Consider the following 96,275-nt stretch of genomic DNA (forward strand, 5'->3'; position numbering starts at 1 on the left):
CGATTTATACAGGCGCATGTCGTGAAGCAGATGATCCAGGGCAACGAATTCGTTCGGTGGCTGGGCGCCGAGGTGCGCTTTAGAGCGGATCACATTGATCCAGTCCATCAGGTGCCGGTCGAATTCGGGGTTGCTGCCCATGGCCGAATACACCCGGTCGCGACCTTCGATCAGGCCCGGCAGGATGTCGTCGATGTCGGTGATGGGGAAGGCGTCGTCGGCGCCAAAGTCACGGATCGCGCCTTCCTGCCCGGCGCGCAAGCCGTCCCACAATTCTCGCTCGGCGTTGCGTTCACGGCAGAACAGTATGTATTCGCCATGTAAACGCCCAGGCATCAAAACGATGACTGCCTGAGGCTCGGGGAAACCGCTGAGGTACTGGAAGTCGCTGTCCTGACGGTAGACGTGCTCGACGTCGCGGTTGCGGATCGCAACGGCGGCGGCGGGCAGAATGGCGATGCTGTTGGGTTCCATCTGCGCCATCAGGGCCTTGCGGCGACGGCTGTATTCCGATTTCGGGATATGAATCATGGGCAGATGGCTTTCCCTGGCACGCGATTAATGCAACGACGGTTTGGCGGCTGGCGGTACATCCGCTTTTTTGGTTTCGGAGAACAGCAGCAGCGGCGCAACCCGTAGGTATTCCATGACTTCCATGTAGTCGCTTTCGCCGTCTTCGGACTCCTCCAGGGCGTCTTGCACCTGAGAAATGGCCGCCAGATCCTGCAACACTTCGGTGGCCTCGGTGCTCAGCATGCTGCTGTCACGGCAGTTCAGGCCGAAACCGCTGAGGAAGCCCTGGCACCATTGGCCCAGTGCGGCGGCGCGGTCGGCCAATGGCTCGTCATCGGTCGGCAGCAGCAGAACGACAGTCACGTCGTCGCCAGTGAGCTCGCCTTTGACCATCTCTTGCAAGCCGATCAAGGCGTTGCGGACATTATCCTGCGGCTCGTTTTCGAGTAGCTCGGCGGCATCAACCAGCCAGCCTTCGGCATCGAAGCCGGCACCGGCGCAACTGCGGCCGAGCAGCAGGCCATGCAGTTCGGCAGGCGAGACGTTATGACCGCTGGAAGTCAGCAGGGTGGCGAAGGCTTGGTACGGGGAATTCTGAATGGGCATGGGCAGCTAGGCGCCAGACGGCGCTATGTCTAGAATGAAGGCCTTGTATCCTACATCGACAGACTCGCCAAGACTATTAAAGGCTGTCCGCCAGCTACCACACACTAGACACAATCTCAGTGGACACAATGGAAGACACAGACCTGCAAGCGCTGATGGCGAGACTCGAGTTGCTAATTGACCGAGTCGAGCAACTAAAGAGTCAAAACGGACTCCTATTAGCTCAGGAAAAGACCTGGCGCGAGGAACGCGCTCACCTCATTGAAAAGAACGAAATCGCCCGGCGCAAGGTCGAATCAATGATTTCGCGCCTCAAGGCCCTGGAGCAAGACTCATGAGTTCAAGCAATAGCGTTACCGTGCAGATCCTCGATAAAGAATATTCGATCATCTGCCCCCAGGAAGAGCGCAGCAACCTGGTGAGCGCCGCCCGTTACCTGGACGGCAAGATGCGCGAAATCCGCAGCAGCGGCAAAGTCATCGGCGCCGATCGCATCGCCGTGATGGCCGCGCTGAACATCACCCACGATCTCCTGCACAAGGAAGAACGCCCGGATGTACAGGCCGGCGGCTCGACCCGTGAGCAGGTTCGCGACCTGCTGGACCGCGTCGATCTGGTGCTCGCAACCGATCCGGACGTCACCAAGGGCTGAAACGCGAAACCGCTTGGGGTATACTCGCATCACTCCCTGGGGTGCTTGCCAGTTGGCGATGTCCCTGAGCCGATTTGCTATACCCTGGAGGTTGCACGTTGGGCTGGTGTGCATGTCCGCTAGACGGAAAGCCTTAAAGCCTACTGCATCTTCCACCTTGAACTTTCGGGTTCAAGGGCTAAGTCGACAGCGGTACATCCGGGGAGCCTGATTCCAGTCCGATGCCGGTTTAAATACCGGCATCGGCTTTTTTACGGGTACGCTTTATGTACTTGCCCTTCTGAAGCCCGAATCCATGACCGAACCTGCGCTGCTGCCCCGCCCGCAACTTCGACGCATGCTGCGCAAGGCCCGCCGCGCACTGACTCCCAGTCAGCAGCGCCAGGCTGCTCGCGGGCTGTACAAGCAATTGGCCCAGCAGCCGCTGTTTCGCCGCGCAAAACATATCTCTCTGTATCTGCCCACCGACGGTGAAATCGACCCGCGTGTTTTGCTGCGTGCCGCTCAGCGTCGAGGCAAGGCGACTTATCTGCCGGTGCTCAGCGCCTGGCCACGAACCAAAATGGTGTTCCAGCGAATTCGCCCCGGTGAAAAACTGAAACCCAACCGCTTTCGTATTCTCGAACCCCGGCACAACCTCGCCCGGCAACGCAAAGTCTGGGCACTTGATCTGGTGTTGTTGCCATTGGTGGGGTTTGACGATGTCGGCGGACGCCTGGGCATGGGCGGTGGTTTCTATGATCGAAGCCTGGCGTACCTGGCACGACGTAAAAACTGGCGCAAGCCGACGCTATTGGGGCTGGCCCATGAATGTCAGAAGGTCGAACGATTGGCTCAAGCGAGCTGGGATGTGCCGTTACAGGGAACGGTGACAGACAAGGCGCGGTATTTCGCAGGCTAGACGCCACTGGAATCAGCGGCGTCCGAAGACAGGTTCAGCGTTTGAAGGCCGACGGTTGCTGTTGCTGCGCGATTTCGATCGGAGCGTCAGTCTTGTTGCTCCACAGGCTTTGGGCATAGCCAGTGGTCACGACGCCGAGGCCGAACAAAATAACCAAAATCCATAGTAAATCCGGTTTGCGTTTCATCGATTGCCCCCCAAAGGCACATCAACACGATGACAGCAGCGGTTTCCGTTGTAGGTGTAGGCCGTGCAGCAGCGTCAAGCTTAGAAGGCCGGCATTTTGCGACAACGTGAACCGACACGCAAACGCTGGCGTCAACCGACCGTCGGTTTGTCATAAAATTCCCCGACAACTTGCCCACCCACTTCGCAAGGAGCAAAAACCATGGCTTATTGGCTGATGAAATCCGAGCCCGACGAGCTCTCGATCAAGGGTCTGGAGACGCTTGGCAAAGCGCGCTGGGACGGGGTTCGCAACTACCAGGCACGTAATTTTCTGCGGGCCATGGCCGTGGGCGACGAGTTTTTCTTCTATCACTCCAGCTGCCCCGAACCGGGGATCGCCGGGATCGGAAAGATTGTCGAAGCCGCGTATCCGGACCCGACGGCGCTGGATCCGGAGAGCGTTTACTTCGATCCGAAATCGTCACCCGAGAAAAACGCCTGGAGCGCGATCGATGTCGCGCATGTCGAGACGTTTCCCAAGGTGCTGAAGCTGGATTATCTAAAGCAGCAGACCGCGCTGGCCGAGATGCCGCTGGTGCAGAAGGGATCGCGACTGTCGGTGATGCCGGTGACCGCGGAGCAATGGGCGGCGGTGATTGCATTACGGGCTTAAGCCATGCAGTGACTGCAAGAATGCTTTCGCGAGCAGGCTCGCTCCCACAGGGGATCTTCAGTGAATGCAGATCCATTGTGGGAGCGAGCCTGCTCGCGAAGAGGCCCGCCCGGACAGCGAAGGACTTATTGGATAATGAGGTTGTTGAACAACAGATCCTCAACCACCGGTTTGCCGGTTTCGTCGTTCATGATTTGCTGGGTCTGCTTCAGGGCCTCCTGACGCAACTTTTCCTTGGCCTCGACGTTGTTCATCGCTTCGGTAGTCTGCTGGGCAAACAACGCCACCAGTTGATTACGAATCAACGGTTCGTTGGCTTTGACCAGTTTGGTCGCTTCTTCCCCGGTCACTCGCAACGCCACATCGGCCTTGTAGACCTTGAGCTTGGGCGTACCGTCCAGCCCGTAGTTGCCCACGAACGGCGGGCTCAAGGTGATGTAATTGACCTTCGGAGCTGCACCTTCTTTGGCTTCTTCGGCCATCGCTGCCACAGGCAGAGACAGGGCCAGCAACAACATGATCCACGCTTTCACAATTCGCTCCTTATCCGGTTTGCGGTCTAGCATAACGACCCGCCGCTCAAGCACAAGCTTATGGCTGACTATCAGGGCCGGGCATGCTCGTTGACCCATCGACTCACACACCTACACTTATCGGCCATCACTCCCAAAGGAATAGCCCTGATGAAAGCCGTGCTGTGCAAAGCCTTCGGCCCTGCCGAATCGCTGGTGCTGGAAGACGTCGCCAGTCCTGTCGCGAAGAAGAATGAAATCCTGCTGGACGTGCACGCCGCCGGGGTGAATTTCCCGGACACGCTGATCATCGAGGGCAAATATCAGTTCAAACCACCCTTCCCGTTTTCCCCGGGCGGCGAAGCGGCTGGCGTGGTCAGCGAAGTAGGAGAAAAGGTCAGCCACCTCAAGGTCGGCGATCGGGTCATGGCGCTGACCGGTTGGGGCAGTTTCGCCGAACAGGTGGCCGTGCCGGGCTACAACGTGCTGCCAATCCCGCCATCGATGGACTTCAACACCGCCGCCGCGTTCAGCATGACCTACGGCACTTCGATGCACGCGCTCAAGCAACGGGGCAACCTGCAACCGGGTGAAACCTTGCTGGTACTCGGCGCTTCCGGCGGTGTCGGCCTGGCCGCCGTGGAAATCGGCAAAGCCATGGGCGCCCGCGTGATCGCCGCCGCCAGCAGCGCCGAAAAACTCGCCGTAGCCAAGGCTGCCGGCGCCGATGAGCTGATCAACTACAGCGAAACCAGCCTCAAGGACGAAATCAAGCGTCTGACCGATGGCCAGGGCGCCGACGTGATCTACGATCCGGTGGGCGGCGACCTGTTCGATCAGGCCATCCGTGCCATCGCTTGGAACGGCCGCCTGCTGGTGGTGGGCTTTGCCAGCGGTCGCATCCCTGAATTGCCGGTCAACCTCGCGCTGCTCAAAGGTGCGGCGGTGGTCGGCGTGTTCTGGGGCTCGTTTGCCCAGCGCCAGCCTCAAGACAACGCGGCGAACTTCCAGCAATTGTTTGGCTGGTTTGCCGAAGGCAAGTTGAAGCCGTTGGTGTCGCAGGTGTATCCACTGAGCAATGCAGCGCAGGCGATCAATGATCTTGGCCAGCGCAAAGCGGTTGGGAAAGTGGTGGTTCAGGTTCGCTGAGCCCAATAAAGCGGTCTGGACTTCAAATGAAGTTGTTCAGACCGCTTACTTCCCATTCAAACGAAGGACATTTCCCAAAGCCTCGTCCTACCCTGTACCGAAATGCGGCATGTAGACCTGCAAGTAACGTTTCCCACAACGCCCTACATTTACACCTGAGCGACATGTTCATAAAAGAACATGCAATCTCCTGCATTTCCCCTATTTGGCCGATGCGAACCGGTGCTATTTTCGGTAACGAAACTGTAACATTCGCATCCGCAGTCAAAACAAGAAATCTGGAGCTCTTGAATGTTTGCTTTCTTTCGTCCTGCCGCACATCAGGCTCCGTTGCCTGAAGAAAAAATAGACAGCACCTACCGACGCCTTCGCTGGCAGATCTTCGCCGGGATTTTCTTTGGCTACGCGGGTTATTACCTGCTGCGCAAGAACTTCTCCCTAGCCATGCCGTACCTGATCGACGAGGGTTACACCCGTGGTCAGCTGGGTTTGGCGATGTCGGCGATCGCGATTGCCTACGGTCTGTCGAAGTTCCTCATGGGCCTGGTGTCCGACCGCTCCAACCCGCGTTACTTCCTGCCTTTCGGCCTGCTGGTATCGGCCGGGGTGATGTTCATTTTCGGTTTCGCACCTTGGGCGACGTCCAGCGTCACCATGATGTTCATCCTGCTCTTCATTAACGGCTGGGCTCAGGGCATGGGCTGGCCACCGAGTGGCCGGACCATGGTGCACTGGTGGTCGCAGAAGGAACGCGGTGGCGTGGTGTCCGTGTGGAACGTGGCGCACAACGTCGGCGGCGGCTTGATCGGCCCGCTGTTCCTGCTCGGCATGGGCTTGTTCAATGACTGGCACGCGGCGTTCTACGTGCCGGCAGCGGTGGCTCTGGCGGTGGCGGTATTCGCCTTCATGACCATGCGCGACACCCCGCAGTCAGTTGGCCTGCCGCCCATCGAGAAGTATAAGAACGACTACCCGGAAGGCTACGACGCCAGCCACGAAGACGAATTCAGCGCCAAGGAAATCTTCGTCAAGTACGTGCTGCGCAACAAAATGCTCTGGTACATCGCCATGGCCAACGTCTTCGTCTACCTGCTGCGCTACGGCGTACTCGACTGGGCCCCGACCTACTTGAAAGAAGCCAAGGGCTTCAACGTGGATAAAACCTCGTGGGCCTACTTCTTCTACGAATGGGCGGGGATCCCGGGCACGCTGTTGTGCGGCTGGATGTCGGACAAGATCTTCCGAGGCAACCGTGGCCTGACCGGCATGGTGTTCATGGCATTGGTGACTGTTGCGACCCTGGTGTACTGGCTCAACCCGGCCGGCAACCCGACAGTGGACATGATCGCGCTGTTCTCGATCGGCTTCCTGATCTACGGCCCGGTGATGCTGATCGGTCTGCAAGCGCTGGAACTGGCGCCGAAGAAAGCCGCCGGTACTGCGGCGGGCTTCACGGGCCTGTTCGGTTACCTGGGCGGTTCGGTCGCGGCCAGTGCCGCGATGGGCTACACCGTGGACCATTTCGGTTGGGATGGCGGTTTTGTGCTGCTGGTGGGCGCTTGCCTGCTGTCGATGGCCTTTCTGGCCCCGACGCTGTGGCACAAACAAGTCGCCAGTCAGAGTCGCGAAGCAATCGCCTGATCGGCCTTTGATTTGCAGCGCTTGAGCCGCGCTTCCAGATTCCGGTCTGGCATGGCGTGGCTACGCAGGGCGTGTGCGGTCTGCTCGACATAATCGCGAGTAGTGCCGTAACGCCCGCAAGCGTTTTCGAACACGTGGCTCAGCACGTGATCCGGCAAGTTGCCCGCGTAGCTGGGCAGATGCCGCTCCAATACAAACCCTAATGCCTGAACCTGACTTCCGTCTTCAAGACGGCAGTTGAGCCAATGTGGGCGATAGGACGGGAATGGCATCTCGCGCTGCCAAAGTGCATAAAGAGAGGCTTCAAGTTGTTCTTCAGGCAAGCGATAGGCGAAGCCGCTGCAAGAACCACCGCGATCCAGACCGAATACCAGCCCAGGCACTTCGGGTGTGCCGCGATGTTCGTGGGACCACAAATACAAACCACGATGGTAGCCATGCACCCGACCGCGCACTCGCTCCACCGCTGCGCATTCAGGACGCCAGATCAGCGAGCCGTAAGCAAACAGCCACACCGGCCCGCCCTTGTGGCGCGCCATCGTCGACTGCATCGAGCTGAGTAATTGTTCGTGCGTGAGCTGCGGCCCCAGATCGAGCCGCGGAGGGTAAGCCAGATTCAAAAAAGCAGATTCAATGGCACTCATGGCGAATAGCGTTCAGCTCCCCGCGGGTAAAGAATTACTTAATAGAACGCACCGCTGTAACAATAAGGCACATATGTTTCGAGGCAATTTAAGTGCCATGGCACAGTTTTTAAATAATTACCTGAATGACATATAACCTACCGGTATTTATATAATTTTATAAATACCGATCGGCTATATGGAGAGTTATAACGATTGAGAGAGGATCAAGATCGAGGCGCGTACGCAAACACATCCGCGCGCATCTGATGAGCGTCCATCCCGGCTTCGACCAAGGCATCCAGTGTGCCGTAGACCATGGCCGGAGAGCCGCTGGCGTAGACATGCAAGGATTTCAGATCCGGGAAATCCTCACACACCGCTTCATGCAACATGCCGCAGCGCCCCTGCCAGCTGCATGAATCGCTGACGATTTTATGCAAGAACAGATTGGTCAGCTTGAGCCACTCGTCCCAATGTTCGATCTCGTAAAAATCGTCAGGACGACGCACGCCCCAATACAGATGCACCGGATGCTTGAAGCCCGTAGCACGGCAATGTTCGATCAGGCTATGGATCTGGCCCATGCCGGTGCCCGCAGCGATCAGCACCAGCGGGCCTTCCGGCAGTTCCGCCAGATGGGTGTCGCCGAACGGCATTTCGATCCGCACCATCGGGTTGCGTTGCAACTGGTCGATCAAGCTCAGCGCACTGCTTTCGCGCGCCAGCACATGGATTTCCAGATCACGCCCGCCATGCGGTGCCGAGGCCAGGGAGAACGCGGATTTCTCGCCGTTCTCGCGCTCGATCATCAAGTACTGACCGGCGTGATAACGCGGCGGCTTGCCGGCCGGTGCTCGCAGACGCACACGCCAGGTATCGCCGCCGACGTCCCTGCATTCAATGACCTGACACGACAAGCTGCGCACCGGCAATTCTCCCAGCGCGAGCACGCCATCCCACAGCACGATGCAGTCTTCCAGCGGCTCTGCAATGCAAGTGTAGAACTCGCCATGGTCGCGCACACCGCCTTCCTGTTCGACCCGCCCTTCCACCAGTAGTGCGGCGCACACATGGCAATTGCCGTTTCGACAGCTTTGCGGGCATTCATAGCCCAGACGCCGCGCGCCATCGAGAATCCGCTCGCCGGGCAGAATCTGTAGCACTGCTCCGGAGGGCTGCAAGGTTACACGCATCAATCTATTCCTAACTGATTCCAGATGGCATCGATCCGCTGGGTAACGGCTTCGTCCTTGACGATCACCCGGCCCCACTCGCGAGTGGTTTCGCCCGGCCATTTATGCGTGGCATCGAGCCCCATCTTCGAACCCAGGCCGGAAACCGGCGAGGCGAAGTCCAGGTAATCGATCGGCGTGTTGTCGATCATCACCGTGTCGCGCTTGGGGTCCATGCGCGTGGTGATGGCCCAGATCACGTCGTTCCAGTCGCGTGCGTTGATGTCGTCGTCAGTGACGATAACGAACTTGGTGTACATGAACTGTCGCAAAAACGACCAGACACCGAGCATTACCCGCTTGGCATGACCGGGATACGACTTCTTCATGGTCACGATGGCCATGCGGTACGAGCAGCCTTCGGGCGGCAGGTAGAAGTCGGTGATCTCCGGGAACTGCTTCTGCAGGATCGGCACAAACACTTCGTTCAGCGCCACACCCAGAATCGCCGGCTCATCCGGCGGACGGCCGGTATAGGTGCTGTGATAAATCGGTTTGATCCGGTGGGTGATGCGCTCGACGGTGAACACCGGGAAGCTGTCGACTTCGTTGTAGTAGCCGGTGTGGTCGCCGTACGGGCCTTCATCGGCCATCTCGCCCGGATGGATCACGCCTTCAAGGATGATCTCGGCAGTCGCCGGGACCTGCAAGTCGTTGCCACGGCACTTCACCAGCTCGGTGCGGTTGCCGCGCAACAAGCCAGCGAAAGCATATTCGGAAAGGCTGTCCGGCACAGGAGTCACCGCGCCGAGAATGGTCGCCGGGTCAGCGCCCAGCGCCACGGACACCGGGAACGGCTGGCCAGGATGCTTCTCGCACCACTCGCGGTAATCCAGCGCGCCGCCACGATGGCTGAGCCAGCGCATGATGACCTTGTTGCGGCCAATCACTTGCTGACGGTAGATGCCGAGGTTCTGGCGATCCTTGTTCGGGCCTTTGGTGACGGTCAGCCCCCAGGTGATCAGCGGACCGACGTCGCCCGGCCAGCAGGTCTGCACCGGCAGCATTGCGAGGTCGACGTCGTCGCCTTCGATGACCACTTCCTGGCACACCGCGTCTTTGACCACTTTCGGTGCCATGGCGATGATCTTGCGGAAGATCGGCAGCTTGGACCACGCATCTTTCAGGCCCTTCGGCGGCTCGGGCTCCTTGAGGAACGCCAGCAGCTTGCCGATCTCGCGCAACTCGCTGACCGCTTCCGCACCCATGCCCAGCGCCACGCGCTCAGGGGTGCCGAACAGGTTGCCGAGTACCGGGATGTCATAACCCGTGGGCTTTTCGAAAAGCAGGGCCGGACCTTTGGCACGCAGGGTGCGGTCGCAGACCTCGGTCATTTCGAGCACTGGGGACACCGGAACCTGGATGCGCTTGAGTTCGCCGCGTTTTTCCAGGCCGCTGATAAAGTCGCGCAAGTCGCGATACTGCATGCGTGAGCCTCGTGTTGGCCGTGCCGTTCGGGGGTGGCAGTTTAGCGCCGAACCCCTCTATTCAGAACCACGAACTGCCGGTTCATCAAAAATCAGATAGCAAAAAGCCGGGTTTCCCCGGCTCTAGTGCCCTGTATGGCTGTCTCTGTTAGTCAACTTCGGCGCCGCAAGCTCATATCCTGCGTTGCTGCTCCTCGCCATAGCGGGCTATGACTCGTCGCAGCGCCTTGGCTATGAGCCTGCGGCATCCGAATTTGAACTAATGAGACAGCCACACAGGGCACAGCCCTTATCGACTTACTTGCGTTTCATCGACAGGAAGAACTCATCGTTGGTCTTGGTCGTTTTCAACTTGTCGACCAGGAATTCGATGGCAGCGATTTCGTCCATCGGGTGCAGCAGCTTGCGAAGGATCCACATGCGCTGCAACTCGTCGTCGGCTGTCAGCAACTCTTCGCGGCGGGTGCCGGAACGGTTGATGTTGATGGCCGGGAAGACGCGTTTTTCGGCGATGCGACGATCCAGCGGCAGTTCCATGTTGCCCGTGCCTTTGAATTCTTCGTAGATCACTTCGTCCATCTTCGAGCCGGTTTCAACCAGCGCGGTGGCGATGATGGTCAGCGAACCGCCTTCTTCGATGTTCCGTGCAGCACCGAAGAAACGTTTCGGTTTCTCCAGGGCATGGGCATCGACACCACCGGTGAGTACTTTGCCGGAGCTCGGGATCACGGTGTTGTAGGCGCGAGCCAGACGGGTGATGGAGTCGAGCAGGATCACCACGTCCTTCTTGTGTTCGACCAGGCGCTTGGCCTTCTCGATCACCATTTCGGCAACCTGCACGTGGCGGGTTGGCGGCTCATCGAACGTCGAGGCAACCACTTCGCCGCGCACGGTGCGCTGCATTTCGGTCACTTCTTCCGGACGTTCGTCGATCAGCAATACGATCAGATGAACTTCAGGATTGTTACGCGCGATGTTGGCTGCGATGTTCTGCAGCATGATGGTTTTACCGGCTTTCGGCGGTGCAACGATCAGACCGCGCTGGCCTTTGCCGATCGGGGCGCACAGGTCGATGACACGACCGGTCAAGTCTTCGGTGGAACCGTTGCCGGCTTCCATCTTCATGCGCACGGTCGGGAACAGCGGGGTCAGGTTCTCGAAGAGAATCTTGTTTTTCGCGTTCTCAGGACGATCGTAGTTGATCGTGTCGACCTTGAGCAGCGCGAAATAACGCTCGCCTTCCTTTGGAGGACGGATCTTGCCAACGATGGTGTCACCGGTGCGCAAGTTGAAGCGACGGATCTGGCTTGGCGAGACGTAGATATCGTCTGGGCCTGCGAGATAGGAAGCGTCAGCGGAGCGAAGGAAGCCGAAGCCGTCCTGGAGAATCTCCAGCACGCCATCACCGGAGATTTCCTCGCCGCTTTTAGCGTGCTTTTTGAGCAGGGAGAAAATCACGTCCTGCTTGCGCGAACGGGCCATATTTTCTATGCCCATCTGTTCGGCCAATTCGAGCAGTTCGGTAATCGGCTTTTGCTTGAGTTCAGTCAGATTCATATAGGAATGACGTAATCATTTATGGAGGGGGGGAAATTAAGCTTTTGGCTTAATGAGGCCGCGCCGCAGAGAAGGCGACAGGATCGCGTACTTATTCGAAAAGGAGTGCGTCGGCGACGGCTAGCAGGGGGCAGTGGAGAAACCAGTGCGGGGCCGAATGTACCACCTGAGTTTCAGAGCGTCTAGCCCTCAATAACGAAAAGGCCCCGCAATGTGCGGGGCCTTTTTGATGACACTTTAAACGACGCTTAGATGTTGGCGTCGAGGAAAGCAGCCAGTTGCGACTTCGACAGTGCGCCGACCTTGGTCGCTTCAACGTTGCCGTTCTTGAACAACATCAGAGTCGGGATACCCCGCACGCCATGCTTGGCCGGGGTTTCCTGGTTTTCGTCGATGTTCAGTTTGGCAACGGTCAGCTTGCCTTTGTAGGTTTCAGCAATTTCGTCCAGAACAGGAGCGATCATTTTGCAAGGGCCGCACCATTCAGCCCAGTAGTCGACCAGTACAGCGCCTTCGGCCTTGAGGACGTCGACGTCGAAGCTAGCGTCGGTGACGTGTTTAATAAGATCGCTGCTCATGGAAGTCTCCAGGTTGTAAGCAAAAAAACGTGGCCCATCATAGCCGCCCTTCCCTCGTTCAGGAAGGTGCAGATGATTGAGTCTCGCTATGGTGCCGCATGAGTTTGGGTATAGACCAAGTCACGAGGTGGCGGGAGCGACGAAGGCAATTGCGGTGCGCAGGGCTGCATTGCGCACATGCTCCTGCATGGCCTTCTGCGCCGCGCCAGACGCACGCCGGGCCAGTGCGCGGAGGATTTTGCGGTGTTCCTGCCAGGTTTCCATGGCCCGCTCTGCCCGGATGAACGGTAGCTTTTGGCTCTCTAGAAAAATGTCGGCGCTGGCCGTCAGAATGCTCAGCATCGCCTGATTGCCACTCGCCAGCAGGATGCGTCGGTGAAACTCGAAATCCAGTCGCGCCGCTGCCTCGAAGTCGCCGGCCTTCAATTCGATGCGCATGGCGGCGACGTTATCTTCCAGTGCATCGAGCTCGTGAGTACTCAGGGTCGCCGCCGCCAAACCGGCGGCGAAGCCTTCCAGGGCATAACGCAACTGGAAAATATCCAGCGGCGAGGCCTGGGCCGCGAACGGCCAACTCAGTGCCACATCGGACCGAGGCAAATCCACCGGAGACTGCACGAACACGCCTTTACCCGGCTGGATGCTGATCACGCCCAGCGCACTCAGCGACGACAACGCCTCTCTCAGCGACGCCCGGCTGACCCCTAATTGCACCGCCAAATCCCGTTGCGAGGGCAAGGCATCCCCCGGCCCGAAACCCTGCTCGGTGATCAGTTTGCGGATGGCTTGCAACGCCACTTCAGGTACGGCGCGGGAGATCGAGTTCATGGTTTTTCAGAGAAACCGGGCTAATGAGCGGCTAGTTGTAAAGCTATTCGCGACGCCCGGCAAGTCGTGCCCCATGGGGGTTCGGCGAATTCCGGCGATGCGCTATCAGGGTGCGAAACCGCGCGCGACTGTTCAGACCAGTAAGACCGAGTGACACCAGCAAAACCGTGGCCTTGCGCCCCCAAAAACCGATGTTGGCATGGCCCATGCTCTGTCGATCCGCAGAATTCATTCCTCGCCGATTCGGAGATTTGCCATGACCCAGCGTTACAGCGCCCTCCTCGCAGCCTTGTTTGCCAGCCTGATGCTGAGCCAGGCGCCCGCCCACGCCGACGGTCTGGAGGATGTGGTCAAGCGCGGCATCCTCAAGGTTGCCGTGCCTCAGGACTTCCCGCCCTTCGGCTCGGTCGGCCCGGACATGAAACCGCGCGGCCTGGACATCGATACGGCAAAACTGCTGGCCGACCAACTCAAGGTCAAACTCGAACTGACCCCGGTCAACAGCACCAACCGCATCCCGTTCCTGACCACCGGCAAGGTCGATCTGGTGATCTCCAGCCTCGGCAAGAACCCCGAGCGCGAGAAGGTTATCGACTTCTCCCGTGCCTACGCGCCGTTCTACCTCGCCGTATTCGGTCCGCCGGATGCCGACATCAAAAGCCTGGACGACCTCAAGGGCAAAACCATCAGCGTCACCCGTGGCGCCATCGAAGACATCGAGCTGACCAAAGTCGCGCCCGAAGGTGTGACCATCAAGCGCTTCGAAGACAACAACTCGACCATCGCCGCTTACCTCGCCGGGCAAGTTGATCTGATCGCCAGCGGCAACGTGGTGATGGTGGCTATCAGTGAGCGCAACCCGAAACGTGTGCCGGCGCTGAAAGTGAAGCTCAAGGATTCGCCGGTCTACGTCGGCGTGAACAAAAACGAGCCGGCGCTGCTGGACAAGGTCAACCAGATCCTCGCCACCGCCAAGACCGACGGCGCGCTGGAGAAGAACTCCCGGACCTGGCTCAAAGAGCCGCTACCGGCCGATCTCTGATCGTCGCGCGACGCCGTTTAAACAAGGAGCCTAAACATGGCTTATCAGTTCGATTTCATACCGGTGGTGCAAAACACCGACCTGTTGCTGCGCGGTGCGTTGTTCACCCTTGAACTGACGGCCATCGGCGCGGTGCTCGGGGTGGGTCTGGGCATCGTCGGGGCGCTGGTGCGGGCGTGGAACATCCGCCCGTTCGCCGGCATTTTTGGGGTCTACGTCGAGTTGATCCGCAACACGCCGTTTCTGGTGCAGCTGTTTTTCATCTTCTTCGGCCTGCCGTCACTGGGCGTGCAGATTTCGGAATGGCAGGCAGCGGTGCTGGCGATGGTGATCAACCTCGGCGCCTATTCCACCGAGATCATCCGCGCCGGCATCCAAGCGATCCCCCGAGGACAGTTGGAAGCTGCCGCCGCGTTGGCGATGACCCGTTTTGAAGCGTTCCGCCACGTGGTCCTGCTGCCAGCGCTGGGCAAGGTCTGGCCGGCGCTGAGCAGCCAGATCATCATCGTCATGCTGGGTTCGGCGGTCTGCTCGCAGATCGCCACCGAAGAGCTGAGCTTCGCCGCCAACTTCATTCAGTCGCGCAACTTCCGCGCCTTTGAAACCTACGCCCTGACCACGCTGGTCTACCTGTGCATGGCGCTAATGATCCGCCAATTGCTGAACTGGATCGGTCGCCGCTACATAGCCAGGAGCAGCCAATGAGCGATTTCACGTTCTGGGATGTCGTTCGCAACCTGCTCACGGGCCTGCAATGGACACTGGCGCTGTCGCTGGTGGCGTTTATCGGCGGTGGATTGATCGGCTTGCTGATCATGGTCATGCGCATTTCGAAAAAATCCCTGCCCCGCAGCTTCGCACGCACCTATATCGAACTGTTCCAGGGCACGCCGCTGTTGATGCAGCTGTTTCTGGTGTTCTTCGGCGTGGCGTTGGCCGGGGTGGAGATCTCGCCGTGGATGGCGGCGGCGATTGCCCTGACGCTGTTCACCAGCGCCTACCTGGCGGAGATCTGGCGCGGTTGCGTCGAGTCGATCCCCAACGGCCAGTGGGAAGCTTCATCAAGCCTGGCGCTCAATCCTCTGGAGCAACTGCGCTACGTGATCCTGCCGCAAGCGCTGCGCATCGCCGTGGCACCGACGGTGGGCTTCTCCGTGCAGGTGGTCAAAGGCACCGCCGTCACCTCGATCATCGGCTTCACCGAACTGACCAAGACCGGCGGCATGCTCGCCAACGCGACCTTCGAACCGTTCATGGTCTACGGCCTCGTGGCCCTCGGTTACTTTCTGCTCTGCTACCCCTTGTCCCTCAGTGCGCGCTATCTGGAAAGGAGACTGCATGCCTCTGCTTAGAATTTCCGCTCTGCATAAATATTACGGCGATCACCATGTGCTCAAAGGCATCGACCTGAGCGTCGAGGAAGGCCAGGTGGTGGCGATCATCGGTCGCAGCGGCTCGGGAAAATCCACCTTGCTGCGCACCCTCAACGGCCTGGAATCGATCAACGACGGCGTGATTGAAGTCGACGGCGACTACCTCGACGCCGCCCGTGCCGATCTGCGCAGCTTGCGACAAAAAGTCGGAATGGTGTTTCAACAGTTCAACCTGTTTCCGCACCTGACGGTCGGCGAAAACGTGATGCTCGCGCCGCAGGTGGTGCAGAAAGTGCCGAAAGCCAAAGCGGCCGAACTGGCGCGGGAGATGTTGGAGCGGGTCGGGCTGGGGGAGAAATTCGATGCCTTCCCGGATCGATTGTCTGGCGGGCAGCAACAGCGGGTGGCGATTGCCCGGGCGCTGGCGATGTCGCCGAAGGTCTTGCTGTGCGATGAGATTACCTCGGCGCTGGACCCGGAATTGGTCAATGAAGTGTTGAGCGTGGTTCGGCAACTGGCCAAGGAAGGGATGACGTTGATCATGGTCACCCATGAAATGCGCTTTGCGCGCGAGGTTGGGGATAAGTTGGTGTTCATGCATCAGGGCAAGGTGCATGAGGTCGGGGATCCGAAGATTCTGTTCGCGAATCCGCAGACGGCGGAGTTGGCGAATTTTATCGGGACGGTTGAAGCGGCGGTGAGCTGAAAGATCTTTAGCGCCTGTAAGGCCGCCTTCGCGAGCAGGCTCGCTCCCACATTGGTTCTGCGTCAGCCGTGGTCTTGAGGATGGCTCGCAACCCTGTGGGAGCGAGCCTGCTTGCGAATGACCGCGCAGCGGTCACCAGCATAACTGCGCAGGATCAAGGCATTGAACGCTACGCGTTGGCGGGAGCGTTTGATCGTGGCACGATGTCGAGGTTATCGACCGAGACCCCCTGACCATGCCGCAATCCCAAGCCAAGAATCTGTCCCTGATCGCCGCAATCGACCTGGGCTCCAACAGCTTTCACATGGTCGTGGCCAAGGCCCAGAACGGCGAAATCCGTATTCTCGAACGTCTCGGGGAGAAGGTTCAGCTGGCCGCCGGCATCGACGATGAGCGACAGCTCAGTGAAGAATCCATGCAACGCGGGCTCGATTGCCTGAAGCGTTTTGCCCAACTGATCAACGGTATGCCGCCTGGCGCCGTGCGGATCGTCGGCACCAACGCCCTGCGTGAAGCCCGTAACCGTGGCGAATTTATCCGCCGCGCTGAAGAAATCCTCGGCCACCCGGTGGAAGTCATCTCCGGCCGTGAAGAAGCACGCCTGATCTACCTCGGCGTGTCCCACACCCTCGCCGACACCCCGGGCAAGCGCCTGGTGGCCGACATCGGCGGCGGCAGTACCGAATTCATCATCGGCCAGCGCTTCGAACCGCTGCTGCGCGAAAGCCTGCAAATGGGCTGCGTCAGTTTCACCCAGCGCTATTTCAAGGACGGCAAGATCACCCCGGCTCGCTACGCACAGGCGTACACCGCGGCGCGGCTGGAGATCATGAGCATCGAGCATGCCCTGCATCGGCTGACCTGGGATGAAGCCATCGGCTCCTCGGGCACCATCCGCGCCATCGGCCTGGCGCTGAAGGCCGGCGGTCATGGCACCGGCGAGGTCAACGCCGAAGGCCTAGCCTGGCTCAAGCGCAAGCTGATCAAACTTGGCGACGTCGAGAAGATCGACTTCGAAGGCATCAAGCCTGACCGCCGAGCGATCTTCCCTGCCGGCCTGGCGATTCTCGAAGCGATCTTCGACGCGCTCGAGCTGCAACGCATGGATCACTGTGAAGGCGCCCTGCGCGAAGGCGTGCTCTATGACCTGTTGGGCCGTCATCATCATGAAGACGTCCGTGAGCGCACCCTCAGCTCGTTGATGGAGCGTTATCACGTCGATCTGGAACAAGCGGCGCGGGTTGAGCGCAAGGCGTTGCATGCCTTCGATCAAGTGGCTGAGGATTGGGATCTGGATGACGGCGTCTGGCGCGAATTGCTCGGCTGGGCCGCCAAGGTCCATGAAGTGGGCCTGGACATCGCTCACTATCACTACCACAAGCACGGCGCCTACCTGATCGAGCACTCGGACCTGGCCGGGTTCTCCCGCGAAGACCAACTGATGCTCGCGCTACTGGTGCGTGGCCACCGCCGCAATATCCCCAAGGACAAGTTTGCCGAGTTCGGCGATGAAGGCATCAAGCTGATTCGCCTGTGCGTGCTGCTGCGCTTTGCGATTCTGTTCCATCACATCCGCGGCACCCAGGAAATGCCTCAGGTCTTGCTGCAGGCCAATGGCGACAGCCTGGATGTGTTGTTCCCGGAAAACTGGCTGGACGAAAACCAGCTGACCCAAGCTGACTTCGGCCTGGAGGCGGAATGGCTGACCCGTGTTGGCTTCGTGCTCAACGTTCGCTAACACCAACTCTGTGGTGAGGGGATTTATCCCCGTTCGGCTGCGAAGCAGTCGTGAAGTCCGTGAATGCGGTCTGCCTGATGTACCACTGCGGCAGTTTTTGGGGCTGCTTCGCAGCCCAACGGGGATAAATCCCCTCACCACAGAATCCCCTCACCACAGTTATGTAGCCACAAACAAAAATGGCGATCCGCAGGGATCGCCATTTTTTTATTAGCCGATGTTTGCGTTATCGGACCGCAAGAATCGGGCTACCCAAACGCTCCAGCAGTGTTGCCTGGGCGCTGCGCGGGTTCTGGTTACCCGTCGGTGTGTTGCGGATGTAACGGCCGTCCGCCTGCAGGCTCCAGCTGTGAGTGTTATCGGTGAGATAAAGCTCCAGCTCTTTCTTGACCCGCATGATCAGCTTCTTACCCTCGACCGGGAAGCAAGTCTCGACGCGCTTGTCGAGGTTGCGCTCCATCCAGTCGGCGCTGGACAGGAACATCTGCTCTTCGCCGCCATTGAGGAAGTAGAAGACCCGGGTGTGCTCCAGGAAGCGACCGATGATCGAGCGCACGTGGATGTTGTGCGATACCCCGGCGATGCCCGGACGCAGGCAGCACATGCCACGCACCACCAGATCGATACGCACCCCGGACTGACTGGCCTTGTACAGCGCGCGGATGATCTTCGGATCGGTCAGCGAGTTGAACTTGGCGATGATGTGCGCCGGTTTGCCGTCGAGGGCGAACTGGGTCTCCCGGGCAATCATGTCGAGCATGCCCTTTTTCAGCGTGAAGGGCGCGTGCAGCAGCTTCTTCATGCGCAAGGTTTTACCCATGCCGATCAGCTGGCTGAACAGTTTGCCGACGTCTTCGCACAAGGCGTCGTCGGACGTCAGCAAGCTGTAGTCGGTGTACAGACGGGCGTTGGCCGCGTGGTAGTTGCCGGTCCCCAAGTGGGCGTAACGGACAATCTCGCCGGCCTCGCGACGCAAAATCAGCATCATCTTGGCGTGGGTCTTGAAGCCGACCACGCCGTAAATCACCACCGCGCCGGCCGCTTGCAGACGGCTGGCCAGTTGCAGGTTGGACTCTTCGTCGAAGCGCGCACGCAACTCGATCACCGCAGTGACTTCCTTGCCGTTACGCGCCGCATCGACCAGCGCATCGACGATTTCCGAGTTGGCGCCGGAGCGGTACAGGGTCTGACGGACCGCCAATACATGCGGGTCCTTGGCCGCCTGGCGCAGCAGGTCGACCACCGGGGTGAAGGACTCGAACGGGTGCAGCAACAGGATGTCCTGCTTGCTGATCACACTGAAAATGTTCTCGCTGTTTTGCAGCAGTTTCGGGATCTGCGGGGTGAACGGCGTGTATTGCAGCGCTCGCTGGCTGTCCAGACCGGTGATGCTGAACAGGCGGGTCAGGTTGACCGGACCGTTGACCTGATACAGCTCGGTCTCGTGCAGGTTGAACTGCTTGAGCAAGTAGTCGGACAAGTGTTTCGGGCACGTATCGGCAACTTCCAGACGCACCGCGTCACCGTAGCGACGGGAGAACAACTCGCCGCGCAGGGCGCGGGCCAGGTCTTCTACATCTTCGGTGTCGACGGCAAGGTCGGCGTTTCGGGTCAGACGGAACTGGTAGCAGCCCTTGACCTTCATGCCCTGGAACAGGTCATCGGCGTGAGCGTGGATCATCGACGACAGGAACACGTAGTTGTCGCCCGAGCCGCCCACTTCTTCCGGCAACTTGATCACGCGCGGCAGCAGACGTGGAGCCGGGATGATCGCCAGACCGGAATCGCGCCCGAAGGCGTCGATACCTTCGAGTTCGACGATGAAGTTCAGGCTCTTGTTCACCAGCAACGGGAACGGGTGCGTCGGGTCGAGACCAATCGGAGTAATGATCGGCGCGATCTCGTCGCGGAAATAGCGGCGCACCCAGGTTTTGATCTTGGTGGTCCAGTGACGCCGACGGATGAAACGGACCTGATGCTTTTCCAGTTCCGGCAACAGAATGTCGTTGAGGATCGCGTACTGACGGTCGACGTGACCATGCACCAGTTCGCTGATGCGGGCCAGGGCCTGGTGCGGTTGCAAGCCATCGGCGCCAGCCTGTTCACGGGCGAAGGTGATCTGCTTCTTCAGGCCGGCCACACGAATTTCGAAGAACTCGTCCAGGTTGCTGGAGAAGATCAGCAGAAACTTCAGCCGCTCCAGCAATGGGTAGGACTCATCCAGCGCCTGCTCCAGCACGCGGATGTTGAACTGCAGTTGCGAGAGCTCGCGATGGATGTACAGGCTGCTGTCATCCAGGCCGGGAATGGCAATCGCTGGCGCCGCTATTGCGGGCTCGGCCACCACCGCGGGTGGAGCAGGCTCCAGTTCCGGTGGGGTTTCGGCGATTTGCTCCACCACAGGTTGAGCATCTTTTACGGCAACTTCAGTGAGTACTTCGGTATTCATCGAATGTTCCTGGGAGGGCTATTTTTGCTCTCGTAACAATTGAGCAGCACGGACGGCAAAGTAAGTCAGGATGCCATCAGCGCCTGCACGTTTAAAAGCGGTCAGGGATTCGAGGATAACCCCTTCGCTCAACCAGCCATTCTGGATCGCCGCCATGTGCATGGCATATTCACCGCTGACCTGATAAACAAAGGTCGGCACTTTAAATTCTTCTTTGACCCGGTAGAGGATGTCCAGATACGGCATGCCTGGCTTGACCATGACCATGTCCGCGCCTTCTGACAAGTCGGCCGCCACTTCATGCAGGGCTTCGTTGCTGTTGGCCGGGTCCATCTGATAGGAGGCCTTGTTGGCCTTGCCCAGGTTCAGCGCCGAACCGACCGCATCGCGGAACGGGCCGTAATAGGCGCTGGCGTACTTCGCCGAGTAGGCCATGATCCGTACGTTGACGTGATCGGCCAGTTCAAGCGCTTCGCGAATCGCCTGGATGCGACCGTCCATCATGTCCGACGGGGCCACCACCTGAGCGCCGGCTTCGGCGTGGGACAGCGCCTGCTTGACCAGTGCGTCGACGGTGATGTCGTTCTGCACGTAGCCGTCTTCGTCGAGGATACCGTCCTGGCCATGGGTGGTGAACGGGTCCAGAGCGACGTCAGTGATCACCCCCAGTTCCGGGAATCGATCGCGCAGAGCACGGGTGGCGCGCTGGGCAATGCCGTTGGGGTTCCAGGCTTCGGCGGCGTCCAGAGATTTGAGCTCCGGCGGCGTCACCGGGAACAACGCCAATGCAGGAATCCCCAGCTCGACCCACTTGGCCGCTTCTTCAAGCAAGAGATCGATGGTCAGGCGCTCGACACCCGGCATCGAGGCCACCGCTTCGCGACGGTTTTCACCGTCCAGCACAAACACCGGCAGGATCAGATCGTCGACGGTCAGAACGTTTTCACGGACCAGTCGACGCGAAAAATCATCACGGCGATTGCGACGCAGGCGGGTTGCAGGAAACAAACGGTTGGCGGGGGTAAAGCTCACGGCAGACTCCTGAGCCCGCGCTGGCGGGCGAGCGTGACAGTTATAAGCGGCCATTATGACCAACGTATTACAGTTGTGTGCACCCCTGTGACAGGTAGTCGCATTCCATTGTCCTTGTAGGAAATGTTCACGTCGAGACACATTTGGACACTTTCATGAATGTTCCCGAAGGGTTAGGCTGCGCGTTCATTTCGCCAGCATCCAGACAATGCTCCAACAATTTCTTCAGGAATTCGGCTACTTCGCCCTCTTTCTCGGCACGTTTTTCGAAGGCGAAACCATTCTGGTGCTCGCAGGCTTCCTCGCGTTCCGCGGATACATGGACCTCAAAGTGGTCATGATCGTGGCGTTCCTCGGCAGTTATGCCGGTGATCAGCTGTGGTATTTCCTGGGGCGCAAGCACGGCCGCAAGTTGCTGGCACGCAAACCGCGCTGGCAAATGATGGGTGATCGGGCGCTGGAACATATCCGCAAGCACCCGGACATCTGGGTGCTGAGCTTCCGATTTGTCTATGGCCTGCGCACGGTGATGCCGGTGGCGATCGGCCTGTCGGGCTATCCGCCAGGACGTTATCTGCTGCTCAACGGGATTGGTGCCGCGATCTGGGCCGCGGCGCTGGCTGCCGCCGCCTATCACTTCGGTGCGGTACTCGAAGGCATGCTCGGCAGCGTCAAAAAGTACGAGCTGTGGGTGCTCGGCGCCCTGCTGATACTGGGCTTTTGCCTGTGGTTGCGCCGGCGTCTCAAGAATGCCCGTCTGGCGAAGAAGATCTACGCCGACGAGCAGGCCGAACTGGCCAAATCTGTCGAGACTAAGACGCCAGTCGAGTGAAACGGTTTCTGCAACAGTAGAGACCGATACCGCTGAGCAGGCTGTAACTCAGCAGGCCGACCCAGCCTGCCGCGCTGGCCGGCCACAGGCCAACGATCGGTGCCAGCCACACCAGCGGCACATTCGACGCCAGGCGCAGCAGTTCCAGCTTCAGCGCCCACGGGCGATTCTCCAGGGCCACACCCAACGTAAACAAACCCAACGCTACGGCACTCCAGCCCAGCACCAGCGCGGCTGTCGGTAAATGCTGCTCCAGGTTCATCAAATAGCTGCCCAGCGCAATGTAGACGCAGAACTGCAACGCGACATACAACTGCTGACGCCCGTCCAGCGGCACCTCGAATTTACGGAACTGACTCAGGTCTGGCTTGTTCATCGGGTACTTGGCCGCCACGTCCGCCGGCCGCCACCCGGTACGCATGAACCAGATGCGCAGCTTGTCCCATTTGCTTTGCGCACGCCGCGCGTCATCCCACAGCTGCGCGTAGAACTGCACGTTCGCCCACAACGGATTCCAGCTCGCCAGCGGCGTGGTCACGCCGAAAATCACCGGCTCGTTGTCGTCTTCTTCCTGGAACGAGCCGAATAGACGGTCCCAAATAATGAACACCCCGCCGTAGTTGCGATCCATGTAGAGAGCGTTCTGTGCATGGTGAGCCCGATGATTGGACGGCGTGACGAAGAACCACTCGAACCAGCCGAGCTTGGGAATGTGTTTGGTATGCACCCAGAATTGGTACAGCAAGTTCAGCGAGGCGACGCTGACAAACACCAGCAGCGGCACGCCGAGCACGGCCATCGGCAGGTAGAAGATCCAGCTCAGCAGGAAGCCGGTACTGGTCTGGCGCAGCGCCGTGGACAGGTTGTAGTCCTCGCTCTGGTGATGCACCGAATGCGCCGCCCAGAGGATGTTGCGTTCGTGACCCATGCGATGCAGCCAGTAGTAGCAGAAGTCGTAGAGGACAAAGGCGAATACCCAGACCCAAACGTTGTCGGCCGAGAGTTCGAAAAGCGCCAGGTGCTTAACGGCAAACGCATACGTCACCAGCCCGACGCCTTTGGTCAACAGGCCGGTGGTGGTCGACAGCACGCCGGTGCTCATGCTGTTGATCGCGTCCGCCACGCGATAATTGCTCACTCCGCGCCAACGGTCGGCCAGCAGTTCGACGGCAATCAGCACAAAGAAAAACGGCACCGCATACAGAATGAAGTCCATGACGCGCCCTGATCGGAATCTTGAGGACAGATCCTAGGTGTAGCCGCGAATTAACCCTATGGCAACGAGTGACAAATTAGTGGACATTTAACGCCATGAATCTGGAGAAAAGCCCATGAGCAAAAAAATTGCAGTGATCCTATCCGGCTGTGGCGTGTACGACGGCGCCGAGATCCACGAAAGCGTGATCACCCTGCTGCGTCTGGACCAGCGGGGTGCTGAGGTGCAGTGTTTCGCACCGAACATCGCGCAGCTGCACGTGATCAATCACTTGACCGGCGAAGAAATGCCCGAGTCACGCAACGTACTGGTGGAATCGGCGCGGATAGCCCGAGGTAACATCAAGGATATCCGCGAAGCGGACGTTGAAGACTTCGATGCGCTGATCGTTCCGGGCGGTTTCGGGGCGGCCAAGAACCTGTCGAACTTCGCCGTCGAAGGCGCCGGCTGCACCGTGCAACCAGAAGTCCTGGCGTTGGCTGAAGCCTTTGCCGAGGCCGGCAAACCGGTCGGGCTGATCTGCATCTCGCCGGCGCTCGCGGCGAAGATCTATGGACCGGGCGTGACCTGCACCATCGGCACCGACGCCGATACCGCAGCCGCCATGAACAAGATGGGCGCCACCCACAAAGATTGCGCGGTGAGCGACATCGTCGAAGACAAGGCCCGCAAACTGGTGTGCACCCCGGCTTATATGCTGGCGCAGAGCATCAGTGAAGCGGCTTCGGGCATCAACAAACTGGTCGACCGGGTACTGGAACTGACCCACGAAAACGACGCCTGACATTGTTCGATAAAGGGCTTTTGTGGCGAGGGAGCTTGCTCCCGCTCGGCTGCGCAGCAGTCGTGACATCGGGTGACGCGGTCTTCCAGGAAGAACCGTAGTGGATGGTTTTGGGGCTGCTTCGCAACCCAGCGGGAGCAAGCTCCCTCGCCACAGGAACAGTGTTCGTTCAGGCTTTGCGGGAAAGCCGCGTGAGTATCCGGTCCAGCGCATTGGCAAACGCCTGCTTCTCACGCTCGCCAAACGGCGCTGGCCCGCCGCTCATCTGCCCCTGCTCACGTAGATCGGTGAACAGGTTACGCACCGCCAACCGATCGCCCATGTTCTGCGCATCGAACTCTTTGCCCCGTGGATCCAGCGCCGCAACGCCCTTTTTCACCAGACGGTCGGCCAGCGGCACATCGCTGCAGATCACCAGCTCACCCGGCACCGCATGTTCCACCAGGTAGTCGTCGGCGGCATCCGGACCACTCGGCACCACGATCAGCTTCACCAGGGCCAAGCCCGGCTTGATCTGCGGCTGACCAGCCACCAGCACCACTTCGAACTGGCGCTTGAGGGCGAACTTCACCACCAGATCCTTGGCCGCCCGCGGGCAGGCGTCGGCATCGATCCACACACGCATTTTGTTGTCCTCTTCCAAAAAAAATCGCGAGCAAGCTCGCTCCCACAGGTTATACGCAATCCTGTGGGAGCGAGCTTGCTCGCGATTGTGAGCGCAGCAAATGCTTTTAAGAAACCTGCACCCGCCGCTTCTCAGCCAGCCGACTACGGCTATACAGCACGATGATCGCGATAATCGCCACCGCCTGCGCACTCAGCGAATACGCATCAGCGTGGATCCCCAGCCAGTCGAAGTCAAAGAACGGCACCGGCCGGGTGCCGAAAATCCCGGCTTCCTGCAACGCCTTCACGCCATGCCCGGCAAACACCACCGACAACGCGCACAGCAGGCCGGCATTGATACTGAAAAACAGCGACAGCGGCAGCTTCGCCGAGCCACGCAGAATCACCCAAGCCAGACCGACCAGCAACACCAACGCCGTCGCACCACCCGCCAGTACCGCGTTATGGCCCGCTGGACCTGCCTGCAGCCACAAGGTCTCGTAGAACAGAATCACTTCAAACAGCTCGCGATACACCGAGAAGAACGCCAGCGTCGCAAACCCGAAACGCCCACCGCCGCCCACCAGACTGCTCTTGATGTAATCCTGCCAGGCCGCCGCGTGACGACGGTCGTGCATCCACACGCCGAGCCAAAGCACCATGACGGCGGCAAACAACGCCGTCGCACCTTCCAGCAATTCGCGTTGCGAGCCGCTCACATCGATCACATACGCCGCCAACGCCCAAGTCCCGATGCCAGCCAGCAGCGCCAGACCCCAACCGACGTTGACGCTGCGCACCGCCGATTGCTGGCCGGTGTTGCGCAGGAACGCGAGGATCGCCGCCAGCACCAGAATCGCTTCCAGGCCTTCGCGCAACAGAATCAACAAACCGGAGATGTAGCTCAGAGACCAGCTCAATCCATCGCTGCCCAGCAGGCCGGCAGACGTCTTCAACTTGGCCTTGGCCGCGTCCAGACGCTGCTGGACCTGGGGCACCGGCAAACCGTCCTGCAACGACTGACGGTAAGCCATCAGCGATTTTTCAGTGTCTTTACGCACATTGGCGTCGACGTTATCCAAAGAACTTTCGACCAGTTCGAAACCTTCCAGATAAGCCGCCACCGACAGGTCATAGGCCTGATCGTGATCACCGGCACGGTAGGCTAAGAGGCTCTTGTCCAGCGTTGCGGCGGTGTAGTCGAGCAACTGCGCCGGGCCACGCTTGACCTGCGGCGGTTGCGCCCGCTGCGCACGGAAGGTCGCCGCCGCTTGCGGCCCCTCGGCGACCTGCACTTCTGCGGGAGTCTGACGGGCCAGGTCGGCGATGTTGTAGGTCTTTTCGGATTTTGCAGCTGTCGGGTCGGCGCTGAAGTTGGCGATGTAGGTCGCCAGGTCCCAACGCTGACGATCGTCCAACTGATCGGCGAAGGCGGGCATGTCGGTGCCTTCGACGCCGAGGCCCAAGGTGTTGTAGATCGCGTAGAGGCTCAGGTGATCCAGCCGCGCCGTGTCACGCAGATTAGACGGTGGCGGTATCAGACCGACACCTGCCGGGCCATCCCCGGCACCCGCGTCGCCGTGGCAAACCGAACAATGCTGAGCGTACAGCGGCGCACCACGGGTCGGATCCGGCGTAATGATCGGCGCCTGGCTGACTTCATAGGTCACCGCCAGCTTCGCACCGAGTTGCCGTGCCTGACGGGCGACGTCCGTTGCGTCCCGACGCGCAGCGATGGCGGTGCGCAGCAAGCTGATGCCCTGCTCCAGTCCGGCTTTTTCCGGTTTGGCCGGCATCGCGGCGATCAAGCCTTGCAGCGCCTTGATAAATTCCAGCTGCTCTTGGTACTCGGACTCATTAATGACCTTGCCCGCTTGCACCGTTTCCGGGTAATCCGCGCCGATGTAATCGAGCAAATGCAGCGCTTGTGGCGCGCCTTCCACGGTGTCGGCCAGCAGGTTGAAACTGCACAGGGCAAACAGCGGCAATACCAACCAGGCCAGGAAACGGGACGGGGCAGTCATGAATGAATCTCAATTGGAAATACGAAGTAACACATTGTTCACTTCCAATGACTTTCACTCAAGCTTTGTCTGCGGCGGCCGCTGAGGTAGAGGAACAAAGTGCCATCATCCAAGTCTATAATTTGCCGCCTCATGGCGGCTTGTTTTCAAGGAAGACACACAGCAAATGGCCACCCGCCTGCGCTTCATATTTGTACTCAGTGCCTGTTTGCTACTGAGCGGCTGTCCCACCCTGCGTGACTACAACGCGGAGCTGGGCGAAACACTCGAGTATTTCAAGGCCGGGCAGCTCGACGGTGCGGTTGCCGTACTCGACCGCAACAATCCCATTCCCCCGGGCGACTTGCTTTACCACTTCGAAAAAGGCGAATTGCTGCGCCTCACCGGCAATTTCCCCGACAGTTATCAACATTGGGACTACGCCGACCGGTTGATCGAAGGGTGGGACAATTCGCCCATGTTCGTCCCCTTCAAAAAATTCACCGAGTTCAACAGTTACAGCGCCAACGACAAGGTGCGCTTATACGATGGCTACGATTTCGAGAGAGTCGCCCTAACCACGCAAATGGCCCTGATGCTGCTCTCCGGCTCTGAAACGGAACTGGCGCGCGTCATGATCAAGAAAACCCACGAGCGCGAAGCAACCATTGCCGACAAACGTGACAAGCAATACCTGGAACTGGAAAACCAGGCGAAGGAAGAAGGGGCCGCGATGAAATTCCAGGACCTTCAGGGCTACCCGGTAGCGACCCTCGACGCCCCCGAAGTGATCGCGCTGAAGAACAGCTACCAGAGTGCGTTCAGCCATTACCTCGCCGGCTTCATTTATGAATCGTTGAACGAGAAAGACCTCGCCGCGCCGGGCTATCGCCAGGCCATCGAGCTGCGCCCCAATACGCCGCTGCTCGAACAAGCCTTGCGCAACCTGGCCAAATCCCCGCTGAAGGCCGGCGAGGTCGACGTTCTGCTGATCGTGCAAACCGGCCTGGCGCCGGCGCGCAGTTCGGTGCGCGTGCCGATTTCGGTGGACGTCGAAGGTGAAACCTACATCACCAACATGTCGTTCCCGATCCTCGTCCCCGACACCTCCACGCCACCGGTGGACTTCATCATGGTGGACAGCAAAAAACACAAGCTGACATTGCTCAACAGCTTTGGTGATATGTCGCGGCGCACCTTGCGTGATGACATGCCGGGTATTATCCAGCGCACGCTCCATCGTGCCCGGTCCAATGTCGAATACCTGGCCTATCTGAAAAAGCACAGACCCGAAAAGCTTGAGGAAACGCTCCTGCAGCAGCTTCAACGCGAGGATGCCGATACCCGCGGCTGGCGTACGTTGCCGGACAAGACGCTGGTCGCCCGCCTGCGGCTCAAGAAAGGCCAGCACCAACTGACGCTGCCCAACGCACCGGACGCTGCACCGGTCAGGTTCAAGCTGGATCAGACACATCAAGCCTTCAGCCTGCGCGCGGTGGGTGACCGCCGATTCGCCGCCGATGTCACCCTGCAGCTCGATACCCTTCCCGCACCGCAGGCTGCAATCAGCCCTGCCCAACCCTGAACGGAGATTTTCATGGGATTGAAATGCTTCGCCGTTGTCGCGCTGGCCCTGTTGGCCGGTTGCGCCACCCCGCCACCTCCGCCGGAACCGGGCAGTGCCGCCAGCAAAGTCATGGCCACCGGACCGATCGAGAACGTGGCCATCGGCCCGATGCGCATGGCCAGGGAAAACGGTTTCCTGACCATCAACACGCAGTTGAGCAACACTGACACCCACAACCGAACGCTGTATTACCGCTATCTTTGGCTGGGACCGGAAGGCTTTCCCGTGGCCGAAGCCGACACCTGGAAAAGCCTGACCCTGTATGCCGAGCAGACCAGCTTCCTGCCGGCCATCGCTCCCGTGCCCCAAGCCGTGGATTTCCGCCTGGAGATCAATACGCCGTGAACCGACCACTTGAGACCTTGCCCATGTTTGTACGCGTTTCGCTCCTTGCCCTGGCTGCGCTGCTGATCGGTGGCTGCGCCGAAAACCGCTCGCCGGTGCTGGGCAGTGGCAACATCAGTTACGGCGACCCGAAAGCCGTGGAACTGGTGACCAACGAATTCGGCTCGACCGACCTGCAGATGATTGCAGAGAGCATGACCCGCTCCCTCGCGCAGTCCGGGGTTCTGAAAGGCCGTCCGGTGGTTCAGGTGTACGACGTGATGAACAAGACCAGCGAGTACATCGACACCCGCGAAATCACCACGTCGATCAAAACGCAGCTGATGCACTCCGGCACCGCGCGTTTTGCCAGCGACAACACCGATATGCAAAGCCAGGTTGATCAGCTCAAGCTGCAAAACCAGAGCGGCCTGTACAAGAAAAGCACCGTGGCCAAAACCGGCAACATGATCGCCGCCCGATATCGTCTGGAAGGCTCGATCAGCTCAATCGTCAAGCGCAGCAATGATTACAAGGACGTCTTCTACAAATTCAGCCTGCAGTTGGTCGACGTCGAAAGCGGGCTGGCCGAGTGGATGGACGAGAAAGAAATCCGCAAAACCACGGAGCGCTGAACAATGCGTGCATGGATTGGCATCATGGCCCTGGCCTGCGCCGTTGGCGTCCAGGCGGCCCCGAAAATCGCCGTCACCGACCTTGCCTACGAGGCCAGCGTGGATCAATACGTCCACGTGATCTCGGCCAGGGACAATCATCAGCAGGACTACTACGGCGCCAGTGGCTCGTCCAGTTATGACGAGTACACGACGCAGAACAGCTATTTGGAACAGACCGAAATCCGCCGTTTCAGTGGTGACATCAAAGGGCAGATGCTCAAGACCGGGATGTTCCAGCTGATTCAGGGCACGCCCTACACCGCCAGCGCCAAAAGCGATGTGTATGACGTAATCAAGCGCATCAAGGCCGGCCACTTCAAGGGTGCGGACTACGTGCTGTTCGGCACGCTGTCGGACATCGACTTCACCCAGGACATGAACGAGCTGGCCAATACCGACAGCTATTCGGCAGTGCTGGCACTGACCTTGGTGGCCGACTTCAGCCTGATCAACACCAGGACTTACGAGATAACGTCGGCCTTTACCGCCATGGGCGAGGCTCAGGACACCAAACTGGTGAACGACCGGGATATCCACGTTTCATTGAACCGCCCGCGGGTGGTGCGTGAAGTTTCCCGGTCTCTGGGCGAGGATGTGGCCCGACAATTGAGCGAACAGCTCGGGGATGGAAGTTATGAGCCGTCAGGACAACCGGCACAGCTCAATGAGCTGCCACCGGATACCGCGCCGGTGATTCTGCGCTGATCCCGGACCCTCGCCAAAATGAAAAAAGGCGACCTGAAGAGGTCGCCTTTTTTGTGCCTGACGATTTTACACAGCCACTTTGCGAAGGGTCGCCATGAATGCCGCCGCACCAATGAACAGCCCGGCAAACGTGCGGTTCATGCGTCTCTGCTGCTTGGGCGTGCGCAACATCCGCAGCACCTTCGACGCCAGCCCGGTGTAACCGGCCATGACGATCAGATCAACGCAGACCATGGTCGCACCAATGATCAGGTACTGGATCAGCAGCGGCGCATGCGGATCAATGAACTGCGGCAAAACAGCCAGCATGAACACCAGCGCCTTGGGGTTGCTGATGTTCACCAGAAAACCACGGAACACCAAGGCCATCGGCTTGCCAATCTGACGCACGGCCGCGTCATCGCTCATGTCGCTGGGCAGCGCACGCCATTGCTTGATCGCGAGGTAAACCAGATAGGCGACACCGAACCATTTGATCGCATAGAAGGCCGTGGCCGACGCCGTAAGAATCGCGCCAACACCGGCACCAACAATCGCAATCTGCACCGCCAGGCCCAGCTGCAGGCCCAAGGCGTTCCAATAACCGCGCCAGAAACCGTATCGCAGACCGCTGGACATCGACGCAATGGCGCCGGCACCGGGAGACAGACTGATCACCCAGCAGGCGGCAAAAAACGCCAGCCACGTTTGAAGCTCCATCGCACACCTCGACTCAGACTCGTGACAGACGTCTAAGCTAATGCGGCTTTGGGCCGATGACTACCGATTTTTTGCGGGACAGGGCGACGGCCGACCAGCGTTTACAGCATTAAGGCCCCTTCGCGAGCCTGCTCGCGAAAGCTATATGTCAGGCAACAGAAGGCTTACTTTTCGAAACCGCTGGAAGGGAATACATCGCTGCCACGCCAGCGTCGCACCGAGCGCTGGAAGAACAGGCTGTTGGGCACTTGCACCATGGCGCTGCCGGTGCCGAGTTCTTCGGCTTCGATCAGCGTGGTATAGAGCAGATTGATCGCAACGACCCGGCCTTTGACGCCGGGCTTGTCGGTAGTGTCCACCAACTCGACCACGTCGCCGAGGCGAAACGGGCCGACGGTGAAGATCAGGATTGCGCACAGCAGATTAGAGAGTACGCTCCACATGGCGAAGAACGCCACTGCCGCTACCGCGACAAACCCGGACAACGCGGTCCAGAGTACCGTCGCCGACACCCCGAGGCGTTCCAGCACGAAGATCAGCGCGCTGCCCATGATCAGCCAGCGCAGACCACCGCGCAGCGGCATCAGCAATTGTGGCGGAAACGGATAACGCTCACCCAGGCGAGTCAGGCACTTGGCGACGCAGCGCTGGGCAACATATCCCGCCAACAGAATCAGCAGGATCTGCACGAAGAGCCAGATCGGCTCGATCCACACAGCAGGCAATGGCAGCTTGAACGCTTCCATCAGGACAGCGCTTCCAGCTCCGCCTGCATGCTTTCAAGCAATTCCAGCGCTTCCATCCAGCCTTCTTCCAGCTCGGCTTCACGGACCTTCAGCTTGGCCTGTTCGGCCAGCAGATCACGCAAGTCGTTCTTGCGCGCCGGCTCGTAAATATCGCTGTCGCCGAGGCTGGTATCGATCTTCGCCAGTTTCTCGTGCAGCTTGCCCAGTTCGGCTTCGAGTTTGTCGGCCTCACGCTTGTGGGGCGCCAGCTGTTGACGCAACGCAGCGGCGGCCTGACGCTGGGCCTTCTTGTCGGTCTTGTCTGGATTGACCGGCGTGTTACTGACGGGCGCATTGCGCTGGCGGTAGTCCACCAGCCAACGGGTGTAGTCTTCCAGGTCGCCGTCAAATTCCTCGACCTTGCCGTCCGCCACCAGATAAAAATTGTCGGTGGTGCTTTTGAGCAAATGACGATCGTGGGAGACCACCAGTACCGCGCCGCTGAACTCCTGAAGAGCCATGGTCAGCGCCAGGCGCATTTCCAGGTCCAAGTGGTTGGTCGGTTCGTCGAGCAGCAGCAAGTTCGGCCGGCCCCAGGCGATCAATGCCAGCGCCAGACGAGCCTTTTCGCCACCGGAGAAATTCAGCACCGGCTCATCGATACGCGCGCCGCGGAAGTCGAAACCACCGAGGAAGTCGCGCAGGGTCTGCTCGCGCTCGGTCGGCGCCAGGCGCTGCATGTGCAGCAACGGGCTGGCCTTGGAGTCGAGGGAGTCCAGTTGATGCTGAGCGAAGTAGCCGACGACAGTGTTCTCGCCACGGGTCAGTCGGCCGGACAACGGCTCGAGTTCACCGGCAAGGTTTTTGATCAGGGTCGATTTACCGGCACCGTTCGGGCCGAGCAAACCGATCCGCGCACCGGGGGTCAGTTGCAGCTTGACCTTCTCCAGCACAGCCCGCTCGCCGTAACCCAGTCGGGCGTCGGAGAGGTCAATCAACGGGCTGGAGATTTTCACTGATTCGCGGAAGACGAAATCGAACGGCGAATCGACGTGGGCGGCGGACAGCTCTTCCATCCGCTCCAGCGCCTTGATCCGGCTCTGGGCCTGACGGGCCTTGGTGGCCTGGGCCTTGAAACGGGCGATGTAGCTTTCCATGTGCGCACGTTGCGCTTGCTGCTTCTCGTAGGCCTGCTGTTGCTGGGCCAGACGTTCGGCACGGGCGCGTTCGAAGGCGCTATAACCACCGCGATACAGGGTGATCTTGCGCTGATCGACGTGGGCCACGTGATCGACCACGGCATCGAGGAAGTCCCGGTCGTGGGAAATCAGCATCAGGGTGCCGGGATAGCTTTTGAGCCATTCTTCGAGCCAGATGATGGCGTCGAGGTCCAAGTGGTTGGTCGGTTCGTCGAGCAACAACAAGTCCGAGGGGCACATCAAAGCCTGCGCCAGGTTCAGACGCATCCGCCAACCACCAGAGAAATCTCCTACCTGGCGATCCATTTGCTCGTTGGTGAACCCAAGCCCTGCCAGCAACTTGCGCGCTCGGGCGTCGGCGGTGTAACCGTCGGCACTGTCGAGTTCCGAGTGCAGGCGGGCCTGAGCGGTACCGTCATGGGCCGCTTCGGCGGCGGCAAGGTCGCGTTGCACCTCGCGCAGGCGCAGGTCGCCATCGAGCACATAGTCGACCGCCACGCGATCGAGGGTGTCGATCTCCTGGCGCATGTGGGCGATGCGCCAGTCCGCCGGCAGGAAGCAATCACCCGAGTCCGGGTGCAGGTCACCCAGAAGCAAGGCGAACAGGCTCGATTTGCCGGCGCCGTTGGCACCGATGAGGCCGGCTTTGTGGCCGGCGTGCAGGGTCAGCTCGGCGTCTTCTAGCAGACGTTGCGGGCCACGCTGTAAAGTCAGGTTCTGAAGTCGAATCATAATGGCGGCGGAGTCTACCAGCTTCGCTCGCAACTGGCGCGAGTAGCACTATGTCCTCTGACCTGTGGAGCTTTTCCCTTAGTACTTACGCCCGTCCCGGGGTTGAACGCGCATGCCTGCGATTACAGTCGGCGGGCGTCAATGTGTGCCTGTTGCTCTGTGGATTGTGGCTGGAGCAGCGAGGAGTGGCCTGTAACGCGCAACGACTGCAGCAGCTACGCAGCCTGGCCGAACCTTGGGACGCGGATGTCGTGCGACCGCTGCGAGCCTTGCGCCTGCAATGGAAAGCCGCCGCGACTGAGGATGCCGAGCTGACGACGTTGCGCGAACAAGTGAAGGCAGTGGAGCTCGATGCCGAACGACATCTGTTGTTGCGGCTGGAGCGATCGGCACAGAGTTGGCCGCAGTGTGAGGTGACCGAGCTATCGGCCTGGCTGGAAGGTGTGACGGCGAATGCCGCCCACCTGCACCGCGACGCGCTGCATCAGCTGCGCGTCGCGGTAACCGGCACTTAGGAAGCGCTGGTTGGGGTGGTTGCTGCGATCGATGCGGCGGCCGGCGTTGGCGCTGGCGTGGCTGTCGAGGTGGCTGCTGCTAAAGCAGACGTTGCTACCGGAGCCGGGTTGGCTGGCTTGGCAACTGGCGCGGCGGCCGGCTTGGCGGCAACAGGTTTTTTCACTGCTGGTTTTGCAGCTGGCTTCGCCGCCGCTGGCTTGGCAGCGGGTTTGGCGGTGGCCGGTTTGGCAGCAGCGGCAGGTTTAGCCGCAGCAGGTTTGGCTGCCGGTTTAGCGGCTGGTTTAGCGGCCGGCTTGGCCGCTGCTTTTACAGCGGGTTTGGCCGCAGTTTTCGCAGCAGGTTTTGCAGCGGTTTTAGCCGCGACAGATTTGGCGGCCGGCTTCGCAGCAGGTTTCGCTGCTGCAGTTTTGGCTGCTGGTTTTGCTGCGGGTTTAGCGGCCGTTTTTACAGCTGGTTTTGCAGCCGGTTTTGCAGCGGCAGTTTTCGCCACGGCGGGTTTGGCAGCAGCAGTTCTTGCAGCACCAGATTTGGCTGCGGCAGGCTTGGCAGCCGTCGTTTTAGCAGCCGGTTTCGCAGCGCTGGCAGCGACTGCTTTTCTCGCTGCTGGTTTTGCTGCTGGCTTGGCTGCTGGTTTTGCTGCGGCTTTCACCGGTGCTTTGGCAACTGGTTTGGCAGCAGACTTGGTCGGTGCTTTTGCAGCAGCCGGTTTGGCAGCGGCTTTTTTGGCAGGAGCCGCAGCAGGCTTGGCTGAACGCAGGGACAACGCCTTGACGACAGCCTCTTGTACACGACCGACGCCCTGGGCCAATTTCAGGCTTTCTTGAGCATCGCGCTTGAGTTGCAGAATGTAGCTGCGAGTTTCCGATTGACGATCCTTGAGGGCATCGAGCAGGTCCTCAAGCTCCTTCACCGCGCCCTTGGCTTTGGCTTGTGCCTTGGCCTTGCCGGCCGCCGCAGCGTCCTGCAATTTGGTACGGGACTTGTGCAATTTTTCCTGCGCTTTTCCGCGCTGCTTTTCCAGTTTGGCGAGCAGTTTTTCAGCATCAGCCAAGGCTTGGGAACAAGCGTTTTCCAGATGCTCGAGCAAGCTGCCCGAGAGTTGTTGGAGTAAGTGCAACGGAGTATTTACAGGCTTCTTGGTGGCCGACATGATTTACCTCCTGGCTGACGTGGGTGCGGCTCATACTAGACCTCTGCTGCTACCGCCGCTAGGGCATGTTGACAGTATCCAAAGCGCTGTGTTGCAACGGATTGAAATTCTTCTTCGCTTGCGCAAAACCAGTTCACCGTAGAGCGCATTCACACTGGCATAATCCCCCGCATCTCAGGTCGGAGAGTGCCCATGTCGCGCTACCTTTTTTTATCACTGTGCGTGTTTTTTTCCGTGGCTCAGGCCGCCGAAAAAACCAAAGAAAATGACACTCATGATCTCTCTTACAGCCTGGGCGCAAGCCTCGGCGAACGCCTGCGCCAGGAGGTTCCCGATCTGCAACTTCAGGCGCTGATCGAAGGTTTGCAACAAGCCTATCAAGGCAAACCCCTGGCGCTGAAAGATGAGCAGATCGAGCAGATTCTTGCCGAGCACGAAGCCCAGGTTGCCTTGCAACCGCCCCTGCCGCAAAGCGAAGTCGCCCTCGAAAAAGAGCAGGCTTTTCTCGCCGAGGAAAAAGCCAGACCGGGCGTTCGTGAGCTGGCAGATGGAGTATTGCTTACGGAGTTGGCGCCAGGCACTGGCGCCAAAGCAGGTCCCAACGGCAAAGTCCAGGTGCTGTATATCGGTCGCCTTCCCGATGGCACGGTGTTCGATCAGAACAGTCAGCCGCAGTGGTTCAGTCTCGACAGTGTGATCAGCGGATGGCGCAGCGCGTTGCAGCAAATGCCGGTCGGCGCAAAATGGCGCCTGGTGATTCCATCGGCTGAAGCCTATGGCGCCGAGGGTGCCGGCGACCTGATTGCGCCGTTCACACCGCTGGTATTCGAAGTCGAATTGCGCGGTGCCACAAGCTGAATACCGGAAACGAAAAACGGCGCGCATAGCGCACCGTTTTATGAGGTATTGCAGGAAGGGGGTTCAGGCCTGAACCGGGTCCTCTTCCTTGTGAGCGGTGTGCAGCACTTCGATCAGGCAGTCTTCCAGTTCGAAGCGCTCGTGCAACAGACCGCCCAGCTCTTTGAATTTCTCTGCCACGCATTGACCTGCATCACACAGGTCGTTGAACGCGAGCAGCTTCTCGGTGATAACGTCGATGCGAGGGTAGATGGTCTCGGCCAACTCGAGCCCGCGAGTGTCACCAAACGCCTTGGCTTCGCCGGTCAGCTGTTCGTAGATCTCGAAATGCCCGGCAGATACGTAATCGACCAGCACTCCGCAGAATTCCTGCAATGGCTTTCGGTTTTCGCCCAGCGCCTCAGGCTTGGCGCCGAGAGCATCATAGGCCCGAACCAGTTCGTGACGCTCCTGCAACCAGCGATCGATCAGCAGATGCACTCCACCCCAGCGTTCTTGAGCATTCTGACAACTTTCGAGCATGGTGATCTCTCTTCCCTTGTGGGTCATGCTGCCCTACACCCGTCGCACACTTGAAGGTCAAGCATCGGCCAGGCAGAGCGTCATTCGAGCAACATAATTCCAATGACACGTGCGGGCCAGATTATGCCCGCGCGACAATGGCTTCAAGGTACGCAGGAGATAAAGTTCATACAAGTGTTTAATCACCCGCCAGCGCCCGGTGCGACGAACCGCCGCTGAGCGGTCGCTGACAGGCTTTCCAGACAAGGCGCAGCAACTGATAAATACCTAAAATCGTCATCGCCATGAAGAGCAGCAGACTCCACTCAGGAATGCTCAGATCGAACAGTGTCCAGGAAATCTCCGCGCACTCCGCCTCCCCTTTAAACATCTGCGTGACCTGACACAACCAAGGCATGTCCTCGTACTGAACTGCCAGATTGGGCGAGCACGTCAACAGCTGATGCGTTGGATCGCTCTGCAGCAACACCTGCCGCCACGCCGTGACCGTACCCGCCAGACTGCAAAGCAGACCGAGCATCCAATACAGGAAAGAGCCAAAGCGGCCCGGCCCATGCACTGAAGCCATCAGGCAGATACCCACGAGTAACGCGAGGCAAAAGCGCTGCAACAGGCACAACCCGCAAGGCTTGAGGCCGACCGCATATTCCAGGTAATAGGACACGCCCAGGGCCAGGGCACCTGCAATGAAAGCCATGAAAAACAAGGAGCGTGAGCAGGCCAAAGACATGGCATTTCCGTAACAGTAGAGACAGGCGGTTACGGTAGAGGAAAGCGCGCCAGCCTTTCAAGGCAGGCCAGCGGGGACACTTCAACAGAAGTGTAGGGAAATCCCGACAGGAACGAGAGGATTAGGTGTAGTCCTCTGTAGGACTTTGCCGGCGAAGGATTACAACGCTGAAACAGTGGCGGATTCGAAGCGATTCCCGCCCCTTGTAGCAGCTGGCGCAGCCTGCGTTCGGCTGCGCAGCAGTCGTCCAGGTTTATGCGACTCGCCTGACCAAACCGTGGTGTCTGTTTTGCGACTGCTGCGCAGCCGAACGCAGGCTGCGCCAGCTCTACAGGGGCAGAAATCAGGCGTGAGCCGGAACCGGCAACGGTGCCGCCAGCAAGCGCTCGTCCAACAAGCCCAAGCCCTCCTGGAACAACTGATTGCTGCGCTCGGTGTCACCCAGCTGCGCCAACAGCCGCGCCAGTTCCGCGCAGGCTTCCGGATTGCGTTGCATGCGCAGGCTGCTTTCCAGATAGTCCCGGGCCTTGCCCCACAGGCTGCTTTGCAGACACAAGCGCCCCAGGGTCAGCAACAGGCTCGGGTCGGCCGGATGGTCCTTGAGCCAGCTCTCGGCGGTGTGCAGTTGACGTGCCGGATCACTGCCGCGAACGAGTCCGTAGAGGCGCGCCAGATGACTGTCGTAGTTGCGCTTGAGTGCCGTTCGCAGGATCTCTTCGGCCTCGACCTGAGCACCCAGTTGCCGAAGTTGCTCGGCATAAGCGAGCACCAGTTGCGGCTCCTGACGCTGAGCTGAGGTCAACTGCTGCCAGGCGCGATTGAGCGCTTGCAAGCCGACCGTCCCGTCTTCTTCCTGATGCGCCGCCAGGGACAGGTTCTCACCCCAGGCCCGGCGTTCCAGTTCGGCCAGCTCGGCCGGTGGCAGGACCTTGTCCTTGCGTAGCTCCGGCAGCAGGCGAATCACGGCAGACCAGTCGCCCCTCTGTTGGTGCAAGCGCTGCAACTGGCGCAAGGTCTGGACGTTATGAGGATGACGCTCGTGCATGGCTTGCAGGGTCACCAGGGCGCCTTCGGTATCGCCGCGGTCGGTCTGCAATTGTGCGTGGCTGAGGGCAATCGCCAGCTCTGCCTGGGGTTGTCGCTCAAGAGCGCGTTCCAGCAGGTTGTCGCTTTCCTCGTATTGACCTTGTTCGTTCGCGGCCCGGGCAGCACCGAGGTAGTAAAGCAAAGGCTGGCGCTCGGCTTCCGCTGCCCGGTGCAGATGACGCTGCGCACTGGCCCAGCGACCTTCGGCCAGATCCAGCTGACCGTGTTCAATCGCCACCTGCACCCGGCGACTGCGATTGCGCCGCGACCAGGGATTGACCACGCCGCTGGAGGTCGTCACCAATTCGACCAACGCCTTGATGCCCCAGAACACCAGCCAGAGCACGGCGACCAACGCCAGGGTTGCCCACAGGCTCGATTCGTAACGGAAGCTTTTGTAGGCGATCAGCACGTAACCGGAATGCTCGGCAATCGCCAGCCCGAGCGCGGCGGCAGCGGCGATCACCAGGAACACGATCACATAGAGGCGTTTCATGGTGTTGCCTCCTGAGCGGTGTCCGCGGCAGGTTTGGCCATCGGTTTGATCGAGTCTTCGGCGTTGACATTACGCCGTTCCAGATACCCCTGAACCGCACTCAGCGTGCCGGTCAGGTCTGGCGTGACGACGGTGACCGGCTGCTTGCTCAACTCGCCAACCTGCTCAAGCATCACTTTGCTCTGAGGGTTGTCCGGGTTGAAGTTGCCCTTGAGTACGTCCCGCGCTTCGGTAAGCGCCTGGGTATAAACCGCGGCCTGGCCATTGAGCGCGGCCCATTGCGCCTGCTCCAGCGCCAGGCTCAGGGCCAGGCGCACCTGGCTCAGGCTCTGCCCGGCCAGCAACGGACGCACATTTTTGTCGGCGTTAAAGTCGATGCGGATGTAGCGCGAGATCTGATCCCACCATTGCGCCCAGCGACTGGCGCCGTCGCCATCGGCGGTGAGCCCCAACAGGGATTCGCCACGGTCCTTGTACTCAGGTGCCAGCTCTGTGAGGCTGATCACCTGATCGCGAAGCGCCCCCAGCCGCAGAAACAGGCCGGTGCGATCCGGTTGTTCGGTGCCACGCAATGCCACCAGCGTTTTGGCCACTTGCTCGCGAGCGGCAAAAGAACCCGGGTCGTTCTGTTCGCGCAGAATTTCATCGGCGCCCTGTACCAAAGCCTGGGCACTGCTGATGTCCTGCAACGCGGAAAGACGCAGGCTGGCCAGACGCAGCAGGTGCTCGGCCTCGGCCAGACGCCAATCCTTGCGGCTGGCGCCGAGAACCGTTTCCAGACGCTGATTCAAGCGTTGCTGATCGCCTTGAAGTTGAGTAACCAAACGACTGCGCGCATCAAGCACGTCAGCGGCAGGCATTTGTTCCAGGCGAGCAGTCAGGCGTTGTTCATTGAGCTTCAGGTCCTGCGCCTGGTCGTTCAATGCCTGGACCTGACTCAACTGCAGTTGAGTATTGGCTTGCAGGTAACGCACCTGCCAGACTCCCCAACCGCCCACGGCGACACCGGCAGCGCCCAGCAGCAGCGCGACGATTGCCAGCCCATTGCCTCGGCGCTGCACTGCAGCAGGTGGCCCGGCTTCAACCGGTGCTTCAACCGGTGCATCGAGCACTGGCTGGACGTCATCTTTAGGCAAGGCTGTTTCGCTCACGTATCCATCCTTTGCATTAGAGAACGGGTCCGGGATGCTCCCGTAACGCCGTCAGCAAAGCCGCGGCACTGGCGCCACGACAATCCACAACTGTTTGGGCCCCGGCGGCACGTGCCAGCTCGGCGACCCTGGGGCTTGGAACAAACAACGGCAACTGCGCCAATTGCGGCCAGGCATCGCCGGCCAATAGATGCAGGTGCTCAAAACCCTGTCCACTGCTGACCACCAGCCCGTTCAAGCGTTCCGCTTCGATCAGGTCGGGCAACGCTGCCGGCGGGTAGTGCGGCAGGTCGCGGCGGTACAACTCCAGATACTCGACACTAGCACCAAGCTCGCGCAAACGCTCAGCCAGCAACTCGCGCCCGCCCTCCCCGCGCATGATCAGCACACGCGGACCGGGCCGCGCGATTGCCTCGCGCAACTGAGGAAGTTCAAGCAAGGCTTCGCTGTCATCGCCATCCACCGGAAAGCTGATGTCCAACCCGCGATCCTCGAGGATCTGCGCGGTGGCTGTGCCCACGCTGAACCACTTCAAACGAGGGGGTTGCGGCCGATACCGGTCGAGCAGATCCACAGCGATTCTGGCGGCCGGCTTGCTGACCACGATCACCGCGCAATAGCGTTCCAGCCCCTGAATCACCTCGCGCATTGTGTCAGAGGCAGGAATCGGCTCTATCTCCAAAAGCGGCAAACTGCTGCTGAAAAACCCCTTTTCGGCCAAAAGACTGCTCAGCCCCGCCGACTCATCCGCGGGACGCGTCAGCAGCAGGCGCCAGCCCGTCACTCGTGACCTGCCTCGCCGTAGACCGCTTTCAGAATGTCGTTGGCGCCTTGACTCAGCAGGTCTTCAGCCACTTGCACGCCCAGGGCTTCGGCGTCGCTGCGTGGCGCACGAGCCTCGGCGCTGAGCAGCAGACCGCCGTTCGGATCACCGACAAGACCACGCAACCAGATCTGCTCGCCTTCAAGCACGGCATAGCAGGCGATTGGCACTTGGCAGCCGCCATTCAAATGTTTGTTGAGAGCACGTTCGGCGGTCACGCGGGTGGCGGTGTCCTGATGGTGCAGCGGTGCCAACAGCGCGTGAATTTCGCTGTCGACGCTGCGGCATTCTATACCCACTGCGCCTTGGCCACCGGCCGGCAGACTGTCGTCGACGCTGATAGCCGAGGTGATGCGATCTTCAAAGCCGAGTCGAATCAGGCCGGCGGCGGCGAGGATAATGGCGTCGTATTCGCCGGCATCGAGCTTGGCCAGGCGCGTGTTGACGTTGCCGCGCAGGAAGCGAATTTCCAGGTCCGGGCGACGAGTCAGCAACTGGGCCTGACGGCGCAGACTGGAGGTGCCGACGATGCTGCCTTGCGGCAATTCATCCAGGCTGGCGTAGGTGTTGGAGACGAACGCATCGCGCGGGTCTTCGCGCTCGCAGATGCAGAACAGACCGAGGCCTTCAGGGAAGTCCATCGGCACGTCTTTCATCGAGTGCACAGCGATGTCGGCTTCGTTTTCCAGCAGCGCCGTTTCCAGTTCTTTGACGAACAGGCCCTTGCCGCCGATTTTCGACAGTGGCGAGTCGAGCAATTTGTCACCGCGACTGACCATGGGCACCAACGTCACGAGCAGACCCGGATGGGCCTCTTCCAGACGGGCTTTGACGTATTCGGCCTGCCACAGGGCGAGTGCACTTTTACGGGTGGCGATGCGGATTTCGCGAGAGGACATGGATCAATCCGTACTGAATAGATACGGCGGATAATAACAGCTCAGCCAAATCCACTTTGACTTGTATCAGAAACCGCGTGGCCTCCCTGGCCTCAGACATCCAGCAATCGGGATGAAACCCGCCCGTAAATGGCGGATTAAAGCTGTTGCATCATCTTGCGCACGCCGGCCACATGCCGTCGGCTGACGATCAAGGCGTCGCCGTTCAAGCCTTTGAGGAACAGTTGAAAATGCCCCAGAGGCGTGCGCTGCAGGCGTTCGATGCGTTCGCGGGCGACCAGCGCGTTGCGGTGGATGCGCACGAAGCGGTCGCCAAATTCATCTTCAAGGGCCTTGAGCGGCTCATCCAGCAGCACTTCGCCGCCTTCGTGGCGCAAGGTCACGTATTTGTGATCCGCAATGAAGTAGACCACCTGACCCAACGGGATCAGTTCGATGCCTTTACGGGTACGGGCGCTGATGTGGCTACGGGGGCCGCTGCCACTTTCGGCGGCGGGACGGGTCAGGGCCGCGAGCTGGACGCGATTGGGCCGCTCGGCTTTCTTTAACGCTTCATGCAAATGTTCAGTACGCACAGGTTTCACCAGATAGCCTACGGCGCTGGCCTGTAAGGCTTCCACGGCAAATTCATCGGGCCCTGCGCAAAACACCACGGCGGGCGGGGTTTCGCGTTCGCACAATCGCGCCGCCACTTGCAGGCCATCGAGGCCCGGCATGCCGATATCGAGCAGCACGATATCCGGTTTGTGGCTGTCGATCAGTGCCAACGCCTCTTCGCCGTTTGTGGCGCTAGGCTCCAGGACGCTGTATCCCTCAAGTTCGCCAACCATTCGGCTCAGGCGCTCGCGGGCCAGGGGTTCGTCATCAACGATCAGGACATTCATATTGCGCTGGATTCCTGCGTGAGTCTCGCACAAGGATAGCGTAGACAGGTGAAGTGACGTCCGTCACCGCGATCCACGCTAAGACTAGCGCGCGGGCCAAAAAGTGCCGCCCGACCGACGGTTAAATTTTTATCAGTCGTGCGTTTGGCGGCCCAGGCCCGCGTTGGCGAGGCATCGCCGTAGGGTTTGTTGATACACAATATGAACACCCCCTCTTCTTATAGTCCGCTGCAGCGTCTGGAAGTGCGCTGATCCTACTGTCCAACTGTAGACGGTTGCCGGCACGATATTGCTCAATTGAAAAATATCGTTGCGCAAATCCCCTCGGCGTTGACTCGAGTATGGACCGCCGCCTGAGAAAAAAACCTATCGACCAGTGCCAGCGACAGGATTGGCAACCCTGTTATTATCCGCGACAGCTTTCTACGCCATCTTTCTTCAGCCGACACGAGCGAATTCATGAGCACTGACAAGACCAATCAGTCCTGGGGCGGCCGCTTCAGTGAACCCGTCGACGCCTTCGTCGCCCGCTTCACCGCCTCCGTCACTTTCGACCAGCGCCTGTATCGCCACGACATCATGGGCTCGATCGCCCACGCCACGATGCTGGCCAAGGTCGGCGTGCTGACCGATGCCGAGCGCGACAGCATCACCGATGGCCTGAAGACCATCCAGGGTGAAATCGAGGCCGGCCAGTTCGACTGGCGCATCGACCTCGAAGACGTGCACATGAACATCGAGGCGCGCCTGACCGACCGCATCGGCGTGACCGGTAAGAAGCTGCACACCGGCCGCAGCCGTAACGACCAGGTCGCCACCGATATCCGCCTGTGGCTGCGTGACGAGATCGACCTGATCCTGAGCGAAATCACCCGCCTGCAAAAAGGCTTGCTGGAGCAGGCCGAGCGCGAAGCCGGCAGCATCATGCCGGGCTTCACTCACCTGCAAACCGCGCAGCCGGTGACCTTCGGGCACCACATGCTGGCCTGGTTCGAGATGCTCAGCCGCGACTATGAGCGCCTGGTCGACTGCCGCAAGCGTACCAATCGAATGCCTCTGGGCAGCGCCGCACTGGCCGGTACCACCTACCCGATCGACCGCGAATTCACCGCCCAACTGTTGGGCTTCGACGCCGTGGGCGGCAACTCGCTGGACAACGTGTCCGATCGTGACTTCGCCATCGAGTTCTGCTCGGCTGCGAGCATCGCGATGATGCACTTGTCGCGCTTCTCCGAAGAGCTGGTGCTATGGACCAGCGCGCAGTTCCAGTTCATCGATCTGCCGGACCGTTTCTGCACCGGCAGCTCGATCATGCCGCAAAAGAAAAACCCGGACGTGCCGGAGCTGGTGCGTGGCAAGACCGGCCGCGTATTCGGCGCGCTGATGGGCCTGCTGACCCTGATGAAAGGCCAGCCACTGGCCTACAACAAGGACAACCAGGAAGATAAAGAGCCCCTGTTCGACGCCGCCGACACGTTGCGCGACTCGTTGCGGGCCTTTGCCGACATGATCCCGGCGATCAAACCCAAGCACGCGATGATGCGTGAAGCGGCCCTGCGCGGTTTCTCCACCGCCACCGACCTGGCCGACTACCTGGTTCGCCGCGGCCTGCCGTTCCGTGACTGCCACGAAATCGTTGGCCATGCCGTGAAGTACGGCGTGGAAAGCGGTAAAGACCTGGCGGAAATGAGCCTGGAAGAGCTGCGCAAGTTCAGCGACCAAATCGATCAGGACGTGTTTGCCGTGCTGACGCTGGAAGGCTCGGTGAATGCCCGTGACCATGTCGGCGGGACTGCGCCGGCACAGGTCAAGAAGGCCGTGGCTCGCGGCCAGGCATTACTCGCCAGCCGTTAATCCGCCAAAAGCTTCGCGAGCAGGCTCGCTCCCACATTTGGAATGCGTTCCCCTGTGGGAGCGAGCCTGCTCGCGAATGCGGTCTTGAAGACGCTACAAAAACCTACTTCTTGGACGCGACCATCGCCAAAAACGCTGGCATTGCCGCTTCCTTGTCCTTTGCGATTCGCTGCACATTCGGATTTTGTCCCAGACGCTCCAGCAGCGCCTTGGCCGCCGGCATCTCAGCCAGCAAATCCAGATCAAACAGCTTCTGCGCTACCGCACAAGCCAGCGGCACGCTGTAGAGGAAATACAAATCCGCAATGCTCAGGCTGTCACCTGCCACGTAAGGGGCGAACTTGCCGTGTCTGCCCAGTGAGGCAAACCCCAGCAGCAACTCGGCTTTGGTCTTGTCCTTGATCGCATCCGGCACGGTCATGCCGAAAAATGCTTCGGCGTAGCAGGCGCGTCCCGGCAATTCGATGTACAGCTCGATTTCCTTGGCCAGTGCCAGGGCCTGCGACCGCTCAAAGGGGTCGCTCGACAACAACGGCGTGCCCTTCTGGCTTTGTTCGAGGTACTCGAGAATCACGCTGGTTTCGTTGACGAAACCCTGTTCGACACCCAGCACCGGAATCTTCCCACGCGGGCTGATGGCTAATGCCTCAGGGCTCGGCCCTGGGTAAAACAGTACTTCTTCAAACGGCAGTCCCTTCTCCAGCAGCGCCAGCTTCACCATGTTGTAGTAGTTGCTGACGGAAAATCCATAAAGCTTGAGCATCACATAGCCTCCAGGCCGTGCGGGGTTGGCAGGAGCCTTTTATAGAACGCCGCGGCGTTTCTTGCCAGCAGCATCACAGCGCTGAATGCAGGTAAACTGGCCGCCTTAACTTGAGGAGCCTGCCATGAGCGAGCCAACAGACATCGACATCGACGAAGAAGAGTTCGCCGAAAACACCCTGATCGAAGCGATTGAAAACCAGATCGAAAGCGACAACCCGCCAGCCGCCAAGGCCACCTTCAACAAGCTGACATTGGTGGGTTACGAACGTGAAGAAATCCTCAATCTGATGGCCCACGTTCTGGCGGTGGAAATCGACGCGATCCTCGAAGAAGACCGCGCGTTCAACACTGAATGGTATGAAACTGCGTTGCGTGCGCTGCCAGAGTTGCCACCCGAAAAGAAATAACTCCGACCTGAAGGGCGCTGGCTTCTGTGGCGAGGGGATTTATCCCCGTTGGGTCGCGAAGCGGCCCTGAAACCTGTGATCGCGATGTTTCAAATAAACCGCGATCACAGGGTTTACGGCTGCTGCGCAGCCGAACGGGGATAAATCCCCTCGCCACAAAAATCCCCTCACCACAGGCAATCTCCATAACCACAAAAGCCCGCTCCCACACAGATTGTCACCAATCAATCCCGCCTTCCCCCAGACCCTGACTACACTGGTACGCACCCCGCTGCCGGGGAATGCATCCCGAGGCGAAAAAACCCTGTCGCGAGCACTGGACATGCCGCACGAGTGGGATCACCTTAGGGGCGCTATCGTCCAATTCCTAGAAAGTCTGGAGTCCTTATGTCGCTTACCCCTGAGTTGGTTGCCGAACTGGAAATCCTCGCACTCTTCAACCTGGACAGTTCCCAGGAAGGTTTGAAAATTCATCAGACCGCTGCCCCGAAAGCCATTGCCGCCGCCCAAAGACTGTTCGACAAAGAACTGATCACCCAGCCAGATGGTGGTTATCTGACCAGTCTGGGTCGTGACGCCGCGCAAAATGTGCAAACCGTTCTGACCATTCTCAACGTTCGGGAAACTGCCTGAGCATTACCGCAGCGCCCACGGAAACCCCTGCTACGGGATTTCCGTGGGCACATTTCGTACCTGCCCTGTTACCTGCCGTCGCCCTGCGATAAAAATCTGACGCCAGAAAAACAAAATCAGCTTAAAAGTCCTGGAGCCTAGGCGCTAAACTGCCCCTCATCCGCAGACACCCACGTCTGAGCCCCGCGAGCCGGTTTGAGCTGACATGACCCGCACCCATGAAATCCGCCCCGATCTGGACGAGGGAATCGACCGCAAGGTTCTCAACCAACTGCGCGCACGGTTTCTGAAGCTCAACGAAGGCCGCATGGCCCGCGCCATGGAAGGGTTATCGACCCGCCAGCAAGCGGTGCTGACCCTGTTGCCGCTGTTTTTCCATGTCAATCATCCGCTGTTGCCGGGATACGTTTCGGGCAGCACGCCGGCCGGGCTGTCGAATTACGAACCCGACGCCAACGCCCTCGCCGAAGCCCAACGCCTGACCCGCTCGTTTTCCTATAAGCCCCGCCACGGCAGCAATCCGCCGCGACCGATTCACGGCCTGTTCCTGATGGGCAGCCTAGGCACCCTCGCCCAGGCCGACCAGAGCGACATGGACGTGTGGGTCTGTCACGGGCCGGACTTGAGCGAAAGCGAGCTCACTGAACTGCGCAAAAAATGCCAGCTCCTCGAACTCTGGGCTACCAGCCAGGGCGCCGAGGCGCATTTTTTCCTGATCGACCCGACCCGCTTCGTACGCGGCGAACGTGATACGCAATTGAGTTCGGAAGACTGCGGCACCACCCAGCACTACCTGCTGCTAGACGAGTTTTATCGCACCGCGATCTGGCTGGCCGGACGCACGCCCATCTGGTGGCTGGTGCCGGTCTACGAAGAAGCGAGCTACGACCGTTACACCCACACGCTGATGTCCAAGCGCTTCATCCGTGCCGACGAAACCCTGGACCTGGGGCATCTGGCCTATATCCCGCCTGGCGAATTCATCGGTGCCGGGCTCTGGCAGTTGTTCAAAGGCATCGAGTCGCCGTACAAATCGGTACTCAAACTGCTGCTGACTGAGGTTTATGCCAGCGAACATCCCAGGGTCCATTGCCTGAGCCTGCGCTTCAAGCAAGCGGTGTTTGCCAATCGACTCGACCTTGATGAGCTGGACCCGTACGTCGTGGTCTACCGACGCATCGAGGAATACCTGACCGCCCGTGGCGAGCCGGAACGGCTGGAGCTGGTACGCCGGGCGTTGTACCTGAAGGTCAATCGCAAACTCACCGGCAGCAACAGTCGCACTCAGAGCTGGCAGCGTTCGTTGCTCGAACGCCTGGCCCACGAATGGCAATGGGATCATCGTCAACTGGCCCTGCTCGATAGCCGCAGCCAGTGGAAAGTCCGTCAGGTCACCTCTGAACGCAGAGCCTTGGTCAACGAGCTCAATTACAGCTACCGCTTCCTGACCCAGTTCGCCCGCAACGAACAGACCGTCAGCCTGATCAACAAGCGCGACCTCAACGTGCTGGGCCGACGGCTGTACGCGGCCTTCGAGCGCAAGGCCGAAAAGGTCGAGTTCATCAACCCTGGCATCGCCCCGGATCTGGCCGAAGACACCCTAACGCTGGTGCACGCGCCGAACAAAAAAGAATCGGGTCAAACTCAGTGGGGTTTGTACAACGGCAGCCTGACGGCTCTCGAATGGGAGCATTTCGCGCCGATCAAGCGCGGCCGCCAATTGCTGGAGCTGCTGACCTGGTGTCACCGCAATGGCGTGATCGACAGCAGCACTCGCCTGGCCTTGCATCCCGGCAGCAGCGACCTGAGCGAGTTCGAACTGTTCAACCTGCTCGGCAGCCTGCAACAGAGCATCGTCCTGCCGCTGACGACCGTCGCCGAAGAACCGTTACTGCGCGCCAGTGTGCCGAGTGAAGTGCTGATCCTGGTGAACGTCGGCGTCGATCCACTCAAGCACCACCGCGACCTGAACATCCTGATGACCACCGAGCGCACCGATTCCCTGAGCTATGCCGGCGTCCGGGAAAACCTGGTGCTGACCCTGGATCAGGTCACGCTCAATAGCTGGAACGAAGTGCTGGTCAGCCGCTTCGACGGCCCCCACGCGCTGCTCGACTGCGTGAGCGATTACCTCAATAACCTGCCCAGCGGGCTACAACAACCCACGTTGCGGGTTCGTTGTTTCTGCCACAACCGTGCACAGTTCATCGCCCGACGAGTCGAAGAGATCCTCGACACCGCGCAGAACCTGCTGCTGAGCAAACTCAATCATCGCTACCTGATTCAGGTCCAGCAGCACTACCACGTGCTGGAGCTGGTGCCCGGCCAGGTCAATCATGTCGCCCTCGCCACGCTGCCGGCGCTGGTCGATTACCTGGGCGAAGAGCTGGCAAGCTACAGCCCGCTGCACCTGGACCCGATGGCACTGGAAGACCACGACCTGGCGCTGGTCCTGCCGATGGGTCAGCCCGATTGCATTCAGGTGTTCTACCGGATCAACGAATACCACGCCGACCTGTACGTACTGGATGAATTCAATGCCCTGTGGCAACAGCGCTTGCCCTATCACGACGAGCAAAGCCTGCTGGTGCCGTTGCAACGTTTCCTGCAATCGATCCAGTACCGGCGCGACGCCTTGCTGCCGATGGACGTCGCCCAGCCGCTGAGCCTGGACACCTTGTATTACCAACTGCTGCCCTCCGGCCCAGTACGGGCGCGTCGGGTCGAAGCTCGGCCAGCGCCGCAATTCCCGGTCAATAAACCGTTCTACGACGTGCAGGCGATTGTCGGCAAAGCCGCACCGGGACAGGTGCAGGTCACGTTGTATTGCAATCAGCGGGAGTTTTCAGAGTTGGAACATGGCGACCAACTGTTCAGCGTGGTCGCCCGGGAAATCGTCGAGCAGCGCCGTGAGACCGAACGCTATCGCTGTTACATCACCGACCTGGATCTGTCGGGCCTGCTCGGTGATGGTCAGAGTTCAAGCATTTTGTATTTGCGCTACAAGGCTGACCTGGAACGCGCATTGAACGAGGCGCTCGAGCAGGTCTGAGGGGTTTATTCCGGAAAGTGGCCGCCCTCGGCCGGCTGCGATTCGACTTCCAGCAGGGTCAGTTTCAGTGTCTTGCCGCCCGGAGCCGGCCAGTCGATGTGCTGACCAACCTTCAGGCCGAGCAGTGCGCTGCCCACCGGCGCCAGAATGGAAATCTTGCCTTCGTCGGCGTTGGCATCCTTCGGATAAACCAGCGTCAGGTGATAGTCCTTGCCACTGCCTTCTTCGCGACAATGCACACGGGAATTCATGGTTACGACATCGGCGGGCACTTCATCGTGACCGACCAGGGTATCGGCGCGATCCAGTTCGGTTTGCAGTGCGATAACGCCCGGCAGCGTGTCATCCAGGCTGTCGATCAGGCGCTCCAGACGTTGAACGTCCAGACGGGTAAGGGTGATGGAAGGTGCGGTCATGATAGAGGCAGACTCCTTTCTTCTGCACAGAAAAAGCAAAACCCCGCCAGAAAAAGACGGGGTTTTCACGAGCCTCGATGGGTTGAGGCGTTTCTCGACACTATCACAGCTCAATAAATATACAAGTCAGGCCGACCACGCACCTGTAGCAGCTGGCGAAGCCTGCGTTCGGCTGCGCAGCAGTCGTAAAACCTGAGTGCTCGGTATTCCTGATACACCTTATCGCCTGATCTAACGACTGCTGCGCAGCCGAACGCAGGCTTCGCCAGCTGCTACAGGTACAGGTCGCGCAAGCTTCAGGTGGCGGTCTTGCGCTGGACTGCCTGGGCGCAGATGACACGACGCCGATCGTCATCGGCCGAGCGCCATTCGCGGATGTCTTCGACATGGCGAAAACACCCAAGGCAAACCTTCTGCTCATCCAGCCGACACACGCCGCTGCACGGCGAAGCCACCGCCGGGCTGACATTGCTGTAGAGCGGTTTGGGCGGACGAACAGGTGCAGGCGGGGTCACGATCTCACAGACCTTCGAAATCGAGTTCAACGTCAGCCTGCTGCTTGACGATGCGCTCGAGCATCTCGCCGAGTTGTTCGTCGCTCTTGTCACACATCCAGCGCTTGCTCTCTTCGTCGTAATCGAAGTGGAAACCACCGGACACGGCTGCCAGCCACAGCTGACGCAAGGGCTCCTGACGGCTGAAGATCAACTGGCTGCCGTTTTCGAACTTGACGGTGAGCACACCGGCCGAGCTCTCCAGATCGATATCCAGGTCACACTCGTCAAAAATATCCTCCAGCGTCTGCTGGGTGGCATCGACCAGATCGTGGAAACGGGCTTCAGTCAAACTCATTGCGGGAACCTCAAAAAGTGTCTACTCACGCTCAAGCGCCGCAAGATACGGGCGAGCCCCGGTGATTGCAAAGGATAACGACCAAGCGTCGATATCGATATGGTAAGCGCTGTACCTGTGGGAGCGAGCCTGTTGTGAGGGGATTTAGCGAAACGTCGCACCGCCCCGTTGGGTCGCGAAGCGGCCCTAAACCTGGGACTACGGCGTATCAGAAAAACCGCATTCACCGGTTTTGCGACTGCTTCGCAGCCGAACGGGGATAAATCCCCTCACCACAGGCCCGCCCCCACAGGGAATGCACCTGGCTGGCCGGCATCAGGCGAAGGCCCGCCAGACGGGAGCCCCGTCGCATAGGCAAGCTGCCGGGTGGCCGGTATACTCCGGCGCAATTAACGCATTTTCAAGGATTTCGCCATGAAGCGCCTGATCTCTTCCCTCGCTGCGCTCGTCGCTTTTGCCTGCTTGGTTTCGGCCTGTGGTCAAAAAGGCCCGCTGTACCTGCCCGATGACAGCCAGGACCCTGCCGAGCAGGCCAAGTCGTCGCAGAAGTCTCCGTCGAAAGCACACAAGCACGACGTCTACCAATAAGGGAACGCCATGGACGCTTTTAACTACCGTGACGGCGAGCTGTTCGCGGAAGGTGTTGCCCTGTCCGCCATCGCCGAACGCTTTGGCACACCGACCTACGTCTACTCCCGTGCGCACATCGAAGCCCAGTACCTGGCTTACGCCGATGCGCTGGCCGGCATGCCGCACCTGGTCTGCTTTGCGGTCAAGGCCAACTCCAACCTGGGCGTACTGAATGTCCTGGCGCGTTTGGGCGCCGGTTTCGACATCGTCTCCCGTGGCGAGCTGGAACGCGTACTGGCCGCTGGCGGCAGCGCCGACAAGATCGTCTTCTCCGGCGTCGGCAAGACCCGTGACGACATGCGTCGAGCCCTGGAAGTCGGCGTGCACTGCTTCAACGTCGAATCCACCGATGAGCTGGAACGCCTGCAAGTGGTCGCCGCCGAGCTGGGCGTTCGCGCGCCGATCTCGTTGCGCGTTAACCCGGATGTCGATGCCGGCACCCACCCGTACATTTCCACCGGTCTTAAAGAGAACAAGTTCGGCATCGCCATCGCCGACGCCGAAGACGTGTACATCCGTGCCGCCCAACTGCCAAACTTGGAAGTGGTCGGTGTCGATTGCCACATCGGTTCGCAACTGACCACCCTGCCACCCTTCATCGACGCCCTCGACCGCCTGCTGGGCCTGGTCGACCGCCTCGGCGATTGCGGCATTTACCTTCGCCACATCGACCTCGGTGGTGGTTTGGGCGTGCGTTATCGCGATGAAGAGCCGCCGTTGGCTGCCGACTACATCAAAGCCGTGCGCGAACGTCTCGACGGTCGAGACCTGGCGCTGGTGTTCGAGCCGGGCCGTTTCATCGTCGCCAACGCCGGCGTGCTGCTGACCCAGGTCGAGTACCTCAAGCACACCGAACACAAAGACTTCGCCATCGTCGACGCAGCCATGAACGACCTGATCCGCCCGGCGCTGTACCAAGCCTGGATGGACGTCACCGCCGTGCGCCCACGCACTACCGCTGCCCGCGCTTACGACATCGTCGGGCCAATCTGCGAGACCGGCGACTTCCTGGCCAAGGACCGTGAGTTGGCCCTGGAAGAAGGCGACCTGCTGGCCGTGCATTCGGCCGGTGCCTACGGGTTTGTCATGAGTTCCAACTACAACACCCGCGGCCGTGCCGCTGAAGTGTTGGTGGACGGTGATCAGGCATTTGAAGTGCGTCGCCGTGAGACGGTAGCCGAGTTGTTTGCTGGCGAAAGCCTGCTGCCGGAGTAAAACCATGCTGCTGCGTTTTACCAAGATGCACGGCCTGGGCAATGACTTCATGGTCCTCGACCTGGTCAGCCAGCATGCGCACATCCTGCCCAAACATGCCAAGCAATGGGGCGATCGGCATACGGGTATCGGTTTCGACCAGTTGCTGATCGTCGAAGCGCCCAGCAACCCGGACGTGGACTTCCGCTACCGGATCTTCAACGCCGACGGCTCCGAAGTGGAACAGTGCGGCAACGGTGCGCGCTGTTTCGCACGCTTCGTGCTCGACAAGCGCCTGACCGCGAAGCGGCAGATCCGCGTCGAGACCAAAAGCGGCATTATCGAACTGGATATCCGCAGCGACGGGCAGATCGGTGTCAACATGGGCGCACCGCGCCTGGTGCCGGCCGAGATTCCATTTGAAGCGCCGGAGCAGGCCACGAGCTATCAGGTTGACGTCGACGGCACCCTGGTCGACCTGGCCGCCGTGTCCATGGGCAACCCCCATGCCGTGCTGCGGGTCAGCGACATCAACAATGCACCGGTGCATGAACTGGGGCCGAAAATCGAAAACCATCCGCGCTTCCCGGCACGGGTCAATGTCGGTTTTCTCCAGGTCATCGACCGCAACCGCGCGCAGCTGCGCGTCTGGGAACGCGGGACCGGGGAAACCCAGGCGTGCGGAACCGGCGCTTGCGCTGCCGCAGTGGCCGCGATCAGCCAGGGGTGGATGGATTCGCCGCTATTGATCGACCTGCCCGGCGGGCGTCTGTCCATTGAATGGGCAGGCCCAGGCCAACCGGTCATGATGACCGGCCCGGCAGTGCGCGTTTATGAAGGACAAGTGCGTCTTTGAGAGAGTCGAATCCATGAAAGATAAGCCCCAGGTTCCCGCCCTACAGCCCGACGAATCCCCTTCCGAAAGCCTTGAGGCGGCGGCGATTGCCGCGTACCTGGAGGCTCATCCGGATTTCTTCGTCGAGCATGAAGAACTGCTCGCAACCTTGCGCATTCCGCACCAGCGCGGCGACACCATTTCGCTGGTCGAACGCCAGATGAGCATCCTGCGCGACCGCAATATCGAGTTGCGTCATCGCCTCTCGCACTTGATGGACGTGGCCCGCGACAACGACCGCCTTTTCGACAAGACCCGCCGCCTGATTCTCGCGCTGATGGACGCCACCAGCCTGGAAGACGTGGTGATCAGTGTCGAAGACAGTCTGCGCCAGGACTTCCAGGTGCCCTTCGTCAGCCTGATCCTGCTGGGTGACAACCCGATGCCGGTGGGCCGCTGGGTGACCCATGCCGACGCGCAAACGGCCATCGGCGGCTTGCTCTCGGAAGACAAAAGCGTCAGCGGCAGCCTGCGTGAACACGAACTGGACTTCCTGTTTGGCGAAGAACAGCGCAAACAGATCGGCTCCACCGCCGTTGTCGCCATCAGCTACCAAGGCATCTACGGCGTCCTGGCTATCGCCAGCCGCGACCCGCAGCACTACAAGAGCTCGGTGGGCACGCTGTTCTTGAGCTACATCGCCGAAGTCATGGGCCGCGTGCTGCCACGGGTCAACACCTCCCTGCGCTCGGTACGCTGATCGTGGAACGGCAACTGGACGCTTACTGCGAACACCTGCGCAGTGAGCGGCAGGTGTCGCCTCACACGCTGTACGCCTACCGTCGCGACCTCGACAAAGTGCTGGGCTGGTGTGTCAAACAGAACATCAGCAGTTGGGCGGCCCTGGACATCCAGCGCCTGCGTAGCCTGATCGCTCGCCTGCACTCACAGGGCCAATCTTCGCGTAGCCTGGCGCGGCTGCTGTCGGCGGTGCGCGGGCTCTATCACTATCTGAACCGCGAAGGCCTCTGCGACCACGACCCGGCCAACGGCCTGGCGCCGCCGAAGGGCGAACGTCGGCTGCCAAAAACCCTCGACACCGACCGCGCACTGCAACTGCTTGAGGGCGCGGTGGAGGATGATTTTCTGGCGCGTCGGGATCAGGCGATTCTGGAGCTGTTCTATTCCTCAGGTTTGCGGTTGTCGGAACTGACCGGGCTCAATCTGGATCAGCTGGACCTGGCCGACGGCATGGTTCAAGTGCTCGGCAAGGGCAGCAAGACCCGACTGCTGCCGGTCGGCAAAAAAGCCCGCGAAGCGCTGGAGCTGTGGCTGCCGCTACGGGCCATGACCAACCCTGCGGATGACGCGGTGTTTGTCAGCCAGCAAGGCCGGCGTCTTGGCCCTCGGGCGATTCAGGTGCGGGTTAAAGCCGCTGGCGAGCGCGAACTGGGGCAGAACCTGCATCCGCACATGCTGCGACACTCCTTCGCCAGCCATTTGCTGGAATCCTCCCAGGACCTGCGAGCGGTGCAGGAACTGCTCGGCCACTCGGACATCAAGACCACCCAGATCTACACCCACCTGGACTTCCAGCACCTGGCAACGGTTTACGACAGCGCCCATCCAAGGGCCAAACGCATCAAAGGCGATGAGTCATGAGAATTCAATTGATCACCTTCGACCTCGACGACACCCTGTGGGATACCGCCCCGGTGATCGTCAGCGCCGAAGCCGTACTGCGTGAATGGCTGACCGAGCATGCACCGAATCTGGGCGCCGTGCCGGTGGAGCATTTGTGGGCGATTCGCGAACGGATCCTGAGCAGTGAGCCGGGCCTCAAACACCGCATCAGCGCCCTGCGTCGCCGAGTCTTGTTCCACGCACTGGAAGAGGCCGGTTACGACCATGGTCAGGCCTCAGACCTGGCCGATCAGAGTTTTGAAGTATTTCTACATGCGCGGCATCAGCTGGACATCTTCCCGGAGGTGCAACCGACCCTGGAGACTCTGGCCAATCACTACGCCCTCGGCGTGGTCACCAATGGCAACGCCGATGTGCGTCGGCTAGGGCTGGCGGATTACTTCAAGTTTGCCTTGTGCGCCGAAGACATCGGCATCGGCAAGCCGGATGCGCGACTGTTTCATGAGGCGTTGCAGCGTGGTGGTGCGACGGCCGAGACGGCCGTGCATATCGGCGATCATCCGGGTGACGACATTGCCGGCGCCCAGCAGGCGGGATTGCGGGCGATCTGGTTTAACCCGGCGGGCAAGGCGTGGGAAGCCGAGAAGGCACCGGATGCCGAGATTCGCAGCCTGAGCGAGTTGCCCGCGTTGTTGGCCCTCTGGAACGCCCAACACTAACCCTGAAATCACACACCGAACCTGTGGGAGCGAGCCTGCTCGCGAAAGCGGTAGGCCAGCCGACATCAACTTTGAATGTGACGGCCTCTTCGCGAGCAGGCTCGCTCCCACAGGGATCACCACAGCGTTCTGGACTTTGTTTCACCCATGAAAAAGCCCGCAGCGACGGCGGGCTTTTTCAGCAAGCAAGTAGCAGGCTCAGATAGGCCGGCTGCCGTACTTGTTGTCAGGCTTCTTGGGCGGATCGGCGACCACATTGGCCTCCACTTCCTGCACCTTGCCGCCCTTGGCCAGGAACTCTTCCATGGCCCGCGCCAGAGCGTCACGCTCCTTGTTTTTTGCTTCGACGCTCGGCAGCTCATCGACCGATACCGCTGCCTTGGCTTTGCCTTTGGCGGTCGGAACGGGCGCTTCACCGCCATCGTCTTCAGCGACGTCGTCCGTCGCTGCTTCCAGACCTTCTTCGGTTTCGTCGTCGTCGCCTACTTCGAGGTCGTCGTTTTCCAGATCATCGTCGCTCATGTTCTACCTCATGACTTGCGAAAAGCAGATTAGTTATAGCCCAGCTTCGCCGTCTGTCGAAGGCCGCCGGAAAAAATTCTACAACCGCTGGTAACCAGCGGTTTATGCCTCTTCACCGTGCACGGTGGCGAGGACTTTACGGGCACCGCCAAAATCACGGTGCTCGCCCAGATAAACGCCTTGCCAGGTCCCCAACGCCAGTCGGCCTGCCGAAATCGGCAAACTGAGCTGACAGCCAAGCACGCTGGCCTTGAAGTGCGCCGGGAGGTCGTCCAGGCCTTCGTCGTTATGCTCATAGCCGTCTGTTCCTTGTGGGATCAGACGATTGAAAAATCGTTCGAAGTCGCGACGTACCGCCGGATCGGCGTTCTCGTTGATGGTCAACGACGCCGAGGTATGCTGCAGCCACAAATGCAACAGACCGACCCGACATGCCCTGAGTTCAGGCAGGCCGGCGAGTAACTCGTCCGTTACCAGATGAAAGCCCCGGGGCCTCGCCCGCAGGGTAATCAGAGTCTGTTGCCACATACAGTTCTCCGCACGTTCGGGGCGCATTCTAGCGCGCTCTGGGAAAAAACAAAGGCCCTAATATTCCTTCTATCATGTAAGCCATTGGCCGCAGAAAAACGCCCGTCGTAAACGCCACTAAACGTGTACGAAAAAACCTTTCAGCAGTTCCTTCACTGACAAACTCCAGACAAAAAAATGCCCGGCAAGCCGGGCAATTTTTTTTGTGCGCGTACTTACAAGTTGTAGCCGCGTTCGTTGTGGAGTGCCAGATCGATGCCGACCGCCTCTTCTTCCTCAGTGATACGCAGACCCATGACGGCGTCCAGGACCTTAAGGATGATGAAGGTGACGATCGCGGTGTAGATCACCGTGAAGCCCACGCCTTTGCACTGAATCCAGACTTGTGCGGCGATGTCGGTGACGGTGCCGAAGCCACCCAACGACGGTGCAGCGAAGACACCGGTCAGGATCGCGCCGAGGATACCGCCGATACCGTGCACGCCGAAGGCATCCAGGGAGTCGTCATAGCCGAGTTTGCGTTTCAGGGTGGTGGCGCAGAAGAAGCACACCACTCCGGCTGCCAGGCCAATGACCAGAGCGCCCATCGGGCCTACAGTGCCAGCGGCTGGCGTGATTGCAACCAGACCGGCCACAACACCCGAAGCGATACCCAGAGCACTTGGTTTGCCGTGAGTGATCCACTCGGCGAACATCCAGCCCAGTGCAGCGGCGGCAGTTGCGATCTGGGTCACCAGCATCGCCATGCCTGCAGTGCCGTTGGCCGCAGCAGCGGAACCGGCGTTGAAGCCGAACCAGCCAACCCACAGCATGGCAGCGCCCATCAGGGTGTAACCGAGGTTGTGCGGCGCCATCGGGGTGGTCGGGAAGCCTTTGCGTTTGCCCAGTACCAGGCAGGCAATCAGACCGGCCACACCGGCGTTGATGTGCACCACGGTGCCACCGGCGAAGTCCAGCACACCCCAGTCCCACAACAGGCCGCCGTTACCGGACCAGACCATGTGCGCGATGGGTGCATAAACCAGGGTGAACCAGACGCCCATGAAGATCAGCATGGCGGAGAACTTCATCCGCTCGGCGAAGGCACCGACGATCAGCGCGGGGGTAATGATGGCGAACGTCATCTGGAAGGTGACGAACACCGCTTCAGGGAACAGCGCCGCAGGGCCGGTCAGGCTCGCTGGCGTGACACCGGCGAGGAATGCCTTGCCCATGCTACCGAAGAACGAGTTGAAGTTGATGACGCCCTGTTCCATGCCGGTGGTGTCGAACGCGATGCTGTAGCCATAAATGACCCACAGGATGCTGATCAGACCGGTAATGGCGAAGCACTGCATCATCACGGAAAGAATGTTTTTGGAGCGGACCATGCCGCCGTAGAACAGCGCGAGGCCGGGAATGGTCATGAACAGCACGAGGGCTGTCGATGTCATCATCCAGGCAGTGTCGCCGGAATTGAGGACTGGGGCCGCCACTTCGTCTGCCGCCATGGCCAGGCTGGGCAGTTCGAGGGACAACAGGGCTCCTAGCCCTGCGAATTTACGCAGAGTCATATTGTTTTCTCCTGGGGCGTTGGGTTTGTGGCGGCTTAGATTGCGTCGGTATCGGTTTCGCCGGTACGGATGCGAATCGCCTGTTCCAGATTGACCACGAAGATCTTGCCGTCACCGATCTTGCCGGTGTTGGCAGCCTTGGTTATCGCCTCGATAACCCGGTCAAGATCCTTGTCGTCAATGGCGACATCGATCTTCACCTTTGGCAGGAAATCGACCACGTATTCCGCGCCACGATACAGCTCGGTGTGACCCTTCTGCCGACCGAAGCCTTTGACTTCAGTAACGGTAATGCCCTGCACGCCGATCTCGGACAGCGACTCGCGTACGTCGTCCAGTTTGAACGGCTTGATGATGGCAGTGACTAGCTTCATGAAAACTCTCTCCCGAATTGGTGGACTTGCCCCAGGAAAACAAACCCGACTCAAGTCTAAGCGCAGTGCCTGGCTTTGTAACGCATCGTCGGCCTTACCTGCCCGTCCGACGCCTGCTAACCACTCCGCACGAAACACTTCCCCCGTTCCGCTTGGCGCACTGCATTCGTCACAGCGACTGCATCAGTGCATGGGTCACTACTGACTAAGCAGAAAGCTTGCCATCTCGCCAAAACCCACTGATTTCAAGCCTTTGGTCGCTGCTGCAAGCTGCTTCGCGCAAATGGCCCGACGGATACGCACAACAACAGTGCGCGGCCGCCCGTCCGCATGCGCGAAAAGCGTGCACCCCTGACTGCGAGATTGACTATAGACACTGCGTGATACACTGCCCGCCATTGTTGACAGGATATTTCCCATGCTCGCGCCCAAAGACTTCCTCGATGCCCTGAGCGGCACCGCCTCCCGCCTCTTCAGCGGCGACACTCCACTGCCGAAAAGCGAAATCGAAAGCCAGTTCAAGGCCTTGTTACAGAGCGGCTTCAGCAAGCTGGACCTGGTGAGCCGTGAAGAGTTTGATAGCCAGATGGTTGTACTGGCACGAACGCGGGCACGGTTGGAGAGTCTTGAGGCGAAGGTGGCGGAGCTGGAAGCGAAGCTGAATCCGCCTGCCGAGTAACCCGCACACCCCACTTTGAACCCAATCCCTGTGGGAGCGAGCCTGCTCGCGAATAAGGTCGGAACGACCTTCAGATTCATCTGTAGGAACTGCCGCAGGCTGAGATCAATTGATCTTCAGCCCCGCAAAAATCCCGGCACCTTCCTACAACAAAACCACCGCCGTCCGATTGCGCCGTAATGCCTCCGGTTTCTATGCTCATGCCCAGCTGAATAATCAGCTCTGGGTTTGGCGACCCGGAAGACCCCGACGCACCGCGACCACATTCGACCGAGGAATTTATTCCCATCTCGAATTATGGCGGCTATGCGTGGGAGACCTTCGGGTCTGCCGGTTCTCGGGCGTCACCGGTTCGCCAACCCGCGCATGGCTGCCACCCTTTTCGTTTGGCGACGATCAGAGGCAGTTTTCTTCATTTGATCCCGAGAACTGCTCGATGGACGAAAACTACCTGATTCCTCACGTTTTCACCCGCCACAGACTCCACCTCCACGCCCTCCTCCTCGAAAACCAAGCCTGGTTCTGCGCCCGAGACCTAGGTCGTCTGCTTCGCCTTTTCCTCGACGAACGCGCCGTCCGAAAACTCGATCCCGATCAACATCAATCCGCGCGAGTCGTCATCCACGGCACCATCGAAAACACCCTGCTAATCAGCGAGTCCGGCGTCTACGCCCTGCTGGTCTACCACTACTGCCCCGAATACCGAGGCTTGCGCGAGTGGCTGACCCACGACGTTGTGCCAGCCCTAAGAGACGCCGATCAACCGAAGTCAACCGAACGCCCGATCCTGAGCCTGCTGAACTGGCCAGAGATGTCGTTGAGTTTGCTGCACTGGAATAACCAGCCGTGGATTCGGTTGCAGGATGTTCCACACATGCTTTCGGATGGTGAACAGCCACAACGTACAGTCAATGCGCCTTGGTGGAAGCGAGCTTCGCGGATGCTGCAATCGCTTTAGGTGGCCAAAGCACGACCACGTTCGATTTCGGCTTTACGCAGATCATAAGTCGACTGCAGGTTCAGCCAGAACTCGGGCGTGGTGTTCAGGTAGCCAGATAGCTTCCCCGCTAGATCAGCACTGACACAACGCTGCTGCATCACGATTTCGTTAACCACTTTTAACGGTTCGTTCAACGAGCGGGCGAAAGCTGATTCTGAAATGCCCAACAGCTCTAGAAAATCCTCCTTGAGGATTTCGCCGGGATGAACCGCCCGCATTCCACTACTGTTCATTTTCCTCTCCGAATTCAGCGATCAATTGATGATCATAAGCAGGCCTGCCAGACAGACAAGAGCGCCCAAACACTTTCACCGACGTCCTTCATTGATCTAGGCAGGGTCCTACAAAAACATCATCCCTCGACTGATTACATCGGCAATCCACACTCGCTTACGCTTCATCTCCAGAAAGACACCCGCAACATCCAGTGAAAGTTTGTCGCCTCATCCGCCACGCCGAAAAACAACGCCCCAACTACCCTTAAAAAAACCGCAGGAAGCGGTTCCCGTAAAGCTCAAGGAACGACCATGTCCCTCTCCATCGTCCACAGCCGCGCCCAGATTGGTGTCGATGCGCCCGCCGTCACCGTAGAAGTCCATCTGGCCAACGGTCTGCCCTCATTGACGATGGTCGGCTTGCCCGAAGCGGCAGTGAAGGAAAGCAAGGATCGGGTACGCAGTGCGATCATCAATTCGGGGCTGCAATTCCCGGCGCGGCGCATCACGCTTAATCTCGCGCCTGCGGACTTACCGAAGGATGGCGGACGGTTTGATCTGGCGATTGCCTTGGGGATTCTGTCCGCCAGCGTGCAGGTGCCGACGTTGACGCTGGATGACATTGAATGCCTGGGAGAATTGGCGTTGTCAGGCGCGGTACGTGCTGTGAGAGGCGTGTTGCCGGCAGCGCTGGCCGCCCGCAAGGCCGGGCGTTCGCTGATGGTGCCACGGGCGAATGCCGAGGAAGCCTGTCTGGCATCGGGGCTAAAGGTGTTTGCCGTGGATCACCTGTTGGAAGCCGTTGCGCACTTCAATGGACATACGCCAGTCGAGCCCTACGTTTCCAACGGTTTGCTCTACGCCAGCAAACCGTATCCCGACTTGAACGAAGTACAGGGGCAAATCTCGGCCAAGCGCGCATTGCTGATTGCGGCGGCTGGGGCACATAACCTGCTATTGTTGTAACCTTATGCACCAACAGAATCAGGACATGGCGCGATGAAGCCGAAAGCGTACAGCTACATACGGTTCAGCAGCCCAGAGCAGGCTAAGGGCGATAGCCAAAGGAGGCAACGGGAAGCGGCTGAAAACTACTGTAAGGAACACGGGCTGGAGCTGGCCAACACACGTGAGTATCGGTTTTTCGATTCAGGACGAAGTGCCTACACGGGCGAGCACATAGATGATTCAGGCGAGCTCGCCCGGTTCCTGACCCACGTGGATAGTGGGACGATCCTCGCAGGTAGTTACCTACTGGTGGAATCGCTCGACCGCTTGAGCAGAGACAAGGTTATGGTTGCCCTGAGTCAGTTCACCCACTTACTCCGCAAGGGCATCAGGATTGTGACCCTGTCTGACAAGAGGGTTTATGCCGAGGACTCCCCCAGCATCGCTATGGAGCTCATCATCAGCATCACGGTGATGATGCGAGCACACGAAGAAAGCGCCACCAAAGGCAAGCGGGTTTCGGCAGCGTGGCAGAACAAGCGAAACCTCGCGCGAGAGAAGAAAGTGCCGCTCGGCAATGCTTGTCCCGCATGGCTGGTATTAGAGAATGGAGCGTATAAGCCAAATGATGAACGAGTGAAAGTCGTTCACAAAATCTTCGACATGACCATCCGAGGATACGGGCAGACAGCCGTATCGAAGCGGCTGAACGAGGATGGTATTCCGGTGTTTGGCACCGTAGGTGAGAAGCGCCGGAATATGAGTGGCGCTTGGGGCACCAGTTCGGTATCGAAGATTCTGAACAACCGCTCTTTGCTGGGAGAGTACCAGCCGATGCACATTATCGGCGGCGTTCGGTGTAATGACGGAGAGGTTGTTACGGGCTTTTACCCGCCTGTTATCGAGGAAGACATTTTCCTACAGGCGAAAGCTGCACGTAGTCAGCGCCAGACCAGCGGAACCACCAAACAAACCAAGAATTTCAACTGTTGGCAGGGACTAGCAAGATGCCGCGTATGTGGCGATGCAATGCACCTGGTTAACAAGGGAAAGCCGCCTAAGGGCTACGTCTACCTCCAGTGCTTCGGCACCAAAAAAGGCATCTGCAGGAACGGCATCATCCGAATTGAACATGCGGAATTGGTATTCAAGGAAGTCTTGGCGAAGGTGGACAGTATGTCGCTCGTCCACGGGAGAAGTGCAGAGATCCGGAAGAATCTGGAGGTTGCCGAAGGTAGGCTGGTAGGGGTTATGAGGAAACTGGACCAAGCAACCGAGGCGCAAACCGCATTCCCGTCGAAAGCAGGCGGAAAGCTTCTGCACGATTTGGAGCAGGAACACGAAGATATCTCGACAAAACGCGATGAACTTCGGCAGCAGCTCGCATCAACCCACGTAATTAGCAAAGAAGACTTTTTCCAGAAGCTAGACCTCGTGACTTACGAAGGCAGGGCGGCTGCTAACAGTCTGTTGAAACGGCTCCGGGTTGTCGTTCTGTTCAAGCGACACAGCCCAAAGAATTTCAGATGCTGGGTGCTCGACAAGTCCGACGATGAAGTCACCGAGGAGATCGATCAGATGTTGTTCGGCATCCTCTATAAGGATGGAATCTTGACGGTGCAAGCGTTGGACAACGACGTCTATGACAGGCAGATCGAACAGGACGAAATCACTGCCGAGGATGTCAACCGCGACTACGAAGGCGGTATCGATGGGCAATGGTTTGGCTCGGTGTTCGGCAACACCAAGTAACAGCCAGCAGCCCACCCATCGCAGACAGATTGAACGCCATCGCCCAGCCCTATACTGTACATCCAAACAGTGTTCGGTGCGTGCGTGATGAAAGACGATTTGATCGATGACAGCGGGTTTGAACTGGGATTGCCCTCACGCGAAGAAATGCTGAAACACCAGTGTGATTTGCTGTGCTCTGAGTTGGACGTTACGCGGCGTGACCTTCGGCAAGCCCACAAGAACCTTGCCGGGATGATCGTCATGTGGCGCGATAGTTCGAAGGAGCTTGCCGCCCTGAAGGTTGAACATCAGCGTGTGCAGTGGAGGTTGAGTGAGTTTTACGAAGCGGACAGGATCAAGGAAGTAAGCCGCCTGACATACGCTTACGGCAACCATGACCAAAAATAAAAACGCTGATTCCTGCCCCTTCACGCGCCCGGCGCTGGTCACCCTCTATATATAGTGGGTTCTTGTGATAGGGCTCGCGCCCTTAAAAACCCGGCGGACCGTTTTCAATCGGTGAAAATCAGTGGAAAACGGTCCGCTCCAGCTAGGTCGCGGCCTATACGACCGTTCCACCTTTCACACACAATTTACGCACAGGTTTATCCACAGGTAGTACGTTGCAGCACCCCCCAAAACGCATTATCTTGTGGTCGCCTCCCTACGAAACCCTACATATTGGGGTTTTACGTAAGTCTACCCCCCATTATTCAAGCGAACGGCCATTTTAGCGGTGACCGTAACGGCATCACTAACGGTGGCAATAAGGGCCTATTTAAGCCATCACGAAGCGTTTGAGGGGCGAGAAGGGGTCTTAGGGGTGTTGCCTAGAGGCAAAAAGATAATTAACGCTTACAGCGCGCCTGAGGGGCTTGCAGCAACAACTGCAAGTCTATATGATGCGACCAGACGCACAAAACCGCCCAAAGGGGCGGTTCCGTTAAAGATGTCTACGAGTAGCCACGTTTCTGTCCGCAAAAACGATACGTGACCACTCGCACCCTCTTTCACATGCGTTAGCACGGTCAAGAGAAGGACGCCATTAAAGCCAATTGGTGCCACTGCGTCAATTGGTGATTGATCGGTGGTCGTTTCTTGAATAGTGCGATTAATCCTTTAATCCTATGAAAGAGAGATGACCACTATGTTTGATTTCGACCGCAACACCGCTGGCAAGAAAACCATCCCTGTCCGTCAGTATCGCCGGTTCCGTTTCGGCGAATGGGAGGATGTTTGCCATCACCACCGTAGTCCGCCTCGTTAAGGCGTAGCGACAAGCCACCAAGCTTTCGCTGATTTGGTGGTTCCCCTCTGATCGACCAAGACCGTCCCGCCGAACTCCGTGTCCAACTTACGATTGCCTTAGCCGCATTATCGTATCAGTGATGCTTTGGGCGTTCGTATCCAGCGTTTCCATGGCTGCCAGTGCGTTAGCGGCGACATCCCCTACCCCGTTCTCCAAAAGCCAACTGGTCACCTCTTCAATGGCCGCACATATGGCGTGCTGATTTGAAAGCAGCAGAGTCAAGGCATCCGCCGTGGCGATCTTGCTTTCTGGGCTATCTGACATGGCTATCGTCCTTGAGTGATATTGCGGGAAGCCTAGTTCATCTCACCGCCGGCTGGGGCCACTTCTCCAATCAGCTACACCCTAGATTTTCAAACCGGCACTTGCCCTAGGTCGAACATGGCCTGTACTTCCGCGTACAAAATATCAGAAGGGGTATCCGGCAGAACGTCAGAAATCCCGCTCAGGCTGGGTCGGTACTTAACGCCATTCCCGTGCCACTTCACTGTCAGCGGCTGAAATCGGCGAATATCACGAGCAACGAAAAGCCCCGCACTTGGCGGGGCTGCGGTATTAGCTGGAAGAGGATCAGGCCTTGTTCCAGTGTCGCTTGACGGTGGCAATGCCGATGTTGAGGTCAGTCGCTACCTGAGCCTGTGTCATATCCCTCGCCTTGAGCCGCTGCACTGCTACTGTGGTGTCCGTGGCTTCTGGACGCCCCAACCTCTTACCTTCTGCCTTGGCACGCTTCAACCCTGACTGTGTGCGTTCGATCAGCAGGTCACGCTCAAATTCTGCCACGGCCCCCAGCACCTGCATGGTCATCTTGCCTGCTGCACTAGTGAGGTCCACGCCGCCTAAAGCGAGACAGTGAACTCGGATGCCAGCGGACGCCAAGTGTTCAACCGTGAGACGCACATCCATCGCGTTACGGCCAAGCCTGTCCAGCTTGGTCACGATCAGCACGTCACCGGACTCCATCCGCTCCAGCAGCTTCTGGAAGCCGGGCCGTTTCTCTGCCGTGATGCTGCCCGAGATTGTTTCCTCGACTATTCGGCTTGCCTGCACATCGAAGCCAGCATTTTTCACGTCTTGCACTTGGTTCTCGGTGAACTGGCTGACTGTGCTGACACGGCAGTATAGAAAGGTACGGGACATGGCAGGCGACTCCACTGGTATCACTTAAGGTGGTATCAGTGTAAAGGGATCATCAATACCTGTAAACCCTATTTTTATGATGCTTCTTTGGGCAAGTTTTCCGGTGATCGTTTAACGGTCGTTTGTTGGTACTTACAGGAGTGCGGCTGCTGGGGCGACCTTACTTCTAGAGGTGCATCCAAAACTGGATGGACGTCTGCTGCGACGATGGTCCAAAACTGGACCATCAACCGGGCTGGGTGGAATCCTGAGAAAATAAACGTTTTCGCGTATTTACGGCGTGATGACCCAGCAACTTTGCTGCGTCCGATGGAAGCTGCACGAATAGAGAGGCTGGCTTAGCCCTGTAGTGGAAACGCGCCACAAGCAGGGGGATTGACGTGCCACAAAAGTATTAGCCCCTGTAGCCGACGCCTAGGCGGGTTAGATAACGGATAGATACCTTATTAGATATGTACCCACCTACTCTGAAGGCGCGTTCGACTATGCTCACTGGTGCGATTATTCGGATTGGGACAACCACCATGGAGTTCTTCAAGATGCTGCTGAGAGGCAACAAACCAAAGCCGCTCTACTTAGATGACCTGATTGCCGCCGACAAGTTAGAGCCCGGCACTATCACCGTGATGAGAACCCTCATCGGGAAATGGCTTCCCGAAAACTTCGATGACCGTACAAGAGAGCAGCTTCAGGCAATCTACAAGGCACTGGGCGAGCAGGAGGCCGGGAAATCGTACTTACTAGGCAAGGGAATGTTTGGAGATTGGGGAGCCCCGGTTGAGTATATCAAGGTAGTACCGGCAAACCCCAAGCGGAAATAAGCTTTGTAGAGCATCTTGGGGCTGATGCTGGCCCACCCGAGTAGTAGGGTGTCGTTTCCAGAAATGAGGCCCCTGCATTTACGCAGCTAGGGACACCGGTTCCGCTGATACTGGCGGGAACTCCAGATACGCCGGGTAGCGTTGGAATTGCACGCCAAACACCGTGTACATGCGGTCGTTACGGTACTGTTCACGCCCCTGCTCTATAGCAACTTGCAAACTCCGCAGGACGCAATCCTGAGCGGCAAAGACTTGCGATTCAGTGCAGATACCCAGATCCAGCAGCGCCTGCCATGTACCCTCAAACGAGTTGTACAAGTTGTCGATGAAGGTGATCCAGTTCGCTCCACAAGCTTCCCAAGCCATCTGGTCGGGGGCCATCACTACCGGCACTAGTGTTTGCAGATGCAGGCGCTCTTCAAGTTGTTCCTTCAATGCTTCGCCGTCGATGGTCAGGCCCTGTAATGCGTTGTGGGCTGCTTCGATGATCGATGTAACCAAAGCTTGTCGGTCAGAATCCAGAATACGGGCTGACGTTTTCCATGGGTTCTGGGGGCAGAAGTACTGTACTGGTGTCCAAATAGCGTTCGGGAAGTCGAAGCGACCTCTGGCCTTGCCTTGTGCGTCTTTGATCGGGGCAAGGTAACTTCCGATCACTCGCACCAGCGACAACATGGAGCGACAGTTATCCCGATGTTTGCCTTCCGGTAGATCCGCAGAGAACCGTTTCAACTCATCGTGCATTACGCCCAACTGTGAATCGGGTGGGCAGTTGCTGAAAAGGAAATCCTTGCTCCGCTCCCCGCCTTCCTGTTCCCAGCCTTCCTGAATGGCTTCCAGTGCCTGCAACTCCGGCATCTTTCTCGATTCAAGTTCCGCCAAGGTATAGCGACGGTCTAGCGGCTCGTACAGTTCGTCACCCTGCCGCTTGTGTATCGACCTGGCTAACCGCAGTCGTGCAGTCCGCTGGGGCATCTTGTCCAGTTCATCAAGGAAGGTATCCAGTTCAAGGCCAAGGAAATCGGCAAGCTTTTGTAGCTTCTGGACCAGCGTCATGCCGGGGGTGATGTCCCACTTCCGCTGCCGTGCCGACTTGGGAATCGATGCACCCGCCCAAGCGTTTACGGGCTTGTTGCCGTGCCGCTGGTTCAGATGATCGAGGCCAACGAACAGGTTCAGCGAAGTTGTCAGGCCGGTGGAACCATCACGCCCCTTGAGACCTTGCACATGACAGAGGTGATACGCGTCTTTGCCGTGGCCTGCTTCAACCCAGCCGTACCGCTTCTTACGGTAGTTGTGCAGGGCTAACAACTGATGAAGACCCGCAGCATCGATGCCCTGATAAGTCTGAACAGTGCCTGCCCGCTCGGCCTGCTCAATGAACCACAAACCAAACGCATTTTCAGTCAGACGCTCTCTACGGTGCTGCACCTTCTGCTGCTGGCGGGTGATCTTGGGTGCCTTCTGCTTACGCTGTGCTGCCGACTTGCAGGCGCTATTGCACGTTGAGCGGCCACCGGGCCTGCGGTTAAACAATGTTCCGCAGTTGGCGCAGGGGACTTCAAGCTGCTTGATTGTGGTTAGGGGTGTCGTTGCCATCGTTGTCCACTTTTACTGGGATCAGGGATCTTTGTGCGGCCTCGGCGATAAGCACGTTCAGACCGTGTGTTGGGTTGGTAATGCCACGCGCCTGCATGAAGGCAAGCAGACGCCCTGTGGATGAATCGTTGAGGGAAATCCTCATGGTGGGTACTCCGTAGAAATGGAAGTTCTGCAAAATGAAAGTCGGCTGGGGGCGTCTAACTCGCGGGTGATAGCCTGAAACGGATGCAATCCCCAGCCTACCTGCCGCCACCAAACGCCTTTCACCAGACAGCAGAAAACCGACGTAGTCAGTTGGGCCGTTTCGGCTTGACCATCGGGGATAGCGTTTCAAGGAAGGCGGATATAGTGCGGGAGAAGTTACTTAGCTGTCGAGGCTTTCTTTGGCGAGTACGCGGCGAGCAAATTAGAAAGTGCGAACTCTTCTTCGCTTACCTGAAGTTCTGCCTCTGCTTTAGCTTTAGCCGCAGCCGCTTCACGGGCTCGTCGAGAAATTGTAATGTCCATTTGTCGGCGAGTTTCGAGTTGGTTACGCTGGTAACGGTCTGCCGTATATTTAACCTTCGCCTGCTCCGCAACTTCAAGAAGATCGGCGTCGACAATAGTCGTCGGTTTCTTGAGCTGCACGCTAAGATACAGTGGACGACAAAGAGAAGTTGCAACGGTGTACCCGTCTTTAAACCAGCTTGCTAGTTCATTAAGAGCGTGAGTTAGCGGCTCCTCACTTACCCAAGACACGTTCACACCCAAGTCTGGATATGCTGGCGACATGCAGTTACGGAAGTATTGCACTTCGCCCTGCTTAATTAGTTTGTGTAGTTCTGTGTCACTGTGTTTTTCGATTTCGATAACGTTAGTGCCGTACACGTGTGTAGCTGTAGTTGTCATGCTTGTTGTACCTTATGATTAATTGGATTTCTTACGTGTTTTGATCTGCGCTATAAGACTCTGGCGGGCCTTGTCGTCGTCAGGGGATGGTTTGTTATTGCTTGCGTCGTTGGCGGCTGTAAGGCGCTTCTGGCGGTCATCTAGAAGGGCTTCCAATTCTGCAACGGTGAGGCCTCGCTCAGCAGCAGCATTGCTCATGAACAACTTCAGTTCAGCCTTGGCCATGCTAATTGCTGCCTTGGCTTTAGCGAAATTCTCCTGTGCTACTGCATGAGCTTGCTTAGCCTTCGCAACCTTCTGCTGCCCCGCCCGATAAAATTCCAGGTCACCAAGTGTTGCAATAGTTCCCGAGGGAAATACCTCATTCTCAAGACGATTGATGAAATCGACTTCAGCCTGAGTAACAGGCACATACTCATATCGGCTTGACTCGCCTATACGATCTGTCAGACCCATGATTCCGGTGTGGAATTTATCGACCTCCACATAAAGTTGTTTTGTCATGCTGCCGCTTCTTGTTGGTTGGATTGTTGGTGTGTCCCTTGTGCATTGAACTCTAGCTCTAATTCAGCCTGTGTTTGCTTCAGGACAGCACGGTAGTTTCGAGTTTGGCATGTCCCAGTACACCAGCGACTGCGGTGACTTCGGCTATAATACATAGCCCCGCAGTGATGGCAGTATTTCCGCTTAAGCGGATAACGCTTTATCATTAGTTGTATCTCTGAGTGTGTAGTTGTTTTCGACAAGCCAAAGAAAACCCCTAACTCCGTATGAGAGTTTCGGGGGAACCGGCTATCAGTTGTTTGCACTGAGTAGTGCGGGAGACTTCCTGCATTGCAGGAACTTGAATCAGTGACCGTCTTCTGTTGCGTCCTGACGGTCGAGGACTGGCATTAACGACAATAGGGATATGCCTAGCCCTATAGCCATTATGGCGACACTTCCTAAGGAACAACGTCGATCTTCTGCACTTGGACCGACCACAAGTACTTAACAACATAGTTCGGCAAGGATTAGGCCTAACTATGTCGTCGGCAGGCGGGAAACTTTAGGGGAAGTTACTTGATGGATTTATCTAACTAAGCACACATGGTAGCACTACTAGTCCATCTTGTCAAGTGATAAATCACACTTCTGGCGATATTGCAACACTTATTTCGATTAAGTTGACTAGCGGTAGACGCCCCCAGACGCGGGGCCATGTTGCGGCGTGACGCTGTGTGCAATCTCGTGGGAGTAAGGTGCCGCTGGGCGTGCGGAATGCGCGTAGGAACGCATTTTCTTCATTTGGTGCATTCATCTACAATCTGCTGTTCAGCGGACCGCCGGGGACCGGAAAAACGCTGTTAGCGAGTCGGTTGCCGGGGCTGCTTCCCCCGTTAGCCGAAAATGAAGCGCTGGAAGTCGCTGCCATTCAATCCGTCACCAGTTGCGTGCCCTTGAGCCACTGGCCGCAACGACCGTTCCGCCAGCCCCATCACTCGGCCTCCGGCCCGGCGTTGGTGGGCGGCGGTTCGAAGCCACAACCCGGCGAAATCACCCTAGCCCATCATGGCGTTCTATTCCTCGATGAACTCCCGGAATTCGACCGCAAGGTGTTGGAGGTTTTAAGGGAGCCGCTGGAGTCCGGTCACATCGTGATTTCCCGCGCCAAGGATCGCGTGAGGTTTCCGGCGCGCTTTCAATTGGTGGCCGCAATGAACCCGTGTCCCTGTGGATATCTTGGCGAACCCAGCGGCAAATGCAGTTGTACACCGGACATGGTCCAGCGTTATCGCAACAAATTGTCGGGGCCTCTACTGGATCGGATCGACCTGCACCTGACCGTCGCTCGGGAAGCCACGGCGTTGAACCCTGCGCTCAAACCCGGTGATGACACAGCCACTGCTGCGGTGCTGGTCGCCGACGCCCGGGAGCGGCAACACAAACGCCAAGGTTGCGCCAACGCCTTCCTTGATTTGCCAGGGCTGCGTCGACACTGCAAGTTATCCACAACTGACGAAGCGTGGCTGGAAACTGCTTGCGAGCGTTTGACCTTATCACTCCGGTCGGCCCACCGTCTGCTCAAGGTAGCCCGTACATTGGCAGATCTTGAACAGGTGAATGCAATTACACGCGAGCACTTGGCGGAAGCATTGCAATATCGGCCTGCCTCAGCGTGAAAACGTCAAAGAGAATTTTGAAAAGCTTAACCCGGCCAGAAGGCGACAATATGTTACCGCCTAGATTCCTGAACTTTGTAAGAGCGTTGACCGAGAAGACGGAACAAGGCGAATTTTCCTGGAGTTATGACGACAACAACTCGTTCGTAAAACTAAAAGAAACAGGCTTTTCCCTTTCTCTGCGTTACAGCTTCAACTCCGATGAAAAATATGCGGAGTACGTTATCTATTACTTCGATGATATCGAAGACAAAGAATACCGGTTTTATACCAATCAAACCTGGAACGACTTCGACTTCATCCGGCGTTTGTTTGATGCCGCACAAGCTTCAAAAATGAGGCTTCCCTTTTGACACCTCAACGAGCAGTGAATACCTATCGCAGGCATTACTGCTCATCTCGCTCTCTCGACGGACAGGGAGTTAACGCGAGTTTACTCCTTGCTCAAATCCACCAACGGCGCCTGCCGCACCTCAGTCTCCCGACCACCCTGAATGTCGCTCACAGTTTTCAAAGCCTTATCCACAGCCCCTTTATCCACCAGCAAGCTATACCGGATCTGAAACTGCTTCTGCTCCTTCACCCCAATCATCGGCACCAGACCAAGCGGCCGCTGATACCGACGGTTGTAGGAAAAACTCGTCCCCGGCTCCAATCCGGTCACATATCCCTGCCCTTGCGTATCCGTGTTTTTCCACAGCGAAAACACCGGCAACTGTTGAGTATTGAAACCCACCGAAACCCCGAGGCTGCCTGCCTTGTTATGCAGCACGGTCAGCGTATCGCCCTTGGCGTCGGCATAAGGCACCACGTTGTAAACCGTCTCGTCGTAGTCCTTGGTCGGCGCACGGTAGGTTTGCCAGTCCGGCAGATCGCCCTTGGCCTTGTCATTGAACGGCGACACCTGCTTCACCGGCGCAACGAAACGCGCTCCCTGCTCCAGAAAAGGCGTGCTGAAGTTGCTGTGGTACAGCGCCTGGTATTCCTTCGGATAGTCGCCGTTGTTGGTCAGCGTGTCGTTGAGGGCAAAAGCGACGCTGCCGGGTTCAGTGACCAGCTCGGTCGCGACAGAGAAGTCGACTTTCTTGAACGCCTGCTCTTTCAGTTCACCGCGCAGGCTGATGGCGTAAGGCGGCTTTTCATCGATGTGCAACGTGACTTTGCTGGCCGGGATGTTGGCGGCGCGGCCGTGGAGCGTCAGCAGTTCACCGTTGTCCATGCCGGGGTGGCCGACCCACTCGTAGCCACAGCGGACGACCAGTTCGTTAAAACCCTCGAGCCAGCCCAGCCCTCCGCGGCCGTTCAGTTCGATGAAGGACGGATTGACCACATCCTTGACCGGCGAATCCCAACCCATGCGCACATCACCGACCGACGCCTGCAGGACGTTCATCCCGCGGGTCGGCACCACCGAGAGTTTCATCGTGCCGTTATCGATGTCGACAATGCTGACGCCCTCCTGCCGTCCACCGTGCAAGGTGCGCAGGGTGACCGAGAAGGGTTTATCGGTTTTGATGCCAAGCTGCTGACTGGTGATCTGCCAGTTCTGGGCCGCTTTGTCGGTGTCGAGCAGGACGTAATCCCAGGCCATGGCGTGGGAGGTAGCCGACAGCGCGCCGAGAGCGATGATGAGTTTGAGCCGAGTCATGACAGGAGCCTTTCTTGGAGTTGTGTCGTTTTTATAGCCTTGATGAAACGATTCAGCAAGATTAAAAAAGCACACGTTCGAGCCTTCCCAAGTCAATTCACATTGACCTCATGCAACCTCCGCACACTTACGCTAGTCTCATACGGTTTTGGACCTCCGCTGATTGACGGCGACATCATTATGCCATTAAGGTCGCCAGCTAATTGCAGGAGCAAGAACAGACACCTTTGTCTGTCATTTTTGCGCAACGGAACATATGGAGTTTGAATGCGCGGGGCACTATTACGCAGCGGTAAGAGCGGGTCATTCACTGCCCTGGGCGAAACAGGTCAACCGGTCTACCGGGCAGCCCTGCAATTGCGCGAAGCCATTCGCCGCAAGAACCCCGAAATGGTCGATCACTTGGCCATCCCTCAAAGCGATGAGCTCGGTAACCAGATCGACTGGTACAGCGGCCTCGACGGCGATGTGATCCCGTGGAGCAGCGCGACCGAAGAAGAACGCGCCCCTGCCCGCCGCCAACTTGAAGCGCTGAAGACCGCGCTCGACGAATTGAGCCAGCGTTTCCTGGGCACTGATCCAGCCGAACAGCAGCAAGGCGACAAAGCCGTGTTCGGCAAGCTGCTAAAGCGTGTGATTCATTTCCCCGACGAAAACTTCGTCTACCTGGTGCAAGGCAAACCGGTGCTGACCTTTTGGGGTTTCGAGCATGCCGGTACCGGCAATCGCGATCCCTTGCACTGCCTCTATCAAGTTCCGCCCGCGTTTACGCTGCCACCCGTGGTCGAAGCCGCGCCCGTGGTTGCGCCCGTCGTGCCGGTGGTTGCTCGTCCGTGGTGGCGGCGCTGGTGGTGGCTGTTGCTGCTGCCGTTCTTGCTGCTGCTTTTGTGGCTATTACTCGGCTTGCGCGGTTGCGTGCCGATTCCACTGGTGGCGGTCAATCTGCTCCCCGAGGGCGTCGTGCCTGTTGAAAGGCAACTGGAAGAACCACAACTGACCGGCAATGCCACGACGCTCAATGGCCTTCCTGTGATGGGCACCGTTGTAGGCTCCACCACGGGAACCGGCACCGCTGTGACCGGAACGCATGGCGTGGAAGCGCCGGCCATCGAGGGTAACGAGGCTGATGCCGTACCGGCAGACCTGGCCAAAGACCCGGCAGCCGAATCCCCAACCGCGCCACCCGAAAACAAAACCGCGCCGCCTGCTGTCACATCGCCCGAAGCAGAAAAATCCGCCGCCGCAAAAGCCGGCCCTCCCCTGAGCATCCCGCCAGGCGCCGCCGACGGTGCCGCCAAGTTCCTCGACGGTCAGTACCGCGCCGGGGCTGGTATTCAGGATCGCCGGACCGGCAAACCCCTGCGTCTGGAATACCAGCTCAAGGACGGTAAGGGCGAAGTCACCGTACATCAGGCCGACGGCACGAAATGCAGCGGGCCGGTGAGCGCCACCATGAAGGGCGGCAGCCTGGCTATCGACAGTCAGGGCCAGGCCGTGTGTGGCGATGGCAGCACTTACGACATGCCCAAGGTCAACTGCCGCAAAGGGGCGACCACGGTCGCGGACTGCACCGGCGGTTACGGAAAAGATCAATTCCCCATGTCCATGCGGCAAATGGGCGAATAAGCACGGAATAACCCGACATGTTGCCTGAAGTCACCCAATTCGAAGACACCGTCACGCTGGTCAGCGATACCGGCATTCAGTTCATGGATTTCGCCCTGCGCCTGGACCCCCGCAAGGAACCGGCGGGCGAGTTTGCACCGATGATCAGCGGGCTGATCTGCCGCCTGATGTACAACGAAGAGAAAGACTTCTACTTCTACGAGCCCGAACCGGAAAAGGTCGAGAAGGCCAAACCAGCGTTCAGCGTCGACATGAAAAGCAGCCTGGATCTGCTGGACGGTGTCTGGCTGCCGATCCCGTTTTTCCGTTTCATGCCGCCGCACCGCTTCGACGAAGGCCCGAGCAACTGGTCGCGCATGCGCCTGGTGAAACTGGCCACGCCCGACATCGACGGCAACACCCACCGCCTGACGATGGCTTTCGACAGCCGTGTCATGCCCAAGCGTGACGGCACCGCTTACCTGGCGCCGAACGAAGAAGACATCAGTTCCGGCGTGTCCTTCAAACTGGCGACCAAGGCCAGAGAAACCCGTTGGTTCCTGGCGCAGCCATGGGTCAACGAATGGCTGCTGGAAGTGTTCAACGAGGGCAACGCCCATCGTTCGCGCGAAGAGCTCGACATCGATATCCGCGCCAACCATCACCTGGCGCATTACCTCAACTTGCTGAGCCTGTTGAGCACGCCCTCCGCAGCGGCGCAATCAGCGGCCCGGCCGAAAGTTGAAATCCCTGAACTGAAAGTGGTCGCCAACGACAGCAATGGCCTGGTCAAACCGATTCCGGTGGACCTGGTGCTGGACGTCGGCAACTCGCGCACCTGCGGCATTCTGATCGAGAACCACGGTCAGGCCGGCTCCGGGCTGAAGCAGAATTACGTGCTGGAACTGCGCGACCTGATCACCCCCGAGCACACCTACAACCTGCCGTTCGAAAGCCGCGTCGAGTTCGCCCAGGCGTATTTCGGCAAGGATCACTGCTCGGTCAAAAGCGGCCGGCACGATGCATTCCAGTGGGCGACGATTGCCCGCGTCGGTAATGAGGCCGGTCGCTTGGCCAGCCGTCGTCGCGGCACCGAAGGCTCCACTGGCCTGTCCAGCCCGAAACGTTACTTGTGGGACGAAAACGCCTACGGCCACGGCTGGCGTTTCAACTGCTCGTACATCAAGACCGACAACGAACCGTACGCCACCGCCGCGCCGTTCTCGCACCTGATCAACGAAACCGGCGAGGCGCTTTACAGCCTCGAAGAAGACGATCGTTTGCCAGTGTTCATGCCGCGTTACTCGCGCAGCTCGCTGATGACCTTCATGCTCGCCGAAGTGCTGGCCCAGGCGCTGTCGCAAATCAACAGCCCGGCCCAACGCTCGCGCCAGGGTCACACCCGCGTGCCGCGCCAGCTCAACAGCATCACCCTGACCGTGCCGCCGGGCATGCCCCAGGCCGAGCGCAGCATTCTCAACGAACGCATGCTGCAAGCCATCGGCCTGGTGTGGAAAAGCCTCGGCTGGCACGCCGGCGAGGAAGACCCGCATCAGGATCAGGCCGTCAGCCCGCGCACGCCGATCCCGAGCATCCGCGTCGAATGGGACGAAGCCTCCTGCGGACAGTTGGTGTACCTGTACACCGAGGTCAATGAGAACTTCGCCGGTCACCCGGAAGAGTTTTTCGACACCATCGCCCGCCCCGACAAGACTGATCGCGAACGCATCACCTTGGCGACCATCGACATCGGCGGTGGCACCACGGATTTGGTGATCACCGACTATCGCCTCGACCGCGCCGGCAACACCGGCAGTGGCAGCAACGTGCACATCGTGCCCGAGCAGCGCTTCCGTGACGGTTTCAAAGTGGCTGGCGACGATATCCTGCTGGACGTGATTCAGGACTTCATCCTGCCGAGCTTCGAAAAGGCTTTGCAGAACGCCGGCGTCAAAGCCCCGAATTCACTGATGTCGCGGTTGTGTGGCGATGAATCGGTCAGCGCGCAGGACATGATCCTGCGCCAGCAACTGAACCTGCAGGTTTTCGCACCATTAGGCCTGGCATTGCTCAAGGCTTACGAGCATTACGACCCGCAAATCCCGCAGGAAGTCAGCCCGCAAAGTTACCGCCAGTTGCTGGGCGACAACGCGATCAGTCAGACCGTACTCGACTACGTCAACGCCGCCGTGCGCCGCGATGTCGGCGGTCAGAGCGGTTTCGACTTGTACGAATCGCTGATCGGCTTCGACCTGCAAAAGCTCCACGCCGCGTTTCTCAACGATCAAATCAACATCACCAAGATCCTCGGCGCGCTCTGTGAAGTGGTCGCGCACTACCCGTGCGATGTCTTGCTGCTGACCGGCCGCCCTTCGCGACTGCCCGGCATTCAGGCGTTCATTCGCAAGGTGCTGCCGCTGCCACCGGGCCGCATTCTGGCGCTGCAGAATTACCGCACCGGCGGCTGGTATCCGTTCCACAAGAATGGCCGGATCGACGACCCGAAAAGTACCGCTTCGGTCGGTGCGATGCTCTGTCTGTTGTGCGCCAACCACAGCGTGCCGAACTTCTACTTCCGCTCTTCGGCGCTCAAGCCGTATTCGACGGTCAAACACATCGGCGTCATCGACCTGAACAACGTGATCAAGGATGCCGACGTGCTGTACCGCGACATTCAGTCCGAAGACTACAAAATCAAACTGCCGGAGATCGGTGTGGGCGATGACGCCGACACACCGCAGCTGGAAATGCGCGGTGACCTGCGCCTCGGTTTCCGTCAGTTGGCCGCCGACCGCTGGGCCGCCTCGCCGCTGTATACCTTGCGTTTCACCAAGGCCGGTCGGGAGAAGTTTTCCCGAGCGATCGGTGAAAACGGCAGCGCGCCGTTGCTCAAGGTGCGGTTCGAGGTCAAGCCGGCGGACAAATACACGCGCAAGCAGGATCTGGTCAGCGACCGCCTCTCGGTTCGCGACATCGAATCCAACAGTAACAACGTCAACTTCAACCCGCGCAGCGACCTCGAGCTGGAACTCAACACCATGCTCGACGCCGGCCTGAGCGAGACCAAGTACTGGCTCGACAGTGGAAGTGTGAAACGCAAATGAATGATCTGACCCCCGATCAAACTCAGCTCTCTGCCAGTTGGGCCGCTGTTTATGAAGGTGCCGGTCAGGCGCTGGAATGGATTGGCCAGACGCGCGGTAACGCCCCGCGCCTGGACAGCGAAGCCGACAACCTGAACATCCGCCTGCACCGTGCCCGCAACCTGGCTAACAGCCTGGGTCGCGTGGCCTGCACGCCGATGACCATTGGCTTTTTCGGCTTGTCTCAGGCCGGCAAGTCCTACCTGATTTCGGCGCTCGCGGCCGGTCAGAATGGCAAACTGGAAACCGATTTCGGTGGCCAGCGCCTGGACTTCATCAAGCACATCAACCCGGTGGGTGGCGGCAAGGAGGCCACCGGCCTGGTAACGCGCTTTAGCCGCCGCGCCACGCCGAGCCAGGACTCGCAGTTCCCGGTCGAGCTGACGTTGTTCAAGGAAATCGAGCTGGCGAAGATTCTCGCCAACTCCTGGTTCAAGGATTTCGACCTTGAGCGGATCTCCTACGAGATCGACGAAGAGCGCATCCAGCGTGTGTTGAAACCGTTCGAAGGTCGCGAAACCGGGCCGATGCAACCGGGTGTCAGCACCGATGATCTGGTGTCGCTGTGGGACTACCTGCGGGACAACTTCCGCAATTCGGTGAAGAAGCTTGAGCACCTGTATTGGCCCACGGCTTTGCAACTGGCGCCACGGCTAAATTTCCAGGAACGTGCCGAACTGTTTTCCATCCTTTGGGGTGAGCAAAGCGAGCTGACGCGCGTGTACCAGCAACTGGCCGGCGCGCTGCACAAGCTGGGCCTGCCCGAGACCGTATTCGCGCCATTAAAGGCCTTGGTGAGTTTCGAAAACGACACCTACAGCCAGCGCGACAGCATCATGAACGTCGACATCCTCGAGCGCTTCGGCAGCCCGCGAGACTTGCCGATCGACGTGCGGCCTCAGGTCGACGGACGCCTGCAAAACAGTCAGGGCATTCCTGTCGCGCAACTCGCGGCACTGACCGCCGAGATGACCTTCTTCCTGATCGAAGCCCCGGCCGATGACATCGTCAATCAGGTCGACTTGCTGGACTTCCCCGGCTATCGCGGGCGCAAAAAGCTCCACGAGATCGCTGACTCCAACGACCCGGAATCCGCCACTAAGGACAACTCCGTCTCGCAATTGATCCTGCGCGGCAAGGTCGCGTACCTGTTTGAACGCTACACCGACAACCAGGAAATGAACGCGCTGGTGGTCTGCACCGGCTCGACCAAACAGAGCGACGTCAACGACGTCGGCCCAGTGCTGACCCGCTGGATCGAAAAGACCCAAGGCGCCGACGCGGCGGCTCGCAGCAAACGCGACACCGGCCTGATCTGGGCGCTGACCATGCTCGACCTGCGCATCACCAACTCCCTGAGCCTGACACCTGATCAGTATGACGAGAGCTGGAATGGCATGGTCAAGCTGACCATGCTTGAGCGCTTCGGCAGCCTGAGCTGGATGAGCGACTGGGCCGGTACGCCGTTCCAGAACACCTTCCTGGTACGCAAACCGCGTATGGATGCGGCGTTCATCGGGCAAGACGCCAGCGGAGCCGAAACCGGCATCAACGCCAGCTACCAGGAGCGCATCGATGCGCTGGGTACAAGTTTTGCCAGCAACGATTTGGTGTGCAAACACATTCATAATCCCGCCAACGCCTGGCAGGAAATGCTGCGCAACGATGACGGTGGCATCAGCCACTTCAGCGGTAGTTTCAAGGGCGTGGCCAACATCGAATTCAAACTGCAGCGCATCCGCGAGCAGCTGAACGAATGCCTCGAAGGCCTGACCACTCACGGCCTGAGCACCTGGTATCACGCCGACGGTGACGGCGCCGCAGCGGCCAAGAAAGCCCAGGCGCAGATGATTCTGTCAGGCCTGGGCCGTCGCCCGGCCGTGCTCGGTGAGTTCATCGATCAGCTCGACATGCCGAGCGAAGAGGTACGCGACCTGTACCTCAGCGGCGTGTACGAAACCGATGACGCGCCAGCCGCCAGCGATGAGCCGGTCGCCCCGACGCCGAGCCAGAGCCTGTACGGCAACGATGCCGGTTTCGATTTTGATTTCGGCGACGACTTGAGTCACGAAGCACCAATCAGCAGCAAAACCGGCACCCCGGCGCCGGAACTGCAAAGCAACGAACACCGCTTTGCCAAGGCTGCTTTCAAGGCCTGGATTGCACACCTGCGCGAGCTGACCACCCGGCAGAGCCTGCTCAACCTGTTGGGGCTGGAAAAGGCGTTGATCGAAGCAGTCGTCGACGAACTGATCACCGCCGGTTACCGCCAGGACTTGCCCGGCCAACTGAGCCGCGCGGTGCTCAAGCGTGCGCAAAGCGGCGCGCGGCGCGATCAACTGGTCGAACGCCAGGTGCTGGAAGTGCAACGCGTATTGCGCGATTTCGTGTCCTGGTTCGGCTACATCCAGAAACCGGTCAACGAGCGCCCGAACAGCCGTGCTGGTGCCAAGGCGCCGTTGTTCTCGTTCTATACCGACATCGGTCCGGGACAAGTGCCGGTGCTGCCGCCGCAACCGGCGAACCAGGCGCAGCGGTATCTGGGCGACTGGCTCTCGGGCCTGGCCTACATCACGCAGGACAACGCCGGCCATGGTGCCGGTCGCGAAATCACCCCTGAACAGAATGAACGGCTGGGCCATGTGCTCACAGCCTTCACAGCGAGATAAGCAATGCCAATTCGTGTCGACCTGCTCGCCTTAGAACCCAACGTGCCTGGCCAGGCGTGCCTCACTGTGAAGAAATGGCAGGGTGGCGAAGAAAAGCTGGAGTTCTCCATTCAGCGTAACCAGGACGGTTTCTACCTCCAGGACCAGAAGGCCTGGAGCAACAACCCGTTCTGGTTCAAGGTCTCGCGCTTCAACGTCGCGCCCAGTGGTGAAGCCCTTGAAGCCCAGGTCGGCCCGGAAGTGGTCGACCCGCTGCTCGAAGGCGGCGCCAACTCGCAATTCATGATTGAGCTACGCGAACAGGGCCAGGGGCATGCCGACAAAGGCGTGGTCCGGCCAGGTGTCGGACTGCTGCCATCCACGGCGGGCGGCCAGACACGCTCAACTTATGGCGGCGCAGACCTGACAGCGCCAAGTGCGCCAGAACCAGAATTTCCAGAGCTGCCGGAACTGGTCCTGCCCACCGCCGAGCCAGAAATCGAACTGGAATCGGTGCCCAACGAACCCGCTTACATCCCTCCTCCGCCTCCGGTGAAGAAAAGCAACAAAGGCCTCATCGGCCTCGCGCTCGTCGTGCTGTTGCTGGTGGCCGCAGCGGCCGGATTCTGGTTTTACAAACGCACTCCGGCGCCTGTCCCGGCGGTTGCTGCCGCCGCACCGGCCGGTGCCGACGCACAAGCCTGCACCCTCGAGAGCATGAACAGCCTGCCCGAGCTGACCTTCGTCCAGACCTGCATCAAGGCTGCGCCGGACAGCGCCAAGTTGCTGGAGATCATCAACGAGGCCAAGGCCGGCAAACACTGCGGCGTCGCCCAGCGTCTGTACGCCAACCGTGCCCAGGCCGGCGACGCGCTGATCGCCAACGCCTATGCCCGCGAGTACGACCCCAAATACCTGAAGGCCAGTGAGTGCTTCCCGGTCGCGGACAACGCTACTGCCGCCTACTGGTATGAAACCATCCTGACTCAGGACCCGAACAACGCCGAAGCCAAGCAGCGGTTCGAGGAGTTGCAGAAGTGATGCGTTCGTCCGTGAGTCGTTTCCTGCTGAGCGGCGCCACGCTGTTGGCGTTGTGCATCAGTCCGTTGTCCCACGCCGATGACAAACCGCTGATCCAGGCCGGTAAAAAGACCTTGTTCCAGCGCGTACTGACCACGCCTGGTTGCAAAATCAGCCCGACGGCTGGCGGTGCCGCAGGCGATGCGCAACCGGTCTTCAGCCGTTTCTATGTGTACGAACGCGCCCAGGCGGCCAATGCCGAGTGGCTGAAAGTCGGCCCCGACAGTTACGGCAAAACCATCGGCTGGTTGCCTGCGAGCTGCACCACCGACTGGAAGATGCAACTGACGCTGGCCTTCACTAACCCGGCCAACCGCGATCGGCTGCTGTTTTTCAAGGACCGCGCCACCGTCGAAGGCATCCTTGATGCGCCGGACCCGGTGAGCAAAGTCGCCCCGTTGCGAGCCACGCTGAAGAAAGGCCAGCAGGCCCCAGGCGTGCTGGCCGAAGAGCCTGAGTACTTCGTCGACCTGCAAAAGCAGTTCTACCTGCTGCCGGTATTGAGCGGCGAAGAAGTGATGACCGAGGGCGGTTTCCGCACGCGCCTGCTCAACGTCGCGTCGGTCAGCAAGCCGGATGACAAGAACGCCAAGGGCGGTGCTGCAAACAGCGCGGCCGGCAGCAAGGAAGCCGATGACAAAGCGGCCAGCCAACTGAAGGCATTCAGCGCGGCTGTGGTGTTTGTTATCGACTCGACGATTTCGATGGATCCGTACATCGACCGCACTCGCGAAGCGATCCGCAAGGTCTATCAGCAGATCGAATCGCAAAACCTCGGCAAACAGGTCAAGTTCGGTCTGGTGGCGTTCCGTTCCAACACCCAAGCGGTGCCGGGACTGGAATACACCACCAAGATGTACGCCGACCCGACTCAGGTGAAGGACAGCTCCGACTTCCTCGCCAAAGTCGCCGACCTCAAGCAGGCCAAGGTGTCGAGCAGCAGTTTCGATGAAGACGCCTTTGCCGGCGTCATGGAGAGCATCGACAAGGTCGACTGGAGCCAGTTCGGCGCGCGCTACGTGGTGCTGATCACCGACGCTGGCGCCATCGAAGGTGACGACAAGCTGTCGAAAACCGGTTTGAGCGCTTCCCAGGTTCGCCTCGAAGCCGCCAACCCGGGGGTGGCGATTTACACGCTGCACCTGAAGACCCCGGCGGGGATCAAGGACCACGCCAAGGCCGAGGCGCAGTACCAGAATCTGTCGACCTACCCAGGCACCAACACCTCGCTGTACTACCCGGTCAACGCGGGCGACATTCAGGAATTCGGCCGCAAGGTCGACGCATTGGCCACCGCGATCACCTCACAGGTGAAGGCCGCCTACATGGGCGAAGACGCCATCGGTAGCGCGGTGAACGCCAAGCAGGACCCGGCCGAGAAGAAAATGCTCGAGGACGCGGCGCTGATCGGCCACGCCATGCAGCTCGCCTATTTGGGTGAGAAGACCAACAGCAAGGCGCCACCGGTGTTCAAGGCGTGGATCACCGACCGTGACCTGATCAAGCAAAACATCCCGACCACCGACGTGCGGGTGCTCCTGACCAAATCCCAGCTCAGCGACTTGAGCGACGTGATGAAGCAGATCCTCGACGCCGCCAACGAAGGCCTGATTTCGCCGACGGAAATGTTTGATCGCCTGCGCTCGGTGGCCGCGACCATGGGCGCCGATCCCAATCAGCTCAAGCAGAATAGCAACGCCAAACTGGCGGACATGGGCGTGCTCGGCGAGTACCTCGAAGACCTGCCGTATCAGAGCGAAGTACTGAACCTGGACGAAGAAACCTGGAAGAGCTGGGATGGCCTGGCGCAGGAGAAATTTATCCGCACGCTCAATACCAAACTGCGGCACTACCAGCGTTACAACGCTGACGTCGACCGTTGGGTAGCTTTAGCAAAGGACAGCGATGCGCGGGACAACGTGTACCCCGTGCCGCTGGAAATGATGCCTTAACGAGACGCCCATGCTCGATATCAAGAACCTGCTGGTGCGCCGTGGCGAAGGAGCGCTGGCCCATCACGTGCGTCTGCCGCACTTGCAGGTCGGGCCTGCGCAAATCTTCGCCATCACCGGCGAGAGCGGCAGCGGCAAAAGCACGTTGCTCGAAGCCATCGGCCTGTTGCTGGCGCCGGTGGAACTCGAGCGCTTTCGGCTGGGCCCGGCGCGGTCCGGGACGCATGCGGCGCAGGTTCAGGACATCGCCCAACTGCTTGCCAGCGACGACCAGTCAACCTTGGCGGCTGTGCGCTCGCGGCACTTGGGGTTCATTTTGCAGAGTGGCGGGTTACTGCCGTTTCTAAGCGTGCGCGACAACATCAGCTTGCCGCGCCGCTTGCTTGGTATGCCTGTAAAGAGCGCGCACATCGACCACGCAGTTGAGGTGCTGCGCCTGCAAGGGTTGCTGGATAAACAACCACACGCGTTGTCGATCGGCGAACGTCAGCGCGTTGCCTGCGTTCGAGCGATTGCCCATGAACCGTTGCTGCTGTTGGCCGACGAGCCCACCGCCGCGCTTGATCCCCACAGCGCCCGGCGTTTGTTCGAGTTGCTGTTGAGTCTGGTGTCGAGCATGGGCCTGAGTGCGCTCGTTGTGTCCCATGACTGGGCCTTGCTGAAGGATTTCGACTTGCCGCGACTCGGGGCTATCAGCCGCCAGGGAGAGACATCGTTTGAACCGATGGACTGACCGACTGCGCCTGCTGGGCTCACTGGCACTGCAAGACCTCTGGCACGACCGTAAAGTGTCGTTGTGCATCGCCGCGTCGCTGGTGGCGGTGATCGCGCCTTTGTTGCTGCTGTTCGGCCTCAAGCACGGCGTGGTCAGCCAGTTGCAAGACGAATTGTTGCGCGACCCGCGCAACCTTGAAGTGAAGATGCTCAGCAACGGTAACTATGACAGCGCCTGGATCGAGCGTGTGCGCCAGCGTCCCGAGACCGGTTTTGCCCTCGGCCAGACCCGCTCGCTCAACACCCAGGCGGACTTGCTGATCGGCATGCAACGGTTTGTCGAAGGCGCGGAAATCATCGCCACCGAACCCGGCGACCCGCAGCTGAACCTGCCGCAACTCAACCCCACCGGCCATCAAGTGATCCTCAGCGCCCGCGCCGCGCAGCGCTTGCAGGCCAAGGTCGGCGACAGCGTGCAGCTGCGTGTGTTGCGCCGTCTGGAAGGAATCAATGAGCGCGGCGAGATAACACTGACGGTGCTGGCAGTGCTCGACGGCGCCCGTTTCGGCCGCGCCGCCGGGTTTGTCGCCCCGCCCCTGCTGCTGAGCCTGGAGCGCTTTCGCGACGGTTATCAGGTCAGCGCATTCGGCATCGAAACCGGCAAGCCTCTGGGCGATCTGCAACCGCTGTATGCCCGCGCCCGCCTCTATGCCCGTGACATCGATCAAGTCGCGCCGCTGGAACGCTGGCTGAACGATCAACACATCGAAACGTCGAGCCGACTGGCTGATATCGACAATGTCAAAGCCATCAATCATGTGCTGGGGCTGATCTTCGGGGTTATCGCTCTGGCGGCTCTGATCGGCTGTGTGGCGTCGATGGTCGGCGCGTTTCTGGCCAACATCGACCGCAAACGTAAAAGCCTCGCGGTCCTGCGTCTGCTGGGTTTCAAGCGCACGGCGGTCGCCGGTTTCGTGGTCCTGCAAGCGCTGTTGCTGAGTCTGGCCGGTTACCTCGGCGGGCTGGGGTTTTATGCCGTCGGCAGCCATTTGTTCGACTATTTGCTCGGCAGCAGCCAGGCCACCGGCAGCTTCGTTTGCCACATCACTATTTGGCATGGCCTCGGCGCCCTGTTCCTGACCTTTCTGGTGGCTGCACTGGTGGCCGTGATCGGCGCCGTGCGAGCCATCAACATCCAACCTGCGGAGAGTCTGCGTGAGCTATAAACGTTTCGGCTTGCTGTTGCCCCTGAGCCTTGGCTACCTGCTCGACGCCTCGGCTGCGGGCTGGGAAGAGAAATATTACAACCCGATGCCCGAGGCCAGTGACGTCGTACTGCCGATGCCTTGCGAAGGCTCGATGGTGTTTCGCAAGGTATTCATTCCGGTCGCCGGGCCGCTTGACGACTACCCGATCAACATCGGTCAGGACGGCGCGGAATACGGCTACGTCGAACAGACCCGGCCAACCTTCATCGCGGGCAGTTTCACCGGCGCGAAAAACGATAAATCCCGCTACTACTTGATGGCCAAGTACGAGATAAGTCAGCTCCAATACGCGGCATTGGCCGAAGAAACCTGCCCCACCGCCACCACCAAAATGCGCCTGCCGCAAGTGGCCGTGAGTTGGGTGCAAGCCGTCGAAGCGGCCGACAAGTACAATCTTTGGCTGCGCAAAAACGCCGCCGACAAGTTGCCGAAAGAAGACGGCGCGCTGGGCTTCCTGCGCCTGCCGACTGAAGTCGAGTGGGAGTTTGCCGCGCGCGGTGGCCTGGAAGTCGGTGCCGCAGAGTTTCGTGACACGCGCTACCCGATGCCTGAAGGTATCAATGCCTACGAGTGGTTCGCCGGGGCGCAATCGTCCAACGGCAAACTGCAATTGTCCGGCCTGCAAAAGCCCAATCCACTGGGCTTGCACGACATGCTCGGTAACGTCGACGAGATGATGTTCGAGCCGTTTCGCCTGAACAAACTCGACCGCCAGCACGGCCAGGCCGGCGGCTACGTGGTCCGAGGCGGCAACTACCTGACCGCTCAAGCCGACCTGCGCACCGCTTTGCGCAAGGAAGAGCCGTACTACAACGCCGACGGCCAGGTGAAAAACAAAACCACTGGCCTGCGTCTGGTGCTGGTCTCGCCGACCCTGACCTCCCGCGAGCGTGTCGCCAGTATCGAAAGCAGCTGGAAGAAACTCGGCACCGGCAGCAAGGAAACCGAATCGGCCGACAAAGGCACGGTTCAATCCCTGAACACCCTGGCCTCGGGCGTCGAAGACAAAGCACTCAAGGAAAAGCTTCAGGCTCTGGAAAATCAACTGCGCGCCAGCAACCAGCAGCAGGAAGAAACCCGCGACCAGGCGATTCGCGCCAGCCTCAATCTGGGTGCGTTCCTGTGCACCAAGATGCTCGACGACGGCCAGTACGTGGACTTCCTGCAAAAGAACTACAAGCTCAATTGTGAAGCAGCGGACAAAGACGCCAGCTGCGACATGCGCAAAGGCAAGCTCGACGAGCAGAAGGATCGCCTGCACAAACTCAGCCGTTACTACGCCAGTAGCCTGGTGGAATCGGCGACTTTGTACGGCCAGCCGCTGCTTGAAGCACAGGTGCCGGTGATGGAAGAAATCATCACACGCAACAAACAGCTTCAAGAACTCAAACCCTATTTGCGCACCCACTGGGCCAATCAGAAGACCTTCCTGCAAAAGCAGAAGATCGACACTGACGCCTGGCTGACCAGTTGCAAAACCGTCACTCAATAACTCACCTCAACAACAACAGCCAACACCGTCACCAAGGAGTTTCACCATGTCGCACAGCCTTTGGACTCGCTTCAAGCTACAGATCGCTTTCGTTGTCACCGGCAGCCTGCTGCTGACCGGTTGTGCCAACACTGGCAGCTCGATGCTCGGTGGCAATGAGGGTGCTGACCCACGCCTGACTCAGGGCAATGACGCACAGTTCTTCAGCAAGTCCGGCTACCAGGCCTGCGCTGTCGGCGCCGGTGTCGGTATCCTTGGTTGCGCACTGTCCAACAGCAGCAACAAGGGTGTCTGCGCCATCGCCGCCGGTATTACCGCGTGTGGCGTGGCCATGGGCGCGAACTACTACCTGGATCAACGTCGCAGCGAATACTCCGACACCACCACCCGTTTGGCGAAGATGAACAGCGACGTCGAGCAACATACGCAGGAAGTCATCACCCGTACCGCCACTGCTCAACGAGTGATCAATGATGATCAGGCAGAAATTGCCAAGATCAAACAGGACATCGCCAGCAAGAAGATCAACAAGACCCAGGCCCAGGCGCAAATCGCCCAGATCGACAAGAACATCGCACTCCTGCGCAAAGATCTTGGCAACATGCGTACCACGGTCACTGAGTACACCAAAGTGGCTGATGCCGAACGTGCACAAGGCGCCAGCGCCGAGATCAAGCAAGTGGACATCAACATTTTGAAGATGAACGAGAAAGTCGCCGCCTTGCAGAAGGAAGTCGACGGTCTGTACAGCCAGCGCTCCGCGATCACCCTGGGCTAAGCACATGACTCTACGACAGCTGGCGGTCCTCACCGCCGTTCTGGCCTTGAGCGGTTGCGCGACCAAGCCCGGGGAATGCGACGCGACCAATCGCGACAGCAGCATGCTGACCAAGATGAACTGCGACTACTCCGGTGGTTACAGCGATCAGGTCAAACAGAAGGAGCTGGCCCTGAGCGAGTCCCGCCAGCAAAACGCAATGTTCGTTCAGGTGTACGAGAACATTCAGGCCCAGCAACTCAGCACCAAGACCGACCTGGCCAGCCAGCAGAAATCCCAGGCGGCGCTGAATCAGTCGTTGGGGCAACTGCTGACCTCGCTCAAGGCGCGGCGTGGCAATGAAAGCCAGGTGCAAAAGCAGATTGCCGACCTCGAGCAGCAGCTCAAGGCCTCGCAGGCAACGCCCGCGACCAAGGCCTCACCCGCGACGCTGGCAGCCAAGCAGGAACAACTGAAGGCGTTGCAGAAGAAAGTTAATCAGCTGCAATTCAGCCTCGGTTACGAAGAGTAACTTTTCACCCCGCAGGCCTCCCGATGGATGCCTGCACCCTTTTCAGGAATCGTCGTCATGCAGCGGGTCATCAGGGATGCGCAAGCCACACCAGAGGGGATGAGTGCGCTGCAAGCCAAAGTCGCCCTCATCCAGAAACACTTTCCGCCAACCGTCGCCAGCCTCTTCGCCATCCCGCGGATGGGCAGCGGCGAGGTGCTGGAATGGTGGACCGAACTGGGTGGCCAACCCACGCCCTATGCCGCCCTCAACGAGGACGCGCAACGACGTTTGCTGGAAACCTATGAAGTGCGTCAGACGTCCCTCGGACAGCTGGCGGACGAACTGCAAAAACGCGGTCAGCCCACGGTAGCGGATGACTTGCGTAGCCTGCTCGGCACGCCTGAGCTGGACAAACTCTACAGCCTCAATGGTGAGCCGCTGGTGGTGCGCTGGAACCAGCGTCCGCCAAAACCAATCGTACCGCCGGTTGTTCCAGTGGTGCCCGTCGTGCCGCCGTCGCGCCGTGGCTGGTGGATCGCGGCGGCATTGCTTGCGCTGCTGTTGCTGCTCTTGGCGCTCTGGGCTTACTGGTGGTTTCTGCACCGGGAAAAAGTTGTCCCGGTCGAGCCAGTGGCGCCGGTGGTTACACCGATTGAGAAACCGGTTGAACCTGTTCCCGAGCCTGTCGTGGAACCGGAACCGGAGCCAGAACCGCTTCCGGTTCCAGCTCCAGAACCAGAACCCGTGCCGAAACCCAAGCCAGTCCCGCCACCAAAACCTGTGGTCGTCGCCCCGCCACCGCCACCGACGCTGGACAACTTTGCTTGCCGCAAAAAAGCGCCGAACGCAGTGATCCCTCAATTTGTCGTGGTGCTCGATACCTCAGGCTCGATGGATTTGAACATCAAGTCAGTGAAAGCCGACGAGGACTGGTTTTATGCCAACGAGCTCAACAAGTACCTGGATGCGAACCGCACCATGCGGATCTTCGCCAAACCCAGCCGCATGGACGTAGCCAAGGACTCGCTAGCCGGCATGATCAACGGGCTGGACCCGAAGATCGACACGCGCCTCATCACGTTCGCCGGCTGCAACAGCACACCGGACCAGGGCGTGTTCAAGTTTGGCGACCGCCAGCGGTTGATCAACGGGATTCGAGGTCTGGTTCCCGACGACGGCACACCGCTGGCCGACAGCCTGGCTCACGCTGCAAGCACCGTGGACGGGCGCAACAACGATGCGGTTATCGTGATGTTCGTCGACGGTGAGGACGGTTGCCAGAAGGACGTCTGCGCCGTGTCCCGCCAAATCGCCAGAGAACAACCGCGCCTGCGGGTCAACGTGGTGAAGATCGGTGCCGGTGGACCGTCGCGCTGTATCGCCGAAAACACCGGTGGCCGGGTTTACAACAGCACCAATGCGGCTGAGCTGGGCAAGCAGTTGAAACTGGCGAGCAAGGAAGTGTCGAGCAACGCCAAGTGCGACTGACTAGGTAGTCTGAACACTGAGGTGACCCCAATCGCGAGCAGGCTCGCTCCCACATTAGTCCTGCGGTGAACACAATACTTGTGAACACCCTGGATTCAATGTGGGAGCGAGCCTGCTCGCGAAGGCGATATCAGCAGCTACTCAACGAAACCGGTCAACCTCATGCCGCAAATCCGCCGCGAGCTTCTCCAGCTCTTTGGCAGTGATCGCCAGGTTGGACACCACTTCGCGCTGCTCACTGTTCGCCAGAGCAATGCTTTGCAGGTTGCTGCTCAGCAAGGTGGCGGTGCTGCTCTGCTCTTGAGTCGCGGTGGTGATCGCCGCGAATTGCTGACCGGCCGAACGGCTTTGCTCATCGATCCGCGCCAGGGCACTGGCGACGTTGGCGTTGCGTGACAGGCCTTCCTGCATCAACAGGTTGCCCTGCTCCATGGTGCTAATGGCGTTACCGGTTTCCTGCTGAATGCTTTGGATCATGCCGGAAATTTCGTCGGTCGCTTGGCGAGTGCGTGAGGCCAGGTTGCGAACTTCATCGGCCACGACCGCAAAACCACGACCCTGCTCGCCGGCACGAGCGGCTTCGATGGCCGCGTTCAGCGCCAGCAAGTTGGTTTGATCGGCGATCGAGGTAATCACACCGACAATGCCGCCAATTTCCTGGGAGCGCTGACCCAAGGTATTGATCACCGTCGCCGTGCTGTTCAGCGCGCCGGCGATTTGCTCCAGAGACGAGGACGCTTCGTCCATCGACGTACGACCGATCTGGGTTTGCTGTGCGTTTTCCTGGGCCAGACGCTGGGTGTTGCCCATGTTGTCGGCAATGTTCAGGGAAGTGGCGCTGAACTCTTCCACGGCGCCGGCCATGCTGGTGATTTCGCCCGACTGCTGCTCCATCCCTTCATAGGCGCCGCCGGACAAACCGGACAAAGCCTGGGCGCGGCTGTTGACCTCTTGCGAGGCCTTGCGGATGTGTTCGACCATGGTCGACAGCGCCTGGCTCATCTGGTTGAAAGCGCGAGCCAGCTGACCGATCTCGTCGTTGCTCGACACGTTCAGCCGCACGCTCAAATCACCGGCACCCAAGGCTTCAGCCTGACGCACCAGATCACCCAAAGGCGCCAGTTTGCTGCGCAGCAACCAGACCGCCGAACCCACAGCGATCAACATGGCCAGCAGACTGCCAATCGCCAATTGAATACCGACACTCCAGGTCACGGCACGGATTTCGGTTTTCGGCATGCTCGCCACGACCGACCATGGGCCGCCTTCAAACGGTACGGCAATGCTGTAGAAATCTTCTGACTTGTCGCTCCAGAACTCGCCCTTGCCCGGCGTTTTCGCCAAGCCAACGATGGTCGGAGTCGCCTGATCCAGCGCTTGTACACCCGCTATCGGCACCAGCCATTTGCTCTGCTCATCCAGCAGCGCCAAGGAACCGGTCTGGCCGATACGGAAGCGCTTGAGGTTGGCGAACTGCGCGTTCTGCGCGTCGGTGTAGTCGAATCCTACGAACAGCACGGCAATCACCTTACCGCCGCTGTCACGTACGGGGGTGTACTGAGTCATGTAGGAGCGTTCGAACAGCAATGCACGACCGACATAGCTCTGCCCCGCCATCAAGCGCGCATAGGCCGGATGAGCATGATCCAGCAAGGTGCCGATGGCCCGGTTGCCATCCTGTTTGCTCAGGGAGGTGCTGACCCGAATGAAGTCTTCGCCGCTGCGCACAAACAACGTGGCAACACCGGCGGTCATTTGCTTGAACTCGTCCACTTCCTTGAAATTGTTGTTCAGCACTTCGCTGCCCAGGTGCAGGCCCGGGGTCTGCACACCGGCTACAGCGACCGGCTCATCAGGGTGCACGCTCAAACCGGCGCTGAAGCGCTTCTCGAACAGACCGCTCAGGCGCTGGGTACTTTCACGCAACGTGCCGTGAAAGGTACTCAACTGATCGGCCAGCAACCGGGCTTCACTGGCCAGGTGCTCTTCGCGGGTGGCGAGGTTGGCGGTGTCCAGCGAACGCAGGGCGAACACGGTACTGCCGCTGATGACAATCGCCAGTATCACGGCAAGCGCAAGACCAAGCTGTGAGGCGATCCGGGCACGAGGTTGAGACATGACAGCTCCTGGCCGAGCGACCGGATCATCCTGATCACGACGCACACTCAGCAAAATTTCTAATGATGGGAATTGCATCGAACTTGTACGAAGGTCCCATCTGCATTTTCGGCGGAAAATCAGAATACTTGAGTAATTAACCGGGATATGGCTCAAGGCCGCTATTGCGGCGGCTCTATCGATTCAGCCCAAGTGTTGAACATCAGGCAATTCCATTGCTCGGGCTTCGCCTTGCAGGAAGTCGCTGAGCCTGCGCAAACGTTCACCTCCGGGGCGGGTTTTCGGCCAGACCAGGTAATATTTCTCACCGCTGGCGACGGCCGTCGGCCACGGCAGACTCAGACGTCCCTGAGCCACATCTTCCGCCACCATCAGCAGATCGCCCATGGATACGCCATAGCCTCGGGCGGCGGCGATCATGCCCAGTTCCAGCGTGTCGAACACCTGCCCGCCCTTGAGCGACACCTGGTCCGCCAGCCCCATGCGTTCCAGCCAGCTGCGCCAGTCGCGACGATCCGGTGTCGGGTGCAACAGTTCGGCATTGGCCAGCCGTGCGACATCCCACGGTTGATCCTGCAAAAGATTCGGCGCGCCGACTGGAATCAGCTCTTCCGGGAACAGGAAACTCGCCTCCCAGTCTGGCGGAAAATGCCCGTTGCTGAGGATAACGGCGCAGTCGAACGGTTCATGGTTGAAGTCCACCGAATCGACGTCCATCCAGGCGCTGGTCAATTGCACCTCGTTGCCCGGTTGCAGGTGCCGAAAGCGGCTGAGCCGTGCCAGCAGCCAACGCATGGTCAGGGTCGACGGCGCTTTCATGCGCAGGATGTCATCTTCGGCGCGCAAGGTATTGCAGGCCCGCTCCAGGGCGGTGAAGCCTTCGCGAATGCCGGGCAGGATCAACCGCGCCGACTCGGTCAGTTGCAGATTGCGTCCGCTGCGGTGAAACAGCCGACAGGCAAAATGCTCTTCGAGCGTACGAATGTGCCGGCTGACCGCGCTTTGGGTGATCGAGAGTTCTTCGGCTGCGCGGGTAAACGAGCTGTGCCGCGCCGCCGCTTCGAATGCGCGCAGGGCATACAAGGGAGGAAGACGACGAGACATTGGCAAAGCTCCTAAAGCGGGATTTGGTCACCCTAGCAGAAACTCTTCAGCATGAGTTTTAATCATGCCACCCATCCTTTTTATCCCTTTGTGCAAACCCCGAAGAGCGCCGAGAATCGGCTCTCTCCTGTTTTCTTTGGGCTTTCCTGTTTCTCTTAAATAGCCGAGCGTGATGACCATGCAGCATCCAGCACGTACCGAACTCTGGGCCATCCTGCGGCTGGCGGGGCCGTTGATTGCCTCGCAGTTGGCGCACATGCTGATGGTCCTCACCGACACCTTGATGATGGCGCGCCTGAGTCCAGAGGCGCTGGCCGGTGGCGGCCTGGGCGCAGCAACCTACTCGTTCGTGTCGATTTTCTGCATTGGCGTGATTGCCGCGGTCGGCACCCTCGTGGCTATTCGTCAGGGTGCCGGCGACATCGTCGGTGCCGCACGGCTGACTCAGGCCGGACTGTGGCTGGCATGGTTGATGGCGCTGGTGGCCGCTCTGCTGCTGTGGAACCTCAAACCAGTGTTGCTGATGTTCGGCCAGACCGAAACCAACGTCCACGCGGCCGGGCAGTTCCTGCTGATCCTGCCGTTCGCCCTGCCCGGCTACCTGAGCTTCATGGCCCTGCGCGGCTTCACCAGCGCCATTGGCCGGGCGACGCCAGTGATGGTCATCAGCCTCGGCGGCACCGTGGCTAACTTCCTGCTCAATTACGCATTGATTACCGGCATGTTCGGTCTGCCAAAACTGGGGTTGATGGGCATCGGGCTGGTTACCGCTATTGTCGCCAACTGCATGGCGCTGGCGCTGGCCTGGCACATCCGCCGGCATTCGGCCTACGACGCATATCCCTTGCGTCAGGGCCTGTCGCGCCCCAACCGTCAGTACCTCAAGGAACTGTGGCGCCTGGGCCTGCCGATTGGTGGCACCTACGCGGTGGAAGTCGGACTGTTTGCGTTCGCCGCGCTGTGCATGGGCACCATGGGCAGTACGCAACTGGGCGCACACCAGATCGCCCTGCAAATCGTCTCGGTGGCGTTCATGGTTCCGGCGGGGATTTCCTATGCGATCACCATGCGCATCGGGCAGCACTACGGTGCCGGGCAGCTGCTGAATGCACGGCTGGCCGGACGGGTCGGCATCGCCTTTGGCGCGGCGGCGATGCTTGCTTTCGCCATGGTCTTCTGGCTGCTGCCGAATCAGTTGATCGGTTTGTTTCTGGACCACAATGACCCGGCGTTTCGCGACGTTATCAACCTGGCCGTGAGCCTGTTGGCAGTCGCCGCGTGGTTCGAGCTGTTCGACGGCACGCAAACCATCGCCATGGGTTGCATTCGTGGGCTCAAGGATGCCAAGACCACGTTCCTGGTGGGTTTGGGGTGCTATTGGCTGATTGGCGCGCCAGCCGCCTGGTGGATGGCCTTCCATTTGAATTGGGGGCCGACAGGCGTCTGGTGGGGATTGGCGCTGGGGCTGGCGTGCGCGGCGGTGAGTCTGACGCTGGCGTTTGAGTGGAAGATGAAAAAGATGATTCGTCGCGAGCCGTCGTCAGGCGCGAGTTTTCAGGTCGCCCAACCTGACTAAGATCCCCTGTGGGAGCGAGCCTGCTCGCGAATGCGGTCTGTCAGTCAGCATTGATGTTTGCTGACACACCGCTTTCGCGAGCAGGCTCGCTCCCACATTGGTTCGGCGTTAACTCACGACTTCCAGTGCAGGCTGCTGACTGCTGCCAAAGGTCAAATACTCAACCAGCTCCGCCAGCGGCAGCGGCTTGCTGATCAAATATCCCTGCACCTGATCGCAGCCAAACCCGCGTAAAAGCTCCAGTTGTTCCGGCGTTTCTACGCCTTCGGCGACCACTTCAAGATTGAGGTTGTGCGCCAGATTGATCATCGCGTGGACCAGTTTGCGATTCTCTTCGCGCTGTTCCATGCCGCCGACAAAGCTCTTGTCGATCTTCAATAAGGTAATCGGCAGGCTGTTGAGGTGCACAAACGAAGAGAAACCGGTGCCGAAGTCGTCCAGGGAGAAGCGCACACCCAGACGCCCCAACGCATCCATGGTCTGTTTGACCAGATCGCTGCGGCGCATCACCGCGGTTTCAGTCAGTTCGAATTCCAGCCATTGCGCCTCGACGCCGCGCTCGGCAATCAGCCGGCTCAGGGTCGACAACAATTGGCTGTCCTGAAACTGCCGGAACGACAGGTTGATCGCCATGTGCAACGCCGGCAAACCCCGTTCGCGCAACGCCTGCATGTCGCGCAAGGCGCGGGAAATCACCCAGTAACCCAGCGGCACGATTAAGCCGCTTTGCTCGGCCAGCGGCACGAATTCGCTGGGTGGCAGCAAGCCGCGCTCGCCATGACGCCAGCGCACCAAGGCTTCGAGGCCGACGATTTGCCCGTCTTCAAGGTTCAGACGTGGCTGGTAATGCAGTTCCAATTCATCCCGACGCAACGCCCGGCGCAGCTCGCTTTCGAGGTCGGCCATGCTGCGGGCATTGCGGTTGATGCGTTCGTTGAAGATGTGAAAGGTACAACCCTGCGTACTTTTGGCTTGTTGCATGGCGATGTGCGCGTGCCACATCAGCGGGTCGGCGCCGGCCTGGGCCCGTGCGTGGGCAATACCGAGGCTGGAACCGATCAACAGGCTTTCGCCGTCGACCCAGTAAGGCTCGGCCAGCGCTTCGGTAATGCGCTCGGCCATCCATTCGGCGCGCTGAGGCGCGCGGCGGGTGTCGATCAGCAGGGCGAACTCATCACTGCCCAGTCGCGCCAGCTGATCGCCGGCCTCAAGCTGGCTTTTCAGCCGCGCGACCACTTGCAGGATCAACCGGTCACCGGCCTGGTGGCCGAGGGCATCGTTGGCGTGGCGGAAGTTGTCGAGGTCGAGGTGACCGAGGGCCAACCCGCGACCGTCGTTTTCCGCCAGGCGTGCCGCCAGCAAGGTCTGGAAACCCTGGCGATTGGCGATGCCGGTCAGCGGGTCTTGCTCGGCCAAGCGCTGCAGTGTGTTTTCCAGCAGGCCGCGCTCACGCACATGGCGCAGGCAACGGCGCAACATGCCCGGATCGAGCAGATCGCGCACCAGCCAGTCACTCACCCCATCGGGCGGCGACAGCGGCTCATGTTCGAGCAGCAACACCGTCGGCAAGTTGCAACGGCCAGGTAGAGGCTGAAGCGCTGGAATCGTCAACAACACCGCGCTGCGGTTGTCATCGAACAGACTGCTGACCGACTCCCAGCTCGGCGCACTGATCAACACGGTCGAGCTCCCCATCGGAGCCAGACACTCGCGCAACAACGCTGCCCACGCTGGCTCTTCGGCCAGTAGCAGCAAACGCAAGGGTTCGACAGGCGTAGACAAGCTAGCTCCCTAGACTCTGCAAAGATGTAGGCGGCGGGCATTATGCAGCGCCGGTAACCAATGACCAAATGACACCGGTTAACAAACGCGGCTTCGTATCTTGAATAACGAACAATAGACGCACATTCATCGCGCATCCTGCGTGAAAGTATCAAAACCGGCAAATATAGATAGCGTGCTGCGTCACAAGTCGGAGAGAGCAGCACAATTCGCTGAGCCTGTTAAAATGCCGGCCCATTTCGCAAACGACTCCCTGATTTCGT

General features: G+C 59.3%; 93 protein-coding genes, 1 other RNA gene and 3 pseudogenes (1 of these 97 cut by a window edge). 50 read left to right on the forward strand and 47 right to left on the reverse strand.

Annotated elements, in window-relative coordinates; all coding sequences use genetic code 11:
* Nucleotides 1–531: the start of a Xaa-Pro aminopeptidase gene (gene pepP, locus ACYZTW_RS31960; protein ID WP_462003191.1), read on the reverse strand. Its footprint begins 804 nt before the window's first position; the window shows 531 of its 1,335 coding nt (coding positions 1–531); its start codon is at nt 529–531; its stop codon lies beyond the left edge, outside the window.
* 27 nt (nt 532–558) lie between these two features.
* A complete protein-coding gene (locus tag ACYZTW_RS31965; RefSeq protein ID WP_462003192.1) occupies nt 559–1,119 on the reverse strand; it encodes a YecA/YgfB family protein in 561 nt (186 codons plus the stop codon).
* Nucleotides 1,120–1,247: 128 nt separating this feature from the next.
* Between ACYZTW_RS31965 and ACYZTW_RS31970 the strand changes: the two genes are divergently transcribed.
* The 4 genes from ACYZTW_RS31970 to ACYZTW_RS31985 all read left to right on the forward strand — a co-directional run bounded on the left by ACYZTW_RS31970 (nt 1,248) and on the right by ACYZTW_RS31985 (nt 2,672).
* Nucleotides 1,248–1,457 (forward strand): TIGR02449 family protein, encoded by a 210-nt coding sequence (locus tag ACYZTW_RS31970; protein WP_003177365.1) that lies wholly within the window; start codon nt 1,248–1,250, stop codon nt 1,455–1,457.
* Nucleotides 1,454–1,771 carry a cell division protein ZapA gene (locus ACYZTW_RS31975; protein WP_150765618.1) on the forward strand — a complete coding sequence of 106 codons (318 nt, stop codon included), beginning with the start codon at nt 1,454–1,456 and terminating at the stop codon, nt 1,769–1,771. The genes ACYZTW_RS31970 and ACYZTW_RS31975 overlap by 4 nt, the downstream gene beginning before the upstream one ends.
* Nucleotides 1,772–1,801: 30 nt before the next feature.
* A non-coding RNA gene (ssrS, locus tag ACYZTW_RS31980) (6S RNA) lies at nt 1,802–1,980 on the forward strand.
* Nucleotides 1,981–2,066: 86 nt separating this feature from the next.
* Nucleotides 2,067–2,672, forward strand: coding sequence for a 5-formyltetrahydrofolate cyclo-ligase (locus tag ACYZTW_RS31985; protein ID WP_140675317.1), 606 nt, complete (start codon nt 2,067–2,069; stop codon nt 2,670–2,672).
* Between the two features lie 34 nt (nt 2,673–2,706).
* Here the strand turns inward: ACYZTW_RS31985 and ACYZTW_RS31990 are convergent, their stop codons facing one another.
* Nucleotides 2,707–2,859 carry a hypothetical protein gene (locus ACYZTW_RS31990; RefSeq protein WP_008024268.1) on the reverse strand — a complete coding sequence of 51 codons (153 nt, stop codon included), beginning with the start codon at nt 2,857–2,859 and terminating at the stop codon, nt 2,707–2,709.
* 201 nt (nt 2,860–3,060) lie between these two features.
* Between ACYZTW_RS31990 and ACYZTW_RS31995 the strand changes: the two genes are divergently transcribed.
* Complete coding sequence (locus ACYZTW_RS31995) at nt 3,061–3,513, forward strand: EVE domain-containing protein (RefSeq protein ID WP_462003193.1); 453 nt, start codon at nt 3,061–3,063, stop codon at nt 3,511–3,513.
* Between the two features lie 125 nt (nt 3,514–3,638).
* Here ACYZTW_RS31995 and ACYZTW_RS32000 read toward each other — a convergent pair whose 3' ends face one another.
* Nucleotides 3,639–4,046, reverse strand: a complete 408-nt coding sequence (locus ACYZTW_RS32000; RefSeq protein WP_436273254.1) for a flagellar basal body-associated protein FliL — start codon at nt 4,044–4,046, stop codon at nt 3,639–3,641.
* Nucleotides 4,047–4,196: 150 nt separating this feature from the next.
* Here ACYZTW_RS32000 and ACYZTW_RS32005 point away from each other — a divergent pair, with 150 nt between their 5' ends.
* Both ACYZTW_RS32005 and glpT read left to right on the forward strand, forming a co-directional pair.
* On the forward strand, nt 4,197–5,174 hold the full coding sequence (locus ACYZTW_RS32005; RefSeq protein WP_008150352.1) for an NADPH:quinone oxidoreductase family protein: 978 nt from the start codon (nt 4,197–4,199) through the stop codon (nt 5,172–5,174).
* A gap of 291 nt (nt 5,175–5,465) precedes the next feature.
* Entirely contained in the window at nt 5,466–6,815 is a 1,350-nt protein-coding gene (gene glpT, locus ACYZTW_RS32010) for a glycerol-3-phosphate transporter (RefSeq protein WP_462003194.1), read from the forward strand.
* Here glpT and ACYZTW_RS32015 read toward each other — a convergent pair.
* The 6 genes from ACYZTW_RS32015 to ACYZTW_RS32040 form a co-directional block, all read right to left on the reverse strand.
* Nucleotides 6,791–7,459 carry a gamma-glutamylcyclotransferase gene (locus tag ACYZTW_RS32015; protein WP_129440131.1) on the reverse strand — a complete coding sequence of 223 codons (669 nt, stop codon included), beginning with the start codon at nt 7,457–7,459 and terminating at the stop codon, nt 6,791–6,793. The two genes, glpT and ACYZTW_RS32015, sit on opposite strands and share 25 nt — an antisense overlap.
* A 206-nt stretch (nt 7,460–7,665) precedes the next feature.
* Nucleotides 7,666–8,634, reverse strand: coding sequence for a CDP-6-deoxy-delta-3,4-glucoseen reductase (locus tag ACYZTW_RS32020; protein WP_462003195.1), 969 nt, complete (start codon nt 8,632–8,634; stop codon nt 7,666–7,668).
* Nucleotides 8,634–10,100, reverse strand: coding sequence for a 4-hydroxy-3-polyprenylbenzoate decarboxylase (gene ubiD / locus ACYZTW_RS32025; protein ID WP_056738783.1), 1,467 nt, complete (start codon nt 10,098–10,100; stop codon nt 8,634–8,636). Before ubiD ends, ACYZTW_RS32020 begins: the two co-directional genes overlap by 1 nt.
* Before the next feature lie 297 nt (nt 10,101–10,397).
* A complete protein-coding gene (rho, locus tag ACYZTW_RS32030) occupies nt 10,398–11,657 on the reverse strand; it encodes a transcription termination factor Rho (RefSeq protein WP_007942421.1) in 1,260 nt (419 codons plus the stop codon).
* A 248-nt stretch (nt 11,658–11,905) separates the two neighbouring features.
* Nucleotides 11,906–12,235 carry a thioredoxin TrxA gene (gene trxA / locus ACYZTW_RS32035; protein WP_008150340.1) on the reverse strand — a complete coding sequence of 110 codons (330 nt, stop codon included), beginning with the start codon at nt 12,233–12,235 and terminating at the stop codon, nt 11,906–11,908.
* A gap of 120 nt (nt 12,236–12,355) precedes the next feature.
* On the reverse strand, nt 12,356–13,063 hold the full coding sequence (locus tag ACYZTW_RS32040; RefSeq protein WP_462003196.1) for a FadR/GntR family transcriptional regulator: 708 nt from the start codon (nt 13,061–13,063) through the stop codon (nt 12,356–12,358).
* Nucleotides 13,064–13,319: 256 nt separating this feature from the next.
* On the opposite strand from ACYZTW_RS32040, the gene ACYZTW_RS32045 reads away from it, so the two are divergent.
* The 5 genes from ACYZTW_RS32045 (at nt 13,320) to ppx (ending at nt 17,922) form a co-directional block, all read left to right on the forward strand.
* Nucleotides 13,320–14,105: a transporter substrate-binding domain-containing protein gene (locus ACYZTW_RS32045; protein WP_462003197.1), complete on the forward strand. Its 786-nt coding sequence runs from the start codon at nt 13,320–13,322 to the stop codon at nt 14,103–14,105.
* 36 nt (nt 14,106–14,141) lie between these two features.
* Complete coding sequence (locus ACYZTW_RS32050) at nt 14,142–14,810, forward strand: amino acid ABC transporter permease (protein WP_046045116.1); 669 nt, start codon at nt 14,142–14,144, stop codon at nt 14,808–14,810.
* Nucleotides 14,807–15,457: an amino acid ABC transporter permease gene (locus ACYZTW_RS32055; protein ID WP_033060645.1), complete on the forward strand. Its 651-nt coding sequence runs from the start codon at nt 14,807–14,809 to the stop codon at nt 15,455–15,457. Before ACYZTW_RS32050 ends, ACYZTW_RS32055 begins: the two co-directional genes overlap by 4 nt.
* Nucleotides 15,444–16,184 carry an amino acid ABC transporter ATP-binding protein gene (locus ACYZTW_RS32060; RefSeq protein WP_462003198.1) on the forward strand — a complete coding sequence of 247 codons (741 nt, stop codon included), beginning with the start codon at nt 15,444–15,446 and terminating at the stop codon, nt 16,182–16,184. The genes ACYZTW_RS32055 and ACYZTW_RS32060 overlap by 14 nt, the downstream gene beginning before the upstream one ends.
* A gap of 235 nt (nt 16,185–16,419) precedes the next feature.
* Nucleotides 16,420–17,922 carry an exopolyphosphatase gene (ppx, locus tag ACYZTW_RS32065; protein ID WP_462003199.1) on the forward strand — a complete coding sequence of 501 codons (1,503 nt, stop codon included), beginning with the start codon at nt 16,420–16,422 and terminating at the stop codon, nt 17,920–17,922.
* A 226-nt stretch (nt 17,923–18,148) separates the two neighbouring features.
* Here the strand turns inward: ppx and ppk1 are convergent, their stop codons facing one another.
* Both ppk1 and hemB read right to left on the reverse strand, forming a co-directional pair.
* The gene (ppk1, locus tag ACYZTW_RS32070) at nt 18,149–20,371 is read right to left on the reverse strand and encodes a polyphosphate kinase 1 (protein WP_462003200.1); all 2,223 of its coding nucleotides are present in this window, start codon (nt 20,369–20,371) and stop codon (nt 18,149–18,151) included.
* 18 nt (nt 20,372–20,389) lie between these two features.
* The gene (gene hemB / locus ACYZTW_RS32075) at nt 20,390–21,403 is read right to left on the reverse strand and encodes a porphobilinogen synthase (RefSeq protein WP_462003201.1); all 1,014 of its coding nucleotides are present in this window, start codon (nt 21,401–21,403) and stop codon (nt 20,390–20,392) included.
* Between the two features lie 208 nt (nt 21,404–21,611).
* Between hemB and ACYZTW_RS32080 the strand changes: the two genes are divergently transcribed.
* The gene (locus ACYZTW_RS32080; RefSeq protein ID WP_462003202.1) at nt 21,612–22,235 is read left to right on the forward strand and encodes a DedA family protein; all 624 of its coding nucleotides are present in this window, start codon (nt 21,612–21,614) and stop codon (nt 22,233–22,235) included.
* On the opposite strand, the gene ACYZTW_RS32085 is transcribed toward ACYZTW_RS32080, so the two are convergent.
* Nucleotides 22,216–23,451: a sterol desaturase family protein gene (locus ACYZTW_RS32085; protein ID WP_462003203.1), complete on the reverse strand. Its 1,236-nt coding sequence runs from the start codon at nt 23,449–23,451 to the stop codon at nt 22,216–22,218. The two genes, ACYZTW_RS32080 and ACYZTW_RS32085, sit on opposite strands and share 20 nt — an antisense overlap.
* Nucleotides 23,452–23,566: 115 nt before the next feature.
* On the opposite strand from ACYZTW_RS32085, the gene elbB reads away from it, so the two are divergent.
* Nucleotides 23,567–24,235 carry an isoprenoid biosynthesis glyoxalase ElbB gene (gene elbB / locus ACYZTW_RS32090; RefSeq protein ID WP_462003204.1) on the forward strand — a complete coding sequence of 223 codons (669 nt, stop codon included), beginning with the start codon at nt 23,567–23,569 and terminating at the stop codon, nt 24,233–24,235.
* Between the two features lie 169 nt (nt 24,236–24,404).
* On the opposite strand, the gene ACYZTW_RS32095 is transcribed toward elbB, so the two are convergent.
* Together ACYZTW_RS32095 and ACYZTW_RS32100 are read right to left on the reverse strand one after the other, a co-directional pair.
* Nucleotides 24,405–24,860, reverse strand: coding sequence for a YaiI/YqxD family protein (locus ACYZTW_RS32095; protein WP_150632076.1), 456 nt, complete (start codon nt 24,858–24,860; stop codon nt 24,405–24,407).
* 106 nt (nt 24,861–24,966) lie between these two features.
* Complete coding sequence (locus ACYZTW_RS32100; protein ID WP_462003205.1) at nt 24,967–26,865, reverse strand: FTR1 family protein; 1,899 nt, start codon at nt 26,863–26,865, stop codon at nt 24,967–24,969.
* A 166-nt stretch (nt 26,866–27,031) separates the two neighbouring features.
* Here ACYZTW_RS32100 and ACYZTW_RS32105 point away from each other — a divergent pair, with 166 nt between their 5' ends.
* The 4 genes from ACYZTW_RS32105 to ACYZTW_RS32120 are packed head-to-tail and all read left to right on the forward strand — an operon-like array spanning nt 27,032 to nt 30,177.
* On the forward strand, nt 27,032–28,429 hold the full coding sequence (locus ACYZTW_RS32105; RefSeq protein ID WP_462003206.1) for a COG3014 family protein: 1,398 nt from the start codon (nt 27,032–27,034) through the stop codon (nt 28,427–28,429).
* Between the two features lie 12 nt (nt 28,430–28,441).
* Nucleotides 28,442–28,816, forward strand: a complete 375-nt coding sequence (locus ACYZTW_RS32110) for a YcfL family protein (RefSeq protein ID WP_046045107.1) — start codon at nt 28,442–28,444, stop codon at nt 28,814–28,816.
* A gap of 23 nt (nt 28,817–28,839) precedes the next feature.
* The gene (lpoB, locus tag ACYZTW_RS32115) at nt 28,840–29,430 is read left to right on the forward strand and encodes a penicillin-binding protein activator LpoB (RefSeq protein ID WP_462005873.1); all 591 of its coding nucleotides are present in this window, start codon (nt 28,840–28,842) and stop codon (nt 29,428–29,430) included.
* 3 nt (nt 29,431–29,433) lie between these two features.
* Nucleotides 29,434–30,177 (forward strand): penicillin-binding protein activator LpoB, encoded by a 744-nt coding sequence (locus ACYZTW_RS32120; RefSeq protein WP_462003207.1) that lies wholly within the window; start codon nt 29,434–29,436, stop codon nt 30,175–30,177.
* A 66-nt stretch (nt 30,178–30,243) separates the two neighbouring features.
* Here the strand turns inward: ACYZTW_RS32120 and ACYZTW_RS32125 are convergent, their stop codons facing one another.
* From ACYZTW_RS32125 to abc-f, 3 genes are all read right to left on the reverse strand, one after another.
* Nucleotides 30,244–30,876: a LysE family transporter gene (locus ACYZTW_RS32125; protein WP_462003208.1), complete on the reverse strand. Its 633-nt coding sequence runs from the start codon at nt 30,874–30,876 to the stop codon at nt 30,244–30,246.
* A 164-nt stretch (nt 30,877–31,040) separates the two neighbouring features.
* On the reverse strand, nt 31,041–31,622 hold the full coding sequence (locus ACYZTW_RS32130) for a mechanosensitive ion channel domain-containing protein (RefSeq protein ID WP_462003209.1): 582 nt from the start codon (nt 31,620–31,622) through the stop codon (nt 31,041–31,043).
* Nucleotides 31,622–33,532 (reverse strand): ribosomal protection-like ABC-F family protein, encoded by a 1,911-nt coding sequence (gene abc-f, locus ACYZTW_RS32135; protein ID WP_462003210.1) that lies wholly within the window; start codon nt 33,530–33,532, stop codon nt 31,622–31,624. Before abc-f ends, ACYZTW_RS32130 begins: the two co-directional genes overlap by 1 nt.
* Before the next feature lie 50 nt (nt 33,533–33,582).
* Here abc-f and ACYZTW_RS32140 point away from each other — a divergent pair, with 50 nt between their 5' ends.
* Nucleotides 33,583–34,047: a TIGR02444 family protein gene (locus tag ACYZTW_RS32140; protein WP_462003211.1), complete on the forward strand. Its 465-nt coding sequence runs from the start codon at nt 33,583–33,585 to the stop codon at nt 34,045–34,047.
* Here ACYZTW_RS32140 and ACYZTW_RS32145 read toward each other — a convergent pair.
* Complete coding sequence (locus ACYZTW_RS32145) at nt 34,044–35,198, reverse strand: AlgP family protein (protein WP_462003212.1); 1,155 nt, start codon at nt 35,196–35,198, stop codon at nt 34,044–34,046. The two genes, ACYZTW_RS32140 and ACYZTW_RS32145, sit on opposite strands and share 4 nt — an antisense overlap.
* A gap of 192 nt (nt 35,199–35,390) precedes the next feature.
* On the opposite strand from ACYZTW_RS32145, the gene ACYZTW_RS32150 reads away from it, so the two are divergent.
* Nucleotides 35,391–36,056: an FKBP-type peptidyl-prolyl cis-trans isomerase gene (locus tag ACYZTW_RS32150; protein WP_462003213.1), complete on the forward strand. Its 666-nt coding sequence runs from the start codon at nt 35,391–35,393 to the stop codon at nt 36,054–36,056.
* Nucleotides 36,057–36,119: 63 nt separating this feature from the next.
* Here ACYZTW_RS32150 and ACYZTW_RS32155 read toward each other — a convergent pair whose 3' ends face one another.
* From ACYZTW_RS32155 to ACYZTW_RS32190, 8 genes and pseudogenes are all read right to left on the reverse strand, one after another.
* Nucleotides 36,120–36,578 (reverse strand): Rsd/AlgQ family anti-sigma factor, encoded by a 459-nt coding sequence (locus ACYZTW_RS32155; protein ID WP_033053386.1) that lies wholly within the window; start codon nt 36,576–36,578, stop codon nt 36,120–36,122.
* Between the two features lie 178 nt (nt 36,579–36,756).
* Nucleotides 36,757–37,308 carry a disulfide bond formation protein B gene (locus tag ACYZTW_RS32160; RefSeq protein ID WP_462003214.1) on the reverse strand — a complete coding sequence of 184 codons (552 nt, stop codon included), beginning with the start codon at nt 37,306–37,308 and terminating at the stop codon, nt 36,757–36,759.
* 343 nt (nt 37,309–37,651) lie between these two features.
* Nucleotides 37,652–38,890, reverse strand: a complete 1,239-nt coding sequence (locus tag ACYZTW_RS32165) for a heme biosynthesis HemY N-terminal domain-containing protein (RefSeq protein WP_462003215.1) — start codon at nt 38,888–38,890, stop codon at nt 37,652–37,654.
* Nucleotides 38,887–40,041 (reverse strand): uroporphyrinogen-III C-methyltransferase, encoded by a 1,155-nt coding sequence (locus ACYZTW_RS32170; protein ID WP_462003216.1) that lies wholly within the window; start codon nt 40,039–40,041, stop codon nt 38,887–38,889. Before ACYZTW_RS32170 ends, ACYZTW_RS32165 begins: the two co-directional genes overlap by 4 nt.
* Nucleotides 40,042–40,057: 16 nt before the next feature.
* Nucleotides 40,058–40,825: a uroporphyrinogen-III synthase gene (locus ACYZTW_RS32175; protein ID WP_462003217.1), complete on the reverse strand. Its 768-nt coding sequence runs from the start codon at nt 40,823–40,825 to the stop codon at nt 40,058–40,060.
* Nucleotides 40,822–41,763 (reverse strand): hydroxymethylbilane synthase, encoded by a 942-nt coding sequence (gene hemC, locus ACYZTW_RS32180; RefSeq protein ID WP_008150280.1) that lies wholly within the window; start codon nt 41,761–41,763, stop codon nt 40,822–40,824. Before hemC ends, ACYZTW_RS32175 begins: the two co-directional genes overlap by 4 nt.
* A 137-nt stretch (nt 41,764–41,900) precedes the next feature.
* Nucleotides 41,901–42,647: a LytR/AlgR family response regulator transcription factor gene (locus tag ACYZTW_RS32185; RefSeq protein WP_462003218.1), complete on the reverse strand. Its 747-nt coding sequence runs from the start codon at nt 42,645–42,647 to the stop codon at nt 41,901–41,903.
* Nucleotides 42,644–42,963, reverse strand: a pseudogene (locus ACYZTW_RS32190) (sensor histidine kinase); the annotation flags it as partial. The gene ACYZTW_RS32185 and the pseudogene ACYZTW_RS32190, both read right to left, overlap by 4 nt.
* A gap of 143 nt (nt 42,964–43,106) precedes the next feature.
* Between ACYZTW_RS32190 and argH the strand changes: the two are divergent.
* On the forward strand, nt 43,107–44,501 hold the full coding sequence (argH, locus tag ACYZTW_RS32195; RefSeq protein ID WP_462003219.1) for an argininosuccinate lyase: 1,395 nt from the start codon (nt 43,107–43,109) through the stop codon (nt 44,499–44,501).
* A gap of 103 nt (nt 44,502–44,604) precedes the next feature.
* Here the strand turns inward: argH and ACYZTW_RS32200 are convergent, their stop codons facing one another.
* Nucleotides 44,605–45,264: a glutathione S-transferase family protein gene (locus ACYZTW_RS32200; RefSeq protein ID WP_462003220.1), complete on the reverse strand. Its 660-nt coding sequence runs from the start codon at nt 45,262–45,264 to the stop codon at nt 44,605–44,607.
* 124 nt (nt 45,265–45,388) lie between these two features.
* On the opposite strand from ACYZTW_RS32200, the gene ACYZTW_RS32205 reads away from it, so the two are divergent.
* The 3 genes from ACYZTW_RS32205 (at nt 45,389) to ACYZTW_RS32215 (ending at nt 49,358) form a co-directional block, all read left to right on the forward strand.
* Nucleotides 45,389–45,673: a hypothetical protein gene (locus ACYZTW_RS32205; protein ID WP_462003221.1), complete on the forward strand. Its 285-nt coding sequence runs from the start codon at nt 45,389–45,391 to the stop codon at nt 45,671–45,673.
* Nucleotides 45,674–46,060: 387 nt separating this feature from the next.
* Nucleotides 46,061–46,306: a TIGR02647 family protein gene (locus ACYZTW_RS32210; RefSeq protein ID WP_008150272.1), complete on the forward strand. Its 246-nt coding sequence runs from the start codon at nt 46,061–46,063 to the stop codon at nt 46,304–46,306.
* A gap of 205 nt (nt 46,307–46,511) precedes the next feature.
* Nucleotides 46,512–49,358, forward strand: a complete 2,847-nt coding sequence (locus ACYZTW_RS32215; RefSeq protein ID WP_462003222.1) for a class I adenylate cyclase — start codon at nt 46,512–46,514, stop codon at nt 49,356–49,358.
* A gap of 5 nt (nt 49,359–49,363) precedes the next feature.
* Here the strand turns inward: ACYZTW_RS32215 and rnk are convergent, their stop codons facing one another.
* The 3 genes from rnk to cyaY all read right to left on the reverse strand — a co-directional run bounded on the left by rnk (nt 49,364) and on the right by cyaY (nt 50,626).
* Nucleotides 49,364–49,774 carry a nucleoside diphosphate kinase regulator gene (gene rnk, locus ACYZTW_RS32220; protein ID WP_046045088.1) on the reverse strand — a complete coding sequence of 137 codons (411 nt, stop codon included), beginning with the start codon at nt 49,772–49,774 and terminating at the stop codon, nt 49,364–49,366.
* A gap of 296 nt (nt 49,775–50,070) precedes the next feature.
* A complete protein-coding gene (locus ACYZTW_RS32225) occupies nt 50,071–50,289 on the reverse strand; it encodes a DUF1289 domain-containing protein (RefSeq protein WP_462003223.1) in 219 nt (72 codons plus the stop codon).
* A gap of 4 nt (nt 50,290–50,293) precedes the next feature.
* The gene (gene cyaY, locus ACYZTW_RS32230) at nt 50,294–50,626 is read right to left on the reverse strand and encodes an iron donor protein CyaY (RefSeq protein WP_223429530.1); all 333 of its coding nucleotides are present in this window, start codon (nt 50,624–50,626) and stop codon (nt 50,294–50,296) included.
* Between the two features lie 414 nt (nt 50,627–51,040).
* Here cyaY and lptM point away from each other — a divergent pair, with 414 nt between their 5' ends.
* From lptM to ACYZTW_RS32260, 6 genes are read left to right on the forward strand one after another with little or no spacing between them, the layout of a single operon-like run.
* On the forward strand, nt 51,041–51,214 hold the full coding sequence (gene lptM, locus ACYZTW_RS32235; protein ID WP_462003224.1) for an LPS translocon maturation chaperone LptM: 174 nt from the start codon (nt 51,041–51,043) through the stop codon (nt 51,212–51,214).
* A 9-nt stretch (nt 51,215–51,223) separates the two neighbouring features.
* Nucleotides 51,224–52,471, forward strand: a complete 1,248-nt coding sequence (gene lysA / locus ACYZTW_RS32240; protein WP_046045084.1) for a diaminopimelate decarboxylase — start codon at nt 51,224–51,226, stop codon at nt 52,469–52,471.
* Nucleotides 52,472–52,475: 4 nt separating this feature from the next.
* A complete protein-coding gene (gene dapF / locus ACYZTW_RS32245; RefSeq protein ID WP_046053813.1) occupies nt 52,476–53,306 on the forward strand; it encodes a diaminopimelate epimerase in 831 nt (276 codons plus the stop codon).
* Nucleotides 53,307–53,319: 13 nt separating this feature from the next.
* The gene (locus tag ACYZTW_RS32250; protein WP_462003225.1) at nt 53,320–54,045 is read left to right on the forward strand and encodes a DUF484 family protein; all 726 of its coding nucleotides are present in this window, start codon (nt 53,320–53,322) and stop codon (nt 54,043–54,045) included.
* Between the two features lie 2 nt (nt 54,046–54,047).
* Nucleotides 54,048–54,947, forward strand: coding sequence for a tyrosine recombinase XerC (gene xerC / locus ACYZTW_RS32255; protein WP_008150257.1), 900 nt, complete (start codon nt 54,048–54,050; stop codon nt 54,945–54,947).
* Nucleotides 54,944–55,648: an HAD family hydrolase gene (locus tag ACYZTW_RS32260; RefSeq protein WP_462003226.1), complete on the forward strand. Its 705-nt coding sequence runs from the start codon at nt 54,944–54,946 to the stop codon at nt 55,646–55,648. The genes xerC and ACYZTW_RS32260 overlap by 4 nt, the downstream gene beginning before the upstream one ends.
* Before the next feature lie 198 nt (nt 55,649–55,846).
* Here ACYZTW_RS32260 and sutA read toward each other — a convergent pair whose 3' ends face one another.
* The 4 genes from sutA to glnK all read right to left on the reverse strand — a co-directional run bounded on the left by sutA (nt 55,847) and on the right by glnK (nt 58,625).
* On the reverse strand, nt 55,847–56,170 hold the full coding sequence (gene sutA / locus ACYZTW_RS32265) for a transcriptional regulator SutA (protein ID WP_033060690.1): 324 nt from the start codon (nt 56,168–56,170) through the stop codon (nt 55,847–55,849).
* Nucleotides 56,171–56,272: 102 nt separating this feature from the next.
* Nucleotides 56,273–56,698, reverse strand: a complete 426-nt coding sequence (locus tag ACYZTW_RS32270; RefSeq protein ID WP_462003227.1) for a secondary thiamine-phosphate synthase enzyme YjbQ — start codon at nt 56,696–56,698, stop codon at nt 56,273–56,275.
* Between the two features lie 215 nt (nt 56,699–56,913).
* Nucleotides 56,914–58,251 (reverse strand): ammonium transporter, encoded by a 1,338-nt coding sequence (locus tag ACYZTW_RS32275; RefSeq protein WP_462003228.1) that lies wholly within the window; start codon nt 58,249–58,251, stop codon nt 56,914–56,916.
* 35 nt (nt 58,252–58,286) lie between these two features.
* Nucleotides 58,287–58,625, reverse strand: coding sequence for a P-II family nitrogen regulator (glnK, locus tag ACYZTW_RS32280; protein ID WP_002555808.1), 339 nt, complete (start codon nt 58,623–58,625; stop codon nt 58,287–58,289).
* A gap of 418 nt (nt 58,626–59,043) precedes the next feature.
* On the opposite strand from glnK, the gene ACYZTW_RS32285 reads away from it, so the two are divergent.
* Nucleotides 59,044–59,304 (forward strand): accessory factor UbiK family protein, encoded by a 261-nt coding sequence (locus tag ACYZTW_RS32285; protein WP_008076132.1) that lies wholly within the window; start codon nt 59,044–59,046, stop codon nt 59,302–59,304.
* Between the two features lie 436 nt (nt 59,305–59,740).
* On the forward strand, nt 59,741–60,262 hold the full coding sequence (locus ACYZTW_RS32290) for a BRO-N domain-containing protein (RefSeq protein ID WP_462005874.1): 522 nt from the start codon (nt 59,741–59,743) through the stop codon (nt 60,260–60,262).
* Here ACYZTW_RS32290 and ACYZTW_RS32295 read toward each other — a convergent pair.
* Nucleotides 60,259–60,537, reverse strand: coding sequence for a HigA family addiction module antitoxin (locus ACYZTW_RS32295; protein ID WP_462003229.1), 279 nt, complete (start codon nt 60,535–60,537; stop codon nt 60,259–60,261). The two genes, ACYZTW_RS32290 and ACYZTW_RS32295, sit on opposite strands and share 4 nt — an antisense overlap.
* Before the next feature lie 294 nt (nt 60,538–60,831).
* On the opposite strand from ACYZTW_RS32295, the pseudogene ACYZTW_RS32300 reads away from it, so the two are divergent.
* From ACYZTW_RS32300 to ACYZTW_RS32310, 3 genes and pseudogenes are all read left to right on the forward strand, one after another.
* Nucleotides 60,832–61,479, forward strand: a pseudogene (locus tag ACYZTW_RS32300) (magnesium chelatase domain-containing protein); the annotation flags it as partial.
* 39 nt (nt 61,480–61,518) lie between these two features.
* Nucleotides 61,519–63,219: a recombinase family protein gene (locus tag ACYZTW_RS32305; RefSeq protein WP_462003230.1), complete on the forward strand. Its 1,701-nt coding sequence runs from the start codon at nt 61,519–61,521 to the stop codon at nt 63,217–63,219.
* Nucleotides 63,220–63,306: 87 nt separating this feature from the next.
* Nucleotides 63,307–63,609: a hypothetical protein gene (locus ACYZTW_RS32310; protein WP_462003231.1), complete on the forward strand. Its 303-nt coding sequence runs from the start codon at nt 63,307–63,309 to the stop codon at nt 63,607–63,609.
* A 946-nt stretch (nt 63,610–64,555) separates the two neighbouring features.
* Here ACYZTW_RS32310 and ACYZTW_RS32315 read toward each other — a convergent pair.
* Together ACYZTW_RS32315 and ACYZTW_RS32320 are read right to left on the reverse strand one after the other, a co-directional pair.
* Complete coding sequence (locus tag ACYZTW_RS32315) at nt 64,556–64,774, reverse strand: hypothetical protein (RefSeq protein ID WP_462003232.1); 219 nt, start codon at nt 64,772–64,774, stop codon at nt 64,556–64,558.
* Nucleotides 64,775–65,080: 306 nt separating this feature from the next.
* Nucleotides 65,081–65,650 carry a recombinase family protein gene (locus ACYZTW_RS32320; protein ID WP_462003233.1) on the reverse strand — a complete coding sequence of 190 codons (570 nt, stop codon included), beginning with the start codon at nt 65,648–65,650 and terminating at the stop codon, nt 65,081–65,083.
* A gap of 524 nt (nt 65,651–66,174) precedes the next feature.
* On the opposite strand from ACYZTW_RS32320, the gene ACYZTW_RS32325 reads away from it, so the two are divergent.
* Nucleotides 66,175–66,471 (forward strand): hypothetical protein, encoded by a 297-nt coding sequence (locus ACYZTW_RS32325; protein ID WP_462003234.1) that lies wholly within the window; start codon nt 66,175–66,177, stop codon nt 66,469–66,471.
* A 78-nt stretch (nt 66,472–66,549) separates the two neighbouring features.
* On the opposite strand, the gene ACYZTW_RS32330 is transcribed toward ACYZTW_RS32325, so the two are convergent.
* The 4 genes from ACYZTW_RS32330 to ACYZTW_RS32345 all read right to left on the reverse strand — a co-directional run bounded on the left by ACYZTW_RS32330 (nt 66,550) and on the right by ACYZTW_RS32345 (nt 69,465).
* Nucleotides 66,550–68,070, reverse strand: coding sequence for a hypothetical protein (locus tag ACYZTW_RS32330; protein ID WP_462003235.1), 1,521 nt, complete (start codon nt 68,068–68,070; stop codon nt 66,550–66,552).
* A complete protein-coding gene (locus ACYZTW_RS32335; RefSeq protein WP_462003236.1) occupies nt 68,033–68,215 on the reverse strand; it encodes a hypothetical protein in 183 nt (60 codons plus the stop codon). The genes ACYZTW_RS32330 and ACYZTW_RS32335 overlap by 38 nt, the downstream gene beginning before the upstream one ends.
* A gap of 218 nt (nt 68,216–68,433) precedes the next feature.
* Nucleotides 68,434–68,961: a hypothetical protein gene (locus tag ACYZTW_RS32340; RefSeq protein WP_462003237.1), complete on the reverse strand. Its 528-nt coding sequence runs from the start codon at nt 68,959–68,961 to the stop codon at nt 68,434–68,436.
* Between the two features lie 18 nt (nt 68,962–68,979).
* Nucleotides 68,980–69,465 carry a hypothetical protein gene (locus ACYZTW_RS32345; RefSeq protein WP_462003238.1) on the reverse strand — a complete coding sequence of 162 codons (486 nt, stop codon included), beginning with the start codon at nt 69,463–69,465 and terminating at the stop codon, nt 68,980–68,982.
* A 794-nt stretch (nt 69,466–70,259) separates the two neighbouring features.
* Here ACYZTW_RS32345 and ACYZTW_RS32350 point away from each other — a divergent pair.
* Nucleotides 70,260–71,123: pseudogene (locus ACYZTW_RS32350) on the forward strand (YifB family Mg chelatase-like AAA ATPase); the annotation flags it as partial.
* A 17-nt stretch (nt 71,124–71,140) separates the two neighbouring features.
* Nucleotides 71,141–71,476 carry a hypothetical protein gene (locus tag ACYZTW_RS32355; protein WP_415765918.1) on the forward strand — a complete coding sequence of 112 codons (336 nt, stop codon included), beginning with the start codon at nt 71,141–71,143 and terminating at the stop codon, nt 71,474–71,476.
* 80 nt (nt 71,477–71,556) lie between these two features.
* Here the strand turns inward: ACYZTW_RS32355 and ACYZTW_RS32360 are convergent, their stop codons facing one another.
* The gene (locus ACYZTW_RS32360; RefSeq protein ID WP_462003239.1) at nt 71,557–72,771 is read right to left on the reverse strand and encodes an aldose 1-epimerase family protein; all 1,215 of its coding nucleotides are present in this window, start codon (nt 72,769–72,771) and stop codon (nt 71,557–71,559) included.
* A 267-nt stretch (nt 72,772–73,038) separates the two neighbouring features.
* Here ACYZTW_RS32360 and ACYZTW_RS32365 point away from each other — a divergent pair, with 267 nt between their 5' ends.
* The 11 genes from ACYZTW_RS32365 to ACYZTW_RS32415 are packed head-to-tail and all read left to right on the forward strand — an operon-like array spanning nt 73,039 to nt 89,432.
* A complete protein-coding gene (locus tag ACYZTW_RS32365) occupies nt 73,039–74,397 on the forward strand; it encodes an SrfA family protein (RefSeq protein WP_462003240.1) in 1,359 nt (452 codons plus the stop codon).
* 17 nt (nt 74,398–74,414) lie between these two features.
* Nucleotides 74,415–77,480, forward strand: a complete 3,066-nt coding sequence (locus ACYZTW_RS32370) for a virulence factor SrfB (protein WP_462003241.1) — start codon at nt 74,415–74,417, stop codon at nt 77,478–77,480.
* On the forward strand, nt 77,477–80,188 hold the full coding sequence (locus tag ACYZTW_RS32375) for a putative virulence factor (RefSeq protein ID WP_462003242.1): 2,712 nt from the start codon (nt 77,477–77,479) through the stop codon (nt 80,186–80,188). Before ACYZTW_RS32370 ends, ACYZTW_RS32375 begins: the two co-directional genes overlap by 4 nt.
* Before the next feature lie 3 nt (nt 80,189–80,191).
* Nucleotides 80,192–81,208, forward strand: coding sequence for a hypothetical protein (locus tag ACYZTW_RS32380; protein ID WP_462003243.1), 1,017 nt, complete (start codon nt 80,192–80,194; stop codon nt 81,206–81,208).
* Nucleotides 81,208–83,199: a vWA domain-containing protein gene (locus ACYZTW_RS32385; protein WP_462005875.1), complete on the forward strand. Its 1,992-nt coding sequence runs from the start codon at nt 81,208–81,210 to the stop codon at nt 83,197–83,199. The genes ACYZTW_RS32380 and ACYZTW_RS32385 overlap by 1 nt, the downstream gene beginning before the upstream one ends.
* Before the next feature lie 10 nt (nt 83,200–83,209).
* Nucleotides 83,210–83,932, forward strand: a complete 723-nt coding sequence (locus tag ACYZTW_RS32390; protein ID WP_462003244.1) for an ABC transporter ATP-binding protein — start codon at nt 83,210–83,212, stop codon at nt 83,930–83,932.
* Entirely contained in the window at nt 83,916–85,139 is a 1,224-nt protein-coding gene (locus tag ACYZTW_RS32395) for an ABC transporter permease (RefSeq protein WP_462003245.1), read from the forward strand. Before ACYZTW_RS32390 ends, ACYZTW_RS32395 begins: the two co-directional genes overlap by 17 nt.
* Nucleotides 85,129–86,673, forward strand: coding sequence for an SUMF1/EgtB/PvdO family nonheme iron enzyme (locus tag ACYZTW_RS32400; protein ID WP_462003246.1), 1,545 nt, complete (start codon nt 85,129–85,131; stop codon nt 86,671–86,673). The genes ACYZTW_RS32395 and ACYZTW_RS32400 overlap by 11 nt, the downstream gene beginning before the upstream one ends.
* Nucleotides 86,674–86,719: 46 nt before the next feature.
* Nucleotides 86,720–87,451, forward strand: coding sequence for a zinc ribbon domain-containing protein (locus ACYZTW_RS32405; RefSeq protein WP_462003247.1), 732 nt, complete (start codon nt 86,720–86,722; stop codon nt 87,449–87,451).
* A 4-nt stretch (nt 87,452–87,455) separates the two neighbouring features.
* Nucleotides 87,456–87,962 carry a hypothetical protein gene (locus ACYZTW_RS32410; RefSeq protein WP_462003248.1) on the forward strand — a complete coding sequence of 169 codons (507 nt, stop codon included), beginning with the start codon at nt 87,456–87,458 and terminating at the stop codon, nt 87,960–87,962.
* Between the two features lie 57 nt (nt 87,963–88,019).
* Nucleotides 88,020–89,432, forward strand: coding sequence for a vWA domain-containing protein (locus ACYZTW_RS32415; protein ID WP_462003249.1), 1,413 nt, complete (start codon nt 88,020–88,022; stop codon nt 89,430–89,432).
* 141 nt (nt 89,433–89,573) lie between these two features.
* Here the strand turns inward: ACYZTW_RS32415 and ACYZTW_RS32420 are convergent, their stop codons facing one another.
* The 3 genes from ACYZTW_RS32420 to ACYZTW_RS32430 form a co-directional block, all read right to left on the reverse strand.
* On the reverse strand, nt 89,574–91,550 hold the full coding sequence (locus ACYZTW_RS32420) for a methyl-accepting chemotaxis protein (protein ID WP_462003250.1): 1,977 nt from the start codon (nt 91,548–91,550) through the stop codon (nt 89,574–89,576).
* Nucleotides 91,551–91,733: 183 nt separating this feature from the next.
* A complete protein-coding gene (locus ACYZTW_RS32425) occupies nt 91,734–92,654 on the reverse strand; it encodes a LysR substrate-binding domain-containing protein (RefSeq protein WP_046053830.1) in 921 nt (306 codons plus the stop codon).
* A gap of 27 nt (nt 92,655–92,681) precedes the next feature.
* The gene (locus ACYZTW_RS32430; RefSeq protein WP_462003251.1) at nt 92,682–92,834 is read right to left on the reverse strand and encodes a hypothetical protein; all 153 of its coding nucleotides are present in this window, start codon (nt 92,832–92,834) and stop codon (nt 92,682–92,684) included.
* On the opposite strand from ACYZTW_RS32430, the gene ACYZTW_RS32435 reads away from it, so the two are divergent.
* A complete protein-coding gene (locus tag ACYZTW_RS32435) occupies nt 92,833–94,230 on the forward strand; it encodes a NorM family multidrug efflux MATE transporter (RefSeq protein ID WP_462003252.1) in 1,398 nt (465 codons plus the stop codon). The genes ACYZTW_RS32430 and ACYZTW_RS32435 overlap by 2 nt on opposite strands.
* A gap of 108 nt (nt 94,231–94,338) precedes the next feature.
* On the opposite strand, the gene ACYZTW_RS32440 is transcribed toward ACYZTW_RS32435, so the two are convergent.
* Nucleotides 94,339–96,012 (reverse strand): putative bifunctional diguanylate cyclase/phosphodiesterase, encoded by a 1,674-nt coding sequence (locus ACYZTW_RS32440; protein WP_462003253.1) that lies wholly within the window; start codon nt 96,010–96,012, stop codon nt 94,339–94,341.
* Nucleotides 96,013–96,275 lie beyond the last annotated feature (263 nt).

The organism is Pseudomonas sp. LB3P25, assembly GCF_054897985.1.

Coding starts and splice junctions, on each gene's coding strand:
- ACYZTW_RS32080 (WP_462003202.1), top strand. CDS start 21,612: ATGCTCCAACAATTTCTTCAGGAATTCGGCTACTTCGCCCTCTTTCTC.
- elbB (WP_462003204.1), top strand. CDS start 23,567: ATGAGCAAAAAAATTGCAGTGATCCTATCCGGCTGTGGCGTGTACGAC.
- ACYZTW_RS31965 (WP_462003192.1), bottom strand. CDS start 1,119: ATGCCCATTCAGAATTCCCCGTACCAAGCCTTCGCCACCCTGCTGACT.
- ACYZTW_RS32270 (WP_462003227.1), bottom strand. CDS start 56,698: ATGTGGCAACAGACTCTGATTACCCTGCGGGCGAGGCCCCGGGGCTTT.
- ppx (WP_462003199.1), top strand. CDS start 16,420: ATGCCGCAATCCCAAGCCAAGAATCTGTCCCTGATCGCCGCAATCGAC.
- ACYZTW_RS32205 (WP_462003221.1), top strand. CDS start 45,389: ATGAGCGAGCCAACAGACATCGACATCGACGAAGAAGAGTTCGCCGAA.
- ACYZTW_RS32305 (WP_462003230.1), top strand. CDS start 61,519: ATGAAGCCGAAAGCGTACAGCTACATACGGTTCAGCAGCCCAGAGCAG.
- lptM (WP_462003224.1), top strand. CDS start 51,041: ATGAAGCGCCTGATCTCTTCCCTCGCTGCGCTCGTCGCTTTTGCCTGC.
- ACYZTW_RS32140 (WP_462003211.1), top strand. CDS start 33,583: ATGTCCTCTGACCTGTGGAGCTTTTCCCTTAGTACTTACGCCCGTCCC.
- ACYZTW_RS32345 (WP_462003238.1), bottom strand. CDS start 69,465: ATGACAAAACAACTTTATGTGGAGGTCGATAAATTCCACACCGGAATC.
- ACYZTW_RS32375 (WP_462003242.1), top strand. CDS start 77,477: ATGAATGATCTGACCCCCGATCAAACTCAGCTCTCTGCCAGTTGGGCC.
- ACYZTW_RS31990 (WP_008024268.1), bottom strand. CDS start 2,859: ATGAAACGCAAACCGGATTTACTATGGATTTTGGTTATTTTGTTCGGC.
- ACYZTW_RS32275 (WP_462003228.1), bottom strand. CDS start 58,251: ATGACTCTGCGTAAATTCGCAGGGCTAGGAGCCCTGTTGTCCCTCGAA.
- ACYZTW_RS32085 (WP_462003203.1), bottom strand. CDS start 23,451: ATGGACTTCATTCTGTATGCGGTGCCGTTTTTCTTTGTGCTGATTGCC.
- ACYZTW_RS32100 (WP_462003205.1), bottom strand. CDS start 26,865: ATGACTGCCCCGTCCCGTTTCCTGGCCTGGTTGGTATTGCCGCTGTTT.
- ACYZTW_RS32040 (WP_462003196.1), bottom strand. CDS start 13,063: ATGAACTCGATCTCCCGCGCCGTACCTGAAGTGGCGTTGCAAGCCATC.
- ACYZTW_RS32200 (WP_462003220.1), bottom strand. CDS start 45,264: ATGCTCAAGCTTTATGGATTTTCCGTCAGCAACTACTACAACATGGTG.
- ACYZTW_RS32370 (WP_462003241.1), top strand. CDS start 74,415: ATGTTGCCTGAAGTCACCCAATTCGAAGACACCGTCACGCTGGTCAGC.
- glpT (WP_462003194.1), top strand. CDS start 5,466: ATGTTTGCTTTCTTTCGTCCTGCCGCACATCAGGCTCCGTTGCCTGAA.
- ACYZTW_RS32295 (WP_462003229.1), bottom strand. CDS start 60,537: ATGAACAGTAGTGGAATGCGGGCGGTTCATCCCGGCGAAATCCTCAAG.
- ACYZTW_RS32315 (WP_462003232.1), bottom strand. CDS start 64,774: ATGTCAGATAGCCCAGAAAGCAAGATCGCCACGGCGGATGCCTTGACT.
- lysA (WP_046045084.1), top strand. CDS start 51,224: ATGGACGCTTTTAACTACCGTGACGGCGAGCTGTTCGCGGAAGGTGTT.
- argH (WP_462003219.1), top strand. CDS start 43,107: ATGAGCACTGACAAGACCAATCAGTCCTGGGGCGGCCGCTTCAGTGAA.
- rnk (WP_046045088.1), bottom strand. CDS start 49,774: ATGACCGCACCTTCCATCACCCTTACCCGTCTGGACGTTCAACGTCTG.
- ACYZTW_RS32015 (WP_129440131.1), bottom strand. CDS start 7,459: ATGAGTGCCATTGAATCTGCTTTTTTGAATCTGGCTTACCCTCCGCGG.
- ACYZTW_RS32150 (WP_462003213.1), top strand. CDS start 35,391: ATGTCGCGCTACCTTTTTTTATCACTGTGCGTGTTTTTTTCCGTGGCT.
- ACYZTW_RS32285 (WP_008076132.1), top strand. CDS start 59,044: ATGCTCGCGCCCAAAGACTTCCTCGATGCCCTGAGCGGCACCGCCTCC.
- lpoB (WP_462005873.1), top strand. CDS start 28,840: ATGTTTGTACGCGTTTCGCTCCTTGCCCTGGCTGCGCTGCTGATCGGT.
- ACYZTW_RS32415 (WP_462003249.1), top strand. CDS start 88,020: ATGCAGCGGGTCATCAGGGATGCGCAAGCCACACCAGAGGGGATGAGT.
- ACYZTW_RS32210 (WP_008150272.1), top strand. CDS start 46,061: ATGTCGCTTACCCCTGAGTTGGTTGCCGAACTGGAAATCCTCGCACTC.
- ACYZTW_RS32145 (WP_462003212.1), bottom strand. CDS start 35,198: ATGTCGGCCACCAAGAAGCCTGTAAATACTCCGTTGCACTTACTCCAA.
- ACYZTW_RS32120 (WP_462003207.1), top strand. CDS start 29,434: ATGCGTGCATGGATTGGCATCATGGCCCTGGCCTGCGCCGTTGGCGTC.
- rho (WP_007942421.1), bottom strand. CDS start 11,657: ATGAATCTGACTGAACTCAAGCAAAAGCCGATTACCGAACTGCTCGAA.
- ACYZTW_RS32105 (WP_462003206.1), top strand. CDS start 27,032: ATGGCCACCCGCCTGCGCTTCATATTTGTACTCAGTGCCTGTTTGCTA.
- cyaY (WP_223429530.1), bottom strand. CDS start 50,626: ATGAGTTTGACTGAAGCCCGTTTCCACGATCTGGTCGATGCCACCCAG.
- ppk1 (WP_462003200.1), bottom strand. CDS start 20,371: ATGAATACCGAAGTACTCACTGAAGTTGCCGTAAAAGATGCTCAACCT.
- ACYZTW_RS32160 (WP_462003214.1), bottom strand. CDS start 37,308: ATGTCTTTGGCCTGCTCACGCTCCTTGTTTTTCATGGCTTTCATTGCA.
- ACYZTW_RS32125 (WP_462003208.1), bottom strand. CDS start 30,876: ATGGAGCTTCAAACGTGGCTGGCGTTTTTTGCCGCCTGCTGGGTGATC.
- ACYZTW_RS32250 (WP_462003225.1), top strand. CDS start 53,320: ATGAAAGATAAGCCCCAGGTTCCCGCCCTACAGCCCGACGAATCCCCT.
- ACYZTW_RS32095 (WP_150632076.1), bottom strand. CDS start 24,860: ATGCGTGTGTGGATCGATGCCGACGCCTGCCCGCGGGCGGCCAAGGAT.
- ACYZTW_RS32390 (WP_462003244.1), top strand. CDS start 83,210: ATGCTCGATATCAAGAACCTGCTGGTGCGCCGTGGCGAAGGAGCGCTG.
- ACYZTW_RS32215 (WP_462003222.1), top strand. CDS start 46,512: ATGACCCGCACCCATGAAATCCGCCCCGATCTGGACGAGGGAATCGAC.
- ACYZTW_RS32435 (WP_462003252.1), top strand. CDS start 92,833: ATGCAGCATCCAGCACGTACCGAACTCTGGGCCATCCTGCGGCTGGCG.
- sutA (WP_033060690.1), bottom strand. CDS start 56,170: ATGAGCGACGATGATCTGGAAAACGACGACCTCGAAGTAGGCGACGAC.
- dapF (WP_046053813.1), top strand. CDS start 52,476: ATGCTGCTGCGTTTTACCAAGATGCACGGCCTGGGCAATGACTTCATG.
- ACYZTW_RS32020 (WP_462003195.1), bottom strand. CDS start 8,634: ATGCGTGTAACCTTGCAGCCCTCCGGAGCAGTGCTACAGATTCTGCCC.
- ACYZTW_RS31970 (WP_003177365.1), top strand. CDS start 1,248: ATGGAAGACACAGACCTGCAAGCGCTGATGGCGAGACTCGAGTTGCTA.
- ACYZTW_RS32185 (WP_462003218.1), bottom strand. CDS start 42,647: ATGAATGTCCTGATCGTTGATGACGAACCCCTGGCCCGCGAGCGCCTG.
- abc-f (WP_462003210.1), bottom strand. CDS start 33,532: ATGATTCGACTTCAGAACCTGACTTTACAGCGTGGCCCGCAACGTCTG.
- trxA (WP_008150340.1), bottom strand. CDS start 12,235: ATGAGCAGCGATCTTATTAAACACGTCACCGACGCTAGCTTCGACGTC.
- ACYZTW_RS32045 (WP_462003197.1), top strand. CDS start 13,320: ATGACCCAGCGTTACAGCGCCCTCCTCGCAGCCTTGTTTGCCAGCCTG.
- ACYZTW_RS32340 (WP_462003237.1), bottom strand. CDS start 68,961: ATGACAACTACAGCTACACACGTGTACGGCACTAACGTTATCGAAATC.
- ACYZTW_RS32430 (WP_462003251.1), bottom strand. CDS start 92,834: ATGGTCATCACGCTCGGCTATTTAAGAGAAACAGGAAAGCCCAAAGAA.
- ACYZTW_RS31985 (WP_140675317.1), top strand. CDS start 2,067: ATGACCGAACCTGCGCTGCTGCCCCGCCCGCAACTTCGACGCATGCTG.
- glnK (WP_002555808.1), bottom strand. CDS start 58,625: ATGAAGCTAGTCACTGCCATCATCAAGCCGTTCAAACTGGACGACGTA.
- ACYZTW_RS32410 (WP_462003248.1), top strand. CDS start 87,456: ATGACTCTACGACAGCTGGCGGTCCTCACCGCCGTTCTGGCCTTGAGC.
- ACYZTW_RS32310 (WP_462003231.1), top strand. CDS start 63,307: ATGAAAGACGATTTGATCGATGACAGCGGGTTTGAACTGGGATTGCCC.
- ACYZTW_RS32325 (WP_462003234.1), top strand. CDS start 66,175: ATGGAGTTCTTCAAGATGCTGCTGAGAGGCAACAAACCAAAGCCGCTC.
- ACYZTW_RS32055 (WP_033060645.1), top strand. CDS start 14,807: ATGAGCGATTTCACGTTCTGGGATGTCGTTCGCAACCTGCTCACGGGC.
- ubiD (WP_056738783.1), bottom strand. CDS start 10,100: ATGCAGTATCGCGACTTGCGCGACTTTATCAGCGGCCTGGAAAAACGC.
- ACYZTW_RS32260 (WP_462003226.1), top strand. CDS start 54,944: ATGAGAATTCAATTGATCACCTTCGACCTCGACGACACCCTGTGGGAT.
- ACYZTW_RS32425 (WP_046053830.1), bottom strand. CDS start 92,654: ATGTCTCGTCGTCTTCCTCCCTTGTATGCCCTGCGCGCATTCGAAGCG.
- ACYZTW_RS32060 (WP_462003198.1), top strand. CDS start 15,444: ATGCCTCTGCTTAGAATTTCCGCTCTGCATAAATATTACGGCGATCAC.
- ACYZTW_RS32335 (WP_462003236.1), bottom strand. CDS start 68,215: ATGAGGATTTCCCTCAACGATTCATCCACAGGGCGTCTGCTTGCCTTC.
- ACYZTW_RS32385 (WP_462005875.1), top strand. CDS start 81,208: ATGCGTTCGTCCGTGAGTCGTTTCCTGCTGAGCGGCGCCACGCTGTTG.
- ACYZTW_RS32005 (WP_008150352.1), top strand. CDS start 4,197: ATGAAAGCCGTGCTGTGCAAAGCCTTCGGCCCTGCCGAATCGCTGGTG.
- ACYZTW_RS31995 (WP_462003193.1), top strand. CDS start 3,061: ATGGCTTATTGGCTGATGAAATCCGAGCCCGACGAGCTCTCGATCAAG.
- ACYZTW_RS32360 (WP_462003239.1), bottom strand. CDS start 72,771: ATGACTCGGCTCAAACTCATCATCGCTCTCGGCGCGCTGTCGGCTACC.
- ACYZTW_RS32405 (WP_462003247.1), top strand. CDS start 86,720: ATGTCGCACAGCCTTTGGACTCGCTTCAAGCTACAGATCGCTTTCGTT.
- ACYZTW_RS32380 (WP_462003243.1), top strand. CDS start 80,192: ATGCCAATTCGTGTCGACCTGCTCGCCTTAGAACCCAACGTGCCTGGC.
- ACYZTW_RS31975 (WP_150765618.1), top strand. CDS start 1,454: ATGAGTTCAAGCAATAGCGTTACCGTGCAGATCCTCGATAAAGAATAT.
- ACYZTW_RS32365 (WP_462003240.1), top strand. CDS start 73,039: ATGCGCGGGGCACTATTACGCAGCGGTAAGAGCGGGTCATTCACTGCC.
- ACYZTW_RS32330 (WP_462003235.1), bottom strand. CDS start 68,070: ATGGCAACGACACCCCTAACCACAATCAAGCAGCTTGAAGTCCCCTGC.
- ACYZTW_RS32155 (WP_033053386.1), bottom strand. CDS start 36,578: ATGCTCGAAAGTTGTCAGAATGCTCAAGAACGCTGGGGTGGAGTGCAT.
- ACYZTW_RS32290 (WP_462005874.1), top strand. CDS start 59,741: ATGGACGAAAACTACCTGATTCCTCACGTTTTCACCCGCCACAGACTC.
- ACYZTW_RS32420 (WP_462003250.1), bottom strand. CDS start 91,550: ATGTCTCAACCTCGTGCCCGGATCGCCTCACAGCTTGGTCTTGCGCTT.
- ACYZTW_RS32320 (WP_462003233.1), bottom strand. CDS start 65,650: ATGTCCCGTACCTTTCTATACTGCCGTGTCAGCACAGTCAGCCAGTTC.
- hemC (WP_008150280.1), bottom strand. CDS start 41,763: ATGTCCTCTCGCGAAATCCGCATCGCCACCCGTAAAAGTGCACTCGCC.
- ACYZTW_RS32050 (WP_046045116.1), top strand. CDS start 14,142: ATGGCTTATCAGTTCGATTTCATACCGGTGGTGCAAAACACCGACCTG.
- ACYZTW_RS32130 (WP_462003209.1), bottom strand. CDS start 31,622: ATGGAAGCGTTCAAGCTGCCATTGCCTGCTGTGTGGATCGAGCCGATC.
- ACYZTW_RS32165 (WP_462003215.1), bottom strand. CDS start 38,890: ATGAAACGCCTCTATGTGATCGTGTTCCTGGTGATCGCCGCTGCCGCC.
- ACYZTW_RS32110 (WP_046045107.1), top strand. CDS start 28,442: ATGGGATTGAAATGCTTCGCCGTTGTCGCGCTGGCCCTGTTGGCCGGT.